Source organism: Comamonas sp. FG99 (assembly GCF_057808605.1).
In genome coordinates this window covers 57,101-141,108 of sequence record NZ_JBMDII010000010.1, presented here as the reverse complement: position 1 = coordinate 141,108, position 84,008 = coordinate 57,101, and the positions used below count along the sequence as shown (strand labels likewise).

At 67.2% G+C, this 84,008-nt stretch carries 86 protein-coding genes and 1 riboswitch (1 of these 87 cut by a window edge); of the genes, 62 read left to right on the top strand and 24 right to left on the bottom strand.

Translation table 11 applies throughout. From position 1 onward, the window contains the following. Positions 1-89 precede the first annotated feature (89 nt). From ACODRX_RS09270 to ACODRX_RS09235, 8 genes are all read right to left on the bottom strand, one after another. A complete protein-coding gene (locus ACODRX_RS09270) occupies positions 90-1,085 on the bottom strand; it encodes a Bug family tripartite tricarboxylate transporter substrate binding protein (protein WP_488871129.1) in 996 nt (331 codons plus the stop codon). A gap of 36 nt (positions 1,086-1,121) precedes the next feature. Next, entirely contained in the window at positions 1,122-2,258 is a 1,137-nt protein-coding gene (locus ACODRX_RS09265; protein WP_488871127.1) for an FAD-dependent monooxygenase, read from the bottom strand. Positions 2,259-2,263: 5 nt separating this feature from the next. Further along, on the bottom strand, positions 2,264-2,743 hold the full coding sequence (locus tag ACODRX_RS09260) for an acyl-CoA thioesterase (RefSeq protein ID WP_488871126.1): 480 nt from the start codon (positions 2,741-2,743) through the stop codon (positions 2,264-2,266). Further along, a complete protein-coding gene (locus ACODRX_RS09255; protein ID WP_488871125.1) occupies positions 2,740-4,404 on the bottom strand; it encodes an AMP-binding protein in 1,665 nt (554 codons plus the stop codon). The genes ACODRX_RS09260 and ACODRX_RS09255 overlap by 4 nt, the downstream gene beginning before the upstream one ends. 23 nt (positions 4,405-4,427) lie before the next feature. Then, complete coding sequence (locus ACODRX_RS09250) at positions 4,428-5,309, bottom strand: VOC family protein (RefSeq protein ID WP_488871124.1); 882 nt, start codon at positions 5,307-5,309, stop codon at positions 4,428-4,430. A 77-nt stretch (positions 5,310-5,386) separates the two neighbouring features. Continuing rightward, complete coding sequence (locus ACODRX_RS09245) at positions 5,387-6,670, bottom strand: alpha/beta fold hydrolase (RefSeq protein WP_488871122.1); 1,284 nt, start codon at positions 6,668-6,670, stop codon at positions 5,387-5,389. Between the two features lie 133 nt (positions 6,671-6,803). Then, positions 6,804-7,544 (bottom strand): TetR/AcrR family transcriptional regulator, encoded by a 741-nt coding sequence (locus tag ACODRX_RS09240; RefSeq protein ID WP_488871120.1) that lies wholly within the window; start codon positions 7,542-7,544, stop codon positions 6,804-6,806. Between the two features lie 83 nt (positions 7,545-7,627). Next, positions 7,628-8,932 (bottom strand): MFS transporter, encoded by a 1,305-nt coding sequence (locus ACODRX_RS09235; protein ID WP_488871132.1) that lies wholly within the window; start codon positions 8,930-8,932, stop codon positions 7,628-7,630. A gap of 56 nt (positions 8,933-8,988) precedes the next feature. On the opposite strand from ACODRX_RS09235, the gene ACODRX_RS09230 reads away from it, so the two are divergent. Together ACODRX_RS09230 and ACODRX_RS09225 are read left to right on the top strand one after the other, a co-directional pair. Then, on the top strand, positions 8,989-9,891 hold the full coding sequence (locus ACODRX_RS09230) for an AraC family transcriptional regulator (protein WP_488871119.1): 903 nt from the start codon (positions 8,989-8,991) through the stop codon (positions 9,889-9,891). After that, positions 9,884-10,504 carry a flavin reductase family protein gene (locus ACODRX_RS09225; protein WP_488871117.1) on the top strand — a complete coding sequence of 207 codons (621 nt, stop codon included), beginning with the start codon at positions 9,884-9,886 and terminating at the stop codon, positions 10,502-10,504. The genes ACODRX_RS09230 and ACODRX_RS09225 overlap by 8 nt, the downstream gene beginning before the upstream one ends. 51 nt (positions 10,505-10,555) lie before the next feature. Here ACODRX_RS09225 and ACODRX_RS09220 read toward each other — a convergent pair whose 3' ends face one another. The 7 genes from ACODRX_RS09220 to mnmG all read right to left on the bottom strand — a co-directional run bounded on the left by ACODRX_RS09220 (position 10,556) and on the right by mnmG (position 17,534). Then, entirely contained in the window at positions 10,556-11,191 is a 636-nt protein-coding gene (locus ACODRX_RS09220) for an N-acetyltransferase (RefSeq protein ID WP_488871116.1), read from the bottom strand. 146 nt (positions 11,192-11,337) lie between these two features. Next, positions 11,338-12,366: a peptidoglycan-binding protein gene (locus ACODRX_RS09215; protein WP_488871115.1), complete on the bottom strand. Its 1,029-nt coding sequence runs from the start codon at positions 12,364-12,366 to the stop codon at positions 11,338-11,340. A 179-nt stretch (positions 12,367-12,545) separates the two neighbouring features. After that, positions 12,546-13,472: a ParB/RepB/Spo0J family partition protein gene (locus ACODRX_RS09210; protein WP_488871113.1), complete on the bottom strand. Its 927-nt coding sequence runs from the start codon at positions 13,470-13,472 to the stop codon at positions 12,546-12,548. A 2-nt stretch (positions 13,473-13,474) separates the two neighbouring features. Further along, positions 13,475-14,023, bottom strand: a complete 549-nt coding sequence (locus ACODRX_RS09205; protein WP_488871111.1) for an RBBP9/YdeN family alpha/beta hydrolase — start codon at positions 14,021-14,023, stop codon at positions 13,475-13,477. A 46-nt stretch (positions 14,024-14,069) separates the two neighbouring features. Further along, entirely contained in the window at positions 14,070-14,849 is a 780-nt protein-coding gene (locus ACODRX_RS09200; RefSeq protein ID WP_488871110.1) for a ParA family protein, read from the bottom strand. 40 nt (positions 14,850-14,889) lie between these two features. Next, positions 14,890-15,552 carry a 16S rRNA (guanine(527)-N(7))-methyltransferase RsmG gene (gene rsmG / locus ACODRX_RS09195; RefSeq protein ID WP_488871109.1) on the bottom strand — a complete coding sequence of 221 codons (663 nt, stop codon included), beginning with the start codon at positions 15,550-15,552 and terminating at the stop codon, positions 14,890-14,892. Continuing rightward, positions 15,549-17,534 (bottom strand): tRNA uridine-5-carboxymethylaminomethyl(34) synthesis enzyme MnmG, encoded by a 1,986-nt coding sequence (gene mnmG, locus ACODRX_RS09190; protein ID WP_488871107.1) that lies wholly within the window; start codon positions 17,532-17,534, stop codon positions 15,549-15,551. Before mnmG ends, rsmG begins: the two co-directional genes overlap by 4 nt. 277 nt (positions 17,535-17,811) lie before the next feature. Here mnmG and gstA point away from each other — a divergent pair, with 277 nt between their 5' ends. From gstA to cueR, 3 genes are all read left to right on the top strand, one after another. Further along, positions 17,812-18,411, top strand: coding sequence for a glutathione transferase GstA (gene gstA, locus ACODRX_RS09185; RefSeq protein WP_488871106.1), 600 nt, complete (start codon positions 17,812-17,814; stop codon positions 18,409-18,411). A gap of 124 nt (positions 18,412-18,535) precedes the next feature. Next, complete coding sequence (locus ACODRX_RS09180; RefSeq protein WP_488871105.1) at positions 18,536-18,733, top strand: heavy-metal-associated domain-containing protein; 198 nt, start codon at positions 18,536-18,538, stop codon at positions 18,731-18,733. A 6-nt stretch (positions 18,734-18,739) separates the two neighbouring features. Then, a complete protein-coding gene (gene cueR / locus ACODRX_RS09175; protein ID WP_488871104.1) occupies positions 18,740-19,189 on the top strand; it encodes a Cu(I)-responsive transcriptional regulator in 450 nt (149 codons plus the stop codon). Positions 19,190-19,215: 26 nt separating this feature from the next. Here the strand turns inward: cueR and ACODRX_RS09170 are convergent, their stop codons facing one another. Next, positions 19,216-20,256, bottom strand: a complete 1,041-nt coding sequence (locus tag ACODRX_RS09170; RefSeq protein ID WP_488871102.1) for a recombination-associated protein RdgC — start codon at positions 20,254-20,256, stop codon at positions 19,216-19,218. A gap of 231 nt (positions 20,257-20,487) precedes the next feature. Here ACODRX_RS09170 and ACODRX_RS09165 point away from each other — a divergent pair, with 231 nt between their 5' ends. Then, positions 20,488-20,955 carry a Spy/CpxP family protein refolding chaperone gene (locus tag ACODRX_RS09165; protein WP_488871100.1) on the top strand — a complete coding sequence of 156 codons (468 nt, stop codon included), beginning with the start codon at positions 20,488-20,490 and terminating at the stop codon, positions 20,953-20,955. A gap of 179 nt (positions 20,956-21,134) precedes the next feature. Then, entirely contained in the window at positions 21,135-21,698 is a 564-nt protein-coding gene (locus ACODRX_RS09160) for an acyloxyacyl hydrolase (protein WP_488871099.1), read from the top strand. A 738-nt stretch (positions 21,699-22,436) separates the two neighbouring features. On the opposite strand, the gene ACODRX_RS09155 is transcribed toward ACODRX_RS09160, so the two are convergent. Beyond that, positions 22,437-22,991 carry an adenine phosphoribosyltransferase gene (locus ACODRX_RS09155; protein WP_488871098.1) on the bottom strand — a complete coding sequence of 185 codons (555 nt, stop codon included), beginning with the start codon at positions 22,989-22,991 and terminating at the stop codon, positions 22,437-22,439. Between the two features lie 159 nt (positions 22,992-23,150). Between ACODRX_RS09155 and ACODRX_RS09150 the strand changes: the two genes are divergently transcribed. From ACODRX_RS09150 to ACODRX_RS09135, 4 genes are read left to right on the top strand one after another with little or no spacing between them, the layout of a single operon-like run. Then, on the top strand, positions 23,151-24,152 hold the full coding sequence (locus ACODRX_RS09150; protein WP_488871097.1) for a KpsF/GutQ family sugar-phosphate isomerase: 1,002 nt from the start codon (positions 23,151-23,153) through the stop codon (positions 24,150-24,152). A 5-nt stretch (positions 24,153-24,157) separates the two neighbouring features. Further along, on the top strand, positions 24,158-24,721 hold the full coding sequence (locus tag ACODRX_RS09145) for a KdsC family phosphatase (RefSeq protein WP_488871096.1): 564 nt from the start codon (positions 24,158-24,160) through the stop codon (positions 24,719-24,721). Further along, positions 24,718-25,338, top strand: coding sequence for an LPS export ABC transporter periplasmic protein LptC (gene lptC, locus ACODRX_RS09140; RefSeq protein WP_488871094.1), 621 nt, complete (start codon positions 24,718-24,720; stop codon positions 25,336-25,338). Before ACODRX_RS09145 ends, lptC begins: the two co-directional genes overlap by 4 nt. Before the next feature lie 8 nt (positions 25,339-25,346). Continuing rightward, positions 25,347-26,141, top strand: a complete 795-nt coding sequence (locus tag ACODRX_RS09135) for an SDR family oxidoreductase (RefSeq protein ID WP_488871093.1) — start codon at positions 25,347-25,349, stop codon at positions 26,139-26,141. Between the two features lie 167 nt (positions 26,142-26,308). Here the strand turns inward: ACODRX_RS09135 and rbp are convergent, their stop codons facing one another. Further along, the gene (gene rbp / locus ACODRX_RS09130) at positions 26,309-26,866 is read right to left on the bottom strand and encodes an RNA-binding regulator (protein WP_488871092.1); all 558 of its coding nucleotides are present in this window, start codon (positions 26,864-26,866) and stop codon (positions 26,309-26,311) included. 330 nt (positions 26,867-27,196) lie between these two features. Further along, positions 27,197-27,391: riboswitch (yybP-ykoY riboswitch) on the top strand. A gap of 15 nt (positions 27,392-27,406) precedes the next feature. Here rbp and ACODRX_RS09125 point away from each other — a divergent pair. The 12 genes from ACODRX_RS09125 (at position 27,407) to ACODRX_RS09070 (ending at position 39,625) form a co-directional block, all read left to right on the top strand. Further along, entirely contained in the window at positions 27,407-27,967 is a 561-nt protein-coding gene (locus tag ACODRX_RS09125; protein ID WP_488871091.1) for a TMEM165/GDT1 family protein, read from the top strand. Positions 27,968-28,096: 129 nt separating this feature from the next. Then, complete coding sequence (locus ACODRX_RS09120) at positions 28,097-28,795, top strand: substrate-binding domain-containing protein (protein ID WP_488871090.1); 699 nt, start codon at positions 28,097-28,099, stop codon at positions 28,793-28,795. A gap of 52 nt (positions 28,796-28,847) precedes the next feature. After that, positions 28,848-30,242 carry an MFS transporter gene (locus ACODRX_RS09115; protein ID WP_488871088.1) on the top strand — a complete coding sequence of 465 codons (1,395 nt, stop codon included), beginning with the start codon at positions 28,848-28,850 and terminating at the stop codon, positions 30,240-30,242. Positions 30,243-30,276: 34 nt separating this feature from the next. Beyond that, positions 30,277-31,305, top strand: a complete 1,029-nt coding sequence (locus ACODRX_RS09110) for an amidohydrolase family protein (RefSeq protein WP_488871087.1) — start codon at positions 30,277-30,279, stop codon at positions 31,303-31,305. A 121-nt stretch (positions 31,306-31,426) separates the two neighbouring features. Next, positions 31,427-32,110, top strand: a complete 684-nt coding sequence (gene ligK / locus ACODRX_RS09105; RefSeq protein WP_488871086.1) for a 4-carboxy-4-hydroxy-2-oxoadipate aldolase/oxaloacetate decarboxylase — start codon at positions 31,427-31,429, stop codon at positions 32,108-32,110. Positions 32,111-32,121: 11 nt separating this feature from the next. Beyond that, on the top strand, positions 32,122-33,087 hold the full coding sequence (locus tag ACODRX_RS09100; protein WP_488871084.1) for a tripartite tricarboxylate transporter substrate binding protein: 966 nt from the start codon (positions 32,122-32,124) through the stop codon (positions 33,085-33,087). A gap of 17 nt (positions 33,088-33,104) precedes the next feature. After that, the gene (locus tag ACODRX_RS09095) at positions 33,105-34,022 is read left to right on the top strand and encodes an amidohydrolase family protein (protein ID WP_488871083.1); all 918 of its coding nucleotides are present in this window, start codon (positions 33,105-33,107) and stop codon (positions 34,020-34,022) included. A 2-nt stretch (positions 34,023-34,024) separates the two neighbouring features. Then, the gene (gene ligA, locus ACODRX_RS09090) at positions 34,025-34,483 is read left to right on the top strand and encodes a protocatechuate 4,5-dioxygenase subunit alpha (RefSeq protein ID WP_488871082.1); all 459 of its coding nucleotides are present in this window, start codon (positions 34,025-34,027) and stop codon (positions 34,481-34,483) included. Position 34,484: 1 nt separating this feature from the next. Further along, positions 34,485-35,357 carry a class III extradiol dioxygenase subunit beta gene (locus ACODRX_RS09085; RefSeq protein WP_488871081.1) on the top strand — a complete coding sequence of 291 codons (873 nt, stop codon included), beginning with the start codon at positions 34,485-34,487 and terminating at the stop codon, positions 35,355-35,357. Then, on the top strand, positions 35,354-36,316 hold the full coding sequence (locus ACODRX_RS09080) for a Gfo/Idh/MocA family oxidoreductase (protein WP_488871080.1): 963 nt from the start codon (positions 35,354-35,356) through the stop codon (positions 36,314-36,316). The genes ACODRX_RS09085 and ACODRX_RS09080 overlap by 4 nt, the downstream gene beginning before the upstream one ends. Before the next feature lie 121 nt (positions 36,317-36,437). Further along, entirely contained in the window at positions 36,438-37,454 is a 1,017-nt protein-coding gene (locus ACODRX_RS09075; protein WP_488871079.1) for an aldo/keto reductase, read from the top strand. Between the two features lie 128 nt (positions 37,455-37,582). Next, positions 37,583-39,625 (top strand): TonB-dependent receptor domain-containing protein, encoded by a 2,043-nt coding sequence (locus tag ACODRX_RS09070; protein ID WP_488871078.1) that lies wholly within the window; start codon positions 37,583-37,585, stop codon positions 39,623-39,625. Positions 39,626-39,667: 42 nt separating this feature from the next. On the opposite strand, the gene ACODRX_RS09065 is transcribed toward ACODRX_RS09070, so the two are convergent. Continuing rightward, positions 39,668-40,675 carry a Bug family tripartite tricarboxylate transporter substrate binding protein gene (locus ACODRX_RS09065; protein ID WP_488871077.1) on the bottom strand — a complete coding sequence of 336 codons (1,008 nt, stop codon included), beginning with the start codon at positions 40,673-40,675 and terminating at the stop codon, positions 39,668-39,670. Between the two features lie 133 nt (positions 40,676-40,808). On the opposite strand from ACODRX_RS09065, the gene ACODRX_RS09060 reads away from it, so the two are divergent. Beyond that, positions 40,809-41,696, top strand: coding sequence for a LysR family transcriptional regulator (locus ACODRX_RS09060; RefSeq protein WP_488871075.1), 888 nt, complete (start codon positions 40,809-40,811; stop codon positions 41,694-41,696). 10 nt (positions 41,697-41,706) lie between these two features. Here the strand turns inward: ACODRX_RS09060 and ACODRX_RS09055 are convergent, their stop codons facing one another. Continuing rightward, complete coding sequence (locus tag ACODRX_RS09055) at positions 41,707-42,492, bottom strand: IclR family transcriptional regulator domain-containing protein (protein ID WP_488871073.1); 786 nt, start codon at positions 42,490-42,492, stop codon at positions 41,707-41,709. A 132-nt stretch (positions 42,493-42,624) separates the two neighbouring features. Here ACODRX_RS09055 and pobA (ACODRX_RS09050) point away from each other — a divergent pair, with 132 nt between their 5' ends. Beyond that, the gene (gene pobA, locus ACODRX_RS09050; protein WP_488871072.1) at positions 42,625-43,800 is read left to right on the top strand and encodes a 4-hydroxybenzoate 3-monooxygenase; all 1,176 of its coding nucleotides are present in this window, start codon (positions 42,625-42,627) and stop codon (positions 43,798-43,800) included. Here the strand turns inward: pobA (ACODRX_RS09050) and ACODRX_RS09045 are convergent. Further along, on the bottom strand, positions 43,776-45,029 hold the full coding sequence (locus ACODRX_RS09045; RefSeq protein ID WP_488871070.1) for a LysR family transcriptional regulator: 1,254 nt from the start codon (positions 45,027-45,029) through the stop codon (positions 43,776-43,778). The genes pobA (ACODRX_RS09050) and ACODRX_RS09045 overlap by 25 nt on opposite strands. A gap of 222 nt (positions 45,030-45,251) precedes the next feature. On the opposite strand from ACODRX_RS09045, the gene ACODRX_RS09040 reads away from it, so the two are divergent. From ACODRX_RS09040 to ACODRX_RS08985, 12 genes are all read left to right on the top strand, one after another. Then, positions 45,252-45,689: an SgcJ/EcaC family oxidoreductase gene (locus tag ACODRX_RS09040; RefSeq protein WP_488871069.1), complete on the top strand. Its 438-nt coding sequence runs from the start codon at positions 45,252-45,254 to the stop codon at positions 45,687-45,689. A gap of 147 nt (positions 45,690-45,836) precedes the next feature. Further along, positions 45,837-47,186, top strand: a complete 1,350-nt coding sequence (locus ACODRX_RS09035; protein ID WP_488871068.1) for an MFS transporter — start codon at positions 45,837-45,839, stop codon at positions 47,184-47,186. Between the two features lie 46 nt (positions 47,187-47,232). Then, the gene (gene ligA, locus ACODRX_RS09030) at positions 47,233-47,634 is read left to right on the top strand and encodes a protocatechuate 4,5-dioxygenase subunit alpha (protein ID WP_488871067.1); all 402 of its coding nucleotides are present in this window, start codon (positions 47,233-47,235) and stop codon (positions 47,632-47,634) included. A gap of 4 nt (positions 47,635-47,638) precedes the next feature. After that, positions 47,639-48,352, top strand: coding sequence for an alpha/beta fold hydrolase (locus tag ACODRX_RS09025; RefSeq protein ID WP_488871065.1), 714 nt, complete (start codon positions 47,639-47,641; stop codon positions 48,350-48,352). 21 nt (positions 48,353-48,373) lie between these two features. After that, complete coding sequence (gene pobA, locus ACODRX_RS09020) at positions 48,374-49,567, top strand: 4-hydroxybenzoate 3-monooxygenase (RefSeq protein WP_488871063.1); 1,194 nt, start codon at positions 48,374-48,376, stop codon at positions 49,565-49,567. A 16-nt stretch (positions 49,568-49,583) separates the two neighbouring features. Then, the gene (locus ACODRX_RS09015) at positions 49,584-50,447 is read left to right on the top strand and encodes a class III extradiol dioxygenase subunit beta (protein ID WP_488871062.1); all 864 of its coding nucleotides are present in this window, start codon (positions 49,584-49,586) and stop codon (positions 50,445-50,447) included. Positions 50,448-50,485: 38 nt separating this feature from the next. Beyond that, positions 50,486-51,604: a porin gene (locus tag ACODRX_RS09010; RefSeq protein ID WP_488871061.1), complete on the top strand. Its 1,119-nt coding sequence runs from the start codon at positions 50,486-50,488 to the stop codon at positions 51,602-51,604. 168 nt (positions 51,605-51,772) lie between these two features. Continuing rightward, positions 51,773-52,912, top strand: a complete 1,140-nt coding sequence (gene metX, locus ACODRX_RS09005; protein WP_488871059.1) for a homoserine O-succinyltransferase MetX — start codon at positions 51,773-51,775, stop codon at positions 52,910-52,912. Continuing rightward, on the top strand, positions 52,909-53,493 hold the full coding sequence (metW, locus tag ACODRX_RS09000) for a methionine biosynthesis protein MetW (protein WP_488871058.1): 585 nt from the start codon (positions 52,909-52,911) through the stop codon (positions 53,491-53,493). The genes metX and metW overlap by 4 nt, the downstream gene beginning before the upstream one ends. 60 nt (positions 53,494-53,553) lie before the next feature. After that, a complete protein-coding gene (locus tag ACODRX_RS08995) occupies positions 53,554-54,582 on the top strand; it encodes a transporter (protein ID WP_488871057.1) in 1,029 nt (342 codons plus the stop codon). A 166-nt stretch (positions 54,583-54,748) separates the two neighbouring features. After that, positions 54,749-56,233, top strand: a complete 1,485-nt coding sequence (locus tag ACODRX_RS08990) for a M20 family metallopeptidase (RefSeq protein WP_488871056.1) — start codon at positions 54,749-54,751, stop codon at positions 56,231-56,233. Beyond that, positions 56,233-57,177 (top strand): class I SAM-dependent methyltransferase, encoded by a 945-nt coding sequence (locus ACODRX_RS08985; protein WP_488871055.1) that lies wholly within the window; start codon positions 56,233-56,235, stop codon positions 57,175-57,177. The genes ACODRX_RS08990 and ACODRX_RS08985 overlap by 1 nt, the downstream gene beginning before the upstream one ends. Here the strand turns inward: ACODRX_RS08985 and ACODRX_RS08980 are convergent. Then, positions 57,144-58,130, bottom strand: coding sequence for a LysR substrate-binding domain-containing protein (locus ACODRX_RS08980; protein WP_488871053.1), 987 nt, complete (start codon positions 58,128-58,130; stop codon positions 57,144-57,146). The genes ACODRX_RS08985 and ACODRX_RS08980 overlap by 34 nt on opposite strands. 101 nt (positions 58,131-58,231) lie before the next feature. On the opposite strand from ACODRX_RS08980, the gene ACODRX_RS08975 reads away from it, so the two are divergent. Together ACODRX_RS08975 and ACODRX_RS08970 are read left to right on the top strand one after the other, a co-directional pair. After that, positions 58,232-59,455, top strand: a complete 1,224-nt coding sequence (locus tag ACODRX_RS08975; protein WP_488871052.1) for an MFS transporter — start codon at positions 58,232-58,234, stop codon at positions 59,453-59,455. Further along, positions 59,452-59,589: a hypothetical protein gene (locus ACODRX_RS08970; RefSeq protein WP_488871051.1), complete on the top strand. Its 138-nt coding sequence runs from the start codon at positions 59,452-59,454 to the stop codon at positions 59,587-59,589. Before ACODRX_RS08975 ends, ACODRX_RS08970 begins: the two co-directional genes overlap by 4 nt. Before the next feature lie 2 nt (positions 59,590-59,591). Here the strand turns inward: ACODRX_RS08970 and ACODRX_RS08965 are convergent, their stop codons facing one another. Continuing rightward, on the bottom strand, positions 59,592-60,257 hold the full coding sequence (locus tag ACODRX_RS08965) for a GntR family transcriptional regulator (protein ID WP_488871049.1): 666 nt from the start codon (positions 60,255-60,257) through the stop codon (positions 59,592-59,594). 222 nt (positions 60,258-60,479) lie between these two features. Here ACODRX_RS08965 and ACODRX_RS08960 point away from each other — a divergent pair, with 222 nt between their 5' ends. From ACODRX_RS08960 to ACODRX_RS08860, 21 genes are all read left to right on the top strand, one after another. After that, positions 60,480-61,271, top strand: coding sequence for an SDR family NAD(P)-dependent oxidoreductase (locus tag ACODRX_RS08960; protein ID WP_488871048.1), 792 nt, complete (start codon positions 60,480-60,482; stop codon positions 61,269-61,271). A 73-nt stretch (positions 61,272-61,344) separates the two neighbouring features. Further along, positions 61,345-62,553: an ABC transporter substrate-binding protein gene (locus tag ACODRX_RS08955; protein WP_488871046.1), complete on the top strand. Its 1,209-nt coding sequence runs from the start codon at positions 61,345-61,347 to the stop codon at positions 62,551-62,553. 38 nt (positions 62,554-62,591) lie between these two features. Further along, positions 62,592-63,494, top strand: coding sequence for a branched-chain amino acid ABC transporter permease (locus ACODRX_RS08950; protein WP_488871045.1), 903 nt, complete (start codon positions 62,592-62,594; stop codon positions 63,492-63,494). Further along, positions 63,491-64,444 carry a branched-chain amino acid ABC transporter permease gene (locus tag ACODRX_RS08945; protein ID WP_488871044.1) on the top strand — a complete coding sequence of 318 codons (954 nt, stop codon included), beginning with the start codon at positions 63,491-63,493 and terminating at the stop codon, positions 64,442-64,444. Before ACODRX_RS08950 ends, ACODRX_RS08945 begins: the two co-directional genes overlap by 4 nt. After that, positions 64,441-65,205, top strand: a complete 765-nt coding sequence (locus ACODRX_RS08940) for an ABC transporter ATP-binding protein (RefSeq protein ID WP_488871042.1) — start codon at positions 64,441-64,443, stop codon at positions 65,203-65,205. The genes ACODRX_RS08945 and ACODRX_RS08940 overlap by 4 nt, the downstream gene beginning before the upstream one ends. Continuing rightward, on the top strand, positions 65,198-65,917 hold the full coding sequence (locus tag ACODRX_RS08935) for an ABC transporter ATP-binding protein (RefSeq protein ID WP_488871040.1): 720 nt from the start codon (positions 65,198-65,200) through the stop codon (positions 65,915-65,917). The genes ACODRX_RS08940 and ACODRX_RS08935 overlap by 8 nt, the downstream gene beginning before the upstream one ends. 11 nt (positions 65,918-65,928) lie before the next feature. After that, the gene (locus ACODRX_RS08930; RefSeq protein ID WP_488871039.1) at positions 65,929-66,684 is read left to right on the top strand and encodes an SDR family NAD(P)-dependent oxidoreductase; all 756 of its coding nucleotides are present in this window, start codon (positions 65,929-65,931) and stop codon (positions 66,682-66,684) included. Positions 66,685-66,693: 9 nt separating this feature from the next. Beyond that, positions 66,694-67,422: an SDR family NAD(P)-dependent oxidoreductase gene (locus ACODRX_RS08925; RefSeq protein ID WP_488871038.1), complete on the top strand. Its 729-nt coding sequence runs from the start codon at positions 66,694-66,696 to the stop codon at positions 67,420-67,422. Positions 67,423-67,427: 5 nt separating this feature from the next. Continuing rightward, positions 67,428-69,128 carry an FAD-dependent oxidoreductase gene (locus tag ACODRX_RS08920; protein ID WP_488871036.1) on the top strand — a complete coding sequence of 567 codons (1,701 nt, stop codon included), beginning with the start codon at positions 67,428-67,430 and terminating at the stop codon, positions 69,126-69,128. A 26-nt stretch (positions 69,129-69,154) separates the two neighbouring features. Then, a complete protein-coding gene (locus ACODRX_RS08915; RefSeq protein ID WP_488871034.1) occupies positions 69,155-69,763 on the top strand; it encodes a glutathione S-transferase in 609 nt (202 codons plus the stop codon). A 184-nt stretch (positions 69,764-69,947) separates the two neighbouring features. Next, positions 69,948-70,577 (top strand): nucleotidyltransferase domain-containing protein, encoded by a 630-nt coding sequence (locus ACODRX_RS08910; RefSeq protein WP_488871033.1) that lies wholly within the window; start codon positions 69,948-69,950, stop codon positions 70,575-70,577. Beyond that, positions 70,525-70,971, top strand: coding sequence for a DNA-binding protein (locus tag ACODRX_RS08905; protein ID WP_488871032.1), 447 nt, complete (start codon positions 70,525-70,527; stop codon positions 70,969-70,971). Before ACODRX_RS08910 ends, ACODRX_RS08905 begins: the two co-directional genes overlap by 53 nt. 172 nt (positions 70,972-71,143) lie before the next feature. After that, positions 71,144-72,034, top strand: a complete 891-nt coding sequence (locus ACODRX_RS08900) for a MurR/RpiR family transcriptional regulator (protein ID WP_488871031.1) — start codon at positions 71,144-71,146, stop codon at positions 72,032-72,034. A gap of 220 nt (positions 72,035-72,254) precedes the next feature. Continuing rightward, positions 72,255-73,277 (top strand): extracellular solute-binding protein, encoded by a 1,023-nt coding sequence (locus ACODRX_RS08895; protein WP_488871029.1) that lies wholly within the window; start codon positions 72,255-72,257, stop codon positions 73,275-73,277. A 3-nt stretch (positions 73,278-73,280) separates the two neighbouring features. Then, entirely contained in the window at positions 73,281-74,117 is an 837-nt protein-coding gene (locus tag ACODRX_RS08890; RefSeq protein WP_488871028.1) for an ABC transporter permease, read from the top strand. Continuing rightward, positions 74,114-74,908: an ABC transporter permease gene (locus tag ACODRX_RS08885; RefSeq protein WP_488871026.1), complete on the top strand. Its 795-nt coding sequence runs from the start codon at positions 74,114-74,116 to the stop codon at positions 74,906-74,908. Before ACODRX_RS08890 ends, ACODRX_RS08885 begins: the two co-directional genes overlap by 4 nt. 8 nt (positions 74,909-74,916) lie before the next feature. Continuing rightward, complete coding sequence (locus ACODRX_RS08880) at positions 74,917-76,008, top strand: ABC transporter ATP-binding protein (protein WP_488871024.1); 1,092 nt, start codon at positions 74,917-74,919, stop codon at positions 76,006-76,008. Then, positions 76,005-76,937, top strand: a complete 933-nt coding sequence (locus tag ACODRX_RS08875; protein WP_488871022.1) for a carbon-nitrogen hydrolase family protein — start codon at positions 76,005-76,007, stop codon at positions 76,935-76,937. The genes ACODRX_RS08880 and ACODRX_RS08875 overlap by 4 nt, the downstream gene beginning before the upstream one ends. A gap of 2 nt (positions 76,938-76,939) precedes the next feature. Further along, positions 76,940-78,430, top strand: a complete 1,491-nt coding sequence (locus tag ACODRX_RS08870; protein ID WP_488871021.1) for a M81 family metallopeptidase — start codon at positions 76,940-76,942, stop codon at positions 78,428-78,430. A 26-nt stretch (positions 78,431-78,456) separates the two neighbouring features. Beyond that, positions 78,457-79,803, top strand: coding sequence for an aspartate aminotransferase family protein (locus ACODRX_RS08865; protein WP_488871019.1), 1,347 nt, complete (start codon positions 78,457-78,459; stop codon positions 79,801-79,803). Next, complete coding sequence (locus ACODRX_RS08860) at positions 79,800-80,363, top strand: carboxymuconolactone decarboxylase family protein (RefSeq protein WP_488871018.1); 564 nt, start codon at positions 79,800-79,802, stop codon at positions 80,361-80,363. Before ACODRX_RS08865 ends, ACODRX_RS08860 begins: the two co-directional genes overlap by 4 nt. 137 nt (positions 80,364-80,500) lie before the next feature. Here ACODRX_RS08860 and ACODRX_RS08855 read toward each other — a convergent pair whose 3' ends face one another. Next, positions 80,501-81,157: a TetR/AcrR family transcriptional regulator gene (locus ACODRX_RS08855; RefSeq protein ID WP_488871016.1), complete on the bottom strand. Its 657-nt coding sequence runs from the start codon at positions 81,155-81,157 to the stop codon at positions 80,501-80,503. A 206-nt stretch (positions 81,158-81,363) separates the two neighbouring features. On the opposite strand from ACODRX_RS08855, the gene ACODRX_RS08850 reads away from it, so the two are divergent. Both ACODRX_RS08850 and ACODRX_RS08845 read left to right on the top strand, forming a co-directional pair. Continuing rightward, positions 81,364-83,484 carry a hydantoinase/oxoprolinase family protein gene (locus ACODRX_RS08850; protein WP_488871015.1) on the top strand — a complete coding sequence of 707 codons (2,121 nt, stop codon included), beginning with the start codon at positions 81,364-81,366 and terminating at the stop codon, positions 83,482-83,484. Then, on the top strand, positions 83,481-84,008 hold the start of the coding sequence (locus ACODRX_RS08845) for a hydantoinase B/oxoprolinase family protein (protein ID WP_488871013.1). It continues 1,197 nt past the right edge of the window; the window shows 528 of its 1,725 coding nt (coding positions 1-528); the start codon lies at positions 83,481-83,483; its stop codon lies off the right edge, out of view. The genes ACODRX_RS08850 and ACODRX_RS08845 overlap by 4 nt, the downstream gene beginning before the upstream one ends.

The window sequence follows — 84,008 nt, the reverse complement described above, 5'->3', positions numbered from 1 at the left end:
CGGTATCTCGGTCTCCATGGTGGTGTTCGAACTCGGCACGATCTGGCCGATGCGGAAATGGCGCGTCATGGCGATGGTCCTTTCAGGGATCAGTTGTCCAGGGAAATCTTGGCGCGCTGCACCACCTGGGCGAAGCGCTGCGTGTCGGCGCCCAGGGCGCGCGCCAGCTCGGCCGGCCCGGCGCTCCAGGGCTGGAAGCCGAAGCCGGCCATGCGTTCGAGCACCGCGGGCTGGGTCAGCGTCTTGGCGACACCGGCGCGAATGCGCTCGACCACGGCCGCTGGCGTGCCCTTGGGCGCAAAAATGGCAACCCAGGTGCCCACCTCCAGCCCGGCCGGGCCGCCGGCCTCGGCCACGGTGGGGATCTCGTCGTAGCCGGGCAGCCGCCTGGCCTGGGCATAGGCCAGCAGCTTCACCTTGCCGGCGCGGTACAGCGGCCCCACGGTGGCGGCGGAGCCAAAGGCCCAGTCCACCTCGCCATTGGCCACCGAGGTGTAGAGCTGCGGCAGCTCCTTGAACGGGACATGCATCATCTGCATGCCCGACGCGGCCTCGAACTGCGCAGTGCCCACATGGGCCACGCTGCCCAGGCCCCAGGTGCCGTAGCTCACGCCGCCGGGCCTGGCCTTGGCGGCGGCAACCAGGTCGGCCACCGATTTCCAGGGCGAGCCGGCCTTGACTACGATGAAGAAGCCGGTGTGGTAGAGCCCGGCCACCGGCTCGAAGTCGCGCACCGGGTCGAACGGCAGTTTCTTGTAGAGGTGGGGCTGCAGCGCCATGTAGCTGCTGTCCAGCGTCAGCAGGGTATGGCCGTCGGGCCGGGCACGCCGGGCTTCGCCAATCGCCAGCCAGCCGTTGGCGCCAGGCTTGTTGTCCACCACCACGGACTGGCCCCAGTCCTTGGTGAGCAGCTCGCCCACATGGCGCATGACCGAGTCGGGACCGCTGCCGGCGGAATAGGGCAGCACGGTACGGACGATTTGCGTTGGATAGCTGCCTTGCTGGGCCAGCAGCGGGGCCGCGGCCAGCGCGAGGGCGCAGAACGCCATCGCGCGGCGCGTGAGCGCGCGAATGAAAGCGGGCATGGTGGGGTCTCCTGTGGTTCTGGGGAAGATTGGCGCTCAGGTCGCCGGATGCAGCGCCTCATAGGCGCGGGTGAACGCGGGGTCGCGCTGCTGCAGGTCGTCGTGGCTGACCTTGCCGGTGCGGCGCATGTAGTCGTAGGCGAAGGACACCGGGTCCAGGTGCATCTTGGCGGCCACGTTCTCGTACCAGTCCAGGCTCAGGCTGGCCGATTGCTGGAAGCTGCTGGAGGCGTCGCGCCGAGCGGATTCGAAAGCGGCGAATGCCGCCGGCAGCTTGCCGGGATGGGCCGCCACACCCTTGTGCAGCGCAATCGCATCCTGCATGGCCATGCGCGTGCCCGAGCCCAGCGAGAAGTGCACGGTGCGCAGCGCGTCGCCCAGCAGCACGATGTTGCCGTGATGCCAGCGCTCGTTGCTGACGATATTGGCCTCGAACCACAGCGAGCGGTTGGTCAGCAGCTCGTTGCTGCCCAGCTCGGCGCGGAACACCTCGGCGCAAAAGCGCCGGCTTTCGTCCTCGCTGGCCTGGTCCAGGCCCGCGCGCTTCCAGGTATCGGGGTCCACCTCGATCAGGAAGGTGGAGAGCTCCGGGCTGTACTGGTAGCTGTGCGCGATGAACACGCCATGCTCGGTCTCGCGGAAGATCAGTGACACCGGATGGAAGCGCTGGCGCGTGCCGTACCAGGCGAACTTGTTGCGCCGCTTCACGAAGCTGGGGCGGAAGTGCTCGGCCAGCTGGGTGCGCACGGCGCTGTTGCCGCCGTCGGCCGCCACCAGCAGGTCGCACTGGGCAGCCAGCGCGCCCGCATTCTCGATGCGCCGGCCATATTCGATCTCGATGCCCTCGCGCCTGCAGGCCTGGCGCATCACCTGCAGCATGTCGATGCGTGCCGTGCGCGAGAAATGGTTGCCGTGGACCTGCACGTGCGTGCCCTGGTGCACGATGTCCATGTAGTCGCAGCGCTCGTGGTGGGCGATGAACTCCTGGTAGAAATCCGCATCGGCCTCCTTGAGGAAGGACAGGCCGATGTCGGAGAACACCACGCCCCAGCCGTAAGTAGCGCCCTCGGGGTTTTGCTCGTGGATGCGGATCTGGTGCGAGGGATCGTGCTTCTTGGCCAGCAGCGCGAAGTACAGGCCGGCCGGGCCGGCGCCGATGATGTCGATCTTCATGGTGTTCACTCCTGGATGGTGGCGGGAATGCCGCAGTCGCGCTGGTAGTCCAGCAGCGCCTGGCGGAAGGCGGGCGGGATGGCTATGGAGCGCCGCTCGGGCCGGGCTACGCACACCGGCGTGAGCCGGGCGTTGAACACCGGCGCCCCTTGCGGCGTGGTGGCCGCAATGTCGAGCACGTAGGTGCGGAGGTTGATCTCGGCCACGCGCACCGCCATGTCGAATTCCTCGTCGGGCCGCAGCGACCGGATGAACTCGAACGACAGCGCCTTGCTGGGCGTGCCAAAGCTCTGCTCGCTCTTGGCGCGCTGCGGCGTGGTGCCGAACAGCGCGCCGTAGAACAGCTCGGCGGCGGCAATCACGTAGTCGGCAAACACGGCGGTGTAGACCACGCCGGCCGGGTCGCATTCGCCCCACTTGACACGGCGGCGCACCGTCAGCGGCCGTTCGCTGACCAGGTACTCGATGGGCGTTATCGCGCTCATGCCTTGGCCTCCTGCTGCAGCAGCTCGGCGATGCGGCGCTTCATGGCCGGCTTGTCCACCTTGCCGACACGGGTCAGCGGAAACTCCTCCACGACCTCCACGCGCTCCGGGCACTTGTACTTGGCCAAGCCCCGGCCGATGAGGAACTGCCCCAGCTCCTTCACGTCGGGCGCCTGCATGCCGGGACGCGGGATGATGAAGATGCAGGCCTTCTCGCCGTAGAACGGGTCGGGCATGGCCACCAGCTTGGCGTCGGACACGGCGGGATGCTGGCTGACGTGGCCCTCCACTTCTTCGCAGCCGATCTTCTCGCCGCCGCGGTTGACGTTGTCGCGCAGCCGGCCTTCGAAAGCGTAGTGCAGCACGCCGTCCACGCGGTGCGCCGTCACCAGGTCGCCGGTGCGGTAGAAGCCGTCACTGGTGAAGGACTGGGCATTGGCCTCGGGGTTGGCGAAGTAGCCGGTCAGGCTCGACGGGCCGCGCAAGCACAGCTCGCCCGCCTGGCCCTCGGGCACCGGCTGCTCCGATTCGGGCTCGAGCAAACGGATCTCGTCGTCCGCACAGCCCGAGCAGCCCTGCGTGCCGTGGCGCGCGGCAGCCGGCGCATCGCCGGGCGAGCCCAGCAGCAGGCCCTCGGTGATGCCATAGAGGTTGGAGCAGGGCACGCCCAGGTGCGCCTCCAGCGTGTCGGCCCGGCTCATGGTCGAGAACAGCCGCAGCGAAGACAGGTCGTGGCGCGCGATGTGCGGGTAGGCCATGAGCTGCGGCGCGATGGGGCCGATGGACAGCGCATGCGTGACGCGGTGCTGGCCGATCAGGTCCAGCATGCGCGCAATGTCCACCCGGGACATGAGCACCACCGGCGTGCCCATGAGCACGGGCGGGATCAGCGCATAGAGCTGGCCGGCGTTGTGCATCAGCGGCAGCGACCAGATCAGCCGGCTGCTGGCGTCGATCTGGTAGCGCCGCGCCCAGCCGGCCGAATGGCCCAGGTACTCGGCATGAAAGCGCGGGATGATCTTGGGCACGCCGGTGGTGCCGCCCGAGAGCTGGAAGCTCAGCACATCCGCCAGGCCCAGCTTCAGCGCCGCCAGGCGCTGCCTGGCCTGCGCCAGCGGCATGCCATCGATCAGCCGCTGCAGGCTGGCTGCGCCGGCACGCGCGCCACGCACCACAATCAGGTGCCGCAGCGCGGGGTGGCGGGCCACCATGGATGCGGCGAAGGCCGGCAGGTCGAAGCTGGCGCTGAAGTCCGCCTGCGCGAAATAGCCGCGCGCGCCCGATTGCTCCGCGAGCTGGCCGATCTCGATCTCGCGGTGCTGGGGCAGCGAACATACCGGCACGATGCCGGCCTTGAAGCAGGCCAGCAGCGCGATCGCGGTCTCCAGCGTGGTGCCGAGCTGGAAGATGGCCCGGTCGCCAGGGTTCAGGCCCAGCTCCAGCAGCGCGGCGCCCAGGCGCTCGGTGGCCTCGTCCAGCTCGGCAAAGCCGATGCTGCGCTCATCGCCGATGAAGGCCGTGCGCTGCGGATGCTGCCGCGCGGTGCTGCGCAGCGCGTCGCCCACGGTGCTGGCAATCCAGGAGCCGCTGGCCAGCGCGGCCTCGGCACGCGCCTGGCTGGGGTAGACGACGCCGGCGATGGGGTGTTCAACGTGGTTCATGGCTTGTCTCCTCCAACCGGGCATCAGTTCTGCTGCGGCACGATGCGCAGCACATCGCGGTCGAAGCGCTCGATGCGGCCATGGATGCCGCCGGTGAGCATGCCGTACCACAGCGCGGGCTTGAAGCCCAGGGCCTTGCGCTCGAACTCGATGGGCCCCTCCGCCTCGATCACATCGTATTCCCTGCCTGCGCGCACCTCGCAGCCCGGGTGCTGCCCTGCGGCCCGCACCAGCGGCGAGAATTCGTCCACGCGCGGCACGAAAATGCGCACCGCCGCCGGCGCGGCACCTTCGTGCTCGGCTACCAGGGCAGCCTTGCGGCTCCAGATCGCGTCAACCTGCTCCAGCCGGCCACCGGCGGCCAAGGCCCGGTCCTCCAGGGCCATGGCGGCTTCCAGCGTCAATTGCGCATCCAGGGCATCCAGCTGCGTCAAGGGCCGCAGCTTGTGCGTGAACTCGACGAAGTAGCCGTTGGGATCGCGCACATAGATCGATTCGATGACCTCGTGGCGCGTCTCCACCGATACCTCCAGGCCCTGCGCCTCCAGGCGCTGCTTCCAGGCGCGCAATTCCTCGGGCCCCTCCACCAGCCAGGCGGTATGCGTGGCATCGGCCTCATGGTCGTCGGGCAGCGGGCGGCTGGCAGCCCGCCCGCGCATGCCGGCGGGCTCCTCGGCACCCAGGTAGTAGAAGAAGGCGATGGTGCTGCCATTGCCGCTGTCGAAGAAGAAATGCAGGAAGTCCGGGTGCGTGGCCGGGCCCCAGCCGCGCGCCGAGATCACGTGGATCAGCGGCAGGCCGAGCTTGTCGCGGTAGAACTCGACGGTCTCGCGCAGGCGCCAGGTGGGGCGCGCCGTATGGTCCACGCCGCGCAGGGTCAGGGTGGGAAGGTCTCGTGCAGACATGGGTGTTCCTCCTAGGGGAAAACAGGATCGGGGTGGGCAGGCGCCGTCACCGGCACCTGGCGGAAAGCGTCAGTGCCTCAGTGCGGGAACCGCTCGCGCAGCCACTGCGCCAGCAGGCGGCCGGCCTCAAGCCGCCCCGGCTCCTCCTGGGCGGACAGGGCGCGGCCATGGTGATCGCCGCGCACGCGCAGATGGCGCTTGTCGCTTGAGGCGATGGCGCCGACGATGCGTTCCACGTCGCCCGGGAAGCAGGCCTGATCGCCGGTGTATTCCACGACCAGCACCGGCTGGGTGATGGCCGATGCCGTCTTCGCCAGCGAGGCGTTGGACGACAGCGCCGACCAGGTGGACAGCCAGCTCTCGGGCGTGCACTGGCGCGCGAAGCCGACCGCGCCATAGTTGGAGGCGTAGGGGTCGCTGCCCCACAGCGAGCCGAACTTGCGCTCCGACGCGTCTTGCGTGAGGTCGAAGCAGCGCAGGTCGCCGTCGGTGCGCCAGACATTGAAGATCGGCGTGTGGCCGGCCAGGCGGCGGTCTTCGGCGCTGGCCCTGGCGCCGTTGGCTACGGCCTCCTTGACGCGCTGGCGCGCGGCCTGGCGGCGGGCGATCAGTTCGCGGGCGCGGGCGTCGATGCGGGCCACGCGCGCCCGCTGGGCAGCGCGGTAGCGCTCGGTGAATTCGGCGCTGTAGCGCGTATCGCCCTTGCCCGCATAGCCGTTGGCCGGGGACAGCGGATCGAGCGCGGGATCGACGGACAGCGGATCGTTCTCATCCACCACGCTGGGATCGATGCAGTTGAGCAGCAGCGCGCCCTGGCCGGGATGCGGCCCCACCAGCACGAAGCCATCGGCAAGCGGCATATCGAGTTCGGCCAGCTGCGTGGGCCGCCCGCCCGGGGTGCGGGCGATGCGCTCGGCGCCAGGCAGGGCCGACTGCTGCGCATACAGGGCATACAGCCCCGCGCCGCCGGAATTGCCCAGCAGGATGATGCGCTTGAAGCCCGCCGCCCGCAGGTATTGCAGGCCCGTGGCCACGTCGTGCAGCGCGAACTCGTGCTCCAGGCGCAGATCATTGCCCACCGAGCGCGGCGACTGCGACCAGGCGGCGTAGCCCGCGCCCACGATATCGGGAATCAGATAGTGGCAGGCCATGAACTCGCGCGGGTGCATCACGCACACCACGGTGTCGGCCGGCGTGGCGGGGCGGTACAGCGAGCCGCCGGTGGCAGCCTGGTCGGCGGTACGCAGCACCACGTTGGTGGTGAGCGTGCCGGCGGGCACGTCGCGCGGGTTCCAGTCGGTGTTCAGGAAGCCGGCGGTGGCCTGGGCTGCCGGCGCAGCGGTGTCGGTGTGGCTGTTCATGGGTCGAATCGCGCGGAGGCGCTCCTGCATTGATGTGGGTCAATGTTAGGACGATTCGACAAAAACGTCAAATATTTGACGTTAGTGTTAATACCAATTCAAGCGCGCTATCTGCGCCGCCTGCGATGCGGCTTCATCGCTCGGCCTCCAGGCTGCTCTCCAGGCTTTCAAGCGCATCGCGCATGCGCGCCAATGCCGCGCCGATGTCGCCCTGGGTGGCGCGCGATGCTGGCTTGCGCTTCTTCGGGGCGGGCGCGGCCTCTCGGGGCAGCAGCATATGCAGGCCCAGTGACGCAATGGTTTCGACAACCGCGTCGGCAGATTCGCCACGCCGGCTGTCGAACCACCATGCGCACCAGTTGCACATGCCGATGATCGAGAAGGCCGCGACATCGGCATCGATGGGGCGAAACACCTCTTGCGCGATGCCGCGCCGTATGACCTCCACGAAATCCCTGCGCACGGCCCGCCGTGCCGCCTGCGCGGCCAGGCGCTGGTCCTCCGGCAGGCTGCTCTCGCTGCGCTCGGCGATGCGAAACTGCAGCGGGTGCGAAAGAATCAGGCCCGCATGCTGCAGGATCAGCTGGCGCAGGCCCTCGTCCGGGGCCAGCTCCGCGCGCTGGGCGACCTCGTGGGTGAGCGCGCTGGCGCGCTCGGTCACATCCCGGGTCAGGGCTTCCAGCATCGATTCCTTGCTGGGAAAGTAGTAGTACAGCGCCGTGCGCGTCATGCCCACGGCATCGGCGATGTCGTTGATGTTGGTGCCGCCGAAACCCTTTTCGATGAACAGCAGCGAGGCCGCCTCCAGAATCGCCTGGCGCTGGGCATCGTTGCGGGACGGGCGGGATTTCGGCGCGGCTAGGGCTTTTCTCATGGATCGGTGCGTGTCGTCATGCTGCTAACACCGCATGTTAGCCTGCATGCAGGCGGTTGCGCGTCGCGCAAGGATCTATGGCGCTATGCCAGCTGCGCCTTGCGCGCCGCCACGCCCGCGCCCACGAAACCAGCGGACACCACGCTCAGCGCCAGCGCCATGGCCGAGCCCATGAAGACACCGGCGTTGAGCTGGTGGTCGAGCAGGTAGCCGAACACCGGCGCCCCCAGGCAAAAGCCCAGGTCCAGCCCCGAATAGACCGTGCCATACACGCGCCCGGTGGCGCCGGGTGGCGCGGCACGCTTGACCAGCATGTCGCGCGAAGGGCCGGCCAGCCCGGTGCCAAAGCCGGCCACCGCGGCCACCGCCAGCGCCGCCATGCCCGGCAGCCAGCCGGTGCCGACGATGAACAGCAGCGCGGCCGAGCCCAGCAGGCTTGCGGAAATCAGCTTTTCCAGCCGCTGCACCTTGCCCACCGCGAAGCCGCCGACCACCATGCCCGCCGCGCCAAACAGCATGTAGCCGGTGACCACCAACGCGGTCCATTTGACGTCCAGCCCGTACAGGCGCTGCAGCGCCGGGCTGGCGAAGGACTGGATGGCGCTGAGCGCACAGGTGGTCCAGAAAAAGAACGAGAAGCACAGCCATACCGACGGCAGGCGCAGGAAGGCCATCGGGTGCTCGGGCTTTGCGCCGGCGGCGGCAGCAGCCTTGGCGGGGCCGGCGCCGGGCACGGCCGCCCGGTCGTCCAGCGCCTCGCGGTTGACGACCATGACGGCCAGCACCAGGGCCGCCAGCGCCGCGCCGCACAGACACGCCAGGCGCCACGAACCAAAGGCCGAGGTGATGCCGGCCATGAACACCGGCGCCGTGGCCCAGCCCAGGTTGCCCGCCAGGCCATGCACCGAGAAGCCATGGCCCAGCCGCGCCTGCGATACGCGCTTGTTCAGGATGGTGAAGTCCACCGGGTGGAAGGGCGCATTGCCCAGCCCCGCGAACACCGCGGCCAGCACCAGGCCGCTGAAGCTGTGGGCCAGGCTGGCCAGCACGCCGGCCAGCACGAAGCTGGACAGCGCCGAGAACAGGATGGGCCGGGCGCCCACCTTGTCGACCACGAAGCCAGCCAGCGCCTGGCCGGTCATCGAGATCACGAAGAACACCGACACCAGTATGCTCAGCTCCGAATAGCTGTAGCCGAAATCGGCGATTAGCCAGGGGAACAGCGGCGGCAGCAGCAGGTGGAAGAAGTGCGAGGAGCCGTGGGCCAGCCCGATCAGGCCGATGGTTCGGGTATCCTGGCGCAGGCTGCCGATGCCGTCGGCAGGCGCCACGGAGGCGGTGGTGTCAATCATGGCCCCGATGGTAAAGAAATCCCAGGCGGCAGGTATGCGATAGCAGGCCAATTACTATCGCCAATGCGCCAACCCTTGGCAAGGAGGCAGGCATGGCCGTGATTTCACTGGAGGATATCCGGGCGCGCAGCTATGTGGACTCGCTCACGCCCCATCTCTTCGTGCCCACGCGCGAGCGCCCGGTGCGGGCCAAGCTGCGCCTGCTGGACAAGAACACGCAGGTGCGCCCGCACAGCCACCCCTGGGCGCAGCTGGCCATGTCCACCACCGGCACGATACGGCTGCGGGTGCCGCAGGCCACCTTCATCGTGCCGCCGGGCCGGGCGCTGTGGATCCCGCCGCAGGTGGAGCATGCGGTGACCATGGTGGAAAGCGCCGAGCTGCGCACGCTCTACATCCACCGGCCCGCGGGACGCTATGGGCCGGGCGACTCGCGCGCGGACGATGCCCACTGGCAGCACTGCCGGGTGCTCGAAATGTCCGAGCTGATGCGCGCGCTGGCCCAGGCCCTGTCCACCCTGCCCGACGGCCAGAATCCACCCGACTCGGCCCAGTTGCGCCGCGAACGGCATGTGAGCGCGCTACTGCTCGACGAGCTCAGCCGCGCCACCGTGCTGCACCTGCGCGTGGACATGCCGCGCGACAAGCGCCTGCAGAGCCTGTGCGAGGCGGTGCTGCAGGACCCGGCCGCCGAAGACACGCTGCAGGCCTGGACACGCAACACCGGCGCCAGCCCGCGCACCGTGGCGCGGCTGTTCCGCCAGGAGCTGGGCTGCACCTATACGCAATGGCGCCAGCAGGTCATACTCGCCTGGGCGGTGCAGCTGGGCGCCCGCGGCCTGTCCATCCGCCAGATCGCGGCCGAGTTGGGCTATACCCCCAGCGCCTTCAGCGCCATGGTGCACAAGGCGGTGGGCCTGTCGCCGGCACGCTTCCTGGTGCACCGGCCCGAGGCGCCCGCCACCCTGCTTTCATCCCTCGACCACCATGACTGAAGACCTCCACTCCTACGCTCCGCAAGATGGCCACGGCCTGCCCCACGACCCTTTCAATGCCATCGTCGGCCCGCGCCCGATCGGCTGGATCTCCACGCTGAGCGCCGCCGGCGTGCGCAACCTGGCGCCCTACAGCTTTTTCAACGCCTTCAACTATGTGCCGCCCATCATCGGCTTCGCCAGCATCGGCCGCAAGGACACGCTGAGCAATATCGAAGCCACCGGCGAATTCGTCTGGAACCTGGCCTGCGAGCCGCTGGCCCAGCCCATGAACCAGAGCTGCGCCGCCGTGCCGCCCGAGGTGGACGAGTTCGCGCTGGCCGGGCTGACACCGCAGGCCTCGGTGCGGGTCAAGCCCGCGCGGGTGCAGGAAAGCCCGGTGACCATGGAGTGCCGCTGCACGCAGATCATCCAGCTGCAGACCGCAGCGGGCGCCACCGTCCCGACCTGGCTGGTGCTGGGCGAAGTAGTGCAGGTGCATATCGCCCGGCGGCTGCTCAAGGACGGCATCTACCAGACCGCGCTGGGCCAGCCCCTGCTGCGCGCCGGCGGGCCGGGGGACTATTTCACCATCAGCGCCGAAAACAGCTTCGTCATGCGCCGCCCGCGCTGAAGCTGCGCACACCAAGCCAACAGGTCACCACCAGGGTATCCACAGACTTATTCACAGCCTGTCCAGATTCATGCGCGTGGCCTGGGCGAAGCTGCCCAGGCTCCAGCCGCGGCCGAGCAGGAACATGCGGGTGGGCAGCGCGCCCAGCACTTCGGGCGGCACCTCGGTGCCCAGGTAGCGCAGCCGCTTGTCCTGCACGTCGACAAAGCCCAGCCGGTAGTCGCGCGCCAGCGCGCGCCACAGCGCATGCGCCCCCGGCGACTGGCGGGCGCCGGTCACCAGGCACAGGCCGGCGTCCAGCGCCCAGCGGTAGATGCACGAGGCCAGGCCCCGGCGCTGGTAGGCAGCGGAAAACTTGGAATGTGGCCCGCGTATATAGCGGTCCGCGCGCCGATCGACCTCGATCAGCCGATTGAAGACGGTGAAGCCGGCAATGCGGTGCGCATGGGTGTCTTCGACGTAGACATAGAACTCGCCATCGGCTTCGCGCCAGCGGATGGCAAAACGGGGATCGGACAGCGCAATCTCCGGTATCCCGTGCAGCCGGTCTCCCGGCGTGTGGATGCGATCGTGGATGGAGGCGCATTCGCCCTCCAGCTGCTGGGGCGGAATCGGGCTCACATCGATGCGCAATTCCGCCGGCCGGTACAACCAGGATGCCCAAAAGGGCGGCATGGCCATGTTCATGGCTTCATCTCCTTCATGCAAGACAAAGCGCTCCATGCTAGCCAGCCCGGCATATCGCACGAAGAAGGTGCGATATGCCCAATGACCCAAATACCCGAAATACCCGGATTGGCAGCCATGGGCCACGCCGGGCTATCGCCCCAGGCTTATTGCGCCAGCTGGCGCATCGTGGCCTGGTCGAGGCGGCCGCTCACCGGCAGGCCCTGGTCCTGCTGGTAGGTGCGCAGCGCGGCGGCAGTGCGGGGGCCGCCCTGGCCGTCCGCCGAGCCGACGTTGTAGCCCAGCTCGTTCAGCCGCGTCTGCGCCTGCTTCATCGTCATGCGCCCCGCCGCGGCGCCTGGCGCCGAGGTCTGGCTGGGCGCGGCGCCGCCGTCCACGCCCAGGCGGCCGCCGCCGCCCAGGCCCTGGCCTTGCACCGACTGGGCCTTGTAGTTGCGCAGCGCGCGCACCATCTGGCTATAGGCATCCATGAAGGCCGCGGCGATCACCTTGCCTTCGGCCGTGCGGGTGTAGCCGCCCAGCGCGCCGCCGGCAGCGCCGCCAAACAGGGCGCCCATGCCGCCCCAGTCCGTCTTGGAGGCCGAGCCCTCGGATGCGGATACCTGCACGCCCGAGCGGTTGTCCACCAGCGTCAGCATCACCGAGGCCTCGCGGGTCTTGGTCGACGCCGCCAGCGCACTGAACAGCCCGCCCGCGCGGCCGCCGACCGCACCGCCCATGCCGCCGGCATCGCTCTGGTTGAAGATCACCTCGGGCGACATGGCGTAGTCGGACGCCACCATCTGGCCCTTGCCCATGTTGCTGCCGCCGCGCATCTCGCCCGAGCCCATCAGGGCGCGCTCGCGCGCCATGGCGTTCATGCCGGTGGTGCTGCGCTCCACCACCACGAAGCAGTTCGACTGCTGGACCATCAGGCGCAGCAGCTGGGCCGTGGGTGGCAGGCGGTATTGCTGGGTGAGGATGGTGTACCAGCCGGCGCTCTGGTTCTCCACCAGCGACACGGTTCCCAGCGGCGACTGGCAGCGCTCGAGCTCGCCATTGGCGTTTTCGGCATTCGCCCCGCCTGCGGCGCCGGTTGCCACGGTCTTCGCATCGGACGAACCCATGCGCATATTGGTGGTTTCGCACCCCGCCAAGGCCAGCACGGCCAAACCTGCAATCACCAGTTTCCTCATATTTCGCTCCCGCTCATCCATGCACTGTAAAAAAGTAGGGGCCCATGGCCCCAAACCGCCGTAACACTTTCACTCAATTGTGAACGACGACGATTGTAGGAATTTCAGCGTGGCATTCCCAGAGCAAACCTCTATGGTTTTTCCGGCTTTTTGTATCAAATATGCAGGGCCGCGGGCCGTCAGTCGCTGGCGCGCAACCTGTCGATCAGGCCATTGAGCTCGTCCAGCGAGCCGAACTGGATCGCCAGCTCGCCCATGTCCTCCATGCGGCCATGGCGCTTGACGCGCTTTTTCACCCGCACCTCGACGGCCGCGGCCAGCAGGTCCGACAGCTCCTCCTCGACCTGGCGGATGTCGCGGGACTTCTCCTTGCGGGGCCTTTTCTGTGGCGCCAGGCTGAACTCGGCCGCCAGCTTCTTGGCCAGGTTCTCGGCTTCGCGCACCGACATCTTGCGCGCCGCGATCTGGTTGGCCGCGGTGATCTGCGTGGCTTTCTCCAGCGTCAGCAAGGCGCGCGCATGGCCCATGTCCACGTCGCCCGCCATCAGCATGGTCTGCACCGGCTCGGCCAGCTGCAGCAGGCGCAGCAGGTTGGACGCGGCGGAGCGCGAACGCCCCACCGCATGCGCGGCCTGCTCGTGCGTCAGGCCGAACTCCTTGACCAGGCGCTGCAGGCCCTGGGCTTCTTCCAGCGGGTTCAAGTCCTCGCGCTGGATGTTCTCGATCAGCGCCATCGCCGCGGCGGATTCGTCCGGCACTTCGCGCACCAGCACCGGCACCTGGTCCAGCCCCGCCAGGCGCGCGGCCCGGAAGCGCCGTTCGCCGGCGATGATCTCGTACTTGCCCGCGTTGCCGCCGCCCTGGAGCTTGCGCACCAGGATGGGCTGCATGATGCCCTGCACCTTGATGCTCTCGGCCAGCTCGTACAGCGCGCCTTCGTCCATGCGGGTGCGCGGCTGGTAGATGCCCGGCACCATGTCGCTGAGCGCGAGCTGGTGCGGCGTATGGGCCTCGTCGGCAGCCGGAGCCGCGGCGGCGGGCTCCACCTTGGGGCCGAGCAGCACCTCCAGTCCACGTCCGAGGCCTTTGGGTTTCTTGGTTGCCATGGTCAATCCACTTTCGTCAGTTCTGCCAGCAGGGCCTGGCCTGCGGCCCAGTCGCCCAGGCCCGATTCTGCGTTGATATGCCCGCGCGCGCCCAGATCCACCCAGCGCGAGCCCCAGGCATCCGCCATCGCCCGGGCGCGCTCGGCGCTGCAATACGGGTCGTCCTGGCTGCCCACCAGGATGGACGGGAACGGCAGCCGCTGCATCGCGATCGGCGCCCATCCGGTAATCTGCGCCGCCAGATCGGGCCGCTCGACGTCGCCGGGCGCCACCAGCAGGGCCCCCTGCACCCGGGCCGCATGGCGCGTATGGCAGGCCCACCAGGCCGTCAGAATGCAGCCCAGGCTGTGGGCCACCAGCACCAGCGGGCCGGTGCTGTCCACCACCACCTCCTCCAGCCGCGCGCACCAGTCGCCGCGCCTGGGATGCAGCCAGTCATGCTGCTCCACCCGCTGGTAGCCATGTTGCGCTTCCCACAGGCTTTGCCAATGCCCTGGGCCGCTGCTTTGCCAGCCGGGCAGGATCTTGATGGATGCAGGGGAAATACTCATTTTTCAATAGCGGTTGGCACAGGCGGCATGGTATCGGGAAGGTGTTTTACTCGAATTTCATCTTCTTGACCCGGCGTACCATCTCCTTGGCGAAGTCGGTGAACGCCTGGCTGCCCTTGGCCGACGGATCGAAGACCACGCCGGGCAGGCCGTAGCTGGGAGCCTCGGCCAGGCGCACGTTGCGGGGAATCACCGTGTCGAACACCTTGTCGCCGAAATGGTCCTTGAGCTGGTCGCTGACCTGCTGCTGCAGCGTGATGCGCGGATCGAACATCACCCGCAGCAGGCCGATGATCTGCAGATCCTTGTTGAGGTTGGCATGCACCTGCTTGATGGTGTTGACCAGGTCGGTCAGGCCTTCGAGCGCGAAGTATTCGCACTGCATGGGCACGATCACGCCATGGGCCGAGCACAGCCCGTTGAGCGTAAGCATGGACAGGCTGGGCGGGCAGTCGATGAGCACGAAATCAAAATCATCCCGCGCCTGCTCCAATGCGGCGCGCAGGCGCTTTTCGCGGCGCTCCAGCTCCACCAGTTCGACCTCGGCTCCCGACAGCTCCCGATTGGCGCCCAGCACCCAGTACTTGCACTTTTCGGAATACACGGCCGCATCGCGGATATGGGCCGACTCCAGCAGCACATCGTAGACCGTGCTCGCCAGCGCCCGCTTGTCCACGCCGGAGCCCATGGTGGCATTGCCCTGGGGGTCCAGGTCCACCAGCAGCACGCGCTGCTTGACCCGGGCCAGGCCGGCCGCCAGGTTGACGGCCGTGGTGGTCTTGCCCACCCCGCCCTTTTGATTGGCTATGCAGAAAATTTTTGCCATGGAATGTCCATTTGCTTGGCAGTGACAGGCACTGCAGTTCCTATTCGCTCGCCACGCGCAGCCGCATCCAGACGATGCAGCGCTCCGCGTCCAGGCCCGGCACGGCCAGCGGCTCGACCCGCTCCACCACCACATCCTGCGCCAGCAGTGCCATTTCGGCCTGTGGCAGCTTGCCCTTCATCGCCAGCCACCAGGCGCCCTCCTTCAATGCCTGGCGCGACCAGGCGGTGAAGTCCTGCAACGCGGCAAATGCGCGGCAGCTTACCACGTCATAGCGCTGCGTGAGCCGCTCCACCCGCGACTGGATGCCATGCAGGTTCTTCAGCCGCAGGCTCGCGGCCGCCTGCTGGATGAAAGCGGCCTTTTTCCCCACCGTATCCACACAGCTCACATCCAGCTGCGGCAGGCAGATGGCAAAGACCACGCCTGGCAGCCCCCCGCCGCTGCCCACATCCAGCAGCCGTGGCTCGGCCAGGCCCAGCCCTTGCAAGTGGCGCTGCAGCGGCACCACCGCGGCCAGGCTGTCCAGCAGATGATGGGTCAGCATTTCCTGCGGATCGCGCACCGCCGTGAGGTTGTATACCCGGTTCCACTTCTGCAGCAGATCCAGGAACAGCATGAGCTGCCCCACCTGGGAATCCTCCAGCTCCAGCGGCAGTTGCGCCAGCCCCTGGCGCAGCGATGATTCAAGCGATGCGGTCATGCCAGCACTGTAGCGTCTGGCAGTGGCGCAAACCCCTTGAATCCGCCTTTTTTCAGATGCACCAGCAGTAAAGAAATCGCCGCTGGTGTAACACCGGATATCCGGGATGCCTGCCCCAGCGTCTCCGGGCGGTGTTTTTGCAGCTTCTGGCGCACCTCGAACGACAAGGCGGCGACCTGCATATAGTCCAGCTCGGCCGGCAGGCGCAGATTCTCGAAATGGGCGGCACGCTCCACCTCGTCCTTCTGCTTGTCGATATAGCCGGAATACTTGGCAGCGATCTCCACCTGCTCCAGCACGGCTGGAGCAAGCTCGTCACCCAGTGTTTCACGTGAAACCTCGACAGACGAATACTTGCCGCCATCCATGCCCATCAGCGCCCCATAGCTCACATTCGGCCGGCGCAGCAGATCGAACAGGTTGTACTCGCGCTCTATGGCCTTGCCCAGCACCCGCTCGGCCTCGGCCGCGTCGAGGATGCGCGGATTGACCCAAGTGGACTTGAGGCGCTCTGTTTCACGTGAAACAGCATCGCGCTTGCGGCTGAATGCATCCCAGCGCGCATCGTCGATCAGACCCATGCGACGCCCGGTTTCCGTCAGGCGCATGTCGGCATTGTCCTCGCGCAGCTGCAGGCGGAACTCGGCCCGGCTGGTGAACATACGGTAGGGCTCGGTCACCCCCTTGGTGATCAGGTCATCCACCAGCACCCCCAGGTAGGCCTCGTCGCGGCGCGGGGTCCACACTGCCTCGCCCCGGCATTGCAGCGCGGCATTGACCCCGGCAAACAAGCCCTGCGCCGCTGCTTCCTCGTAGCCGGTGGTGCCATTGATCTGGCCGGCAAAGAACAGCCCCTGGATCTGGCGGGTCTCGAAGCTGCTCTTGAGCGAACGCGGATCGAAATAGTCGTACTCGATGGCATAGCCGGGGCGCAGGATATGCGCGTTCTCCAAACCTTTCATCGAACGCACCAGCTCATACTGGATATCGAAGGGCAGGCTGGTCGAGATGCCGTTGGGATAGTACTCGTGGGTGGTCAGCCCCTCGGGCTCCAGGAAAATCTGGTGGCTTTCCTTGTCGGCGAAGCGGTTGATCTTGTCCTCGACGCTCGGACAGTAGCGCGGGCCCACGCCCTCGATCTTGCCGGTGAACATGGGGCTGCGGTCAAAGCCGGAGCGGATGATCTCGTGCGTGCGCTCGTTGGTATGCGTGATCCAGCAAGGCACCTGCCGGGGATGCATCGCGGCATTGCCCATGAAGCTGAACACCGGCAGCACGCCTTCATTGACGCCACCGGGCATGCCATCGCCCGGCTGCTCCTCGCACTGGCCGAAATCGATGCTGCGTCCATCGATGCGCGGCGGGGTACCCGTCTTGAGGCGCCCTTGCGGCAGCTGCAGCTCTTTCAGGCGCGCCGACAGGCTCACCGCCGGCGGATCGCCTGCGCGGCCTGCAGCATAGTTGTTCAGGCCGACATGGATCTTGCCGTCGAGGAAGGTACCTGCCGTCAGCACCACGGTGCGCGAGCGAAAACGGATCCCCACCTGGGTCACCGCGCCCACCACACGGTCGCCTTCCACCATCAGGTCGTCCACCGCCTGCTGGAACAGCCACAGATTCGGCTGATTCTCCAGCATGTTCCGGATGGCCGCCTTGTAGAGGATGCGATCGGCCTGGGCTCGGGTTGCCCGTACCGCCGGCCCCTTGGAGCTGTTGAGAATCCGGAACTGGATGCCGCCCTGGTCGGTGGCCAAGGCCATGGCGCCGCCCAATGCGTCCACCTCCTTGACGAGATGGCCCTTGCCGATGCCGCCGATGCTGGGATTGCAGCTCATCTGCCCCAGAGTCTCAATATTGTGGCTCAGCAGCAAGGTCTTGCAGCCCATGCGGGCCGCGGCCAAGGCGGCTTCGGTACCGGCATGGCCGCCGCCGACGACGATCACGTCGAATTCTTGTGGATAGGTATAGGGTGTATGGCTCATAGGGCCTCTTCCTGGGCTCGATCCGCATTCGCTGCGGCACTCATAGCGCATACTCTCGAGCCCTGCGGAGAGTGCCATGACAGTCAGATGGCGAAGCACCGCTGTTGCCTCGCCGAAGGACAGCTATTTTAGTTGCTGCGGGCTTTCTCGGTGCGGGCGGTGTCTTTCACACCACTTGTTTCACGTGAAACACCGTTGAGCCGCAAGCAAGCCACCGCACTGCAAAGTGCTTCCGGAAGCGCTAGGATGGCAGCTCCAACTTTCTGGAAGTGCTCTCATGAAACTGTATTTCTCACCCGGCGCCTGCTCGCTCTCCCCGCATATCGCGCTCATCGAGGCGGGCCTGCCCTATACGCTGGAGTTGGCCAGCACCAAGACCCACCAGCTCAAGGATGGCACGGACTTCTACACCATCAATCCGCTGGGCTATGTACCTGTGCTGGAACTCGACAACGGCCAGCGCCTGCGCGAAGGCCCGGCCATCGTCCAGTACATCGCCGACCAGGCGCCTGCCTCCAAGCTGGCGCCGGCCAACGGTACCTTCGAGCGCTACAAGCTGCAGGAATGGCTGAGCTTCATCGGCACCGAGGTCCACAAGTCCTTCGGCCCGCTGTTCAAGCCCGACACACCGGACGAAGCCAAGGAGCAGGCCAAGGCCCAGATTCTCAAGCGCCTGGGCTTCATTGAGCAGGGGCTGCAGGGCAAGCAATTCCTGATGGGTGACCAGTTCACCGTGGCGGACGGCTATTTGTTCACCGTTTGCAACTGGACCCACTTCGTCAAGATCGACATTTCCGCACTGCCCAAGCTGAACCAGTACCTGGAGCGCATTGCAGCGCGCCCCAGCGTTCAAAAAGCGATTGCTGAAGAGAACTAGGACTCCAGCATTCAAGGCCGCTGTTTCACGTGAAACAGCGGCTTTCCCACAAGGGTTGACATTGACATCATGTCAACATCCAGCATATGCACATCACCACTTCCCCTTGTTGAAAGGAGCTTCCATGCAATACGTCTTGAATGTCCAGGGCATGACCTGTGGCCACTGCGAGAGGGCTGTCACCCAGGCTGTGCAACGGCTGGATGCCGCCGCTCAGGTGCGCATCGACCGAGCCCAGAACCAGGTCACCGTGGACACCACCCAACCGCAGGAGAAGGTTGCCGCCGCCATCGCTGCGGAGGGCTACCAGGTTACCGGCTGAACAACCATGGCGCAAAGCACCCGACGCGACCCAAGCCCTGCACCGGCCACCGTGCGCTGGCCGGTGTCGATCAGCCGCGCCGCAGCGATGGCCGGCATCTCGGCCCGCATGGCGCGGCACTATGAATCGCTGAACATGCTGCCGGTGGTACACCGTTCGGACAACGGATACCGCATGTACACCGAGGCCGATGTGCATACGCTGCAGTTCATCCGCCGCAGCCGGGATCTGGGTTTTGCCATCGAAGAAATCCAGCTGCTGCTCAGCCTCTGGAACGACAAGCAGCGCAGCAGCGCATCCGTCAAGGAGATCGCGCAGCAGCACATCAACCACCTCAGCGAACGCATCGCCGCCATGCAGGCCATGCAGCGCACGCTGCAGTCATTGGTGCATGCCTGCCACGGCGATGGCCGGCCCGACTGTCCCATACTGGACGATCTGGCTTCACCGCCCTAGATCGGAATATCCCCTGCGGCGCGGGGTCAGAAGGGCATAGTCGCGGGGTCTGCATCGGCTGGCGCCTCTTGCGGCCCGGTCATGGTGCCGCGGCCGGTTGCTGCCGGGCGCTGGCGCGGTACGGCATCCGCATTGCCGGGTGAGCCTTGCGCTGGCGCCACCGCCCCCAACTCGGTGCGGCCTTCGCCGCCCAGGGCTTCCAGCAGATCTGGAATCAGGCGGCTGAACTCGGCGGTGGCAATGGCCACGTCGGCGTCGAAGCCCGCATCGTCTCCCGAGCTGGATTGTCCCTCCAGCACCACATCGAGCAGCGCCACCTTCTTCAGCTGCAGTCCTTCGGTCAACACCATCGACACCCGGTCATCCCAGGTAATGGCGAGCTTGGTCGGCATCTTGCCGGCGTCGATGTGGGCACGGATCTCGTCGATATCCAATGGGTGGCGCGCATAGCGCACCACGGCCTTGGCCTCGTCGGCACTCTTGAGCTCGCATTCGCGGTCGATCGAAAAGCCTGCCGGCGCTTCCTGGCTGTGCAGCCAGTGAGCCATCGCGGCCTGTGGCGAAGTCTGTGTGTCGAGCAGGGCGACCGCAAAGCCCGGCGATGCCTCGACCAGGGCCGTCACCACTTCGTCCGCGCGCGACTGGCTCCCGGTATCGAGCACCAGCAGGCGCGCCTGCGGATCGATCCATACCCACATGCCGCCCTGCTTGGTGAAGGCCATGGGCAGCAGATCGAGCTTGATTTCATCCTTGAGCTCCTGCGCCTCCTTCTTGCCGGGCTTGCGGCCCTCGGCCTTCTCGATCTGCGCTACCTTTTCCTTGAGCTTGCGCGCGAGCACCGATGCCGGCAGCATCTTGCTCTCGGTCACGAAGCGCATCATCCACTGGCCGCTCACCACCTCCACCATCGCGCCATGGGCTTCGCCGCGCGGCGGCATCCAGCCGGCGGATTGTTCCTGCGTCGCGCCGCATTCCTCGAACACTTGTTTGGCCAGAGCTGCATCGAGAGCCTCCCAATCGGGCTGCCAGGCCTCGGCGATGCGATAAATGATCATGTTCTTGAACATGGGAATTCCTTGCATTACGTTGCCGCGTATTGTGCCCGTATGCGTGCCCCGTATGCGCAACAAGGCCCGGCAGGCCCGGCGCCAAAAATGTTGCCAACTCTTTACACAGCCATACCAAGACGGCACGCCCGACTTACATGCGCTGCGCACACTGCGTGGCAAGTTACCAAGAAAGGAGTCCCCATGTCGCTCTTGCAACGCAACACCATCGCTTCCGCCATCTTTGCGGTCATGGCCATGCCGGCCATGGCGCAAAATTCCACGGAAAGTGATGCCAGCATGGCGCCGTCGACAACCGCAAGCGCTCCCATGCACCGCCATCCAGCCTCCAAGCAAGAGCGGCAGGCCCGGATGGAACAGCACTGGCAGCGCCTGAAAGCGGCGCTGAATATCACCAGCAGCCAGGAAGCCGCCTGGAGTACCTATGTGTCGGCAATGAAGCCGCAGGCCCGCACTTCGCCCCCGATGGACCGCAAGGCTTTCGCCGGCATGACCACTCCGCAGCGCATCGATGCGCTGCAGGCCATGCGCAGCCAGCACCAGGCTGAAGCCGACCGCTGCGACCAGGCCATCAAGACCTTCTATGCGGCACTGGCGCCGGAACAACAGAAAACCTTCGACACGCAGGCCCTGAAGATGTTCGGCCGGCCCCATGATGGCCACCATCGGCCCCACGGCGCGCCTCCCAGCGCATCCTGACAAACCTATGTTTCAAGGGGATTGAAGCTATATAAAACATAGCATCAACAGCCAGTAGGCGTGGCTGGGCCACCACGGCCACAGGCGCACATGGATAGCATGTGCACCTTTTTTCTGACAAGCGCCGCGCAGGCGGCGGAAGTATGATGGCGAGCAGGTCAACTCATACCATCCACCACATGCATCCACGCGCTCTACTCCCGATTGCGGCGGCCCTTGGCGCCGCTGGCTTCTTTGGCACCGCCCATGCCCAGTTCATAGACTCCCGCCAGGCGCCGACACTGTACCTGCAAGCCGGCACCGCCGAGCAGGGCGCCCGCTCCCTCACGGTAGGTTCCACGGTTCCCATGGACTGGTATACCAACTGGGGCGGCAACATGGTCACCGCCCACTGGGACATGAGCCTGGCGGCCTGGAACTCGCACAAGGCCGATGATTCCGGCCGCCGCACCATCTTCGTTGTGGGCTTGACGCCGACGCTGCGCCTGCACAGCGCCAGCAGCTTCCCCTGGTTTGTCGAGGCCGGCATCGGTGGCTTCGTCTCCAACCATCTCTATCACAGCAAGGACAAGGACTTTTCCACAGCCTTCAACTTCGGCAGCCATATCGGCGCAGGCTTTTTCACCGGCAATCGCCGTGAAAACGAATGGTCGGTTCGCCTGGAGCACTTCTCCAACGGATCGATCAAGTCCCCCAACCCTGGGGAAAACTTTGTTCAGCTGCGCTACGCACGCCATTTCTGAGCGCATGGACAAGCCTGTAGGCGGCTAGCTGGCCTGGTTCCAGCTGCGGCAGCCGTCTCATCCAACCGCCCTGGTCTTGGACCTCGGCGGTTTTTTTGTTGTCTTTCCGGATTACGAAAAATTCGCGAAACATGGCCGTATTCGGCACGCACGCCATCCATGAAACCATGGCATCACGGGTCGGAGCACGAAGGCGATGCGCAAGCAGGGCTGTGAAACAGCCGTTGACCGCACCGCAGCGGCGTCCGTCAAACCATGAAATACAAAGAAATTTTCACAATATGAAAATTTCTGCTGTTTTGCGATGCCTTGGGTTTTTCTTGTATTCGTTTTAATAGATTAGTAGATAGTAGTAGAGCGCGCCATTATTTGTGGATAAGTCTGAATTCCCTTGAAAAATCAAACATGTGGATAACTGCCAACCCTGTTTCCGAGCACAGGGACAGCGTGTACCTGAATTGTGGATAATTTTAAAATTTAGCCGCTATCTGTGGATAACAAGGATTTTTCGTCAGAGATATCCACAGATCTGTGCATGGAGTGGCTTTGTAGCGGGTTATTTTTCGTAATATGAAAAAAGACCCGCCGAGGCGAATTGCAGCTTGAACTGGGGGTGTGACCCCACCGCATGGCGTGGGTGTGGGCGTCTTTGGCGCAGGCCTGGGTATGGGCCTGGGTAGCAGTGCAGGCGTTTGCTGGCGGCGTATGGAGGCCGCTTGCGGCCGGGGCCGGAGCGGATCAGTGGCCGGAGAAATCCACCAGGGTGAAAAGCGCCAGCCCGGCATCGCGCAGGCGCTGCGAGCCGCCCAGTTCGGGCAGGTCGACGATGGCGGCGCCTTCCATGACCTGGGCGCCCAGCTTTTCGAGCAGCTTCTTGCCGGCCATCATGGTGCCGCCGGTGGCGATCAAGTCATCGACCAGCAGGACCTTGTCGCCTGCCTGCACCGCGTCGGAATGCAATTCCACCGTGGCGCTGCCATATTCCAGCTCGTAGGTTTCCTCCACCGTGGTGAAGGGCAGCTTGCCCTTTTTGCGGATGGGCACGAAACCCACCTTGAGCTGGTAGGCGATGACCGAGCCGAGGATGAAGCCTCGCGCATCCAGGCCTGCCACCACGTCCGGGCGGCGCTCGCGATCCATGTAGCGGTGCACGAAGGCATCGATCAGCACATGGAACACCCGAGGATTCTGCAGCAGCGGCGTGATGTCGCGGAACTGCACGCCCGGCGCGGGCCAGTTCGGCACGGTGCGGATATGGTGGCGAAGGTATTCCGTAACGTCGGGAGCTTGCATGGCAACCTGGCTGGATGGCAAAGCATTCATGGTAGTCGAATACCTGGATTTCATATAAAAACAATAGCCAGCCCAATAAATACAATAATTGTCAGCTACCAATTCCGTAGTAATGGCCTGTGGATCGGCAGGCCGCCGGGGCTTCGATAAAATCCCCGCATGACCGTATCCCCCTCCTTGCCTGCGCGTATCGATGGCACGCAGATACTCGCGCTGGCGCAAGCCACCTTTGCCATCGAGGCGCAGGCCATCAGCGCAATGGCGGCCCGGCTGGACGAGCATTTCGTGCAGGTGGTGCAACTGGTGCTGGGCACCCGCGGCCGCGTGGTGGTGATGGGCATGGGCAAGAGCGGCCATGTGGGCCGCAAGATCGCGGCCACGCTGGCGTCCACCGGCACGCCGGCCTTTTTCGTGCACCCGGGCGAGGCCAGCCATGGCGACCTGGGCATGGTCACCGCACAGGATGTGGTGCTGGCCATCTCCAACAGCGGCGAGAGTGGCGAGATCACCGTGCTGTTGCCGGTGCTCAAGCGCCTGGGGGTGCCCTTGGTGGCGATGACCGGCGGCCCGGAATCGGCGCTGGCGCGCCATGCCGGCTGGGTGCTCGATACCCGGGTCGACAAGGAGGCCTGCCCGCTGAACCTCGCACCCACCGCCAGCACCACTGCCCAGCTGGCCATGGGCGATGCGCTGGCCGTGGCCCTGCTGGAGGCGCGGGGCTTTCGGGCCGAGGATTTTGCGCGTTCGCATCCCGGCGGTGCGCTGGGGCGGCGCCTGCTGACCCATGTGGCCGACGTGATGCGCTCGGGCGACGAGCTGCCGCGCGTGCGGCCCGACACCAGTTTCAGCGACCTGATGCGCGAGATGAGCGCCAAGGGTCTGGGTGCGGCCGCGGTCGTCGATGGCGACGGCGTTTTGCTGGGCGTGTTCACCGACGGCGACCTGCGCCGCCGCATCGAGGCCGGAGCCGATCTGCGCCAGGCCACCGCGGGGCAGGTCATGCATGCCCATCCGCGCCGCATCGAGGCGGGCGCGCTGGCGGCCGATGCCGCGGCGCTGATGGAGCAGCACCGTATCACCAGCGTGCTCGTTACCGACGCCGCCGGCCGCCTGGTGGGCATGGTGCATATCGGCGATCTGATGCGGGCCAAGGTGATCTGATGGCGATGGCAAGGCTTCCCCTGCTCAGCCCCAGCCAGCAATGGCCGGCTGAGCTGCTGCTGCGCGCCCAGGGCGTGAAAGTGGCGTTTTTCGACGTGGACGGCGTGCTTACCGACGGCGGCCTCTATATCAGCGAGGCCGGCGAGACGCTCAAGCGCTTCAACACGCTGGACGGCCATGGCATCAAGCTGCTGCGCGAGGCGGGCATCACCCCGGCGGTGATCACCGGCCGCGATTCGCGCGCGCTGCGTCACCGGCTGGGTGCGCTGGGTGTCGAGCAGGTGCGCTATGGCACCGAAGACAAGCTGCCCGCGGCGCAGGAGATGCTGTCCGGCCTGGGGCTGGACTGGAGCCAGGCCGCCGGCATCGGCGACGACTGGCCCGACCTGCCGGTGCTGCGCCGCTGCCAGCTGGCCTGTGCGCCCTGCAATGCCCATGCCGAGGTGTGCGCCAACGCCCACTTCGTGACCCGGCTGCCGGGCGGGGCGGGCGCGGCGCGCGAATTCTGCGACCTGTTGCTCGCCGCCTCGGGCGCCTACGTGCATCTGCTGGACCGGTACGCGCAATGAAGTTCAATGTCCGCAGCTTCAGCTCGCGCCGGGTGTGGGACCTCGCGTCCATCTACCTGCCGGTGATCCTGATGGGGGTGCTGGCGTTGGGCACCTGGTGGCTGGTGCGCAATGCGCCGCAGCCGGTCATGCCGGTACCCGAGGTCAAGCCCGGCCATGAGGTGGACTACTACATGAAGGATTTCTCGGTCAAGAACTTCGATGCCGCCGGGCGGCTGACCAGCGAGGTCCAAGGCATCTATGCCCGGCATTTCATGGACAACGAGACGATGGAGATCGACCAGGCGCACATGCGCTCCATCCGGCCCGATGGCGCCACCACCGTTGGCACGGCGAACCGGGCCCTCACCAATGCCGACGCATCCGAGGTGCAGCTCTTCGGCAATGCCCGTGTGGTGCGCCAGCCGGGCAAGGGCACGGCCAACCAGGCCACGATGGAGTTTCGCGGCGAATTCCTGCATGCCTGGGTCAACGAAGAGCGGGTCAGCTCCAACCAGCCGGTGGAGCTGCTGCGCGGCAAGGACCGCTTTACCGCCGATGCCATGACCTACAACAACATCACCCAGGTGGCCGAGCTCAAGGGCCGCGTGCGCGGCATGCTCGTGCCCAGCAAATAGGGCGTGCGGTGCACACGCAGGCGGCCCCCCTGGCCTTCATCACCGGTGCGTCCAGCGGCATCGGCCAGGCGTTGGCGCTGCGCTACCGCCGCGCCGGCTGGCGGCTGGCGCTGGTGGCGCGCCGGCCCGAAGCGATCGAGGCGTGGGCCGGCTCCCATGCCCTCGGCCCGCAGGACTATCGCGCCTATGGCGCCGATGTAGGCGATGCCGCCCAGATCATCGCCGCCAGCGGGCAATGCCTGGCGGAGATGGGCCTGCCCGACGTGGTGGTGGCCAATGCCGGCATCAGCCATGGCATCGACACGGCCGAGCGCGAGGACCTGGAGGTGATGGCCCGCACCTATGCCACCAATGTGCTGGGCATGGCGGCCACCTTCCATGCCTTCATCCGCCCGATGCAGGCGCGTGGAGCGGGGCGGCTGGTGGGGATTGCCAGCGTCGCCGGCATCCGGGGGCTGCCGGGGCATGGCGCCTACTGTTCCAGCAAGGCCGCCGCCATCAGCTACTGCGAAAGCCTGCGCGTGGAGCTGCGTGCATCGGGCGTGCGCGTCGTGACCATCTGCCCGGGCTTCGTGGATACGCCGCTGACGCAGGGCAACCGCTACGGCATGCCCTTTCTGATGCCGGCCGATGCATTTGCGGACCGGGCGTTCGCCGCCATCGAGGCCGGTGCGAGCTACCGCGTCATTCCCTGGCAGATGGGGCTGGTGGCCAAGCTCATGCGGCTGCTGCCCAATGGGCTCTATGACCGGGCGGTGGCCAATCGGCCACGCAAGCACCGCCACGGTGAGAGCCGGGGCTGAAAATAGCGGCCCACGCTTGCTCACTGGGTGTAGCCTCTGCTTCCCCCGAGGGCGCACTTTTTCACCTTGGGGCGGCCCGGGGATGAAAAAACCCCGAGGAGGCATCTCCCGGGGTTTTTTGTCTTGAAGGCCTTGCCTGGGCTTGCAGTGGGCCCAGGCTGGGGATATCAATAGTCGTCGTTGTTGTCGTAGCCGCCGCCTTGGCTGCCGCCGCGGCCGCGCGAACCATGGCCGTAGGGGCTGCGGAAGCCGCTGTCGCGGTCGCTGCCACCGCGGTTGTAGCCGCCGTCGCCGCGGCCACCACCACCGCCGCCGTAGCCGCCACGGTCGCCGCCGTAGCCACCACCGCCGCCGCCGCCGCCGTAACCGCCGCGGTCGCCACCGCCGCCAAAGCCACCACCGCGGGGGCCGCCGTAGCCGCCGCCACCGCCACGGGGGCCGCCAAAGCCGCCGCCGCTGGTGCGGGGGGGACGGGCTTCCATCGGACGGGCCTCGTTCACCACGAGGTTGCGGCCGCCAAGCGGCTGGCCGTTCAGGCCATTGATCGCGGCTTGGGCTTCTTCATCGCTGCCCATTTCCACGAAACCGAAGCCTTTGGAGCGGCCGGTGTCGCGCTCCATCATGACCTTGGCACTGGTCACTGCGCCAAATTGACCAAAGGCCTGTTCCAGATCACTGTCACGTACAGAGTACGGCAAGTTTCCAACGTAAAGCTTGTTGCCCATCCAGGGACTCCTGATAACACTGAAAAACGCGATGGAGTCCCGAGCGATGCGACACCTTGCATGGGGGATTTTCCACGTGATGTGCGCCTAAACGAAACTGACAAGTCACCGCTAATACCATGGAGGATTTACCTCCATCCTCCATTCTGTGGCATAAAAAAGCCCTGTGCACAAGCGTTTTTCGCCTTGTTGCAAGAAAACCGCAAAAACCAGCGTGGAAAACCGCTAGAAAACCCTGATTCCTAGGGAAAACCTTTAATTTGGCCCCATGGGCGGAGGCGGCATACAGGGGCCCCGCCGCAAGCCGCACGCAGCCCTTGGGCTAGAATGGCGACCGTCTTTGGGGAGTAGCCTGCCCGCCGCGCAATGCGCCGGGAGCATGCGTCAACAGACTTGGGAGCCGTCTTCGGAACCCATGGCGCATGCGATGTCAACCGATGTTGGGCGAGACCATTGGCCGCACACCGATCCCATGCCGGAGTCGGAGTGGGGCCGATGCTGTCTTGGTCTTATCCGGCTACAACTATTTTTCCCCACTCCATGGAAGCCTTCTTCATTTCCACCGCTGTCGTCGCCCTGGCTGAAATGGGCGACAAGACGCAGTTGCTGTCGCTCGTGCTGGCCGCCAAGTTCCGCAAGCCCTGGCCCATCGTGCTGGGTATTTTTGCCGCCACCCTGGTGAACCATGCGCTGGCCGGCGCGGTCGGCGCCTGGGTGACCACCGTGCTGGGCCCCGACGTGCTGCGCTGGATCCTGGGCATTTCCTTCATCGCGATGGCCATCTGGATGCTGGTGCCCGACAAGCTTGACGACGAGGACAGCGAAGGCCCCGGCCGCTTTGGCGTGTTCGGCACCACGGTGCTGCTGTTCTTCCTGGCCGAGATGGGCGACAAGACGCAGATCGCCACGGTGATGCTGGCGGCCAAGTACTCGGCCTACTACTGGGTGGTTGCCGGCACCACGCTGGGCATGATGCTGGCCAATGCGCCGGTGGTGTGGCTGGGCGACAAGCTCACCCGCCGCCTGCCGCTTACGCTGATCCACCGCGTCTGCGCCGCGATCTTCGCGGTGCTGGGCGTGCTGGCGCTGGTGACCGGATAGGCGCCCTGCCGCAGCGGCTTGCAGCTGCGTAGCGAGCCATGCCGGATTGCTATAGCTGCTAGTGGATGCCAGAGGTTGGTGCCGGATGCAGCCATGCCCACAATGCCTGTATTCCAGGAGGCATAGCGCATGGGCAAGGATCCCACCGCCCTGAAGGGCATTTCGTCGATGGCCACCCGCCAGCTGCTGGCGGAGCTCGCTGCCGCCTGGCGGGCGCAGGGCGGCGAGCCGGTCGATATTGAATCGGTGGGCGGCGTGGATGCGGCCCGGCGCGTTCAGGACGGCGAGGCATTTGATGCGGTCTTCCTCGCTGCCGATGCGATTGCCCGGCTCGAAGCCGCGGGCCGGCTGCTGGCGGGCAGCCGGGTGGACCTGGTGCGCTCCAGCACCGCCGTGGCGGTGCCCGCGGGCCGTGGCATGCCCGATATCTCCTGCGAAGACGCGGTGCGCGCCGCGGTGCTGGCGGCGCCCGGCATCGGCTACTCCACCGGCCCCAGCGGTGTGGCGCTGCAAAAGCTGTTCGAGCGCTGGGGCATTGCCGAGCAGATCCGCCCGCGGATGGTGCAGGCCCGGCCCGGCGTACCGGTGGGCTCCATGGTGGCCAGCGGCGAGGTGGCGCTGGGCTTTCAACAGCTGAGCGAGCTGATCCATGTGCCGGGCATCGCCATCGCCGGGCCGCTGCCGCCGGCCATCGCCATAGACACCGTTTTTTCCGCCGGCGTGGTCGCCACGTCACCCCGCGCCGGCGCGGCGGCACGCCTGCTTGCCTTCATGGCCGCGCCGGGCGCGGCCGAGGCCAAGCGCCGCCAGGGCATGGAGCCCGCCTGAGCGCGAACACAAAGCAACCAAAGCAACCAAGAGAGACAACGGAGATACCGAGATGACTTCGCCAATCGCTTCCCCGGCGCCGGATGCCACCGCCGCCAATGTACAGACGGTGCTGAATGAGCACCCGTTTTCCGGCTTCCAGTGGGTGATCTTCGCCCTGTGCTTTTTCGTCGTGCTGCTCGACGGCTTCGACACCTCGGCCATCGGCTATATCGCGCCCTCGCTGCTTGCCGAGTGGGGCGTGGCCAAGCCCGACCTGGCGCCGGTGCTGAGCGCGGCGCTGTTCGGCCTGGCCGGCGGCGCCATGTGCGCCGGCCCGCTGGCCGACCGCTTCGGGCGCAAGGCGGTGCTGGTGGGCTCGGTGCTGGTGTTCGCCGTCGCCTGCCTGGCCTCGGGCTATGCGCATGACATCCGCACGCTGACCGTGCTGCGCTTCGTGACCGGCCTGGGCCTGGGCGCGGCCATGCCCAATGCGGTGACGCTGATGAGCGAATACTGCCCCGACTCGCGTCGCGCCATGCTGACCAATGCCATGTTCTGCGGTTTTCCGCTGGGCGCGGCGCTGGGCGGCTTTCTGGCCGCGTGGATGATTCCGCAGTTCGGCTGGCGCAGCGTGCTGCACCTGGGCGGCATCGCGCCGCTGCTGCTGGTGGTGATGCTGGTGCTGCTGCTGCCCGAGTCGGTGCGCTACATGGTGGCCAAGGGCTATGCGGCCGAGCGCATCCGCAAGCCGCTGGCGCGCATTGCCGGCAGCGCGGTGCAGAACGTGCAGCGCTTCGTGATGACCGAGAGCCGGGCGGCGGTGGATGGCAAGAGCGGCCTGGGCGTGGTGCTGTCGCGCCAGTACCGCGTGGGCTCGGTCATGCTGTGGCTGGCCTACTTCATGGGCCTGGTAATCTTCTACGCGCTGGTGAACTGGATGCCGGTGCTGTTCAAGGAGGGCGGCCTGAGCCCGAAGACGGCTACGCTGGTGGCGGCGCTGTTCCCGTTGGGCGGCGTGGGCGCGGTGTTCTTCGGCTGGCTGATGGACCGCTTCAACGCCAACCGCATCATTGCCGCGGGCTATGCGCTGACCGCGGTGGCGATCTGGTGGATCGGCCAGGAGGCCGCCAGCCTGGGCTGGCTGGTGGTGTCGGTGTTCGTGGCGGGCACCATCATGAATACCGCGCAGTCCTCGATGCCGGCGCTGGCGGCGGCCTTCTACCCCACCAGCGGCCGCGCCACCGGCGTGGCCTGGATGCTGGGCATAGGGCGCTTCGGTGGCATCGCCGGCTCCTTTCTGGTGGCCGAGCTGACGGCGCGCCAGCTGGGCTTCAGCCAGATTTTCACCGTGGTCGCCATTCCCGGCCTGATCGCCATGGCGGCCCTGATCGTCAAGCAGTGGGCCAGTCCACAGAGCGGGGCCGAGCTGCAAGGCCAGGCGCTGGCATCCGGCGCAAGCCATTGAATTTCTTTCTTCACCTCAGCAAGGGTTTCCCACCATGATCATCGACGTACACGGCCACTACACCACCGCGCCCGCGGCGCTGGGCGCCTGGCGCGACCTGCAGATCGCGGGCCTCAAGGACCCGTCCAAGGCGCCCAGCGCCAGCGCGCTGAAGATCAGCGACGACGAGATCCGCGAGACCATCGAGACCAACCAGCTCAAGCTGATGAAGCAGCGCGGCTCGGATTTGACCATCTTCAGCCCGCGCGCCTCGTTCATGGCGCACCACATCGGCGGCTTCGAAACCTCGAGCACCTGGGCCGCGATCTGCAACGAACTGTGCTACCGCGTGAGCCAGCTGTTCCCGGAGCACTTCATTCCGGCCGCGATGCTGCCGCAGTCGCCCGGCGTCGACCCCAAGACCTGCATTCCCGAGCTGGCCAAGTGCGTGGAGCAGTACGGCAACGTGGGCATCAACCTCAACCCTGATCCCTCGGGCGGCCACTGGACTTCGCCGCCGCTGTCCGACCGCTCCTGGTATCCCATCTACGAAAAGATGGTGGAGTACGACATCCCCGCGATGATCCATGTCTCCACCAGCTGCAATGCCTGCTTTCACACCACCGGCAGCCACTACCTGAACGCCGACACCACGGCCTTCATGCAGTGCCTGACCAGCGATTTGTTCAAGGACTTCCCCACGCTCAAGTTCCTGATTCCCCATGGCGGCGGCGCCGTGCCCTACCACTGGGGGCGCTTCCGCGGCCTGGCGCAGGAGCTCAAGAAGCCGCTGCTGGACGAGCACCTGCTGAACAACATCTTCTTCGACACCTGCGTCTACCACCAGCCGGGCATCAATTTGCTGACCGAGGTGATCCCCACCAAGAACATCCTGTTCGCCAGCGAGATGATCGGCGCGGTGCGCGGCATCGACCCCCAGACCGGCCATTACTACGACGACACCAAGCGCTACATCGAAGCCACGCAGAACCTGACTGCGGATGAAAAGCAGATGGTCTACGAAGGCAATGCGCGCCGGGTGTTCACCCGCCTCGATGCGGCGCTGAAGGCCAAGGGTCGATAGGAAAAAAGATAGCTGCTGGCGCTTGATGCCAAAGGTTTTCAAATAGAAATGTATTTGAAATGTCCAATTGATAGGCGATAGAAGCTCACTTTTTTAAGAGCAACACCACCGGAGATTTTCCATGTACGAACTTGGAGTCGTTTACCGCAACATCCGGCGCGCCGAGCGCGCCGCCGCCGACGGCCTGGCCGCCCTGGGCTCGGCCACCGTGCACGAGGCCATGGGTCGCGTGGGCCTGCTCAAGCCCTATATGCGCCCTATCTACGCGGGCCAGCAGGTCTCGGGTACGGCCGTCACCGTGCTGCTGCAGCCCGGCGACAACTGGATGATGCATGTGGCGGCCGAGCAGATCCAGCCCGGCGACATCGTGGTCGCGGCCGTCACCAGCGAATGCACCGACGGCTACTTCGGCGACCTGCTGGCCACGAGCTTTCAGGCGCGCGGCGCGCGCGCGCTGGTCATCGACGCCGGCGTGCGCGACGTGAAGACGCTGCAGGAGATGGGCTTTCCGGTGTGGAGCCGCGCCATCTCCTCCAAGGGCACGATCAAGGCCACGCTGGGCTCGGTCAACATCCCCGTGGTCTGCGCGGGCATGTGGGTCACGCCCGGCGACGTGATCGTGGCCGATGATGACGGCGTGGTCTGCGTGCCCGCCGCCAAGGCCGCCGAGACCCTGGCCGCCGCGCAAAAGCGCGAAAGCTTCGAGGGCGAGAAGCGCGCCAAGCTGGCTTCCGGCGTGCTGGGCCTCGATATGTACAAGATGCGCGAGCCCCTTGAGAAGGCTGGCCTGCGCTACATCGACTGAAGGAGCGCGCCATGGATCGCAGAACCGCAATGGCCTCGCTGGCGAGCCTGACATTTGCAGGCCGCGCCGGCGCACAGGGCAGCTACCCGGGCAAGCCGATCCGGCTGGTGGTCGGCTACTCGGCCGGCGGCGCGGTGGACATCGTCGCGCGCACGCTGGGCCAGAGCCTGGCGCCCAGCCTGGGCCAGCCCGTCGTGGTCGAGAACAAGCCCGGCGCGGGCACCAACATCGCGGTCAAGTCCGTCATCGATGCGGCGCCCGACGGCTACACGCTGATGCTCGCGGCCAATGCGCTGGCCGCCAACATGGCGCTGTACCAGCCCGCGCCGTTCGATGCCGAGCGCGATCTGGCGCCGATCGCGCTGGTGGGCCGCGTGCCGGTGGTGATCGCGGCCAATCCGGCCGCCCCCTATGCCAGCGTGGCCCAGCTCGTCGCCGCCGCCAAGGCCGGGCCGGGCTCCATCAACTACGGCTCGCCCGGCAACGGCTCCACGCCGCACATGGCGATGGAGCTGTTCGCCAAGGCCGCGGGCGTGGACCTGCAGCACGTACCCTACAAGGGCGGCGCGCAGGCGGTCACCGACGCCATCGGCGGCCAGATACCGCTGGTGGCCATGAATGCGCTCGAAGTGCTGCCCCACGCCAAGAGCGGCAAGCTCAAGGTGCTGGCCGTGCTGAGCGCGCAGCGCAGCAGCATCTTTCCCAATGTGCCGACCATTGCCGAATCCGGTTTTCCGGGTTTCGAGGCCTCGGTCTGGTATGGCCTGGTGGCACCGGCCGCCACGCCCGCGCCGGTGCTCGACCGCCTGCATGCCGAAGTGCAGAAGGCGCTGGCCGGCAGCGAGATGCGCCAGCGCATGGCGGCCGTGGGCGGCGAGGTGTCGCCCGGTTCGCGCCAGCAGTTCGCGGCGCTCATCCATGGCGAGCGCCAGCGCTACGCAAAGCTGGTGCGCGAGACCGGTATCAAGCCCGATTGATCCCCCAAGGAGATTCCATGAGCACTTTCACCAAAACCCCCGGCTGGCTGGATTGGTATGCCGGCCCCTCCAAGCCGAAGTTCCAGCTGCCCGCGGGCGCTGTCGATGCCCACTGCCACGTCTTCGGCCCCGGCGATGAATTTCCCTTTGCGCCCGAGCGCAAGTACACGCCCTGCGATGCCAGCAAGCAGCAGCTGTTCGCGCTGCGCGACCACCTGGGCTTTGCGCGCAACGTGATCGTGCAGGCCACCTGCCACGGCGCCGACAACCGCGCCATGGTCGATGCCTGCAAGGCCGCCAACGGCAAGGCGCGCGGCGTGGCCACGGTGCGCCGCAGCGTGAGCGATGAGGAGCTGCAGGAACTGCACGCGGCCGGCGTGCGCGGCGTGCGCTTCAACTTCGTCAAGCGCCTGGTGGACTTCACGCCCAAGGACGAGCTGCTGGAGATCGCAGGCCGCATCGCCAAGCTGGGCTGGCATGTGGTGATCTACTTCGAGGCCGTGGACCTGCCCGAGCTGTGGGACTTCTTCACCAGCCTGCCCACCACCGTGGTCGTGGACCACATGGGCCGGCCCGACGTGAGCAAGCCCGTGGACGGCCCCGAGTTCGAGCTGTTCCTGAAGTTCATGCGCGAGCACCAGAACGTCTGGAGCAAGGTGAGCTGCCCCGAGCGCCTGTCGGTCACCGGCCCCAAGGCGCTGGACGGCGAACAGAACGCCTACCGCGACGTGGTGCCTTTCGCGCGCCGCGTGGTCGAGGAATTCCCCGACCGCGTGCTGTGGGGAACCGACTGGCCGCATCCCAACCTCAAGGACCATATGCCCGACGACGGCCTGCTGGTCGATTTCATCCCGCACATCGCCCCCACGGCCGAGCTGCAGCGCAAGCTGCTGGTGGACAACCCCATGCGCCTGTACTGGCCGGAAGAGGTCTGATCATGGCGCTTGACAAACCCTATCTGGACGTGCCCGGCACCATCATCTTCGATGCCGAGCAGTCGCGCAAAGGCTACTGGCTCAACCAGTTCTGCATGTCGCTGATGAAGGCCGAGAACCGCGAGCGCTTCAAGGCCGACGAGCGTGCCTACCTGGACGAATGGGCCATGACCGAGGAGCAGAAGCAGGCCGTGCTGGCCCGCGACCTCAACTGGTGCATGCGCACGGGCGGCAACATCTACTTCCTGGCCAAGATCGGCGCCACGGATGGCAAAAGCTTCCAGCAGATGGCCGGCTCCATGACGGGCATGACCGAAGAGGAATACCGCAACATGATGGTGGGTGGCGGCCGTTCGGCCGAAGGCAACCGCTACGTGGGCGAAGAGGGCGATGCCCAGGCCCACCGCCAGCCGCAGGGCAAGTCCGGCAGCGCTGAAAAAAACCACAAGGAAGGCAACTGACATGGCGCGCATCACCGCATCCGTCTACACCTCGCATGTGCCCGCCATCGGCGCGGCCATGGACCTGGGCAAGGTTGACGAGCCCTATTGGCAGCCGCTGTTCAAGGGCTTCGAGCACTCGCGCCAATGGCTCAAGGACAACAAGCCCGACGTGATCTTCCTGGTCTACAACGACCACGCCACCGCGTTCAGCCTGGACTTCATCCCGACGTTTGCCATCGGCACGGCCGCTGAATACCAGCCGGCCGACGAAGGCTGGGGCCCGCGCCCCGTGCCCAAGGTGGTCGGTCATCCCGAGCTGGCCAGCCATATCGCCCAGTCCGTGATCCAGCAGGACTTCGACCTGACCATCGTCAACAAGATGGACGTGGACCACGGCCTGACCGTGCCGCTGTCGCTGATGTGCGGCCAGCAGGACGCCAAGACCGGCGCCTGGCCCTGCCCAGTGATCCCGTTCGCCGTGAACGTGGTGCAGTACCCCGTGCCCTCGGGCCAGCGCTGCTTCAACCTGGGCCGGGCCATCCGCCGCGCCGTGGAAAGCTTCGACGAAGACCTGAACGTGCAGATCTGGGGCACGGGCGGCATGAGCCACCAGCTGCAGGGCGCGCGCGCAGGCCTGATCAACAAGGAGTGGGACAACCGCTTCCTGGACCTGCTGATCGAGAACCCTGCAGGTTTGGCCAGGATGCCCCACATCGACTATGTGCGCGAGGCCGGCTCCGAAGGCATCGAGCTGGTGATGTGGCTGATCGCGCGCGGCGCCATGGCCGATGTGGATGGCCCCGCGCCGCTGCCCAAGGTCAACCACCGCTTCTACCATGTGCCCGCGTCCAATACGGCCGTGGGACACCTCATCCTGGAGAACCCCCAATGACCCAAAAGACCATCAAAGTCGCCCTGGCGGGCGCCGGTGCCTTCGGCATCAAGCACCTGGACGGCATCAAGAACATTGACGGCGTGGAAGTCGTCTCGCTGGTCAGCCGCGACCTGGACAAGACCCGCGAGGTGGCCGCCAAGTACGGCATCGCGCATGTGAGCACCGAGCTGGCCGACAGCCTGGCCCTGCCCGAAGTGGATGCCGTCATCCTGTGCACGCCCACGCAGATGCATGCGGCCCAGGCCATCCAGTGCATGAAGGCCGGCAAGCATGTGCAGGTCGAGATCCCGCTGGCCGACAGCCTGAAGGAGGCCGAGGAAGTGGCCGCGCTGCAAAAGCAGACCGGCCTGGTGGCCATGGTGGGCCACACCCGCCGCTTCAACCCCAGCCACCAATGGGTGCACAAGAAGATCGCGGCCGGCGAGTTCAACATCCAGCAGATGGATGTGCAGACCTATTTCTTCCGCCGCAGCAACATGAACGCGCTGGGCCAGCCGCGCAGCTGGACCGACCACCTGCTGTGGCACCATGCCGCCCATACGGTGGACCTGTTCGCCTACCAGGCCGGCAGCCCCATCGTGAAGGCCAACGCCGTGCAGGGCCCCATCCACCCGGAGCTGGGCATTGCCATGGACATGAGCATCCAGCTCAAGGCCGCCAACGGCGCCATCTGCACGCTCAGCCTGTCGTTCAACAACGACGGCCCGCTGGGCACGTTCTTCCGCTACATTGGCGACACCGGTACCTACATCGCCCGCTATGACGACCTCGTCAATGGCAAGGAAGAGAAGATCGACGTGTCCAAGGTCGATGTCTCCATGAACGGCATCGAGCTGCAGGACCGCGAATTCTTCGCCGCCATCCGCGAAGGCCGCGAACCGAACTCCAGCGTGCAACAGGTATTCAACTGCTATAAAGTGCTGCACGATCTGGAGCAACAGCTCCTTGCAGATTGATTTCGCCAACCCGCTGGATAGGCGAACGGCTGCCCGCCCGTTGCCAGCCATGGCGGCGGGCTTTTTTTCAAGAACCGGGGGCCAGCGCACAGCCAGGGCGAGGTCCATCCAGGGAGAAACCATGGACAAGCGCGAGATCGGCCCCTTCACCGTCGCCAATGTAGCCCTGGGCTGCATGAACTTCTGCCATGCCTATGGCCAGCCGGTATCCACCGAGCAGGCCCACGCGGTGCTGCATGCGGCGCTGGACGACGGCGTCACCATGTTCGATACCGCGGCGCTCTACGGCTTTGGCGCCAGCGAATCGCTGGTGGGGCCGGTGCTCAAGCCGCACCGCAACCACATCACGCTGGCCAGCAAGGGCGGCATGGCCGGCGTGCGTGGCGACGACGGCGTGGTGCGCCGCGTGATCGACGGCCACCCCAAGGCGGTGCGGCGCAACTGCGAAGACAGTCTGCAGCGCCTCTCCACCGACGTGATCGACCTGTACTACCTGCACCGCTGGGACCCGCGCGTGCCCATCGAGGAATCGGTCGGCGAGATGGCGCGGCTCAAGGACGAAGGCAAGATCCGCGCGCTGGGCCTGTCCGAGGTGGGGGCGGCGCAGTTGCGGCGCGCGCATCGCGAGCACCCGATAGCCGCGCTGCAAAGCGAGTATTCGCTGTGGTCGCGCAATGCCGAGCTGGGCACCCTGGCGGCCTGCAAGGAGCTGGGCATTGCCTATGTGGCCTTCAGCCCCATGGGCCGGGCCTTCCTCAGCGGCAAGCTGCAGGAGGTGGCGAGCCTCGCGCCCGGCGACATCCGCGGCGCCATGCCGCGCTTTGCGCCCGAGGCCTATGCGAAGAACCTGCAGCTGCTCGCGCCCATGCGGGCCATCGCCGAGCGGGCCGGCTGCAGCCTGGCCGAGCTGGCCATCGCCTGGGTGGTGAACCAGGGCGGGCACGTGGTGGCGCTGCCGGGCACCACCAGCGTGGAGCACCTGCGCGAAAACCTGCGCGGCGGCGCCATGCGGCTCGATGCGGCCGTGCTGGCCGAGCTGGACGGGCTGTTCCAGCCCGAGCGCATCGCGGGCGACCGCTACACGCCGGCGGCGCAGCGCGAGGTGGATACCGAGAAGTACCCGTTCGAGACGGTCTGAGCCCCGCCGCATGAAAAGTCAACCGAAAAACAATAATCTTTACAGGACATTCACGATGTAATTGCAAACCACTATCATTCGCATCTTGTTTTGTATATGTGAAATTCAACAAGATGTTCAAGGTTTCGATGTTTCGCCCGCTCCCCGTTTGCGCCGCGCTGGCCTGCACAGGCATGGCCCAGGCCCAGGCGGCGGATTCCAGCTCCGACACCACGCTGTCCACGGTCGTGGTGACCGCCTCCGGCACGGCGGTCGATATCAAGGAGGCGCCCGCGAGCATCAGCGTCATCACCCGCGAGGACATCGAGCGCAAGCCGGTCACCAGCATCGGCGAGCTGCTGTCCACGATACCGGGCGTGACCGGCGGCCTGTCCGGCACCGGGGCGCAGTCCAAGATCAAGCTGCGCGGCCTGCCCGAGAAGTACACCCTGATCCTCGTCGACGGCAAGCGCCAGGGCAACTCCGCGGGCGTGAACTACCGCGACGACCTGGGCCAGCAGGACCTGGACTGGATCTCGCCCGAGATGATCGAGCGCATCGAGGTCGTGCGCGGCCCCATGTCCTCGCTGTACGGCTCGGACGCGATGGGCGGCGTGATCAACATCATCACCCGCAAGATCGGCAAGCGCTGGAGCGGCTCGAGCAGCCTGAACTACAGCAAGCCCTCGGACAGCGAGCGCGGCGAAACGCGCCAGCTGGGCTTCAACCTCAGCGGCCCGCTGTCCGAGAACTTGGGGCTGCGCATCGGCGGCAACTACACCGACCGCGCCGCCGACGAGGGCACGGGCGGCTATCCGGGCAGCTACCTGTCCACCGCGGGCTCGCGCAAGCAAAACCTCAACGCGCTGCTGAACTGGCAGATCGCGCCCGACCAGGTGATCGGCATCGAGGCGGCGCAGGGCATGCAGCGCGCCACCGGCTCCGAGCTCTCCGTGAACGGGCGTCCCGTGGTGTCGCAATGGGGCCTGAGCAAGCTGCAGCAGACCAAGTTCGGCATCAGCCATGATGGCCGCTGGGGCGACCTCAGCTCCAAGCTCAGCCTGGTGCACAACAAGTACGAGGACAAGGGCGACACCATCGGCAACAACTCCGCGGAAACCACGCTGGACGGCCGCATCGACAAGCCCCTGAAACTGTGGGGCCTGGACCAGGCCCTGACCCTGGGCATGCAGTGGAAGCGCGAGTCGCTGGACAACCGCGACACCATCGGCCAGGCGCCGGTCGACTACGCGGGCCACGAGGTCTCGGGCTCGAAGCTGAGCGCCACGACCTGGGCGCTGTTTGGCGAAGACCAGCTCTTCCTGCGCGAGAACCTGGCCCTGACCCTGGGCCTGCGCATGGATCACCACCAGAAATACGGCGCCAACTGGAGCCCGCGGGCCTACCTGGTCTACCACCCGGCCTCGGAGTGGACCATGCGCGGCGGCATCTCGCGGGGCTTTCGCGCGCCCAGCCTCAAGGAGAACTCGGCCGCCGCCGCCACCCAGTCCGGCGGCAACGGCTGCCGCGGCCTGGCCGGCATGGGCTGGAGCAGCACCAGCGTCAACGCGGACGGTACGCGCGGCTGCTACATGGCCGGCAACCCTGACCTCGAGCCCGAGACCAGCACCAACTACGAGTTCGGCACCAGCTGGGACCGCGCCGGCTGGTCCGTGGGCGCCACCTACTTCCACACCAATTTCAAGAACAAGATCGACTACCAGCCGCTGGGCTTTCACAACGGCTTCTGGTGGACGCGCATGGCCAATGCGCAGCGCGCCCGCACGCGCGGCCTGGAAGGCTTTGTCAACGTGCCGCTGGCCCCGGGCCTGAGCTGGAACACCAACATCACCAAGATGTTCGAGTCCAAGAACCTGACCACCGGCGCCTCCCTGCTGGCCGTGCCCGAGCTGTCGGTCTACTCCGCGCTGCAGTGGCAGATCCGCTCCGGCTGGGCGGCCATGTTCAGCGCCCGCCACGTTGGCAAGGAAGTCGTGGCCAGTGGTGCCTCGGCCACCACCTTCGCCAAGGCCTACACCACCTATGACGTATCCATGAACTACAACCTGAGCGACGCGCTCACCCTGCGCGCCGGCATCGTCAACCTGACCAACAAGCAGACCCGGGCCATCGGCGCCAACTACGATAACGGCGGCCGTACCTACTTCGCGGGGATGACGGCGCGGTTCTGATCGCTTGGCGCCTGCCTTGCTGGCCAGGCGCCGGGCTGCGCATCAATCCAGCGAAATGCCCGCCTGCCGGATCACGTCGCCAAAGCGCTTGCTCTCGTCGGCCATGAACTGCTTGAACTCGGCGGGCGTGGGGGTGTAGCGCTCGTAGCCGAAGGCGGCGAACTTCTCGTCCACGTCCTTGCCCTGCAGGGCCTGGCGCACATCGGTGCGGATCTTCTCCTGCACCGCCGGCGGCGTGCCGGGGCGCACCGCCAGCGCGTTCCAGCCGGTGACGGCATAGCCCGCCGGGCCGCCGGATTCGGATACCGTGGGCACGTTCTCGAGGCCGGCGATGCGCTGCGGCGCGGCCACCGCCAGAAAGCGCAGCTTGCCGGCGCGCATCAGCGGGCCGGCGGTGCCCAGCGAGCCCAGCGCAAAGCCGAGCTGGCCGGTGGCCACGCCCTGGTAGAGCTGGCTGGTTTCCTTGTAGATCACATGCTCCATCTTCGTGCCGGTCATGCCTTCGAGCAGCGCGGAGCCCAGGTGCACCGGATTGCCCACCGACCAGGAGCCATAGTTGAGCTGGCCGGGGCGGGCCTTGGCGTCGGCGATCAGCTCGGCCATGCTCTTGTAGGGGCTGTTCACCGGCACGCAGACGAAGAAGTAGTTGCGAAACAGCGGCAGCAGGATCTCGAAGTCCTTGTCCAGCTGGTAGGGCAGCTTCTTGAACAGGTGGGGATAGGCGGCGATGTGCACATTGTCCAGCTGGATCATGTCGGTGCCGTCGGCGGCGCCGCGCTTGAAGGCATCGATGGCGATGAAGCCGTTGCCGCCGGGGCGGTTTTCCACCACCACCGGCTGGCCCCAGGCGCGGCTGAGCTTGTCGGCCACCAGGCGCGAGAGCCCGTCGGGGCCGCCGCCGACCGGAAACGGATTGATGATGCGCGATGGCTTGGTGGGCCAACGGGCGTCGCCGCCCTGGGCCAGGGCCGGCAAGGCCGCCATGGCGCCCAGGCTGCCCAGGGCCTGGACTGCGCGGCGGCGGCTCAAGGGGGCGCGATCGTGCTGCATGTTTTTGTCTCCTTGGAATGGCTGCATTGTCAACAGGCCGGTGCAAACCACCTATGCGGTATTGGAGCTATCAGCTATAGCAAAATGGCATAAGAATACAGAAACCCATTTCAGACGAGGCGCGCCTGCATCGATGAACCTGCAGCAGATTGAAACCTTTGTGCATGTGGCCGAGACCGGCAGCTTCAGCAAGGCCGCGGTGCTGCTCGATACCGCGCAGCCCGCGCTGAGCCGGCAGGTGCGCGCGCTGGAGACCGAGCTGCGCGAGACGCTGCTGATCCGCACCGGCCGCGGCGTGACGTTGACCGACGCCGGCCGCCGCCTGCTCGAGCATGGCCATGCGATCATGCAGCGCGTGGCGCTGGCCCGGGAAGACCTGGGTGCCCAGCGCGGCGAACCGGTGGGCCGCATCGTGGTGGGCCTGCCGCCCAGCCTGGCGCGGCGGCTGACCCTGCCGCTGATCGACGTCTTCAGCCGCGAGATGCCCAAGGCGCGGCTGGCGCTGGTCGAGGGCTTCTCGATGAACATCGCCGAATGGCTGACCACCGGCCGCATGGACCTGGGCTTGGTCTATTCGCCCGAGCCGCAGCCGCACATCGAGATCACGCCGGTGCTCGAAGAGCGCTTGTGCCTGGTGGGGCCGCAGGGCGAGCTGGGCGGGCGCGCCTCGGTGCGCTTCGAGGAGCTGTCCGGCTTTCCGCTGATCATGCCGCAGCACGGGCAGATCTTCCGCAAGCTGATGGAGGCCCAGGCCACGCTGTCGCAGGTCAAGCTGCGCGTGGTGTGGGAGGTGTCGAGCGTGCCCGTCATCCTCGACCTGGTGCGCGGCGGCTACGGCTATGCCGCCCTCACCCGCAGTGCGCTCAGCAACCACGGCGCCCATGCGGGCCTGGCGGTGACGCCCATCGAAGCGCCGCATGTCGCCATCACGCTATGCCTGGCGCAGTCGGCCAAGCGCAAGGCCACGCCGCTGATCCAGCGTACCTCCGAGGTGCTGCGGCAGCTCAGCCTGCAGGTCTAGGCAACTTCGTCTAAAGCAGCGGGCGCAGTTCGCGCGCCGCCTCCTGCAGCAGCGGCAGCAGCTGCGCCACCATGGTGGCCGGCGCCATGCGCTGCGGCGAGGTCACCAGGTTGAGCGCGGCCACGGTCCGCCCGGCCATGTCGCGCAGCGGCACTGCCAGCGCCTGCACGCCCAGCTCATGTTCTTCCAGGGCCACGCAGTAGTCCTGCTGGCGCACCTGCTGCAGCAGGGTGCGCAGCGCCGCGGCATCGGTGGCGGTGTGCGCCGTCAGGCGCGGCAGCTCGCGCTCGGCCAGCCAGCGCTCCAGCTCGGCCTGGGGCAGCGCCGCCAGCAGCACGCGGCCGGTGGAGGTGGCATGGGCCGGCAGGCGGCTGCCCAGGTGCAGGCCGTGGGCCAGCACGCGCTGGCCGCTTTCGTGCACCGCGCTGCGCGCCACGATCACCACCTCGCCGCCATCGCGCACCACGCACGAGTACGACAGCCCCGTCTGCGCCGCCAGCCGGTGCAGCTCGGGCTGCACCAGCCGCGGCAGGCGGGCCGATGCCAGGTAGCTGCCCGACAGGCGCAGCACCTTGGAGGCCAGCCAGAACTGGCGCCCGTCGGTCTCCAGGTAGCCCAGGTGGGTCAGCGTCAGCAGATGGCGCCGCGCTGCGGTGCGCGTGATGCCGGCACGCTGCGCCGCCACCGTGGCATTGAGGCGCTGGCGCTCGGTGTCGAAGCTTTCGAGCACGGCCAGGCCCTTGGCCAGCCCGGCGATGAAGTCCTGCGGGGCGATGGGGAAGTCGGGTTGCGGCATGGTGGTGGGGTGGAGTTTTGGGCGATTGTCGCGCACATTGCGCGGTGATCGCGCAAATCACGCGCCAGCCCATCGCCTTGCCGGGGGGGCTTGCATAAGCTCGGAGGCATTACTAACCAGGAGACGAGCACCATGCGAACCCAAGTCGCCATCATCGGCGCCGGCCCGGCGGGCCTGCTGCTCGGCCAGCTGCTGTACAAGGCCGGCATCGACAACATCATCCTCGAACAGCGCAGCGCCGACTATGTGCTCGGCCGCATCCGCGCCGGCGTGCTGGAGCAGGTGACGGTGGATCTGCTCGAACAGGCGGGAGGCGCCCGGCGCATGCATGCCGAGGGCCTGCCGCACGAAGGCATCGAGCTGCTGTTCGGCGGCCGGCGCCATCGCATCGACCTGCATGGCCTGACCGGCGGCAAGCGCGTGATGGTCTACGGCCAGACCGAGGTCACGCGCGACCTGATGGAGGTGCGCGCCACCGAGGGCTTGACGACGATCTACGAGGCCAGCCAGGTGCAGCCGCTGGACTTCGATGGCTCCCGCCCCCGGGTGCGCTACGAGAAGGACGGCCAGGTGCATGAGATCGAATGCGACTTCATCGCCGGCTGCGACGGCTTTCATGGCGTGTGCCGCGCCAGCGTGCCGGCCGGGCGCATCCAGACCTTCGAGAAGGTCTACCCCTTTGGCTGGCTGGGCCTGCTGGCCGATACGCCGCCGGTGTCCGACGAGCTGATTTATGCCCACACCGAGCGCGGCTTCGCGCTGTGCAGCCAGCGAAGCGCCGCGCGCAGCCGCTACTACCTGCAGGTGCCGCTGACCGAGAAGGCCGAGAACTGGAGCGACGAGGCCTTCTGGCAGGAGCTGCGGCTGCGCCTGGACCCCGAGGCGCGCGAGCGGCTGGTGACCGGCCCGTCGCTGGAGAAAAGCATTGCCCCATTGCGCAGCTTCGTGACCGAGCCGATGCGCTTTGGCCGGCTGTTCCTGGCGGGCGACGCGGCCCACATCGTGCCGCCCACCGGCGCCAAGGGCTTGAACCTGGCCGCCTCGGACGTGGGCTTCCTGGCCCAGGCGCTGGCGCAGCACTATGGCGAGCGCAGCGATGCGGGCATCGACGGCTATTCCAGCCGCTGCCTGGCCCGCATCTGGAAGGCCGAGCGCTTCTCGTGGTGGATGACCTCGCTGATGCACCGCTTTCCCGAGGCCGGCGCGTTCGACGCCCGGGTGCAGCAGGCCGAGCTGGACTACATCGTCCACTCCCCCGCCGCCTCCGCGGCGCTGGCCGAGAACTATGTGGGCCTGCCGCTGGCGTGAGCCGCCGCCGCCTTGCGGCAGCAGTCGATGAAGGCCTGCAGCTCGGGCGACGGCACGGTCGTGGCGCGCGTGGCGATGCCGATCCTGCGGGTGGAGCCCGGCAACCCGTCCAGCACGATGCGCAGCGCGCCGCCATGCCTTTCCAGCAGTGCATCGCCGCGCGATGCCAAGGCCAGCAGGCCGGTCTGCAGCGCCAGGGCCTGCGTCATGATGGGGCTGCCGGCGCACAGCCGGTCGCTCGGCGCGGGCAGGCCGCTGGCGGCAAAGATGCCGCGCCAGATGCGATCGGCCGGCGTGTGCGGCAGCGGCGCCACCCAGGGCCAGCGCAGCAGGTCCGCAGGCTGCAGCCCGGGGAACTGGAAGCAGGGGTGGTCGCGGTGCGCCACGATGACCAGGTCGTCCTCGAACAGCGCATGCTGCTGCACTTCGGCGGACGGCGGCTCCTGGCGCAGCGCGCCGACGATGGCGTCGATGTCGGCGCTCAGCAGCTGGCGCATCAGGTTTTCGTAGGCGCCATCGACGATCTTCACCTGCACCTCGGGGTATTGCCGCATCAGCAGCTGCAGCGCCCGCGGCAGAAAAATGGGCGCGGACAGCGGCAGCACGCCCACGGTGACATGGCCGCGCGTCTGGCCCAGCCAGGCGGCCATGTCGCCGGCCATGCCGCGCAGCTCGGCCACGGCCTGCTTGACGCGCAGCAGCAGCGCCTCGCCCGGCGGCGTCAGCCGCGTGCCCGAGGGCTGCTTGTAGAACAGGCCGATCTCCAGCAGCTGCTCCAGCTCCTGCAGCGCGGCATAGACGGCCGGCTGCGAGACGCCCAGCTGCGCCGCGGCCCGCGACTCGCTGCCGCAAGCCGCCACGGCGATGAGCGCGCGGATCTGGCTGGCGGTGACGGCATGGGCGAAGCGTGGTGCGGCATGGGGGCGGGCGCGCAGGCTGGCGCCCTGGGCCATGGCTTCGCGCGCGCCGGTTTCCAGGCGCTCCAGCAGCACGCCGGCGCGCCGCGCCAGCTGCTGTCCCTGGGCCGTGGGCCGCATGCCCCGGGTCGTGCGGATGAACAGCGGCTGGCCGCAGGCCTGCTCCAGCCGGTGGATGGAGCGGGTGATGGCCGGCTGCGACAGGTGAACCGCCTGCGCCGCGGCCACGGTCGAGCCGTATGCGGCAACGGCCTGCAGCGCGCGCAAGGCGCGCAGATGGGGCAGCAGTGCGGATTCGGTCTGGGCGGGCATGGCGGGGGCGAAAAACGCAGGCAGGTGCCGGCATGGTACAAGCAATTTGCATAGCTTTGCAGCCTTTTTCATCGCTGGCTGCCCCAAGATGAAAAGCGCCCCTCTCGGAGGGGCGGCGACCACACGCAGTGGGGAGCGTGGGGAGCTATTTTTCATTGCGCTGCTGCCGACAATCGCCCAAGGCGGCGACCGGGCGCGGCCGAGAACCAGGGAGATGCGGGAATGAACGAGCAAGCAATGTGGATGGAGAAACTGGCCTGCCGCGAAGTGGTCGAGCGCAGTGTGCGGCATGTCGATGCTGGCGATGCCGCTGCGTTTGCCGCGCTGTTTGCCGAGGATGGGGCGCTGCTGCGCCCTGGCAGTGCGGTGCTGCAGGGGCGCGAGGCCATCCGCCGCAGCTATGCGGCGCGGCCAGCGGACCGGATGACGCGCCACCTGGTGGCCAATACCGTGGTGGATATCCGCGCGGACGGGCTGGCGCGCGCCTGCAGCTATGTGCTGCTGTGGTCTGGCAGCGCCGAGGCGCCGCCGGGGGCCTTCGGCAGGCCCGCGCATGCCCGCCAGGTCGTTGGCGAGTTCGACGACCTGCTGCGCCGGCAGGCCGATGGCGCATGGCGCATACAGCGTCGCGAGGCGCGCTTCGTGTTGTACGCCGAATGAGATAGGTATAAGAAAAACGCATTGCCATGGAGCACTATTGATTGGCGCGCCGGCAGCGCCCTGCGGATACTGGCCGTCATCAAAGCACCCAGCCGCGCAGGATGGCGGCAAGGGGCTGGAGACAACCTGTTCTTGACGAGGACTTGTATGACGGATATCCGCGGCCGGCTCGACCAAGCGCCGATGACTTCTTTCCAATGGATGGCGGTGGCCATCTGCACCATGCTCATCATGCTCGACGGCTTTGACGTGCTGGTGATGGCCTTCACCGCCGCGTCGGTCTCGGCCGAGTGGGCGCTCAGCGGCAAGCAGCTGGGGCTGCTGTTCAGCGCCGGGCTGTTCGGCATGGCGGCCGGCTCGCTGCTGCTGGCGCCGCTGGGCGACCGCATCGGCCGGCAGCCGATCACATTGCTGTGCCTGGCGGTGGTCACTATCGGCATGCTGGCATCGGCGGCTGCCCAGGCGCATTGGCAGCTTGCGCTGCTGCGCGGGCTGACCGGCGTGGGCATCGGCGGCATGCTTGCCAGCGTGGGCGTGATCGCCTCCGAATACGCATCGGGCAAATGGCGCAGCAGCTGCGTGGCGCTGCAGGCCACGGGCTATCCCATCGGGGCGACCCTGGGCGGGCTGGCCGCCGCCTGGCTGCTGGAGCACCATGGCTGGCGCATGGTGTTCGTGTTCGGCGCAGCCATGTCGGCGCTGATGATCCCGGTGGTGCTGTGGCGCCTGCCCGAATCGGTGGACTTCCTGATCGAGCGCCGTCCCGCGGGGGCATTGGGCAAGCTCAACCGCTTGCTGGAGCGCATGGGGCAGCCGCGGCTGGCGCAGCTGCCCGAGGCCGAGCGCGCGCAGGCGGCGGGCGGGCGCGGCAACACGGTCGCCGCGCTGCTGCGCGGCCCGCTGGCCATGAAGACCCTCATGGTCTGGGGCAGCTTCTTCCTCCTGATGCTGAGCTTTTATTTCACGATGAGCTGGACGCCGAAGCTGCTGGTGGCGGTGGGCCTGTCGGCCAGCCAGGGCGTGAGCGGCGGGGTACTGCTGAACCTGGGCGGCATCGTCGGCGGCAGCCTTTTCGGCGTGCTGGCGGTACGCATGCGCCTGGCCTGGCTGGCCGCGGCCAGCCTTCTGGTGGCGAGCATGGCCACGCTGGCATTCGCGCTCGCCTCGGCCGGCCTGGGGCTGGCGTTCGGCATCGCATTCCTGGTGGTGATGGGGCTGTTCCAGCAGGCCTCGATGTGCGGCCTGTACGCGCTGGTACCCGCCACCTATTCGCCCGCGGTGCGCGTGACCGGCATGGGCTGGGCCATAGGCATCGGCCGGGCAGGCGCCATCGTGTCGCCGATGGCGGCGGGCCTGCTGCTGGACGGCGGCTGGCAGCCCCTGGCGCTGTACTACCTGTTTGCACTGCCGTTGGCGTTGGCCGCCGTGGCGGTGCTGGCTTGCGGCGCCGGGCGCGATCTGCACGGCATGCCGCCGCAGTCGGCCGGCGCGCATTGAGCTCCCCTTTTTCCCTTTCCCGCAACCGCATGAGAAGGCAGCCGCCATGGCCTTGCACAAACCTTATCTCGACATCCCCGGAACGACCGTGTTCGATGCGCAGCAGTCGCGCAAGGGGTATTGGCTCAACCAGTTCTGCATGAGCCTGATGCAGCCGGACAACCGGGTCCGCTTCAAGGCCGACGAGCGCGCCTACCTGGCCGAATGGCCGATGTCGCCCGAGCAGCGGCAGGCCGTGCTCGAGCGCGATCTCAATCGCTGCATCGCGCTGGGCGGGAACATCTACTTCCTGGTCAAGATCGGCGCGACGGACGGTGTCAGCGTGCTGCAGATGGTCTCGACGATGAGCGGCATGAGCGAAGCGGCCTACCGCGACATGATGCTGGCGGGCGGCCGCTCGCCCGACGGCAATCGCTATCTGCACGAACGCCAGGGCAGGGGGGCCTGACGCGATGAGCAGGCAAACCACCCTGGTTCTGCTGCCCGGGCTGCTGTGCGACGAGGCGGTCTGGCGCGCGCAGTGCGCGGCGCTGGACGATGCCGCATGCGTCGTGCCCGGCTACGGCCTGGCCGACTCCATCGGCGCCATGGCCACTGCGGTGCTCGCGAGCGTGGCTGCGCCGCGCTTTGCGCTGGCGGGCCATTCGATGGGGGGGCGCGTGGCGCTGGAGATCGCGCGGCTGGCGCCCGGGCGTGTCGAACGCCTTGCCCTGTTGGATACGGGGATCGCGCCCATTGCGGCTGGCGCCGCGGGCGCGCATGAAATCGCCGGGCGCATGGCCTTGCTGCAGACGGCGCGCACCCAGGGCATGCGTGCCATGGGCGAGCGCTGGGCGCGCGGCATGGTGCATCCGGACCATGTGGACACCCCGGTGTTTGGCGAGATCCTGGCCATGATCGAGCGCAGCACACCCGATGAATTCGCCGCCCAGCTGCAGGCCTTGATCCACCGGCCGGATGCGCGCGGCGTGCTGCCTGGCCTGCGCTGCCCGACGCTGTTGCTGTGCGGCCGGCAGGATGCCTGGAGCCCGCTGGAGCGCCATGAGGGCATGCGCAGCCTGTGCCCGGCGGCGCGCCTGGTGGTGGTGGAGCACAGCGGCCACATGACGACGATGGAGCAGCCCCAGGCGGTGTCGCACGCGCTGCGGGCATGGATGAATCGCTGACAGGACAAGGAGGCAGACGGCATGACAACCACCAAGACCACCACCACCAGGACCCAGGTGGCCATCATCGGCGGCGGCCCGGCCGGGCTGCTGCTCTTGCACATCCTGCGCCTGCAGGGCATCTCCAGCATCGTGCTGGAGCGCCAAAGCCGCGGCTATGTGCTGCAGCGCATCCGCGCCGGGGTGCTGGAGCACGGCACGGTGCAGCTGCTGCGCGACGTGGGCCTGGGCGAGCGCATGGACCGCGAGGGGCTGGCGCATGACGGCACGCTGATGGTGTGGCAGGACGAGGGCTCGGTGCTGATCGATGCCGCCCGGTATGCGGGCCGCCCCATGATGGCCTATGGGCAGACGGCGATCACCGAAGACCTGTATGCCGCGCATGACCGCGCGGGCATCGAGATCCTGGACGAGGCCGCCGATGTGGCCTTGCACGAACTGACGGGCGAGCATCCCTGGGTGAGCTACAGCCGGCATGGCGAAGCGGGCCGCATCGACTGCGATTTCATCGCCGCCTGCGACGGCTTCCACGGCGTGGGCCGCCAGTCGATTCCCGCCAGCGTGCTGCGCACCTACGAACAGGTCTACCCCTTTGGCTGGCTGGGCATCATGTCGCGCACGCCGCCGATGCCGGAGCTGATCTATGCCCGGCACGAGCGCGGCTTCGCGCTGGCATCGCAGCGCAGCCCGATGCTCAGCCGCTACTACATCCAGTGCGACATGGATGCGGACATCAACGACTGGCCGGACGAGCGGTTCTGGGACGAGTTCCGCGCCCGGCTGCCCGCCGAGCTGGCGCAGACCCTGGTCACCGGCCCGAGCATAGAGAAGTCCATCGCCCCGCTGCGCAGCTTCGTGGCCGAGCCGATGCGCCATGGCCGCCTGTTCCTGGCGGGCGATGCGGCCCACATCGTGCCGCCCACCGGGGCCAAGGGGCTGAACCTGGCCGTGTCGGATGTGCACTACCTCTCGCGGGCGCTCGATGCGCACTACCGCCTGCGGCAGGACGCGCTGCTGGATGGCTACTCGGCGACCGCCCTGCAGCGCGTGTGGTCGGCCGAGCGCCTGTCGTGGTGGCTGACCAAGCTGCTGCACGTCTTTCCACAGGACTCGGGCTTCGACAGGAAGGTGCGCCTCAACGAGTTCCAGCATTTGCGCCGCTGCGAGCGCGCGCTGGCAAGCCTGGCCGAGCAGTATGCCGGCCTGCCGTTGTGAACCGGGAGCCCGCCCCATGGCACGCATTACCGCATCCGTCTACACCTCCCATGTACCCGCCATCGGCGCGGCCATGGATTTGCGCAAGACGCAGGAGCCCTACTGGAAGCCGGTGTTCGATGGCTACGCCTTCTCGCGGCAATGGCTGCGGCGCCAGCGCCCGGACGTGGTGCTGCTCGTCTACAACGACCACGCCAGTGCCTTCAGCCTTGACCTGATACCAACCTTCGCCCTGGGCACGGCGGCGCAGTATGCGCCCGCCGACGAGGGCTGGGGGCCGCGTCCGGTGCCCATGGTCGCCGGCCACGGCGAGCTGGCGGCGCACATCGCGCACAGCGTGATCCAGGAGGATTTCGATCTCACCATCGCCAACCGGCTGGACGTCGACCATGGGCTGACGGTGCCGCTGTCGCTGATGTGCGGCGAGCACGGCCCGGCCGACGCCTGGCCGTTTGCCGTCATCCCGCTGGCCGTCAACGTGGTGCAGTACCCGGTGCCTTCGGGCCAGCGCTGCTGGCGGCTGGGGCAGGCCATCCGCCGCGCGGTCGAGAGCTACGACGAGGACCTGAACGTCCAGGTCTGGGGCACCGGCGGCATGAGCCACCAGCTGCAGGGCGGCCGCGCCGGCCTGATCAATACCCCGTGGGACCAGTGCTTCATGGACCGCCTGATCGCCGCGCCGGCCGAGCTGGCCCAGCTGGCGCATGCCGAATACCTGCGCGAGGCGGGCAGCGAAGGCATCGAGCTGGTCATGTGGCTGGTGGCGCGCGGCGCGATGGCCGACGCGGCCGCGGGCGCCGCGCCGCGGGTGGCGCACCGCTTCTACCACGTGCCCGCATCCAACACCGCCGTCGGCCACCTGATTCTCGAAGACCGCTGAGCGCGGCGCGGCACCCGCCATCAACCAAGGAGACAGACATGAAACCGCAACCCGCAGGGGGCAAGCCTGCCCTCGCCCTCGCCTTGCTGTGCGCCGCTGGCGGCGCACCGGCCCAGCCCGCATCCGCGCAGCTGCAAATCTACGGCGTGCTGGATACCGCGGTCGAGTTCCTGACCCATGTGGGCCCCGGCCGCTCCAGCCTGACCAGGGCGCCCGCGCTGACCGGCAGCGTGCCTTCGCGCCTGGGGTTTCGCGGCCGCGAGGACCTGGGCGGCGGCCTCGGCGCGGGCTTCACGCTGGAGATGGGCGTTGGCGCCGACTCGGGCGTGATGAACCAGGGCGGGCGGGCGTTCGGGCGCCAGTCCTTCGCCAGCCTCGATGGCGCATGGGGCGCGCTCGGGCTCGGGCGCCAGTACACCATGCTGTTCTGGTCGATGGCGCAGGCCGATGTCCTCGGCCCGAACATGTTCGGGCTCGGCAGTCTCGACAGCTACTTTCCCAATGCGCGTGCGGACAATGCGCTGTCCTACCAGGGCCGCTTCGCCGGCTGGACCGTGGGGGCCACCTACAGCTTTGGCCGCGATGCCGTCAACGCCGGCCCCAGCCCCTCGGGCACGAACTGCGCCGGCGAAAGCGCAGGCGGCAAGAGCGCGTGCCGCGAATGGTCGGCCATGCTCAAGTACGACGCCGCTGCCTGGGGCGTGGCGCTGGCGCACGATGCGCTGCGCGGCGGCCCGGGCGCCTTTGCCGGCCTGAGCGACAGCGGCAGGAGCGACCGGCGCAGCATGCTGAACGGCTATGCCCGGCTTGCCGGGGCCAGGCTGGGCGCGGGCTACATGCGCCGCGACAACGGCGGCTATGCGGCCTCGCCGCGCAGCGACCTGTGGTTCGTGGGTGCCACCTACCCCACGGGTCCCTGGGTCTTCGATGTGCAGTACAGCCAGCTCAAGCACCGGGGCAGCCCGGACCGGGGCCAGCTGCTGGCGCTGCGCGGCAGCTACAGCCTCTCCAGGCGCACCGCGGTCCATGCCTCGCTGGGCTATATGCGCAACAGCGGCAATGCAAGCTTCAGCGTGAGCAATGCCCAGGCCGGGGGGCTGCCTGCAGCCGGGGTCAACCAGGCCGGCCTGGGCGTGGGGCTGCGCCATGCCTTTTGAGCGGCGGCGCCGGACCATGCTGGCGCGAAGGCGCCGACTGGGGTACACTTTGCAACTTCTGGCGCCGATTTGCCGTAGCTTGCGGGCGCTTTATAAATCCAGCTAAAGACCCGCCCGACGAATCGACACCATCGACCCGGCCCGTTTTTAGCGTTGCCGGGTTTTTTTATGTCATTCATCGCGACACCCCAGTCCATGCATTTCGAGGAGGCGCTGGCGCTGGCCAGCGGCGCCTCCATCCGTGGCTACGACCTCGCCTTCGAAACCTATGGCCAGCTCAATGCCGACCGCTCGAACGCGGTGCTGGTCTGCCATGCGCTCAACGCCTCGCACCACGTGGCCGGGGTCTACGAGGGCCAGCCCAAGAGCGAAGGCTGGTGGGACAACATGATCGGCCCGGGCAAGCCGGTGGACACGAACAAGTTCTTCGTCATCGGCGTCAACAACCTGGGCTCGTGCTTCGGCTCCACCGGCCCCATGCATGTGAACCCCGACTCCGGCCAGGTCTATGGCGCGGATTTCCCGGTGGTGACGGTGGAGGACTGGGTCCAGGCCCAGGCGCGGCTGCTCGACCGGCTGGGCATCGAGCGCCTGGCCGCCGTGCTGGGCGGCAGCCTCGGCGGCATGCAGGCGCTGTCGTGGTCGCTGCAGTACCCCGAGCGCATGCGCCATGCCGTGGTGGTGGCCAGCGCGCCCTGCCTGTCGGCCGAGAACATCGCCTTCAACGAGGTGGCGCGGCGCGCCATCGTCACCGACCCGGACTTCCATGCCGGCCACTTCTACCGCCATGGCGTGGTGCCCAAGCGCGGGCTGCGCATCGCGCGCATGATCGGCCACATCACCTACCTCTCCGACGACGTGATGAACGAGAAGTTCGGCCGCCAGCTGCGCGAAGGGCTGGAGCTGAAATACAGCACGCAGGACGTGGAGTTCCAGATCGAAAGCTACCTGCGCTACCAGGGCGACAAGTTCAGCGACTATTTCGACGCCAACACCTACCTGCTCATCACCCGCGCGCTGGATTATTTCGACCCCGCCAAGCGCTTTGGCGGCGATCTCACGCAGGCGCTGGCCGGCGCGCAGGCGAAATTCCTGCTGGTGAGCTTCACCACCGACTGGCGCTTTTCGCCGGCGCGCAGCCGCGAGATCGTCAAGGCGCTGCTCGACAACCGTCGCACCATCAGCTACGCCGAGATCGCCGCGCCGCACGGTCACGACGCATTCTTGCTCGATGACCCGCGCTACATGGGCGTGATGCGCTCCTACTTCGAGAACATTGCAGCAGATATTGCCAAGGAGCCCGCATGACCGAGAAAGCCACCCTGCGCGCGATTGCGCAACTCGTGCCCCAGGGCGCGCGCGTGCTCGACCTGGGCTGCGGCGACGGCAGCCTGCTGGCCTATTTGCAGGCCGAGCGCGGCTGCACCGGCTACGGCATCGAGTACAACGACGACAACGTGCTCGCCTGCGTGCGCCGCGGCGTCAACGTGCTGCAGCTCAACCTCGAAGACGGCCTGGCCATCTTCGAGGACAACAGCTTCGACATGGTGCTGCAGATCGACACGCTGCCGCATTTGCGCAACGCCGAGGTGATGCTGCGCGAGACCGCGCGCATCGGCCGCCAGGGGATCGTCGCCTTCCCCAATTTCGCGCACTGGCCCAACCGGCTGTCGGTACTGCTCGGGCGCATGCCCGTCACCCGCCGCCTGCCCTACCAGTGGTACGACACGCCGAACATCCGCGTCGGCACCTTCAAGGACTTCGAGGTGCTGGCGCTGAAGAACCAGCTGCGCATCATCGACGCCTTCGGCCTGCAAAACGGCGCGGTGCAGCGCCTGGCGCCGAACGCGCTGGCCAGCACCGCGGTGTTCCATTTCGAGCATGCCTGAAGCCGGGCGGCTGTCATCAAACCGTCATGCGCCGGGCCGATGATGGCGGGCTGACCGCCCATGAACGATGCTGCCCTTTCCCCAGCGCTTGGCGCCGATGGCGCCGGCCTGATCTGCGGCTGGCGCTTTGCCTGCGATGTGCGCCAGCCCGCGCAGGTCATGGCGGCGGCGTCCGCCGCCGAATGGCTGGCCGCCGGATCGGGCGGGGGCGAGTTTCTCTGGCTGCACTTCAACCTGGCCAACACCCAGTCGCTGCGCTGGCTCAGGCGCCATGCCGCGTTGCCCGACACCTTCTACGACGCGCTGCGCGAGGGGCTGACCTCCACCCGCATCGAGCGCGCCGACGATGCGCTGGTCGCGGTGCTCAACGACGTGAACTTCGAATTCGACTTCGAGTCGGCCGACATCGCCACGCTGTGGATCTGCGTGCACGAGCGCCTCGTGGTCACCGCGCGCACCCGGCCGCTGCGCTCGGCCGATGCGCTGCGCGATGCGGTCGGCCGCGGCGACAACCCCGGCAGCGCCGCGGCGCTGCTGGAGCACCTGATGCGCACGCAGGCCGACGTGCTGGTCAAGGTGGTGCGCGACACCACCGCGCGCGTCGACCAGATCGAAGACGCCATCCTGGCGCGGCGCTACCACCATCCGCGCACCCACCTGGGCCGGCTGCGGCGGTTGCTGGTGCGCCTGCAGCGGCTGCTGGCGCCCGAGCCGGCGGCGCTGTTTCGCCTGCTGCAGCAGCCGCCCGCCTGGATGGCCGAGGACGACCGCCGGGGCCTTGCCGCCGCCAGCGAAGAGTTCTCGCTGATGCTGCGCGACATGCAGATGCTGCAGGACCGCATCAAGCTGCTGCAGGAAGAGGTGGCCGCCGCGGTGAACGAAGACAACAACAACAGCCTGTTCGTGCTCACGGTGGTGACCGTGCTCGCGCTGCCCATCAACATCCTGGCGGGCCTGTTCGGCATGAACGTCGGCGGCATACCGCTGGCCCAGCACGAGCACGGCTTCTGGATCGTGGTGTCGATCGTGCTCGCCTTCACCGTGGTGGCTGCCTGGCTGGCGTTTCGCAAGAAGCGGCATGATGACTGAATTAAGTGCTATATAAATAATAGCATTTAGCGCTTTATACATAAGGCCTTGGGCCGGATTTTGCCTGAAATAACCCGACATCTGTGCATCGGCTTTGGCGCGGCCGCGGCGGCAGCCACCGGGCAATCCCGGACAATCGGCCTATTGATTTCCTGGAGAAACGCCCATGAACGCCCGCCTCGACGCCGCCGTGCTGCAGCAAGGTGAAGCCCTCTCCCATATCAGCCAGCAGTGGGACCGCGACATCGTGCGCCAGCTCACCGACTACATCGCCATCCCGGCCAAGTCGCCCGGCTTCGATGCCGACTGGGCGCAGCACGGCTTCATCGACACCGTGGTGCGCAATGCCGCCGCCTGGGTGGAGGCGCAGAAGGTGCCGGGCCTGACGCTCGAAGTGGTGCGCCTGCCGGGCCGCACGCCGGTGCTGTTCTTCGAGATCGCCGCCACGCAAAGTGCCAGCAGGCAAACCGTGCTGATGTACGGCCACCTCGACAAGCAGCCCGAATTCGCCGGCTGGCGCAGCGACCTCGGCCCCTGGACGCCCAAGTACGAGGACGGCAAGCTCTATGGCCGCGGCGGCGCCGACGACGGCTATGCCACCTATGCCAGCATCGCCGCGGTGCAGGAGCTCAAGCGCCAGAACGTGCCGCATCCGCGCATCGTCGGCCTGATCGAAACCTGCGAGGAAAGCGGCTCGGGCGACCTGCCGGCCTACATCGACGCGCTCAAGGCCCGCATGGGCGACGTGGGCCTGGTGATCTGCCTGGACTCGGGCGCGGGCAACTATGACCAGCTCTGGCTCACCACCAGCCTGCGCGGCATGGTGGCCGGCACGCTCAAGGTCGAGGTGCTGACCGAAGGCGTGCACTCGGGCGATGCCTCGGGCCTGGTGCCCTCGTCGTTCCGCATCATGCGCCAGGTGCTCGACCGGCTCGAGGACAGCGCCACCGGCCGCCTGCTGCCCGCGGGCTTTCACTGCGAGATCCCGGTGGAGCGCATCGAGCAGGCCAGGGCCACCGCCGCCATCCTCGGCGACGAGGTGTACCGGCGCTTTCCGTGGGCGCATTTCGACTGCAACGGCTCCACGCTGTTCGCGCTGCCCACCACCACCGATCCGGCCCAGGCCCTGCTCAAGCGCACCTGGGAGCCCACGCTGTCGGTGACCGGCGCCGACGGCTTTCCGGCCCTGAAGGATGCCGGCAACGTGCTGCGCCCCTACACCGCCTTCAAGCTCAGCCTGCGCCTGCCCCCGCTGGTGGACGCGGTGCAGTGCATGCAGGAGCTCAAGGCCTTGCTCGAAGACAACGCACCCTACCAGGCCAAGGTCACCTGGGAAGGCGCCAGCGGCGCCAACGGCTGGAACGCGCCCGGCACGTCGGACTGGTTCCTGAACGCGCTCAACCAGTCGAGCCGCGCGCATTTCGGCGCCGACTGCGGCTTCATCGGCCAGGGCGGCTCGATCCCGCTGATGGGCATGCTGAGCGAGGGCTTCCCCAAGGCCCAGATGATGGTCTGCGGCGTGCTCGGCCCCAAGAGCAATGCCCACGGCCCCAACGAATTCCTGCACGTGCCCTACGCCAAGAAGCTCACCGCCGCCGTGGCCCAGGTCATCGCCAGCATGCCCGCTGGCGAGGCCGGAGCCGGGGCCTGATGCAGCCGCTGCTGGAGGCGATCGCCCGCATAGGACCCGGCAGCGAAGCGCGGCGCCTGTTTCATGGGCGCGGCGGCCTGCATCCGGGCTGCGAGCACCTGGCGCTTGACGCCTATCCGCCGCTGCTGGTGCTGACCAGCTTTGCGCCGCTCGCCGACGGCGAGCTGGCCGCGGTGGGCGCTGCGCTGGCCGCCCGCTGGCAAGAGGCCGCGCCCGGCCAGCCCTTGATCTGGATCTACCAGTGCCGCCATGGCGCGCAGAGCGAAACCCGGCTGATGCACGGCAGCGTGCCCGAGCCGCACGTGGTGAGCGAAGACGGCCTGCGCTACCAGGTGCATGTGCAGCGCGGCCAGAACCACGGCCTGTTCCTCGACATGGCCGAGGGCCGGCGCTGGGTGCGCCGCCATGTGGCTGCAAATGCCGGCGATGGCCCGTTCAAGGTGCTCAACCTGTTCGCCTACACCTGCGCCTTCTCGGTGGTGGCGCTGGCGGCCGGCGCCACCGAAGTCGTCAACGTGGACATGGCCCGCGGCGCACTCGCCACCGGCCAGGGCAACCACCGGCTCAACGGCCTGGCCGCGGGCGCGGCCTTCTGGGCGCACGACATCTTCAGCAGCTGGGGCAAGATCACCCGCGGCGGCCCGTGGAATCTGGTGGTCGTCGATCCGCCCAGCTACCAGAAAGGCAGCTTCGTCGCCACCAAGGACTACGCCCGGCTGATGCGCCGCCTGCCCGCGCTGCTGGCACCCGGCGGCCATGCGCTGCTGTGCCTGAACGCGCCCGAGCTGCCGCTGGCCTTCCTGCAGGAGCAGATGCGCGAGCTGGCACCCGAGCTGGCCCTGGTGCAGCGCGTGGACAACCCCGCCAGCTTTGCCGACATCTCGCCCGAGCGGGCCTTGAAGGTGCTGGCCTACCGCCGCGAGCGCGAGGCCACGGCCGCCTGACGCCTGGCGCCAGGGCGGGGACTGCGCAGCGGCTGCAGGTCGGCCGCCTCGGCCAGGATCCACTCCATGACCTTGCGCGTCGCATCGCAGGGCTGCGCGGGCTGCTGCGGCACCTGCAGCAGCCAGTGGCTGTAGGGGCTGGCCACGCGGTTGGGCGGCCCCACGGCCGCCAGCCGGCCATCGGCCAGCATCGGCGCCACCAGCTCATAGCGGCCGATGGCGATGCCCTGCCCGGCAATGGCCGCCTGCACCAGCTGGTCGTACTGGTTGAAGTGCAGCATGCCCTTGGGCCGCGCCTCGCGCAGCCCCAGCGCGGCCAGCCAGTCGGCCCAATGCAGCCAGGGGCGGTGCGGCATGTCCAGCTCCAGCAGCACCTGCCCGGCCAGCGCCTCGGGCGAATCCAGCGGGCGGATCTTGAGCGATGGGTGCGCGATGGGCACCAGGGTCTCGCCGAACAGCCGCACCGCGCCCTCGGGCGCATCGCGCTCGGCGCAGTAGCGGATGGCGAGATCGATGCCGCCGCTGCGCTGGCCCGGCAAATCCAGCACCTGGTTGTCGGCCGCCACCCGCAGGTCCAGCCCCGGCCAGCGCTGCTGAAAGCGCCCCAGCCGGGGCAGCAGCCACAGCGAGGTGAAACCAATGCTGGCCGAGAGGGTGACCGGCTGGTGCTCGCGCCGGCTGGCGAGCAGGCCCACCACGTCCTGCAGCTGCCGCACCGCGCTGTCGGCGCTGCGAAACAGCCGCTCGCCCTCGGGCGTGAAGGCGATGGAGCGGTGGCCGCGCACCAGCAACTGCAGGCCCATGGCGTCTTCGAGCGCGCGGATCTGCCGGCTCACCGCGGATTGGGTCACGCACAGCTCGTCGGCCGCCAGCGTGATGCTCATGCGCCGGCCCACCGCGACAAAGCCGCGCACCAGGTCAAGCGAGGGCAGTTGGTGTAATGCTGTTGACATTCCTCAGGCTCATGTGAAGTGCGCAAAAAAGTCGATTGAGCAGGTTCCAGCCTGCGAGTTTAATGTGCTGCAGGCATGCGTAGTGCAATCGAAAGGACTCCATGGGCAATACGGAAAAGAGCTGGCGCCAGCGCTGGCTGCTGGTGGTGGCCGGCGGCCTCATCATGGGCGGCGCGCTGGGCATACGCCATGTGCAAGGCCTGTTCATGCAGCCCGTGATCCTCGACCGCGGCTGGAGCCGCGAGGCCTTCGGTTTTGCGGTGGCGCTGCAGAACCTGGTGTGGGGCCTGGCCCAGCCCTTTACCGGCATGATCGCCGACCGCTTCGGCTCGCTGCGGGTATTGCTGGCCGGCGCGCTGGTGTATGCCGCGGGTCTGGCGTGGATGGCGCTGTCGCCAACGCTGGCGGGCTTCACCTGGGGCAACGGCGTGCTGGTGGGCATGGGCCTGTCGGGCACGGCCTTCGGCGTGGTGTATGGCGCGCTCAGCCGCTTGTTCGCGCCGCCGCAGCGCGCCTGGGCGCTGGGCATGGCGGGCGCCATCGGCGGGCTGGGGCAGTTCGTGATGGTGCCGTCGACCCAGGCCTTGCTCGGTGGCCTGGGCTGGAGCACGGTGGCGCTGGTGCTGGCCGGCTGTATGGCGGGGCTCGCGCCGCTGGCGCTGTGCCTGCGGGGCGAGGCGCAGGCGCCGGCGGCCCATGAAGCGCAGCAATCGCTGGCGCAGGCCATCCGCGAAGCCTTCGCGCACCGCGGGTTCTGGCTGCTGAACCTGGGCTTTCTGGCCTGCGGCTTCCAGCTCGCCTTCATCGGTGCGCACCTGCCCTCGTACCTGCTCGACCAGGGCCTGGGCGCGCGCGAGGCCGGCGCCTGCCTGGCCATCATCGCGCTGGCCAACGTGGCAGGCACCTATCTGTGCAGCCATGCCGGCGAGCTGGCGCGCCGCAAGCATGTGCTGGCGCTGCTCTACCTGGTGCGCGCGCTGGCCATGGCGGTCTTCGTGTGGCTGCCGGTATCCGCCGCCAGCGCCTACGTGTTCTCGTTCGTGATGGGCCTGCTGTGGCTGGGCACCGCGCCGCTCACCAATGCGCTGGTGTCGCAGATCTTCGGCGTGCGCTACATCGCCACGCTGTTCGGCTTTGTCTTCTTCGGCCACCAGCTGGGCGGCTTTCTCGGGGCCTGGCTGGGCGGCGTGGTGTTCGACGCCACGCACTCCTACCAATGGCTGTGGTTCGCCTCGGTGGCGCTGGGGCTGCTGGCCGCCGTGTTGCACTGGCCCATCGACGACCGGCCGCTGCTGCGGCGCCCACTGGCCGCTGGCATGGCATGAAGACCGCTCTGCGCCTTGGCGCCGCGGCGCTGGTGGGGGGCGCCGCGGCCAGCCTGCTGTGGCGGGCGTTCGAGGGCTGGCTGGCGCCGGCGGTGCTGCTTCAGCTGCTGGGCGCGCTGTCGCTGTGCGGTTAGTGCTATGCCGCGCGCTCTTTGCCTGGCGGCAGGTTCTTCTCGTAGCTGGCACGCAGGATGATGCCCGCGTAGTACACATGTTCGCGCATCAGGTCTTCGGCGCGCGCACCGTCGCGCGCGATGATGGCGTTGACGATGCGATGGTGGTCGTCGTGCGAGCGCAGGATGATGCCGTGATCGTCCCAGAGAATGATCCGGTCCGAGGCATAGGGGATGGCCTGGGCCTGCGTCGCGAAGCGCTTGACCCACGGGTTGCCGGCGGCATCCAGGATGCTGTTGTGCAGGGTGATGTTCATCTGCTGGTATGGCATGTGGTCTTCCTGCAGCAACACCCCCTTGCCCAGGATGCGATCCCCTTCGTCCAGGCAATGCTCCAGCACCGCCACCGCAGCGCTGGACAGGCCGCGCAGCGCCGCCTGCCGGCAGGCCAGGCCTTCGAGCGTGGCGCGCACTTCGTAGGCCGCCACGATTTCGCCGATGTCGTAGGCCCGCACCGTGTAGCCGCGCTTGGGCAGGTGCTCCAGCAGGCCTTCGTTGCCCAGCGTCGCCAGGGCGGCGCGCACCGGCGTGCGTGACACCCCCAGCATCTGCGCGAGCGGGATTTCCTCCAGCCGCTCGCCGGGGCCAAACCTGCCATGCAGCACCCAGTTGCGCAACGTGTCTGTCACATGTTGAGATAGTGTCTCCATGCGTCATTGTATACATGGGGCCTGTGTGTGGCGAAAGGCGTGGGCAATGTCTTTGGGTTTTAGGAGCTGATGCCGACTTGGTTTGAGGATTGATAGGGGTAATTACCTATGCTTGAAATTCTTCATGTATACATAATCGCAAAAAATTCAAGCCAACCGTTCTAGCCTCATTGGCAGGCAAGACACGCCACAGGAGACCGCATGTCCAATGTATCCACGCCCGCCGCCGCGCCAGGCGCCCGCATCGCCCTGGTCACGGGTGGTGGTGGTGGCATCGGCGCCACCATTTGCCGGAAACTGGCGCATGCCGGTTATCGCGTGGTGGTATCGGACGTGGATGGCCAGCGCGCCTGGCAGGTGGCGCACGAGCTGGGTGCTCCGCACGCGGCCCATGCCTTCGATGTCAGCGACGAAGGCGCGGTGGCAATCGCCTTTGGCCAGATCGAGCAGGCCCATGGCCCCATCGCGGTGCTGGTCAGCGCTGCCGGCTTGCTGCTGTTTCAGCCCAACGGAGAGCGGCCGCTCATCAAGGACACCACGCTGGATATCTGGGAGCGCAGCTTCGCGGTCAACGCGCGTGGCGTTTTCCTGTGCGGCCGCGAATTCCTGCGCCGCCGCGAGGCCGCGCCTGTGGCCCATGGCCGCATCGTCACTTTCACCTCGGTCGCGGCGCAGCTGGGAGGCTACCGCTCCAGCGCCTCGTACATCGCCGCGAAGTCCGCCGTGCTGGGCCTGACCAAGGCCATGGCGCGCGAATCCGCGCACCTGGGCATCACGGTCAACGGCATTGCACCGGGATTGATCGATACCGACATGCTGCGCAGCACCGTCAGCAGCAGCGGCGCGCTTGCCGCTGCCGCGCAGGCGATCCCGCTGGGCCGCATTGGCACGGTGGAAGACGTGGCGGCGGCCGTGCGCTTCCTGGTTTCGGAAGATGCCGGCTACATCACCGGCAGCATCATCGATGTGAATGGCGGATATCGCATGCAGTAGTTCGAGCCCGGCGGTGAGGCCGCCATCACCGCGCCCGCCAGCACGGCGCATTACCCGGAACAGGAGACAAATCATGAAACTTCATCGTTGCTTCATCGCCCTGCTTTGCGCCTTGGCGGCCGCCGCGGGCGCTCAGGCGCAGCAGGAGCCCGGAATCAGCGACAAGGCCATCAAAATTGGGCTGTTCGCGCCCTTGTCGGGCGCCGGCATGGCCTACGGCTTCGACGTGATGAACGCGGCCAAGATGTACTACGCCAAGGTCAACCAGGAAGGCGGCATCCATGGCCGCAAGCTCGAACTCGTGATCGAAGACGACCGCTGCAACGCCAACGACCTGGTGGCGGCCGTGAAGAAACTGACCGAGCAGGACAAGGTGTTCCTGCTGAACGGCGGCTCGTGCTCGGCCGCGGTGGTGGCTGCGCGCGAATATGTCGAGCGCGAGAAGATCCCATTGCTGATGCTGAACGCCTCGGGCGACGGCGCGCTGTATCCGCCGTCCAAGTACATCTACGGGGCGTTCTCGATCTCGCAGCACGCCGTCGGCGGCTCGATGGTGCAGTTCGCCTCGGAACACCTGAAGGCCAAGAAAGTCGGCTACATCAACCACGACGACGCCTATGGCGGCTGGAACCTGGAGGCCGCGCAGGCCCAGGCCAGGCAGCTGGGCGGCGTGAGCCTGCAGGTGCAATCGGTCAATCCGAACATCACCGACGTCACCGCGCCGATGCTGAAGATCCGCGCGGCCAATCCCGACGTGCTGCTGCTCACCACCTACGCCCGCCCGGCGGCGCTGATCGTCAAGAAGGCGCAGGAGCTGGGCTGGAACAAGCCCATCGTGCTGGCGGTCAACAGCACTGCCGACCTGAAGCAGCTGGTGGAGAACGTCGGCAACAAGGACGCCTTCAAGAACGTCTACATCCAGGACGTGCTCTCCGACCTGCCCGGCGGCCCCAAGCTGACCTGGGTGTACGACATGTACAAGCAGGCCTATCCGGAGCTGGCCGCCAAGCCCGGCCATCCGCAGACCTACATGCCCTATGGCATTCCGCCGGCGATGGCGGTGGTCAATGCGCTCAAGGCCGCCGGCCCGCAGCCCACCCGCGAGAAAGTGCTGGCCGCGCTGCAGACCATGAAGTTCGATTCCGGCGTCATGGCCGGCCCGATCGAATTCGGGCCGAACGACCATGCGGCACAGGAGTCGGCGATCTACATCAAGTTCGACGGCGCGGGCATGTCGCTGGTCCCCGGCGCATTCAAGAGCGTCTGGCAATACAAGCCGTAATCGGTGGCCGCAATGGAGCGGCCCCGCCGGAGAACATCATGAGCGTGTCAGATATCTGGTTGTTCCTGCAGCAGGGGGTGCTGTCGGGGCTGGTGACGGGCAGCGTCTACGCGCTGCTGGCGGTCGCCGTGGTCATCATCTTCAAGACCACCGACGTGCCCAATTTCGCCCAGGGCGAGATCTTCATGGTCGGGGGCTACATCGCCCTGTTCCTGACCCTGGTGCTGGGCTGGCCCTACCTGGTCGTGATTCCCGTCACGCTGCTGGCGGTGGCCATCGTGGCCGCGCTGTTCCAGCGCGTGGTGATGGAGCGCGTCATCGCATCCAAGGGCGTGGGCGTGCAGCTGGTGATTGCCACGCTGGGCCTGGCCTACGCCCTGAAGGGGCTGGTGCGCCAGAGCGGGCTGGGCGATACGCCGCGCTCGCTGCCGCCGCTGGCCCCGACCGACGCCATCCTCATCGGCGACGCCGTGCTGACGCAGCTGGACCTGGTGATCTTCGCCGTGGCCGTGGGCGTGATGCTGCTGCTGTACCTGATGTTCACCCATACCCGCGTGGGCAAGGCCATGCGCGCCGTCGGCATGAACCCCAAGGCCGCGCGCCTGGTGGGCGTGAACCTGACGCGCATCCGCATGCTGGTGTGGGCGCTGTCCGGGCTGATCTCGGCCGTGGCCGCGCTGCTCATCACGCCCAAGATCCTGATCACGCCGGACATCGGTCACATCGCCATCCTGGCCTACGCGGCGGCCATTGTCGGCGGCATCACCAGCCTGCCCGGCGCGGTGGTCGGCGGCTTCGTGATCGGCGTGGCCGAGAACCTGGTGGGCCTGTTCATTTCGACCAACGCCATCGTGGTGGCGCCCTTCGTCGCCATCATGGTGGTGCTGCTGCTGCGTCCGCAAGGCCTGCTGGGCGGCAAACTGCAGGTGAAGAAAGTATGAAATCCAAGACCGACTGCGCCCTGCTGGCGCTGATGGCCGTGGTGCTGGCGGCCCTGCCGTTCGTGGCCAGCGGCTATGTGATCTACGTGGTCAACCTGCTGATGGTGTTCGTGGTGCTGGCCCTGGGCCTGCACATCGTCATCGGCGAGACCGGGCAGTTCGCGCTGTCGCATGCCGCGTTCTACGGCGTCGGCATCTATACGGCGGGGCTGATCAACAACCTGTGGCATCCGCCCTTCTTTGTCTCGATTATGGCGGGCGGGCTGCTGGCCGCCGTGCTCGGCTACCTGATCGGCGCGCTGGCGCTGCGCATGCGCGACATCTACCTGGCGCTGTCGACTTTCGCCTTTGGCGAGGCGATGCAATGGGTGTTCCTGAACTGGCAGTCGGTGACCCATGGGTCGAACGGCTTTCGCATCTCGCCGGCCACGCTGTTCGGCTATGAACTGGTGTCCGACATCAAGGCCTATCCCTTCGTGGTCATGATCGCCGCGCTGCTGCTGTGGGCCACCGTGGCGCTGTCGCGCTCGCAGCTGGGTTCGGCCTTTCGCGCCGTGCGCGAGAGCGACGTGGCGGCGCAGGCGATGGGCGTGAACGTCAACGCCATCAAGCGCGCCGCCTTCACGCTGTCGGCCGCCTACGCCGGCATCGCCGGCGGCATGTACACCACCTTCGCCTCGTTCATCCATCCCGAAAGCCTGGGCTTTCAGACCACCATCCTGATCCTGACCATGGTGGTGGTGGGCGGCATCGGCTCGGTGCGCGGCGCCATCGCCGGCGCGATCGGCTTCGGCCTGATTTCGGAACTGCTGCGCCAGGCGCTGTCGTTCCAGGAAATCATCTACGGCGTGATCCTGATGGGCTTCATGATGTTCGCGCCCAAGGGCCTGTTCGCCGGTCGCCAGGGCGTGCGCCGCGCAGCCAAGGCGGTACAAAGGAGTGCGGCATGAGTGCCCAACCCTATCTCGACGTCCAGGGCCTGACGGTGAAGTTCGGCGGCCTGACCGCCATCAACGGCCTGTCGATGCAGGTCGAGCGCGGCCGCATCCATGCGCTGATCGGCCCCAACGGCGCCGGCAAGTCCACCACCTTCAACTGCGTCTCGCGCTACTACCGGCCGACGCAGGGCCGCATCGTCTTCGACGGCATCGACATCACGAAGAAGAAGCCGCACGAGATGGCCGCGCTGGGCGTGGCTCGCAGCTTCCAGAACCTGGAGCTGTTCGGCGCCCTGAGCGTGCGCGAGAACGCGCTGCTGGGCACCTATGCGCACGGCGCCAACACGGCGGCGCGCTTGCTGCGCCCGGCCAACGCCGAGGCGCGCGAGCGCGTCGAACACCTGCTGGAGCGCGTGGGCCTGGCGGACTTTCTCGACACGCCCGCGTGCAGCCTGGACTTCGGCCGCCAGAAGATGCTGGAGCTGGCGCGCGCGCTGGCCATCTCGCCCAAGCTGCTGTTGCTGGACGAACCCGCCGCCGGCCTGCGCAACCGCGAGATCGAGACGCTCGATCGGCTACTGACCGAGCTGTGCGAACGCGACGGCATCACGGTGCTGCTGGTCGAGCACGTGATGCAGTTGGTGATGTCGATCTCGCACCGCATCACCGTCATGTCGTTCGGCGAAAAGATCGCCGAAGGCACGCCCGCGCAGGTGCGCAGCGACCCCCGCGTCATCGAAGCCTATCTGGGCAAGGGAGCCGCTGGTGGCTGAAAACCTGCTTGAAGTCGAATCGGTCAGCGCCGCCTACGGCAATATCCGCGCCCTGCAGGACGTGTCGCTGAAAGTGCCGCGAGGCGCCATCGTTGCGTTGCTGGGCGCCAACGGCGCCGGCAAGTCCACCACGCTCAACGTGATTTCGCGGCTGGTGACGCCCAGCGCGGGCAGCGTGCGCTTTGCCGGCGAGGCCATCCACCGCCAGCCGGCCGACGCCATCGTCAGCCGCGGCATCGTGCAGGTGCCCGAAGGCCGCGAGATCTTCCGCGAGATGAGCGTGCGCGAGAACCTGGAGATGGGCGCCTACCTGCGCCAGGACCGCCAGGCGGTCAAGGGCGACCTGGACATGGTGTGCGACACCTTTCCGCGCCTGCGCGAGCGTTTCGAACAGAAGGCAGCCACGTTGTCGGGCGGTGAACAGCAGATGCTGGCCACCGGCCGCGCCATGATGGCGCGCCCGCGCATGATCCTGCTGGACGAGCCGTCCATGGGCCTGTCGCCGCTGGTGGTGGAACAGATCTTCGACATCGTGCTGCGGCTGAACCGCGAGCAGGGCATCACCATCTTGCTGGTGGAGCAGAACGTGAAGCTGGCGTTATCGGTGTCCAGCTATGCCTACATCCTGGAAAACGGCGAGATCGCGCTGGAGGGCGAATCGGCGGCGCTGGCCAGCGATGAGGGCGTGCAGCGCGCCTACCTGGGCGGCTAGGAGCAAAAACCATGACTTTGATGATGCAAGACAAGCGGGTCCTCGTCACCGGCGCCGGGCGCGGCCTGGGCGCCACCATCGCGCAGGGCTTCGCCCGCGAAGGCGCCAGCGTGATCGTGGCCGATCTCGATCCCGTGCTGGCCCGTGCCAGCGCCCAGGCCATCGCGGCCGCGGGCGGCCGCGCCGTCGACGCGGCGCTGGACGTGACCGATGCGCAGGCGGTGCGCGCCTTCGCCGCCGAATGCGAAGCGCGCCACGGCGCCATCGACGTGCTGGTCAACAACGCCGGCATCTCGGCGCGCGCGCCATTCGACGATCCACAGACCCCGCAGATCTGGGAGCGCGTGATGAACGTGAACCTGCAAGGCAGCTTCAACGTCACCCACGCCTTCGTCGAACAGCTCAAGGCCAGCCGCGGCGCCATCGTCAACCTGTGCTCGATCGTGGCGTACGGCTGCGGCATCTCGACCGCCGGCTACGTGGTCTCCAAGGGCGGGATGCGCTCGTTCACCGAAGTGCTGGCGCGCGACCTGGCGCCGCATGGCGTGCGCGTCAACGCCGTCGCTCCCGGCCTGATGGAAACCGAGATGACCGCCGGCCAGCGCGCGCAGGCCAACGGCACCGACTGGTACCTGCGGCGCGCGCCGATGGCGCGGGCCGGACGCGCCGACGAGATCGTCGGCCCCGTGCTGTTCCTGGCCTCGGACATGGCCAGCTACGTCAATGGCGTGGTGCTGCCGGTGGACGGCGGCTACCTGGCCGTATAAGGAAGCATCATGGATCTGGGCACGGCATTGGTCACGGGCGGCGCAAGCGGCATGGGCCTGGCAATCGTGGAACGGCTGGCGCGCGACGGCTTTCGCGTCGTGCTGGCCGACCGCAATGCGGAACTGGCCGCGAAGGAGGCTGATGCGCTGCGCGCGCAAGGGCTGGACGTGGAGCACCGCGCCGTCGACCTGGCCGACGAGGCCGCCACCCGCGCGCTGGCGCGGGAATTGGCGCCGCTGGCCGCGCTGGTCAACAACGCCGGCCTGTTCGACGAGCGCAAGTTCTTCGACGTGTCGAGCGACGACTACCGCCGCATGTACGAGGTGAATCTGCTGGCCGTGGCCACGCTGACGCAGGAAGCCGCGCGCGACATGGCTGCCGGCGCCAAGATCGTCAATATTGCCTCGCGCGCCTACCTGGGCGCGAAGAACCACCCGCACTACGTGGCCTCGAAAGCCGCGCTGGTGGGCTATACCCGTGCCTCGGCCATGGAGCTGGCGCCGCGCGGCATCCTGGTCAACGCCATCGCTCCCGGGCTGATCGACACGCCGCTGCTGCGCAACCTGTCGCCCGAGCGCCTGGCCGCGCAGCTGGCGCTGCAACCAACGGGCCGCGCCGGCCAGCCGCAAGACGTGGCCAACGCGGTGTCGTTCCTGGCCTCGCCGCGCATGGACTTCATCACCGGCCAGGTCATTTTCGTGGACGGCGGCAAATCGCTGGGCGGCGCGGGAGCATAGGCAGTATGGACAGCATCCAATGGGACCAGGAAGTCGACGCGCTCGTGGTCGGCGCGGGCGCGGGCGGCATGAGCGCCGCGCTGACCGCCAGCGTGGCGGGGCTGGACGTGCTGCTCATCGAGAAGACCGACCGCATCGGCGGCTCGACCGCGATCTCCGGCGGCGCGCTGTGGATTCCGCTGAACGCGCAGACCGAGGGGGCCGGCCATCCCGACACCTTCGAGCAGGTCTGGACCTATCTGGAACAGACCGTGGGCGCTGCGTCCCCCGACACCATGCAGCGCGCCTACCTGGACGCCGGGCCGCGCATGCTGGACGACATGGCCGCACGCGGCTTTCTGCAGGTGGCTGCACGCACTGCGTCACCCGACTACTATCCCGACCGTCCCGGCGCCGCCATGGGCGGCCGCTCGCTGGACCCGGTGGAGTTCGACGGTCGCAAGCTGGGCGCGAAGTTTCGCGAGCTGCGCGACCCGCTCAAGGAGTTCACCGTGCTGGGTGGCATGATGGTCAACATCACCGATGTGCGCCACCTGCTGCGCGCCACCCGCTCGTTCACGGCCTGGCGCCATGCCATGAAGCTCGTGCTGCGCTATGGCGCCGACCGCCTGCGTGGTTACCACCGCGGCACCCGTCTGTTGCTGGGCAATGCGCTGGCGGCGCAGCTGTTCCATGGCCTGATCCAGCGCGGCATCCCCTATTGGCTGAACACCGCCGCGCAGGCGTTGCACCGCGATGCCGACGGCCGCGTGCTGGGGCTGGCCGTGACGCGCGAGGGCCAGCCGCTGAACATCCGCGCGCGCCGCGGCGTGGTCTTGGCCAGCGGCGGCTTTCCGTGGGATGCGCAGCGGCGCGAGCAGACCTACCCCGCACCGGCGGGCCTGTGGTCCATGGCGCCGCGCGCCAATACCGGCGACGGCATCCGCCTGGCCGAGCATGCTGGCGCGGCGCTGGGCAGCGGCTATGCCAGCCCCGCATTCTGGGCGCCGGTATCGGTGCTGGAGCGCGCCGGCCAGCCGCCGCTGCACTATCCGCACCTGGTGTGGGACCGCGCCAAGCCCGGCCTGATCGCGGTCAATGCCCAGGGCGAGCGCTTCGTCAACGAATCGACCTCGTACCATGAGTTCGTGCTGGCCATGCAGCGCACGCCGGCCGACGCTGTTCCCGCCTTCCTGGTCTGCAGCCAGCGCTTCATCGACACCTGGGGCCTGGGCCTGGCCCTGCCCGGCGGACGCCCGCGCCAGCACCTGATCGATGCCGGCTACCTGCTGCAGGCGCCGACGCTGGCCGCGCTGGCCGGCCGCCTGGGCCTGCCTGCCGACAAGCTGCAGGCCAGCGCCGCGCGCTACGACGCATACGCCGCGCAAGGCCGGGACCCGGACTTCGGCAAGGGCGGCACCGCCTACAACCGCTACCTGGGCGACCCCGAGCACCAGCCCAACCCCTGCCTCGCCCCGCTGGGCGACGGCCCCTACTACGCGGTCAAGGTCTACCCTGGCGATATCGGCACCGCCTGCGGCATCGCCGCCAACCAGCATGCCCAGGCCCTGGACGACTCGGGCCAGCCCATACCCGGCCTGTACGTGGCGGGCAACGACATGCAATCCGTGATGGGTGGCGCCTACCCGGCGCCCGGCATCACCCTGGGCCCGGCCCTGACCTTCGGCTGGGTGGCCGCGCGCCACCTGGCCGGCGTGGCATCCTGACGCCTGCAACCGACAAGGATTCTTTCATGAAGATCTATTTCTCCCCCGCCTCTCCCTTTGTGCGCAAATGCCTGGTGGTCGCGCACGAGCTCGGCCTGGCCGAGCGCATCGAGAAGCTGCCCAGCGCGGCCGGCCCGGTCGCGCGTGACCAGACCATCATCGCCAGCAACCCGCTGGGCCAGGTGCCGACCTTTTTCACCGACGACGGCCAGGTGCTGTACGACAGCCGCGTGATCTGCGAATACCTGAACGCCCTGGGCGGCGGCGCGCTGTTCCCGGCCGAAGGCCCGGCGCGCTGGCAGGCACTGACGGAACAGTCGCTGGGCGACGGCATGCTGGGCGCCGCGCTGCTGGCGCGCTACGAAACCGTGCTGCGGCCCGAGCCGCTGCGCTGGGACGGCTGGTACGAAGGCCAGATGGGCAAGGTGCGCGACGGCCTGGCCCTGCTGGAGCAGCATGCCGCCGCGCTGGCGCAGCGCGTGGACATCGGCACCATCACCCTCGGCTGCGCGCTGGGCTACCTGGATTTCCGCTATCCCGCCTACGACTGGCGGGCGCTGGCGCCGAAAACCGCGCAATGGTTTGCGGGGTTCAGCGAGCGCCCTTCGTTCAGAAATACGCTTCCCTGTGCCTAGTCGGAGTCGGCGGCGATGTGCTTCGGGCTATGGAGTTGTTTGCACCAACGGGCGGCCAGGAGGCATGCGTGCGCAACGCAGCTGATTTGGTGCGGGCCTGGCAGCAGAAGGGCTGGCTATCAGAAGGTTTGCACTTTTCAAGATACTTGCCTAGTGTTGCCTTAATGGCGACAATTGTCGCCTTATGAGCAACATCCTGGACGCCCTCAACCTGCTGTTTCCAGCCAATCGCCAGCGCGTGCTGGCGGCGCTGCTGTTGCAGCCAGGGCGCAGCTTGCATCTGCGCGAACTGGCCCGTCTGGCGGGCAGCCACGCGGGGACGTTGGCGCGCGAGGTAGACAAGCTCACGCAAGCGGGCCTGCTGCTGCGCACCGACCAGGGTAACCAGGCGCTCTATGGCGCCAATGTGCAGCATCCGCTGTACGCTGAGCTGGCCGCGATGTTCTGCAAGACGCATGGCGTGGTGCCTGCGCTGCGTGCCGCGCTGGAGCCACTGGCCGGGCAGATTGATCTGGCGTTCGTCTATGGCTCCTTGGCCAGCGGTGCGTATACCGATTACAGCGACGTGGACCTGATGCTGGTGGGCTCGGCGGATTTCGTGGCGGTGGTGCAGGCGCTGTACCCGCTGCACGAACAACTGGGGCGCGAGGTGAACCCAGTGATATGGGCTGCGCAAGAACTGGCTGCCAAGGCGCAGGCGGGCGATGCTTTCGTGCGCGACGTGCTGCGCAAGCCCAAACTCTGGATCAAGGGGGGTGAACATGAGCTTGAGCAACTTGCAGGCCATTGGCCGCCTGCGACCGCAGCCGCCTGACCCGGCGAACATCCGCAAGCTGTTGCAGGCGGCCCGGCAGAACCTGGCCGATGCGCGAGTGGAACAGATCAGCGCGAACAACCGCTTCGATGCAGCCTACAAATGCATCATGCAGTGCGCTATGCTGGGTCTATGGGCGAATGGCTGGCGCACCTCCACAAGCCAGCCGGGGCATCACCAGACGGCGATCCAGACGCTGGATCAGACGATGCACGTGCCCCAGAGCGACTTGATCGTGCTCGACGCCCTGCGCCGCCAGCGCAATCTCAACGACTATGAGGGTGACCCTATTTCCGCCGCCGCGTTGCAAGCATGCCAGGGCGCAGCCGAGAAGCTGCTGGGCCACACCGAGCAGTGGCTGCGCACCCATCGTCCCGAATGGATACTTGAATGAATCTCCGCCCGGAAATCCGCGCTCACTTGGCTGCTCACGGCCGGCTGTATGGTTGCGGGTGGGCTGACCGGCAGCGGTCAGCGCTTGTATGTAGATGGCATGCCCAAGGGCAAGCCCCATGGGCCCCAGGCAGGCAAGCCATCGCGTAACATTCGATTCATTGAAGAATCGTTTGTTGCATGGACAGGGGTTGAATGTGGGCGCCAAGGAGCAGATGTTGCAGCAGTTCGAGTCGCTGAGCCCCAAGCTGCAGCTGGCGGCTCGTTTCGTGATCGATCACCCGAACGAAGTCGTCATTGCCTCGATGCGCGCGCTCGCGCAGCGCGCGCGGGTGCAGCCCGCCACCCTGGTGCGCCTGGCGCAGCAGCTCGGCTACGCCGGCTGGCCCGAATTGAAATCGGCCTTCGCCGATGACCTCGGCCTGCATGCCGAAGGCTATGGCGAGCGCGCCAAGCAATTGACCACGCGCGGGCGCAAGGCCGATCTGCTGGAGGAAATGTTCCAGGCCCAGCAGCGCAATCTCGCCGCCACCGAAACCCAATGCGCCAATGCACTGCGCGATGCGGCCCGGCTGCTGCGGCGCGGCCGCGCCGTGTATGTGGCGGGTTTCCGGGCAAGCTATCCCGTGGCCTATGCCCTGGTCTATGGCTACCGGCTGTTTCGCAACAGCGTGTACCTGATCGACGGGCACAGCGGCAGCCTGGAGATGCAGCTGCGCCCGATGGAAGAGCGCGACGTGGTGGTCGCCACCAGCTTTGCGCCTTATTCGAGCGAGGCCCTGGCCGTGGTCAGGGCGGCGCAGTCTGCCGGCGCCGCCATCGTGGCGATCACCGACAGCGCCGCGTCGCCTCTGGCGCTGGCGGCCGAGGTCTCGGTCTTGTTCTCGGTGGCCAGCCCGTCGTTCTTCCCTTCGATCACCGCGGGCATGGCGGCGGTCGAGGCGCTGCTCGAATTGCTGGTGGCCGAGGGGGGCGACAACGTCGTGACGCGCATCGACCAGGCAGAGCAAGCGCTGTTCGATTCCGGCGCCTACCTGCAGCCGCCCAGCCGGCGCGCTCCCTGAACTGAAGCACCGCTAGGCAGGCGGTGTGGCGGCCTGCAACGGGTGTGTAGGGGTTTTCCCGTTGAAAATGACACAAATGTTGCTTTTTTATTGATGTGGAATCATATGTTTCATACACTCGGAAATCGCAACAAGCATTGCGTTTGCGGTGGCACGCCCCTGCGGATGGATGCCAGCGCGGCCAGCTTGTTGCCAACCATTCTTTGACAAGGAAAACCGCATGCGACTGCTTTGCCGATTCACTTTCCCGGCCCTGGCCGCTTTGGCGCTGGCCGTGCTTCCCGTGCATGCCCAGGCGCCCAAGGAAATCCGCATGCTGGAAGCCGGTGGCGACTCCGGCGAAGCCGTGCAGGCGGCCTACATCGAGCCCTTTCAGAAGAAGACCGGCATCCGCGTGGTACGCGAGAATCCCACCTCGCTGGGCAAGCTCAAGGCCATGGTGGCCTCCAAGAAAATCACCACGCCCATCGTGCTGGTGCCCAGCAGCTGGCTGGCGCAGGCCAAGGCCGAGAACCTGCTTGAGCCGCTGGACTGGGCGGCCATCAACCCGGAGCCCATCACGGCCCAGGCCAAGGATGCGTATGCCATCGGCTGGTCCTACTTCTCCAACGTCATGGCCTGGCGCAATGATGCGAAGGCGCCCAAGACCTGGGCCGATTTCTGGAACGTGAAGGACTTTCCCGGCAAGCGCAGCCTGATGGACGACCCCGCCACCGTGCTACCGGTGGCCTTGCTGGCCGACGGCGTACCGATGGACAAGCTGTTCCCGCTCGATATCGACCGCGCCTTCCGCAGCCTGGAAAAAATTCGTCCCTATGTGTCCGTTTGGTGGACGGCTGGCTCCCAGCCGCCGCAGCTGTTGCTGGACAAGGAGGTCTCCTATGCGATGAGCTTCTCCGGCCGGGTGCATGGCAAACCGGGTATTTCCTTCAACTACAACCAGGGCATCCTGGATCTCTCCTACTTCGGTATTCCCAAGGGCGCTTCGCCCGAGGACAAGGCCGTGGCCATGAAATTCTTCCATGAGCTCACCCTGCCCGAGAACCAGCTCGTGGCCATGGCGCGCATTCCCTACTCCGGCGCCAGCACCGATCTCGACAAGATGCTGCCGGCCGACAAGGCGCCGCTGTTTCCCACGACCGCGGGCAACGCCAAGCTGCAGTTCGTGAATGACCTGGCGCAGTGGAAGCTGATCGCACCCAAGGTCGAGAAGCGCTGGCAGCAATTCAAGCTGGGGATGTAGGCCATGGCTGCCGGACTGCTGCGGCGCTGGGGCTACGCGCTGCCCCTGCTGGCCTTCGTGCTGGTGGTCTTCGACATGCCGGTGATGCGCATGTTGTCGATCAGCTTCGATGGCGAGGCCGGGCCCTGGGGGGCCTACCACGAGCTGCTGACCAGCCCGGCCTATCTGCGGGTGCTGGCCGGTACCTTCAAGCTGGCCCTGGCCACGGCGCTGCTGTGCGGCGGCCTGGGCTACGTGCTGGCCTACTGGATCTATGGCATGGCGTCGGCGCGGCTGCGCATGGCGGCGCTGGGCCTGGTGGGATTGTCGTTCTGGATCAGCATCCTGGTGCGCACCTATGCGTGGATCGTGGTGCTGGGCAACAACGGCATCATCAACCGCTTTCTTTTGGAGCAAGGCTTCATCGGCAGCCCGCTGCCTTTGATCTACAACGAGCTGGGGGTGCTGGTCGGAACGGTGAACCTGCTGCTGCCGCTGGTGGTGCTGCCCCTGTATGCGGCCATGGGCGCGGTGGACCGGCGCCTGACCCAGGCCGCGCGCTCGCTGGGCGCAGGCGAGCTGCGCGTGTTCTGGCAAGTGTTCTTCCCACTGACCCTGCCGGCGCTCTTGGCCGGCAGCATGCTGGTCTTCATCCTGACCCTGGGCTTTTTGGTGACGCCGGCCATTCTCGGCGGCAACCGCGTGCCGATGATCGCCACGGTGCTCGACAGCCTCATCAACACGATTTCTGACTGGCAGCTCGCTGCGGCGCTGTCGAGCGTGTTGCTGCTGGTCACGCTGATGCTCTACCTGGTCTACAAGCGGCTGACAGCCCACACTGGCGCGGGGGCAGCCGCATGACACGCTGGAGCGAACACCTTTCGCGGCTGCTGCTTCGCCTGGGCGGTGCGCTGATCCTGCTGTTTCTGTGCACGCCGATCTTGATCGTGGTGCCGATGTCCTTCTCGGATCGCAGTGCCCTGCAATTCCCACCTCAGGGCTTTTCACTGCGCTGGTACCGGGCGTTCGCGGACAGTCCCGTCTGGACCGAGGCGTTCTGGACTTCGTTGCAGCTGGCGCTGTGCTCCAGCGTCATTGCCCTGGCGTTGGGCGCGCTCGCCGCCTATGGCCTGGCGCGCAGCCGCGGCCGTGGCGGCCTGTCGCTGGATGCGAACTTCATGGCACCCATGATCATTCCGCACATCATCACCGCCATCGCCCTGTACTTTGCCTTCGCCCAGGTGGGCATGCTGGGCACTTTCACCGGCCTGGTGATAGGCCATGCGCTGGTGGCGATCCCCTATGTGATCAGCGTGGTCGGCGTGGCCGTGCGCGCGCTCGACGTGCGCATCGAGCAGAGCGCGCGCAGCCTGGGCGCGGGCTGGCTGCGGGTGCTCGGCCAGATCGTGGTGCCCAATATCTACCCTTCGCTGTTCGTGGCCTGGATCTTTGCTTTCGTCGTGAGCTTTGACGAAGTGGTGATCACCTATTTCCTGGCGGGCAGCCATGTGACGATCCCCAAGAAGATGTTCAACGACCTGTCGCAGCAGATCGACCCCACCATCACCGCAGTAGCCACCTTGCTGATCGCCGGCAGCGTGGTCCTCATGGCCATAGCGGCCAGGCTTTCCCGTGGCGGAAAAAAGGAATAAAGAAGACCATGGCCAGCATCGATATCCAAGCCATCACCAAGCGTTTTGGCGCCGTCACGGCGCTCAATGACATTCACCTGCAGGTCCGCCAGGGTGAATTCCTGACCCTGCTGGGCCCGAGCGGCTCGGGCAAAACCACGCTGCTCACCATGATCGCCGGGCTCCACAGCCCTGATGCGGGCCGCATCATCGTCGGCGAGCGGGACGTGACCCGGCTGCCCACCAGCCAGCGCAACATCGGCCTGGTGTTCCAGAGCTACGCGCTGTTCCCGCATATGACGGTCTTCGACAACGTGGCCTTTCCCTTGCGCGTGCGGGGGCGCCCCGCGGAAGCGATCAAGCGCGAGGTGGCCAAGGTGCTGGCCACGGTCAAGCTGGAGCGCTTCGCCGACCGCAAACCGGCCCAGCTCTCCGGTGGCCAGCAGCAGCGCGTGGCGCTGGCGCGCGCCATGGTGTTCGAGCCGGCGATACTGCTGCTCGATGAGCCGCTGGGCGCGCTCGACAAGAATCTGCGCGAAGACCTGCAGTTCGAGCTGCGCCAGCTGCACCGCGCACTGGGCATCACCACCATCATGGTGACCCACGACCAGGAGGAGGCGATGTCGCTGTCGGACCGCATCGCCGTCTTCAATGCCGGCCGCATCGAGCAGGTCGGCGCCCCCGAGCATATCTACCGCAATCCGGCCACGCCCTTCGTGGCCAACTTCTTCGGCACCGGCAATCTGTTGCGCGGCCAGGTCGCGCCGCATGGTGGTGAGCTGCGCTTCGAGTCCAGCGAAGGCCTGCATCTGCCGGTGCCCGAGGCTGCGCCGGCCGGCACGCCGCTGGAGTTCATGCTGCGCCCGGAATCGATCCGCCTGGCGCCGCCACGGCCGGGGGCGGACCCGGCTGCAGGCCAGGTAGCAGGCCAGGTGGTGGGCCAGATCATCGGCCGGGTCTACCTGGGCCCCACCGTGCGCTACCGCGTGCGCCTGCCTGGTGGGCAGGTGATGGCCGTGCAGGCCAGCAGCAGCGACGGCGACTACCGCGAAAACGATAGCGTGGCGCTGAGCTGGTCGGGCAGCGACATGCGGGTACTGGGCGCACAGGCGGCATCATGAACAGCACCTCCACCCTCGTGAACGCCAGCCTCGTGCAATTCGACGCGCGCGCGCTGGCGCCCGCGCTGAACCTGGAGCGCATGCGCTCCCTGGCCGAGGCCCAGGCGCGGGCCGGCGCCCAGCTCATCGTATTTCCCGAACTCAGCAACACTGGCTACGTGGAGCCGCTGGTGCCGGGCGCGGCGTTCAGCGCGGACGTCGCTGCCGCAGCGGCAGCTGACGGCGCCCCAGATGTTGCCCCTTATGCGCAGCGCCTCTATGAAGCGGCCGAACCCGATGGCGGACCGTTCACGCAGATGCTGTGCCAGCTGACCCGGGAGCATGGCGTTCACATCGTGGCCGGCCTGGCGCTGCGCCATCCGGTGCTGGCGGGAGCCATGTACAACGCCTCGATGCTGGTCGGGCCGCCGGGCGTGCTTGGCATCTACCACAAGATCCACCGCTGGCATCTGGAGAAGCTGTACTTCATGGCCGGCGAATCCATCGCGGTGCAGCGCACGCCCGTGGGCCGCATCGGCATGCAGGTGTGCTACGACATCCGCTTCCCCGAGCTCACGCGGGCGCTGATGCTGCAAGGCGCCGACATCGTCACCAACGTCTGGGCGTCGTTCCGGGATGAGGCCCAGCCCCTCGAGGACGAGCAGATCTTCCTGCACCGCGCCTATACCCGGGCCATGGAGAACGGCGTGTTCTTCCTGAGCTGCAACCGCGCGGGCCGGCAAGGCCACTGCCGCTTCATGGGGCGCAGCCTCATCGTCGCGCCCGACGGCAAGGTGCTGGCCGAGTCGCGCACCGAAGAAGAAGCGGTGGTGCAAGCCGAGCTCGACCTGAGCGCGGTGGCGCGTTATCGCAGTTACGTGGGGCTGCTGACCGACCGCCGCCCCGACGTCTATGCGCGTGTGGCCATTCCGACCCCTATCCAACCGTAGCCATGTCTTTTCGCATCGCCATCGCCGGCTTTCACATCGAGTCGGTCAGCTTTCTTCCCGTGGCCTCCACACTCGCCGATTTCGAGCAGGTCGCGCTGCGGGGCGACGACATCCTCGCCGCACTGCGCGGCACCAACACCGTGATCGGTGGCTTCATCGACATCTGCGAGCAGTCCGAGGTGCGGATGCTGCCGCTGGTGCAGGCAGCCCTCGGCGCCGTGGGGCCCGCCAGCGACGAGGCCGTGGCCTTCTACGCGCACGAGATCGCCCAAGGCGTGCGCGCGGCCGGCCCGGACCTGGACGGGGTGTTGCTTTTCCTGCACGGCGCCTGCTGGGCGGCCTCCTACCCGGATCCCGAGCGCTTCATCTTGGCCGCGGTGCGCGCCGCCCTCGGGCCGGACAAGCCGCTGATGGTGGCCTTCGACTACCACGGCAACCTGGACGCCGGCACGCTGGAAAACGCCAACGCGGCCTTCGCCTACCGCAAGTCGCCCCATACCGACACCGGCGACACCGGCCGGCGCGCGGCGCGCTGCATGGTGCGCACCCTGCGCGGCGAGATCCGGCCCACCTGGGCCATCGCCAAGCCCCAGGTGCTGGTGCCCAGCATCTTCAGTGCCACCGCGCTGCGGCCGCTGGCCGACATCATCGAGGAGGCGCAGCGCATCGAGGACGCCCGCGAGGGCTTTACCGACATCAGCGTGATGGCCGGATTTTCCTATGCCGATGCGCACAACACGGGCTTCTCCGTGCTGTGCGTCACCGATGCCGACCAGGCCGCTGCCCAAGCCATCTGCGAGCAGCTCAGCGCGCGCATCCGCGGCGCCAGGCGCGAGCTCTACCAACCCCTGCCCGTCTACCAGGTCGACGAAGCCATCAGTGCGGTGCTGCAGCGGCTGCGCCGGTCACCGGGCGCCGGCCGACCCTATGTGCTGCTGGAGCACGCCGACCGCATGAACGATTCGACCTACCTGCTCGCTGCCCTGCTGGCGCGCGGCGTGCAGCGGGTGGCCGTACCCTATCTGTGGGACCGCGAAGCGGCCCGGCAGGCCTGCGCGGCGGGCGCGGGCCAGAGCGTGCGCCTGCGCCTTGGCGGCCATAGTTCGGACAGAGCCGGGCCTACGCTGGACGTCTCGGCGCGCGTGCTCTGGGCCGGCCCCAAGCAGTACCGGATCTCGGGTGCCTACATGCAGGGCATGCCCGTCGATCTCGGCCTCAGTGCGCTGCTCGACGTCCAGGGCATCCTCGTGAGCGTGGTCAGTGCATTCGCGTTCGCGGTCGATGGCGATCCCTTCACCCAGTTCGGCCTGCGGCTCGAAGACTTCGACATCGTCGTGCTGCGCTCCAAAACGCATTTCCGCGCGTTCTACGAACACGTGGCCGCGGACATCCTGATCGTGGACACGCCCGACTACGGCGTGGCCGACCTCAAGCAACTGCCCTACCGCCATGTGGACAAGGCGCATTGCTATCCGTTTGCCGAACTCTCTTGAATCCCTGACAACCACCCAGCCCAACCATGAGCCACATCATCCATCGCTCGCTGCGCAGCGTGCCGCGCACAGCCGTCAGCGCCCAAGGCGTGCACATCATCGACCAGCAGGGCAAGGCCTACATCGACGCCAGCGGCGGCGCCGCCGTCTCCTGCCTGGGCCACGCCCACCCCGAGGTGCTTGCCGCCATGCACGCCCAGGCCGACAAGCTGGCCTATGCCCATACCAGCTTCTTCACCTCTGAGGTTTCCGAAGCCTTGGCAGATCACCTCGTGGCACATGCGCCGGCGGGGCTTGACCAGGTGTACTTCGTCTCTGGCGGCTCGGAAGCCGTGGAGGCCGCCCTCAAGCTCGCCCGCCAGTATTTCGTCGAGATCGGCCAGCCGCAGCGCACCACCTTCGTGGCCCGGCGCCAGAGCTACCACGGCAACACCCTGGGCGCGCTGGCCGTGGGCGGCAACGAATGGCGGCGCAGCCAGTTCGCCCCCTTGCTGATGGATGTGGGCCGCGTCGCCCCCTGCTACCCGTACCGCGATCTCCGGGCCGGCGAGAGCGAGGCTGCCTACACCCAGCGGCTGCTCGCCGAGATCGAGGCTCAATTCCTGGCCATAGGCCCCGATCGGGTGATTGCCTTCGTGGCCGAAACCGTGGTGGGCGCCACCGCTGGCGCGCTGGAGCCCACGCCTGGCTACTTCAAGGGCGTGCGCGCGCTGTGCGACCGCTACGGCATCCTCTTGATCGCCGATGAAGTGATGTGCGGCATGGGCCGCACCGGCACCCTGCACGCGATCGAGCAGGAAGGCGTGGCGCCCGACCTGATGACCATCGCCAAGGGCCTGGGCGGCGGCTACCAGCCGATCGGCGCGGTGCTGGCCGCCGCGAAGGTGATCGAGCCTATCCGCAGCGGCAGCGGCCTGTTCCAGCACGGCCATACCTACATCGGCCACCCCATGGCCTGCGCCGCCGCGCTGGCCGTGCAGCAGGTGATCCAGCGCGACAAGCTGCTGCCCCGGGTGGTGGCGCGCGGCGCCAGCCTGCGCCGCCTGTTGTCCGAGCGCCTGGGCAGCCATCCGCAGGTGGGCGATATCCGTGGGCGCGGCCTGTTCATGGGCGTCGAGCTGGTGCGGGATCGCGCGAGCAAGCAGCCATTCGCGCCCGAGCTGCAATTGCATGCGCGCATCAAGGCAAAGGCCCTGGACATGGGCCTGCTGGTCTATCCCATGGGCGGCACCATCGATGGCCGCAGCGGCGACCACGTGCTGTTGGCGCCGCCCTTCATCGCGAGCGAATCGGAGATCGGCCAGATCGCCGCCAGGCTCGGCGATGCCATCGATGCCGCGCTGGCCAGCCTGCCGCTGGAGGCGCAAGCATGAGCCGCGACCGCCTGCCGCCCCTGCCGCCCGAGCAGTGGACCGAGATGCAGCGCAGTGAGGCGCAGCAAGTCATCGACGGCCCGCGCGGCACGCTGATCTCTCCGTTCGTGCCGCTGCTGCGCAGCCCCGAGCTCATGGGCCATGCCCAGCGCATGGGCGAATACCTGCGCTACCGCAGCGCACTGGGCCTGCGCCTGTCCGAGCTGGCCATCCTGGTGACCGCGCGCGAATGGTCGCAGCAGGTGGAATGGGCCATCCATGCGCCGATCGCCCAGCGCGAGGGCATCGCTGCCGACACCGTGCAGGCGATTGCCGAAGGCCGCCGCCCACGGCAGATGCCGGAAGATGAAGCCCTCCTGTATGACTTTTGCATCGAGCTGCACCGCAACCGCAGCGTCAGCGACAGCACCTGGGCGCAGGCGGTGGCGCTGTGGGGCGAAAACGGCGTGATGGATCTGGTTGCGGTCAATGGCTACTACAGCCTGCTGTCCATGGTGATGAATGCCGCGCGCACCGAGGTGCCGGCATCGACGGCGCCGCGCCTGCCGGATCTGCCGTAGGGCCGCTGCCCCCGGGGCCGGTATGGGGCCTTCATTGGGCTTGTGCGATTGCAACAGGCCCATGGCCTGCCTTGGGGGGCTCGGCCCCCTGACTTGCATCGTGCGCGCACCTGGCGACCTCGGAATCGAGTATGAATTTACGCTGCCGAGCGGTCGCAGAGGTAGCTGATGATCACGTCCGACACATGCTTGGGGCGTGCCGCCTTGCGTTCCTCCGTGTTCAGGTCCACGCCGAGAACATAGGAAAGCGTGTAGCGGTTGGTGATGAAGTAGGCCCCCAGGCCTGAGATGGAGACATACAGGTCCACCCAGTCCGCATCGCTGCGAAACACGCCCAGCTTCTTGCCCGAATCGAGGATGGTGGACAGGGCCGAGCGCAGCGGGTTGAACATCTCCGAGATGGTCTTGGACTTGCGGATGTGCACGGCCTTGTAGAGGTTTTCCGTGGACAGTAGCTGGTGCAGTTCGGGCTCGTCAATGAAGTGCTGCACCGTTCTTTCGACCAGGGTGCGCATGTCGTTGACCGGGTCGTCCGTCAGCGCCAGCTCGTTCTGCCGCGAGCGCATCGATCCGTAGGCCCGCTCCATCACCTCGATGAACAAGGATTCCTTGCTTTCGAAGTAGTGATAGACCAGGTTCTTGCTGATTTTCGAACGCGCGACGATCCGGTCGATGCGCGCGCCGTCAAACCCGCGCGCCGCGAACTCCTGGCCTGCCACCTTGAGGATTCTTTCCCGGGTGACGGCCGCATTGCGGGGTTTGGGCTTGGCAGTGGAGGGCTGTGCTTGGGTCATTGCGATGGTGGTGATCCGTGTCTCGTGCGCGCCATGCGCGCGTTTGATTTTTATCAGTCTATCAATCGTCAGAGGGCCGGCGAAAGGGGCGGGAAAACCCCTGTTGCTGCGCGATTTTACATCTCCTAAAGTTTGCCTATCTAACTGAATAGTTAGTTAATTGATGGCGATGGCCATCTATCTCCAACCAGGAATTGGGAGCAAGCATGGGTATTGCATTGGATCAACGCAGAGGTGTCCGTGTGGGCTGTGACATCGGTGGAACGTTCACCGATATCGTGCTTGCCATGCCGGACGGCAAACTCTTCGTCAACAAGACGTCCACGACACCCGAGAGCCTCGGGCAGGCCATCGTGCAGGGCTTGGGCACCCTCATCAAGCAGGCCGGCGTGGCGCCGGAGGACATCACCGAGATCGTCCATGGCACCACCACGGCCTCGAACACCATCTTGCAGAAGGTGGGGGCGGCCACCGGCGTGCTGACGACGGAGGGCTTCCGGGATGTGCTGGAGATCGGCCGGATCCGCACGCCCACCATGTTCGACCTGGCCTGGAGCAAGCCCCAGCCGCTGGCGACGCGGCGCTGGCGGCGCGGCATCCGCGAGCGCATCGGCGCCGATGGCAGCGTGGTCGCGCCACTCGATGTGGATCAACTGCTGCGAGAAGCCGAGGAGCTGGTGGCCGAAGGCGTGACCTCGATCGCGATCTGCTTTCTCAACAGCTATATCAATCCGGCCCACGAGCTGCAGGCCAAGGCCGCCTTGCAGGAGCGCTTTCCCCAGCTGCTGCTGAGCGTGTCCTGCGAGGTGCTGCCTGAAATCAAGGAGTACGAGCGCACCAGCACCACGGTGGTGAATGCCTATATCCTGCCGGACATGCGCACCTATCTGGCGCGGCTGCGGCAGGACCTGGAAGGCATGGGCATCCATGCATCGCTGCAGGTCATGGCCTCGAATGGCGGCATGATGGGAATTGCTTCCGCCAGCGAGAAGCCGGTATTCGCGGTGGCCTCCGGCCCGGCCGGCGGCGTGGCTGGCGCGGCCCGCATCGGGGCAGTTGGCGGGGACAACGACCTCATCGTCTTCGACATGGGCGGCACCACCGCCAAGGCGGCCCTCGTCGTGGCAGGGCAGCCTTCGCTGACGAACGAGTACGAGTTCCGCGACGGCATCAGTGCGCCAAGCCGCTTTGTCAAGGGCGGCGGCTACATGCTCAAGGTGCCGGCCATCGATATCGCCGAAGTGGGCGCAGGCGGCGGCTCCATCGCGTGGATCGACGCTGGCGGCCTGTTGTGCGTGGGGCCGGAGTCGGCGGGATCGTCGCCCGGGCCGGCCTGCTACGACAAGGGCAACAAGCGCCCCACGGTAACGGATGCCAACATGGTGTTGGGCTACCTGAACCCCAAGGCACTGGCGGGCGGGAGCCTGCCGGTCTATCCCCAGCTGGCGCACGAGGCCATCGAATCGCATGTTGCCGGGCCGCTGAAGCTGAGCGTGCTCGAGGCCGCGCATGGCGTTCGCCACCTGGCCAATGTCAGCATGGCGCGGGCCATCCGGGCGGTGACCGTGGAGCGTGGCCTGGATCCGCGCGAAATGTCCATGATCGCATTCGGCGGCGGCGGTCCGCTGCACGCGGTGGCCGTGGCCCGCATCCTGGGCATCCAGCGGGTGATCGCGCCGATCATGGCCGGTGTGTTCTGCTCTGCCGGCATGCTGTCTGCCGATGCCGAGCACAACTTCGTGAAGGCGGTCCTGCGGCCCCTGGCCCACTGCGGTGCGGAGGAGCTCACCGCGGTGGCGCAGGAGCTGGGCAACCGGGGCCGCCAGGTGCTGGAAAGCGAGGGATATGTGGGCGATGCCGCGCAGGTGGCCTATGCCGCCGACCTGCGCTACCTGGGGCAGAGCTCGGAGCTCACGGTGGCGCTGCCATCGGCCAGCGTCGATGCGGCCACGCTGGAGCAGCTGCAGCGCGACTTCAATGCGCAGTACCTGCAGACATTCGGCTATTGCAGCGATGAGCCGCTCGAACTGGTCAACCTGCGGGTGAGCGCCCGCGGGCGCAGCGCGCACCGGCTGGACTTTGCCCATTGCCAGGTCGATGCCTCGGCGCTGCAGGGCTCGCACAGCGAACGCCTGGTCAGCTTCGAGCCGGGCACGCCGGCCCAGGCCACGCCCGTCGTGCCGCGCGCCGCGATCCGGGCGCAGCCGGTGGTGGGGCCGCTGATCATCGAGTCCTACGACACGACCATCGTCATTCCCCCGGGCTGCAGCGTCAGCGCGGATCCGATCGGCAACATCATCATCGAAATCCAGGAGGCGAGCGAATGAGCCGCAGCATCGACCCCATCACCTTTGCCGTCGTCAAGAATGCGATGGACTCCGTTGTCGACGAAATCGCCTACACCGTGCTGCGCACGGCGCGCTCGGAGATCGTCAAGGACGTCATGGACTATTCGGCAGCCATCTGCGACCGCCATGGCCAGATGATCGCGCAGGCCAAGACGATTGCGCTGCACCTGGGGGCGATCCCCGAGGCCATGGCCGAGGTGCGCCGCCGCTACGGCGACGATCTCAAGCCCGGCGATGCAGTCATCGTCAACGACCCCTACCAGGGCGGCATGCACCTGCCCGACATCTTCATGTTCGTGCCCTTCTTCTACAAGGGCGAGCTTGAGGGCTTTTGCGTGGTCATCTGTCACCACACCGATGTGGGTGGCCGGGTGCCTGGCTCCAATGCCAGCGACTCGACGGAAATCTACCAGGAGGGCCTGCGCATCCCCGTGGTCAAGCTGTACGAGGCGGGCCAGGTCAACGACACCATGGAGCGGATCATTGCGCAGAACGTGCGCGTG

What these genes read in the sequence shown, in the direction of transcription:
- ACODRX_RS09270 (WP_488871129.1), bottom strand. Translation starts at nt 1,085, where the DNA reads ATGCCCGCTTTCATTCGCGCGCTCACGCGCCGCGCGATGGCGTTCTGC.
- ACODRX_RS09265 (WP_488871127.1), bottom strand. Translation starts at nt 2,258, where the DNA reads ATGAAGATCGACATCATCGGCGCCGGCCCGGCCGGCCTGTACTTCGCG.
- ACODRX_RS09260 (WP_488871126.1), bottom strand. Translation starts at nt 2,743, where the DNA reads ATGAGCGCGATAACGCCCATCGAGTACCTGGTCAGCGAACGGCCGCTG.
- ACODRX_RS09255 (WP_488871125.1), bottom strand. Translation starts at nt 4,404, where the DNA reads ATGAACCACGTTGAACACCCCATCGCCGGCGTCGTCTACCCCAGCCAG.
- ACODRX_RS09250 (WP_488871124.1), bottom strand. Translation starts at nt 5,309, where the DNA reads ATGTCTGCACGAGACCTTCCCACCCTGACCCTGCGCGGCGTGGACCAT.
- ACODRX_RS09245 (WP_488871122.1), bottom strand. Translation starts at nt 6,670, where the DNA reads ATGAACAGCCACACCGACACCGCTGCGCCGGCAGCCCAGGCCACCGCC.
- ACODRX_RS09240 (WP_488871120.1), bottom strand. Translation starts at nt 7,544, where the DNA reads ATGAGAAAAGCCCTAGCCGCGCCGAAATCCCGCCCGTCCCGCAACGAT.
- ACODRX_RS09230 (WP_488871119.1), top strand. Translation starts at nt 8,989, where the DNA reads ATGGCCGTGATTTCACTGGAGGATATCCGGGCGCGCAGCTATGTGGAC.
- ACODRX_RS09225 (WP_488871117.1), top strand. Translation starts at nt 9,884, where the DNA reads ATGACTGAAGACCTCCACTCCTACGCTCCGCAAGATGGCCACGGCCTG.
- ACODRX_RS09220 (WP_488871116.1), bottom strand. Translation starts at nt 11,191, where the DNA reads ATGAACATGGCCATGCCGCCCTTTTGGGCATCCTGGTTGTACCGGCCG.
- ACODRX_RS09215 (WP_488871115.1), bottom strand. Translation starts at nt 12,366, where the DNA reads ATGAGGAAACTGGTGATTGCAGGTTTGGCCGTGCTGGCCTTGGCGGGG.
- ACODRX_RS09210 (WP_488871113.1), bottom strand. Translation starts at nt 13,472, where the DNA reads ATGGCAACCAAGAAACCCAAAGGCCTCGGACGTGGACTGGAGGTGCTG.
- ACODRX_RS09205 (WP_488871111.1), bottom strand. Translation starts at nt 14,023, where the DNA reads ATGAGTATTTCCCCTGCATCCATCAAGATCCTGCCCGGCTGGCAAAGC.
- ACODRX_RS09200 (WP_488871110.1), bottom strand. Translation starts at nt 14,849, where the DNA reads ATGGCAAAAATTTTCTGCATAGCCAATCAAAAGGGCGGGGTGGGCAAG.
- rsmG (WP_488871109.1), bottom strand. Translation starts at nt 15,552, where the DNA reads ATGACCGCATCGCTTGAATCATCGCTGCGCCAGGGGCTGGCGCAACTG.
- mnmG (WP_488871107.1), bottom strand. Translation starts at nt 17,534, where the DNA reads ATGAGCCATACACCCTATACCTATCCACAAGAATTCGACGTGATCGTC.
- gstA (WP_488871106.1), top strand. Translation starts at nt 17,812, where the DNA reads ATGAAACTGTATTTCTCACCCGGCGCCTGCTCGCTCTCCCCGCATATC.
- ACODRX_RS09180 (WP_488871105.1), top strand. Translation starts at nt 18,536, where the DNA reads ATGCAATACGTCTTGAATGTCCAGGGCATGACCTGTGGCCACTGCGAG.
- cueR (WP_488871104.1), top strand. Translation starts at nt 18,740, where the DNA reads ATGGCGCAAAGCACCCGACGCGACCCAAGCCCTGCACCGGCCACCGTG.
- ACODRX_RS09170 (WP_488871102.1), bottom strand. Translation starts at nt 20,256, where the DNA reads ATGTTCAAGAACATGATCATTTATCGCATCGCCGAGGCCTGGCAGCCC.
- ACODRX_RS09165 (WP_488871100.1), top strand. Translation starts at nt 20,488, where the DNA reads ATGGCCATGCCGGCCATGGCGCAAAATTCCACGGAAAGTGATGCCAGC.
- ACODRX_RS09160 (WP_488871099.1), top strand. Translation starts at nt 21,135, where the DNA reads ATGCATCCACGCGCTCTACTCCCGATTGCGGCGGCCCTTGGCGCCGCT.
- ACODRX_RS09155 (WP_488871098.1), bottom strand. Translation starts at nt 22,991, where the DNA reads ATGCAAGCTCCCGACGTTACGGAATACCTTCGCCACCATATCCGCACC.
- ACODRX_RS09150 (WP_488871097.1), top strand. Translation starts at nt 23,151, where the DNA reads ATGACCGTATCCCCCTCCTTGCCTGCGCGTATCGATGGCACGCAGATA.
- ACODRX_RS09145 (WP_488871096.1), top strand. Translation starts at nt 24,158, where the DNA reads ATGGCAAGGCTTCCCCTGCTCAGCCCCAGCCAGCAATGGCCGGCTGAG.
- lptC (WP_488871094.1), top strand. Translation starts at nt 24,718, where the DNA reads ATGAAGTTCAATGTCCGCAGCTTCAGCTCGCGCCGGGTGTGGGACCTC.
- rbp (WP_488871092.1), bottom strand. Translation starts at nt 26,866, where the DNA reads ATGGGCAACAAGCTTTACGTTGGAAACTTGCCGTACTCTGTACGTGAC.
- ACODRX_RS09125 (WP_488871091.1), top strand. Translation starts at nt 27,407, where the DNA reads ATGGAAGCCTTCTTCATTTCCACCGCTGTCGTCGCCCTGGCTGAAATG.
- ACODRX_RS09120 (WP_488871090.1), top strand. Translation starts at nt 28,097, where the DNA reads ATGGGCAAGGATCCCACCGCCCTGAAGGGCATTTCGTCGATGGCCACC.
- ACODRX_RS09115 (WP_488871088.1), top strand. Translation starts at nt 28,848, where the DNA reads ATGACTTCGCCAATCGCTTCCCCGGCGCCGGATGCCACCGCCGCCAAT.
- ACODRX_RS09110 (WP_488871087.1), top strand. Translation starts at nt 30,277, where the DNA reads ATGATCATCGACGTACACGGCCACTACACCACCGCGCCCGCGGCGCTG.
- ligK (WP_488871086.1), top strand. Translation starts at nt 31,427, where the DNA reads ATGTACGAACTTGGAGTCGTTTACCGCAACATCCGGCGCGCCGAGCGC.
- ACODRX_RS09100 (WP_488871084.1), top strand. Translation starts at nt 32,122, where the DNA reads ATGGATCGCAGAACCGCAATGGCCTCGCTGGCGAGCCTGACATTTGCA.
- ACODRX_RS09095 (WP_488871083.1), top strand. Translation starts at nt 33,105, where the DNA reads ATGAGCACTTTCACCAAAACCCCCGGCTGGCTGGATTGGTATGCCGGC.
- ligA (WP_488871082.1), top strand. Translation starts at nt 34,025, where the DNA reads ATGGCGCTTGACAAACCCTATCTGGACGTGCCCGGCACCATCATCTTC.
- ACODRX_RS09085 (WP_488871081.1), top strand. Translation starts at nt 34,485, where the DNA reads ATGGCGCGCATCACCGCATCCGTCTACACCTCGCATGTGCCCGCCATC.
- ACODRX_RS09080 (WP_488871080.1), top strand. Translation starts at nt 35,354, where the DNA reads ATGACCCAAAAGACCATCAAAGTCGCCCTGGCGGGCGCCGGTGCCTTC.
- ACODRX_RS09075 (WP_488871079.1), top strand. Translation starts at nt 36,438, where the DNA reads ATGGACAAGCGCGAGATCGGCCCCTTCACCGTCGCCAATGTAGCCCTG.
- ACODRX_RS09070 (WP_488871078.1), top strand. Translation starts at nt 37,583, where the DNA reads ATGTTTCGCCCGCTCCCCGTTTGCGCCGCGCTGGCCTGCACAGGCATG.
- ACODRX_RS09065 (WP_488871077.1), bottom strand. Translation starts at nt 40,675, where the DNA reads ATGCAGCACGATCGCGCCCCCTTGAGCCGCCGCCGCGCAGTCCAGGCC.
- ACODRX_RS09060 (WP_488871075.1), top strand. Translation starts at nt 40,809, where the DNA reads ATGAACCTGCAGCAGATTGAAACCTTTGTGCATGTGGCCGAGACCGGC.
- ACODRX_RS09055 (WP_488871073.1), bottom strand. Translation starts at nt 42,492, where the DNA reads ATGCCGCAACCCGACTTCCCCATCGCCCCGCAGGACTTCATCGCCGGG.
- pobA (WP_488871072.1), top strand. Translation starts at nt 42,625, where the DNA reads ATGCGAACCCAAGTCGCCATCATCGGCGCCGGCCCGGCGGGCCTGCTG.
- ACODRX_RS09045 (WP_488871070.1), bottom strand. Translation starts at nt 45,029, where the DNA reads ATGCCCGCCCAGACCGAATCCGCACTGCTGCCCCATCTGCGCGCCTTG.
- ACODRX_RS09040 (WP_488871069.1), top strand. Translation starts at nt 45,252, where the DNA reads ATGAACGAGCAAGCAATGTGGATGGAGAAACTGGCCTGCCGCGAAGTG.
- ACODRX_RS09035 (WP_488871068.1), top strand. Translation starts at nt 45,837, where the DNA reads ATGACGGATATCCGCGGCCGGCTCGACCAAGCGCCGATGACTTCTTTC.
- ligA (WP_488871067.1), top strand. Translation starts at nt 47,233, where the DNA reads ATGGCCTTGCACAAACCTTATCTCGACATCCCCGGAACGACCGTGTTC.
- ACODRX_RS09025 (WP_488871065.1), top strand. Translation starts at nt 47,639, where the DNA reads ATGAGCAGGCAAACCACCCTGGTTCTGCTGCCCGGGCTGCTGTGCGAC.
- pobA (WP_488871063.1), top strand. Translation starts at nt 48,374, where the DNA reads ATGACAACCACCAAGACCACCACCACCAGGACCCAGGTGGCCATCATC.
- ACODRX_RS09015 (WP_488871062.1), top strand. Translation starts at nt 49,584, where the DNA reads ATGGCACGCATTACCGCATCCGTCTACACCTCCCATGTACCCGCCATC.
- ACODRX_RS09010 (WP_488871061.1), top strand. Translation starts at nt 50,486, where the DNA reads ATGAAACCGCAACCCGCAGGGGGCAAGCCTGCCCTCGCCCTCGCCTTG.
- metX (WP_488871059.1), top strand. Translation starts at nt 51,773, where the DNA reads ATGTCATTCATCGCGACACCCCAGTCCATGCATTTCGAGGAGGCGCTG.
- metW (WP_488871058.1), top strand. Translation starts at nt 52,909, where the DNA reads ATGACCGAGAAAGCCACCCTGCGCGCGATTGCGCAACTCGTGCCCCAG.
- ACODRX_RS08995 (WP_488871057.1), top strand. Translation starts at nt 53,554, where the DNA reads ATGAACGATGCTGCCCTTTCCCCAGCGCTTGGCGCCGATGGCGCCGGC.
- ACODRX_RS08990 (WP_488871056.1), top strand. Translation starts at nt 54,749, where the DNA reads ATGAACGCCCGCCTCGACGCCGCCGTGCTGCAGCAAGGTGAAGCCCTC.
- ACODRX_RS08985 (WP_488871055.1), top strand. Translation starts at nt 56,233, where the DNA reads ATGCAGCCGCTGCTGGAGGCGATCGCCCGCATAGGACCCGGCAGCGAA.
- ACODRX_RS08980 (WP_488871053.1), bottom strand. Translation starts at nt 58,130, where the DNA reads ATGTCAACAGCATTACACCAACTGCCCTCGCTTGACCTGGTGCGCGGC.
- ACODRX_RS08975 (WP_488871052.1), top strand. Translation starts at nt 58,232, where the DNA reads ATGGGCAATACGGAAAAGAGCTGGCGCCAGCGCTGGCTGCTGGTGGTG.
- ACODRX_RS08970 (WP_488871051.1), top strand. Translation starts at nt 59,452, where the DNA reads ATGAAGACCGCTCTGCGCCTTGGCGCCGCGGCGCTGGTGGGGGGCGCC.
- ACODRX_RS08960 (WP_488871048.1), top strand. Translation starts at nt 60,480, where the DNA reads ATGTCCAATGTATCCACGCCCGCCGCCGCGCCAGGCGCCCGCATCGCC.
- ACODRX_RS08955 (WP_488871046.1), top strand. Translation starts at nt 61,345, where the DNA reads ATGAAACTTCATCGTTGCTTCATCGCCCTGCTTTGCGCCTTGGCGGCC.
- ACODRX_RS08950 (WP_488871045.1), top strand. Translation starts at nt 62,592, where the DNA reads ATGAGCGTGTCAGATATCTGGTTGTTCCTGCAGCAGGGGGTGCTGTCG.
- ACODRX_RS08945 (WP_488871044.1), top strand. Translation starts at nt 63,491, where the DNA reads ATGAAATCCAAGACCGACTGCGCCCTGCTGGCGCTGATGGCCGTGGTG.
- ACODRX_RS08940 (WP_488871042.1), top strand. Translation starts at nt 64,441, where the DNA reads ATGAGTGCCCAACCCTATCTCGACGTCCAGGGCCTGACGGTGAAGTTC.
- ACODRX_RS08930 (WP_488871039.1), top strand. Translation starts at nt 65,929, where the DNA reads ATGACTTTGATGATGCAAGACAAGCGGGTCCTCGTCACCGGCGCCGGG.
- ACODRX_RS08925 (WP_488871038.1), top strand. Translation starts at nt 66,694, where the DNA reads ATGGATCTGGGCACGGCATTGGTCACGGGCGGCGCAAGCGGCATGGGC.
- ACODRX_RS08920 (WP_488871036.1), top strand. Translation starts at nt 67,428, where the DNA reads ATGGACAGCATCCAATGGGACCAGGAAGTCGACGCGCTCGTGGTCGGC.
- ACODRX_RS08915 (WP_488871034.1), top strand. Translation starts at nt 69,155, where the DNA reads ATGAAGATCTATTTCTCCCCCGCCTCTCCCTTTGTGCGCAAATGCCTG.
- ACODRX_RS08910 (WP_488871033.1), top strand. Translation starts at nt 69,948, where the DNA reads ATGAGCAACATCCTGGACGCCCTCAACCTGCTGTTTCCAGCCAATCGC.
- ACODRX_RS08905 (WP_488871032.1), top strand. Translation starts at nt 70,525, where the DNA reads ATGAGCTTGAGCAACTTGCAGGCCATTGGCCGCCTGCGACCGCAGCCG.
- ACODRX_RS08895 (WP_488871029.1), top strand. Translation starts at nt 72,255, where the DNA reads ATGCGACTGCTTTGCCGATTCACTTTCCCGGCCCTGGCCGCTTTGGCG.
- ACODRX_RS08890 (WP_488871028.1), top strand. Translation starts at nt 73,281, where the DNA reads ATGGCTGCCGGACTGCTGCGGCGCTGGGGCTACGCGCTGCCCCTGCTG.
- ACODRX_RS08885 (WP_488871026.1), top strand. Translation starts at nt 74,114, where the DNA reads ATGACACGCTGGAGCGAACACCTTTCGCGGCTGCTGCTTCGCCTGGGC.
- ACODRX_RS08880 (WP_488871024.1), top strand. Translation starts at nt 74,917, where the DNA reads ATGGCCAGCATCGATATCCAAGCCATCACCAAGCGTTTTGGCGCCGTC.
- ACODRX_RS08875 (WP_488871022.1), top strand. Translation starts at nt 76,005, where the DNA reads ATGAACAGCACCTCCACCCTCGTGAACGCCAGCCTCGTGCAATTCGAC.
- ACODRX_RS08870 (WP_488871021.1), top strand. Translation starts at nt 76,940, where the DNA reads ATGTCTTTTCGCATCGCCATCGCCGGCTTTCACATCGAGTCGGTCAGC.
- ACODRX_RS08865 (WP_488871019.1), top strand. Translation starts at nt 78,457, where the DNA reads ATGAGCCACATCATCCATCGCTCGCTGCGCAGCGTGCCGCGCACAGCC.
- ACODRX_RS08860 (WP_488871018.1), top strand. Translation starts at nt 79,800, where the DNA reads ATGAGCCGCGACCGCCTGCCGCCCCTGCCGCCCGAGCAGTGGACCGAG.
- ACODRX_RS08855 (WP_488871016.1), bottom strand. Translation starts at nt 81,157, where the DNA reads ATGACCCAAGCACAGCCCTCCACTGCCAAGCCCAAACCCCGCAATGCG.
- ACODRX_RS08850 (WP_488871015.1), top strand. Translation starts at nt 81,364, where the DNA reads ATGGGTATTGCATTGGATCAACGCAGAGGTGTCCGTGTGGGCTGTGAC.